This window comes from Terrabacter sp. AAH1 (assembly GCF_054456855.1).
Window position 1 is genome coordinate 171,391 of sequence record NZ_JBTJJV010000005.1, and the last position, 113,088, is coordinate 284,478.

Annotated in this window: 108 protein-coding genes and 1 riboswitch (2 of these 109 cut by a window edge); of the genes, 57 read left to right on the forward strand and 51 right to left on the reverse strand. The window is 72.2% G+C overall.

Annotated features, from left to right (window positions below; genetic code table 11):
- The 14 genes from ACXR8F_RS10555 to ACXR8F_RS10620 form a co-directional block, all read left to right on the forward strand.
- A protein-coding gene (locus tag ACXR8F_RS10555; RefSeq protein ID WP_458800282.1) for a response regulator crosses the window boundary here: on the forward strand, positions 1-273 show its final stretch. The gene continues 381 nt to the left of window position 1, outside the view; only the last 273 of its 654 coding nucleotides appear in the window; its start codon lies beyond the left edge, outside the window; its stop codon occupies positions 271-273.
- Between the two features lie 110 nt (positions 274-383).
- The gene (locus ACXR8F_RS10560; protein WP_458800284.1) at positions 384-1,031 is read left to right on the forward strand and encodes a LuxR C-terminal-related transcriptional regulator; all 648 of its coding nucleotides are present in this window, start codon (positions 384-386) and stop codon (positions 1,029-1,031) included.
- Positions 1,024-2,280, forward strand: coding sequence for a DegT/DnrJ/EryC1/StrS family aminotransferase (locus tag ACXR8F_RS10565; protein ID WP_458800286.1), 1,257 nt, complete (start codon positions 1,024-1,026; stop codon positions 2,278-2,280). Before ACXR8F_RS10560 ends, ACXR8F_RS10565 begins: the two co-directional genes overlap by 8 nt.
- Entirely contained in the window at positions 2,277-3,785 is a 1,509-nt protein-coding gene (locus tag ACXR8F_RS10570) for a polysaccharide biosynthesis protein (protein ID WP_458800288.1), read from the forward strand. Before ACXR8F_RS10565 ends, ACXR8F_RS10570 begins: the two co-directional genes overlap by 4 nt.
- Positions 3,786-3,818: 33 nt before the next feature.
- A complete protein-coding gene (locus ACXR8F_RS10575) occupies positions 3,819-5,321 on the forward strand; it encodes an RtcB family protein (protein ID WP_458800290.1) in 1,503 nt (500 codons plus the stop codon).
- A 366-nt stretch (positions 5,322-5,687) separates the two neighbouring features.
- Complete coding sequence (locus tag ACXR8F_RS10580; protein ID WP_458800292.1) at positions 5,688-7,160, forward strand: YveK family protein; 1,473 nt, start codon at positions 5,688-5,690, stop codon at positions 7,158-7,160.
- A complete protein-coding gene (locus ACXR8F_RS10585; protein WP_458800294.1) occupies positions 7,157-8,200 on the forward strand; it encodes a hypothetical protein in 1,044 nt (347 codons plus the stop codon). The genes ACXR8F_RS10580 and ACXR8F_RS10585 overlap by 4 nt, the downstream gene beginning before the upstream one ends.
- Positions 8,197-9,372: a glycosyltransferase gene (locus ACXR8F_RS10590; RefSeq protein WP_458800296.1), complete on the forward strand. Its 1,176-nt coding sequence runs from the start codon at positions 8,197-8,199 to the stop codon at positions 9,370-9,372. The genes ACXR8F_RS10585 and ACXR8F_RS10590 overlap by 4 nt, the downstream gene beginning before the upstream one ends.
- The gene (locus ACXR8F_RS10595) at positions 9,369-9,806 is read left to right on the forward strand and encodes a hypothetical protein (RefSeq protein WP_458800298.1); all 438 of its coding nucleotides are present in this window, start codon (positions 9,369-9,371) and stop codon (positions 9,804-9,806) included. The genes ACXR8F_RS10590 and ACXR8F_RS10595 overlap by 4 nt, the downstream gene beginning before the upstream one ends.
- The gene (locus tag ACXR8F_RS10600) at positions 9,803-10,897 is read left to right on the forward strand and encodes a phosphotransferase family protein (protein ID WP_458800300.1); all 1,095 of its coding nucleotides are present in this window, start codon (positions 9,803-9,805) and stop codon (positions 10,895-10,897) included. The genes ACXR8F_RS10595 and ACXR8F_RS10600 overlap by 4 nt, the downstream gene beginning before the upstream one ends.
- Complete coding sequence (locus ACXR8F_RS10605) at positions 10,888-12,237, forward strand: O-antigen ligase family protein (RefSeq protein WP_458800302.1); 1,350 nt, start codon at positions 10,888-10,890, stop codon at positions 12,235-12,237. Before ACXR8F_RS10600 ends, ACXR8F_RS10605 begins: the two co-directional genes overlap by 10 nt.
- Positions 12,234-13,517, forward strand: a complete 1,284-nt coding sequence (locus tag ACXR8F_RS10610) for a lipopolysaccharide biosynthesis protein (protein WP_458800304.1) — start codon at positions 12,234-12,236, stop codon at positions 13,515-13,517. Before ACXR8F_RS10605 ends, ACXR8F_RS10610 begins: the two co-directional genes overlap by 4 nt.
- Entirely contained in the window at positions 13,514-14,578 is a 1,065-nt protein-coding gene (locus ACXR8F_RS10615) for a hypothetical protein (protein WP_458800306.1), read from the forward strand. Before ACXR8F_RS10610 ends, ACXR8F_RS10615 begins: the two co-directional genes overlap by 4 nt.
- Before the next feature lie 4 nt (positions 14,579-14,582).
- Positions 14,583-15,332 carry a sugar transferase gene (locus ACXR8F_RS10620; protein ID WP_458800308.1) on the forward strand — a complete coding sequence of 250 codons (750 nt, stop codon included), beginning with the start codon at positions 14,583-14,585 and terminating at the stop codon, positions 15,330-15,332.
- On the opposite strand, the gene ACXR8F_RS10625 is transcribed toward ACXR8F_RS10620, so the two are convergent.
- The 4 genes from ACXR8F_RS10625 to glnA all read right to left on the reverse strand — a co-directional run bounded on the left by ACXR8F_RS10625 (position 15,295) and on the right by glnA (position 20,682).
- Positions 15,295-16,935: a Rieske 2Fe-2S domain-containing protein gene (locus tag ACXR8F_RS10625; protein ID WP_458800310.1), complete on the reverse strand. Its 1,641-nt coding sequence runs from the start codon at positions 16,933-16,935 to the stop codon at positions 15,295-15,297. The genes ACXR8F_RS10620 and ACXR8F_RS10625 overlap by 38 nt on opposite strands.
- 132 nt (positions 16,936-17,067) lie before the next feature.
- A complete protein-coding gene (locus ACXR8F_RS10630; protein ID WP_458800312.1) occupies positions 17,068-18,414 on the reverse strand; it encodes an MFS transporter in 1,347 nt (448 codons plus the stop codon).
- Positions 18,371-18,814 (reverse strand): DUF1810 domain-containing protein, encoded by a 444-nt coding sequence (locus tag ACXR8F_RS10635; protein ID WP_458800314.1) that lies wholly within the window; start codon positions 18,812-18,814, stop codon positions 18,371-18,373. The genes ACXR8F_RS10630 and ACXR8F_RS10635 overlap by 44 nt, the downstream gene beginning before the upstream one ends.
- A 443-nt stretch (positions 18,815-19,257) precedes the next feature.
- A complete protein-coding gene (glnA, locus tag ACXR8F_RS10640; RefSeq protein WP_458800316.1) occupies positions 19,258-20,682 on the reverse strand; it encodes a type I glutamate--ammonia ligase in 1,425 nt (474 codons plus the stop codon).
- A gap of 198 nt (positions 20,683-20,880) precedes the next feature.
- On the opposite strand from glnA, the gene ACXR8F_RS10645 reads away from it, so the two are divergent.
- Entirely contained in the window at positions 20,881-21,363 is a 483-nt protein-coding gene (locus ACXR8F_RS10645; protein ID WP_458800318.1) for an RDD family protein, read from the forward strand.
- Between the two features lie 89 nt (positions 21,364-21,452).
- On the opposite strand, the gene ACXR8F_RS10650 is transcribed toward ACXR8F_RS10645, so the two are convergent.
- The 7 genes from ACXR8F_RS10650 to lipB form a co-directional block, all read right to left on the reverse strand.
- Positions 21,453-22,187 (reverse strand): DUF4191 domain-containing protein, encoded by a 735-nt coding sequence (locus ACXR8F_RS10650; protein WP_045192590.1) that lies wholly within the window; start codon positions 22,185-22,187, stop codon positions 21,453-21,455.
- 5 nt (positions 22,188-22,192) lie between these two features.
- On the reverse strand, positions 22,193-23,218 hold the full coding sequence (gene lipA / locus ACXR8F_RS10655; RefSeq protein ID WP_045192588.1) for a lipoyl synthase: 1,026 nt from the start codon (positions 23,216-23,218) through the stop codon (positions 22,193-22,195).
- Between the two features lie 89 nt (positions 23,219-23,307).
- Positions 23,308-24,570 carry an RNA polymerase sigma factor gene (locus ACXR8F_RS10660; RefSeq protein WP_458800320.1) on the reverse strand — a complete coding sequence of 421 codons (1,263 nt, stop codon included), beginning with the start codon at positions 24,568-24,570 and terminating at the stop codon, positions 23,308-23,310.
- Positions 24,571-24,579: 9 nt separating this feature from the next.
- Positions 24,580-24,936 (reverse strand): YciI family protein, encoded by a 357-nt coding sequence (locus tag ACXR8F_RS10665; RefSeq protein ID WP_458800322.1) that lies wholly within the window; start codon positions 24,934-24,936, stop codon positions 24,580-24,582.
- 101 nt (positions 24,937-25,037) lie between these two features.
- Positions 25,038-26,126: an ABC transporter permease subunit gene (locus ACXR8F_RS10670; protein WP_458800324.1), complete on the reverse strand. Its 1,089-nt coding sequence runs from the start codon at positions 26,124-26,126 to the stop codon at positions 25,038-25,040.
- Positions 26,123-27,085: an ABC transporter ATP-binding protein gene (locus ACXR8F_RS10675; RefSeq protein WP_045192582.1), complete on the reverse strand. Its 963-nt coding sequence runs from the start codon at positions 27,083-27,085 to the stop codon at positions 26,123-26,125. Before ACXR8F_RS10675 ends, ACXR8F_RS10670 begins: the two co-directional genes overlap by 4 nt.
- A gap of 48 nt (positions 27,086-27,133) precedes the next feature.
- The gene (gene lipB / locus ACXR8F_RS10680) at positions 27,134-27,793 is read right to left on the reverse strand and encodes a lipoyl(octanoyl) transferase LipB (RefSeq protein WP_458800326.1); all 660 of its coding nucleotides are present in this window, start codon (positions 27,791-27,793) and stop codon (positions 27,134-27,136) included.
- Positions 27,794-27,829: 36 nt separating this feature from the next.
- Between lipB and ACXR8F_RS10685 the strand changes: the two genes are divergently transcribed.
- Together ACXR8F_RS10685 and ACXR8F_RS10690 are read left to right on the forward strand one after the other, a co-directional pair.
- Entirely contained in the window at positions 27,830-28,897 is a 1,068-nt protein-coding gene (locus ACXR8F_RS10685) for a Gfo/Idh/MocA family protein (protein WP_458800328.1), read from the forward strand.
- Positions 28,898-28,952: 55 nt separating this feature from the next.
- Positions 28,953-30,545, forward strand: a complete 1,593-nt coding sequence (locus tag ACXR8F_RS10690) for a serine/threonine-protein kinase (protein WP_458800330.1) — start codon at positions 28,953-28,955, stop codon at positions 30,543-30,545.
- Here the strand turns inward: ACXR8F_RS10690 and ACXR8F_RS10695 are convergent.
- From ACXR8F_RS10695 to lpdA, 3 genes are read right to left on the reverse strand one after another with little or no spacing between them, the layout of a single operon-like run.
- Positions 30,523-31,431 (reverse strand): TIGR01777 family oxidoreductase, encoded by a 909-nt coding sequence (locus ACXR8F_RS10695; protein WP_458800332.1) that lies wholly within the window; start codon positions 31,429-31,431, stop codon positions 30,523-30,525. The genes ACXR8F_RS10690 and ACXR8F_RS10695 overlap by 23 nt on opposite strands.
- Before the next feature lie 26 nt (positions 31,432-31,457).
- Positions 31,458-33,350 (reverse strand): 2-oxoglutarate dehydrogenase, E2 component, dihydrolipoamide succinyltransferase, encoded by a 1,893-nt coding sequence (sucB, locus tag ACXR8F_RS10700; protein WP_458800334.1) that lies wholly within the window; start codon positions 33,348-33,350, stop codon positions 31,458-31,460.
- A gap of 31 nt (positions 33,351-33,381) precedes the next feature.
- On the reverse strand, positions 33,382-34,767 hold the full coding sequence (gene lpdA / locus ACXR8F_RS10705; protein WP_458800335.1) for a dihydrolipoyl dehydrogenase: 1,386 nt from the start codon (positions 34,765-34,767) through the stop codon (positions 33,382-33,384).
- Between the two features lie 171 nt (positions 34,768-34,938).
- On the opposite strand from lpdA, the gene ACXR8F_RS10710 reads away from it, so the two are divergent.
- Positions 34,939-35,286 carry a hypothetical protein gene (locus ACXR8F_RS10710; RefSeq protein WP_045192574.1) on the forward strand — a complete coding sequence of 116 codons (348 nt, stop codon included), beginning with the start codon at positions 34,939-34,941 and terminating at the stop codon, positions 35,284-35,286.
- Between the two features lie 94 nt (positions 35,287-35,380).
- On the forward strand, positions 35,381-35,569 hold the full coding sequence (locus ACXR8F_RS10715; protein ID WP_045192573.1) for a DUF5302 domain-containing protein: 189 nt from the start codon (positions 35,381-35,383) through the stop codon (positions 35,567-35,569).
- 146 nt (positions 35,570-35,715) lie between these two features.
- On the opposite strand, the gene ACXR8F_RS10720 is transcribed toward ACXR8F_RS10715, so the two are convergent.
- A complete protein-coding gene (locus tag ACXR8F_RS10720; RefSeq protein WP_458800338.1) occupies positions 35,716-37,185 on the reverse strand; it encodes a leucyl aminopeptidase in 1,470 nt (489 codons plus the stop codon).
- 167 nt (positions 37,186-37,352) lie between these two features.
- Between ACXR8F_RS10720 and gcvT the strand changes: the two genes are divergently transcribed.
- Complete coding sequence (gcvT, locus tag ACXR8F_RS10725; protein WP_458800340.1) at positions 37,353-38,471, forward strand: glycine cleavage system aminomethyltransferase GcvT; 1,119 nt, start codon at positions 37,353-37,355, stop codon at positions 38,469-38,471.
- A gap of 55 nt (positions 38,472-38,526) precedes the next feature.
- On the opposite strand, the gene ACXR8F_RS10730 is transcribed toward gcvT, so the two are convergent.
- The 6 genes from ACXR8F_RS10730 to ACXR8F_RS10755 are packed head-to-tail and all read right to left on the reverse strand — an operon-like array spanning position 38,527 to position 44,212.
- Entirely contained in the window at positions 38,527-39,327 is an 801-nt protein-coding gene (locus tag ACXR8F_RS10730; protein ID WP_045192568.1) for an adenosylcobinamide-GDP ribazoletransferase, read from the reverse strand.
- Positions 39,320-39,922, reverse strand: coding sequence for a bifunctional adenosylcobinamide kinase/adenosylcobinamide-phosphate guanylyltransferase (locus ACXR8F_RS10735; RefSeq protein ID WP_458800342.1), 603 nt, complete (start codon positions 39,920-39,922; stop codon positions 39,320-39,322). Before ACXR8F_RS10735 ends, ACXR8F_RS10730 begins: the two co-directional genes overlap by 8 nt.
- Positions 39,919-40,758: an ECF transporter S component gene (locus ACXR8F_RS10740; protein WP_458800343.1), complete on the reverse strand. Its 840-nt coding sequence runs from the start codon at positions 40,756-40,758 to the stop codon at positions 39,919-39,921. Before ACXR8F_RS10740 ends, ACXR8F_RS10735 begins: the two co-directional genes overlap by 4 nt.
- Positions 40,755-42,377, reverse strand: a complete 1,623-nt coding sequence (locus ACXR8F_RS10745) for an ABC transporter ATP-binding protein (protein ID WP_458800345.1) — start codon at positions 42,375-42,377, stop codon at positions 40,755-40,757. Before ACXR8F_RS10745 ends, ACXR8F_RS10740 begins: the two co-directional genes overlap by 4 nt.
- Complete coding sequence (locus ACXR8F_RS10750) at positions 42,374-43,453, reverse strand: energy-coupling factor transporter transmembrane component T (protein WP_458800347.1); 1,080 nt, start codon at positions 43,451-43,453, stop codon at positions 42,374-42,376. The genes ACXR8F_RS10745 and ACXR8F_RS10750 overlap by 4 nt, the downstream gene beginning before the upstream one ends.
- Positions 43,454-43,474: 21 nt before the next feature.
- Positions 43,475-44,212, reverse strand: coding sequence for an SCO2322 family protein (locus ACXR8F_RS10755; RefSeq protein ID WP_458800349.1), 738 nt, complete (start codon positions 44,210-44,212; stop codon positions 43,475-43,477).
- Between the two features lie 119 nt (positions 44,213-44,331).
- Positions 44,332-44,436: riboswitch (cobalamin riboswitch) on the reverse strand.
- Positions 44,437-44,487: 51 nt separating this feature from the next.
- Between ACXR8F_RS10755 and ACXR8F_RS10760 the strand changes: the two genes are divergently transcribed.
- Both ACXR8F_RS10760 and ACXR8F_RS10765 read left to right on the forward strand, forming a co-directional pair.
- Positions 44,488-44,703 carry a hypothetical protein gene (locus tag ACXR8F_RS10760; protein ID WP_045192561.1) on the forward strand — a complete coding sequence of 72 codons (216 nt, stop codon included), beginning with the start codon at positions 44,488-44,490 and terminating at the stop codon, positions 44,701-44,703.
- Positions 44,700-46,055, forward strand: a complete 1,356-nt coding sequence (locus ACXR8F_RS10765; protein WP_458800350.1) for a serine hydrolase domain-containing protein — start codon at positions 44,700-44,702, stop codon at positions 46,053-46,055. The genes ACXR8F_RS10760 and ACXR8F_RS10765 overlap by 4 nt, the downstream gene beginning before the upstream one ends.
- Before the next feature lie 61 nt (positions 46,056-46,116).
- Here ACXR8F_RS10765 and ACXR8F_RS10770 read toward each other — a convergent pair whose 3' ends face one another.
- The 7 genes from ACXR8F_RS10770 to ACXR8F_RS10800 form a co-directional block, all read right to left on the reverse strand.
- Positions 46,117-46,695, reverse strand: a complete 579-nt coding sequence (locus tag ACXR8F_RS10770; RefSeq protein ID WP_045192560.1) for a DUF3043 domain-containing protein — start codon at positions 46,693-46,695, stop codon at positions 46,117-46,119.
- Between the two features lie 71 nt (positions 46,696-46,766).
- Positions 46,767-47,381: a plastocyanin/azurin family copper-binding protein gene (locus ACXR8F_RS10775; RefSeq protein ID WP_458800353.1), complete on the reverse strand. Its 615-nt coding sequence runs from the start codon at positions 47,379-47,381 to the stop codon at positions 46,767-46,769.
- Positions 47,382-47,440: 59 nt separating this feature from the next.
- Entirely contained in the window at positions 47,441-48,883 is a 1,443-nt protein-coding gene (locus tag ACXR8F_RS10780; protein WP_458800355.1) for an ABC transporter permease, read from the reverse strand.
- Between the two features lie 20 nt (positions 48,884-48,903).
- Positions 48,904-49,722, reverse strand: a complete 819-nt coding sequence (locus ACXR8F_RS10785; RefSeq protein WP_458800357.1) for an ABC transporter permease — start codon at positions 49,720-49,722, stop codon at positions 48,904-48,906.
- Entirely contained in the window at positions 49,719-50,720 is a 1,002-nt protein-coding gene (locus tag ACXR8F_RS10790) for an ABC transporter ATP-binding protein (RefSeq protein WP_458800359.1), read from the reverse strand. Before ACXR8F_RS10790 ends, ACXR8F_RS10785 begins: the two co-directional genes overlap by 4 nt.
- A 191-nt stretch (positions 50,721-50,911) precedes the next feature.
- Positions 50,912-51,490 (reverse strand): protein-L-isoaspartate O-methyltransferase family protein, encoded by a 579-nt coding sequence (locus tag ACXR8F_RS10795; protein ID WP_458800361.1) that lies wholly within the window; start codon positions 51,488-51,490, stop codon positions 50,912-50,914.
- A gap of 31 nt (positions 51,491-51,521) precedes the next feature.
- Positions 51,522-52,331 carry a methyltransferase gene (locus ACXR8F_RS10800; protein ID WP_052677458.1) on the reverse strand — a complete coding sequence of 270 codons (810 nt, stop codon included), beginning with the start codon at positions 52,329-52,331 and terminating at the stop codon, positions 51,522-51,524.
- 60 nt (positions 52,332-52,391) lie between these two features.
- Here ACXR8F_RS10800 and ACXR8F_RS10805 point away from each other — a divergent pair, with 60 nt between their 5' ends.
- Complete coding sequence (locus tag ACXR8F_RS10805; RefSeq protein ID WP_458800363.1) at positions 52,392-53,759, forward strand: M20/M25/M40 family metallo-hydrolase; 1,368 nt, start codon at positions 52,392-52,394, stop codon at positions 53,757-53,759.
- Between the two features lie 33 nt (positions 53,760-53,792).
- Here the strand turns inward: ACXR8F_RS10805 and ACXR8F_RS10810 are convergent, their stop codons facing one another.
- Together ACXR8F_RS10810 and nadA are read right to left on the reverse strand one after the other, a co-directional pair.
- Positions 53,793-54,617, reverse strand: a complete 825-nt coding sequence (locus tag ACXR8F_RS10810) for a metallophosphoesterase family protein (protein WP_458800365.1) — start codon at positions 54,615-54,617, stop codon at positions 53,793-53,795.
- A 3-nt stretch (positions 54,618-54,620) separates the two neighbouring features.
- Complete coding sequence (gene nadA, locus ACXR8F_RS10815; RefSeq protein WP_458800367.1) at positions 54,621-55,823, reverse strand: quinolinate synthase NadA; 1,203 nt, start codon at positions 55,821-55,823, stop codon at positions 54,621-54,623.
- A gap of 123 nt (positions 55,824-55,946) precedes the next feature.
- On the opposite strand from nadA, the gene ACXR8F_RS10820 reads away from it, so the two are divergent.
- From ACXR8F_RS10820 to aat, 4 genes are all read left to right on the forward strand, one after another.
- The gene (locus ACXR8F_RS10820) at positions 55,947-57,113 is read left to right on the forward strand and encodes a glycerate kinase family protein (protein WP_458800369.1); all 1,167 of its coding nucleotides are present in this window, start codon (positions 55,947-55,949) and stop codon (positions 57,111-57,113) included.
- A gap of 152 nt (positions 57,114-57,265) precedes the next feature.
- Complete coding sequence (erpA, locus tag ACXR8F_RS10825) at positions 57,266-57,643, forward strand: iron-sulfur cluster insertion protein ErpA (RefSeq protein WP_045192555.1); 378 nt, start codon at positions 57,266-57,268, stop codon at positions 57,641-57,643.
- Positions 57,644-57,776: 133 nt separating this feature from the next.
- On the forward strand, positions 57,777-58,766 hold the full coding sequence (locus tag ACXR8F_RS10830; protein WP_045192554.1) for a carbohydrate kinase family protein: 990 nt from the start codon (positions 57,777-57,779) through the stop codon (positions 58,764-58,766).
- 79 nt (positions 58,767-58,845) lie between these two features.
- Entirely contained in the window at positions 58,846-59,520 is a 675-nt protein-coding gene (gene aat / locus ACXR8F_RS10835; protein WP_045192553.1) for a leucyl/phenylalanyl-tRNA--protein transferase, read from the forward strand.
- On the opposite strand, the gene ACXR8F_RS10840 is transcribed toward aat, so the two are convergent.
- Positions 59,489-59,758 (reverse strand): sulfurtransferase TusA family protein, encoded by a 270-nt coding sequence (locus ACXR8F_RS10840; RefSeq protein ID WP_045192551.1) that lies wholly within the window; start codon positions 59,756-59,758, stop codon positions 59,489-59,491. The genes aat and ACXR8F_RS10840 overlap by 32 nt on opposite strands.
- Positions 59,755-60,993: a cysteine desulfurase family protein gene (locus ACXR8F_RS10845; RefSeq protein ID WP_458800372.1), complete on the reverse strand. Its 1,239-nt coding sequence runs from the start codon at positions 60,991-60,993 to the stop codon at positions 59,755-59,757. The genes ACXR8F_RS10840 and ACXR8F_RS10845 overlap by 4 nt, the downstream gene beginning before the upstream one ends.
- 138 nt (positions 60,994-61,131) lie before the next feature.
- Between ACXR8F_RS10845 and ctaC the strand changes: the two genes are divergently transcribed.
- The 3 genes from ctaC to ACXR8F_RS10860 are packed head-to-tail and all read left to right on the forward strand — an operon-like array spanning position 61,132 to position 64,232.
- Entirely contained in the window at positions 61,132-62,067 is a 936-nt protein-coding gene (gene ctaC, locus ACXR8F_RS10850; RefSeq protein ID WP_458800374.1) for an aa3-type cytochrome oxidase subunit II, read from the forward strand.
- Positions 62,067-63,827, forward strand: a complete 1,761-nt coding sequence (gene ctaD, locus ACXR8F_RS10855; RefSeq protein WP_045192550.1) for an aa3-type cytochrome oxidase subunit I — start codon at positions 62,067-62,069, stop codon at positions 63,825-63,827. The genes ctaC and ctaD overlap by 1 nt, the downstream gene beginning before the upstream one ends.
- A 3-nt stretch (positions 63,828-63,830) precedes the next feature.
- Positions 63,831-64,232, forward strand: a complete 402-nt coding sequence (locus ACXR8F_RS10860; RefSeq protein ID WP_045192549.1) for a cytochrome c oxidase subunit 4 — start codon at positions 63,831-63,833, stop codon at positions 64,230-64,232.
- Between the two features lie 85 nt (positions 64,233-64,317).
- Here the strand turns inward: ACXR8F_RS10860 and ACXR8F_RS10865 are convergent, their stop codons facing one another.
- The 6 genes from ACXR8F_RS10865 to ctaE all read right to left on the reverse strand — a co-directional run bounded on the left by ACXR8F_RS10865 (position 64,318) and on the right by ctaE (position 70,984).
- Entirely contained in the window at positions 64,318-65,682 is a 1,365-nt protein-coding gene (locus ACXR8F_RS10865; RefSeq protein ID WP_045192548.1) for a ferredoxin reductase family protein, read from the reverse strand.
- 411 nt (positions 65,683-66,093) lie between these two features.
- Positions 66,094-66,447 (reverse strand): metallopeptidase family protein, encoded by a 354-nt coding sequence (locus tag ACXR8F_RS10870; protein WP_045192546.1) that lies wholly within the window; start codon positions 66,445-66,447, stop codon positions 66,094-66,096.
- A gap of 76 nt (positions 66,448-66,523) precedes the next feature.
- Positions 66,524-68,281, reverse strand: coding sequence for a cytochrome bc1 complex cytochrome b subunit (qcrB, locus tag ACXR8F_RS10875; protein WP_458800377.1), 1,758 nt, complete (start codon positions 68,279-68,281; stop codon positions 66,524-66,526).
- Positions 68,278-69,387: a cytochrome bc1 complex Rieske iron-sulfur subunit gene (gene qcrA, locus ACXR8F_RS10880; RefSeq protein WP_458800379.1), complete on the reverse strand. Its 1,110-nt coding sequence runs from the start codon at positions 69,385-69,387 to the stop codon at positions 68,278-68,280. The genes qcrB and qcrA overlap by 4 nt, the downstream gene beginning before the upstream one ends.
- A 49-nt stretch (positions 69,388-69,436) precedes the next feature.
- The gene (qcrC, locus tag ACXR8F_RS10885; protein WP_458800380.1) at positions 69,437-70,246 is read right to left on the reverse strand and encodes a cytochrome bc1 complex diheme cytochrome c subunit; all 810 of its coding nucleotides are present in this window, start codon (positions 70,244-70,246) and stop codon (positions 69,437-69,439) included.
- A 75-nt stretch (positions 70,247-70,321) separates the two neighbouring features.
- Positions 70,322-70,984, reverse strand: a complete 663-nt coding sequence (gene ctaE, locus ACXR8F_RS10890) for an aa3-type cytochrome oxidase subunit III (protein ID WP_458800382.1) — start codon at positions 70,982-70,984, stop codon at positions 70,322-70,324.
- A 237-nt stretch (positions 70,985-71,221) separates the two neighbouring features.
- Here ctaE and ACXR8F_RS10895 point away from each other — a divergent pair, with 237 nt between their 5' ends.
- Both ACXR8F_RS10895 and trpD read left to right on the forward strand, forming a co-directional pair.
- Entirely contained in the window at positions 71,222-71,692 is a 471-nt protein-coding gene (locus tag ACXR8F_RS10895; RefSeq protein WP_458800384.1) for a PleD family two-component system response regulator, read from the forward strand.
- Positions 71,693-71,694: 2 nt separating this feature from the next.
- Positions 71,695-72,744: an anthranilate phosphoribosyltransferase gene (trpD, locus tag ACXR8F_RS10900; protein ID WP_458800386.1), complete on the forward strand. Its 1,050-nt coding sequence runs from the start codon at positions 71,695-71,697 to the stop codon at positions 72,742-72,744.
- Between the two features lie 113 nt (positions 72,745-72,857).
- On the opposite strand, the gene ACXR8F_RS10905 is transcribed toward trpD, so the two are convergent.
- Both ACXR8F_RS10905 and ACXR8F_RS10910 read right to left on the reverse strand, forming a co-directional pair.
- Positions 72,858-73,142 (reverse strand): Lrp/AsnC family transcriptional regulator, encoded by a 285-nt coding sequence (locus ACXR8F_RS10905; RefSeq protein WP_045192538.1) that lies wholly within the window; start codon positions 73,140-73,142, stop codon positions 72,858-72,860.
- A 123-nt stretch (positions 73,143-73,265) separates the two neighbouring features.
- Positions 73,266-75,071 (reverse strand): DEDD exonuclease domain-containing protein, encoded by a 1,806-nt coding sequence (locus tag ACXR8F_RS10910; RefSeq protein ID WP_458800389.1) that lies wholly within the window; start codon positions 75,069-75,071, stop codon positions 73,266-73,268.
- A 145-nt stretch (positions 75,072-75,216) separates the two neighbouring features.
- Here ACXR8F_RS10910 and ACXR8F_RS10915 point away from each other — a divergent pair, with 145 nt between their 5' ends.
- Both ACXR8F_RS10915 and ACXR8F_RS10920 read left to right on the forward strand, forming a co-directional pair.
- The gene (locus ACXR8F_RS10915) at positions 75,217-75,543 is read left to right on the forward strand and encodes a hypothetical protein (protein ID WP_458800391.1); all 327 of its coding nucleotides are present in this window, start codon (positions 75,217-75,219) and stop codon (positions 75,541-75,543) included.
- Positions 75,544-75,602: 59 nt separating this feature from the next.
- Positions 75,603-76,994, forward strand: a complete 1,392-nt coding sequence (locus ACXR8F_RS10920) for a hypothetical protein (RefSeq protein WP_458800392.1) — start codon at positions 75,603-75,605, stop codon at positions 76,992-76,994.
- A 27-nt stretch (positions 76,995-77,021) separates the two neighbouring features.
- On the opposite strand, the gene ACXR8F_RS10925 is transcribed toward ACXR8F_RS10920, so the two are convergent.
- Positions 77,022-78,812, reverse strand: a complete 1,791-nt coding sequence (locus ACXR8F_RS10925; RefSeq protein ID WP_458800394.1) for an AMP-dependent synthetase/ligase — start codon at positions 78,810-78,812, stop codon at positions 77,022-77,024.
- 207 nt (positions 78,813-79,019) lie between these two features.
- On the opposite strand from ACXR8F_RS10925, the gene ACXR8F_RS10930 reads away from it, so the two are divergent.
- Genes ACXR8F_RS10930 through ACXR8F_RS10945 form a run of 4 tightly spaced genes read left to right on the forward strand, consistent with a single transcriptional unit; the run spans position 79,020 to position 81,718 of the window.
- On the forward strand, positions 79,020-79,463 hold the full coding sequence (locus ACXR8F_RS10930) for an SRPBCC family protein (protein ID WP_045192533.1): 444 nt from the start codon (positions 79,020-79,022) through the stop codon (positions 79,461-79,463).
- 6 nt (positions 79,464-79,469) lie between these two features.
- Complete coding sequence (locus ACXR8F_RS10935) at positions 79,470-79,973, forward strand: hypothetical protein (protein ID WP_458800396.1); 504 nt, start codon at positions 79,470-79,472, stop codon at positions 79,971-79,973.
- Complete coding sequence (locus tag ACXR8F_RS10940; protein ID WP_458800398.1) at positions 79,973-80,941, forward strand: ROK family glucokinase; 969 nt, start codon at positions 79,973-79,975, stop codon at positions 80,939-80,941. Before ACXR8F_RS10935 ends, ACXR8F_RS10940 begins: the two co-directional genes overlap by 1 nt.
- 39 nt (positions 80,942-80,980) lie before the next feature.
- Positions 80,981-81,718, forward strand: coding sequence for an endonuclease/exonuclease/phosphatase family protein (locus tag ACXR8F_RS10945; protein WP_458800400.1), 738 nt, complete (start codon positions 80,981-80,983; stop codon positions 81,716-81,718).
- Here the strand turns inward: ACXR8F_RS10945 and ACXR8F_RS10950 are convergent.
- Entirely contained in the window at positions 81,715-82,317 is a 603-nt protein-coding gene (locus ACXR8F_RS10950; RefSeq protein WP_458800402.1) for a hypothetical protein, read from the reverse strand. The two genes, ACXR8F_RS10945 and ACXR8F_RS10950, sit on opposite strands and share 4 nt — an antisense overlap.
- Before the next feature lie 185 nt (positions 82,318-82,502).
- Here ACXR8F_RS10950 and ACXR8F_RS10955 point away from each other — a divergent pair, with 185 nt between their 5' ends.
- The 5 genes from ACXR8F_RS10955 (at position 82,503) to ACXR8F_RS10975 (ending at position 87,939) form a co-directional block, all read left to right on the forward strand.
- Positions 82,503-83,366 (forward strand): lysophospholipid acyltransferase family protein, encoded by an 864-nt coding sequence (locus ACXR8F_RS10955; RefSeq protein ID WP_458800404.1) that lies wholly within the window; start codon positions 82,503-82,505, stop codon positions 83,364-83,366.
- A gap of 4 nt (positions 83,367-83,370) precedes the next feature.
- Positions 83,371-84,669, forward strand: coding sequence for a MacS family sensor histidine kinase (gene macS, locus ACXR8F_RS10960; RefSeq protein ID WP_458800406.1), 1,299 nt, complete (start codon positions 83,371-83,373; stop codon positions 84,667-84,669).
- Positions 84,670-84,686: 17 nt separating this feature from the next.
- Positions 84,687-85,385: a response regulator gene (locus tag ACXR8F_RS10965; protein WP_045192685.1), complete on the forward strand. Its 699-nt coding sequence runs from the start codon at positions 84,687-84,689 to the stop codon at positions 85,383-85,385.
- A gap of 98 nt (positions 85,386-85,483) precedes the next feature.
- Positions 85,484-86,866 (forward strand): class II 3-deoxy-7-phosphoheptulonate synthase, encoded by a 1,383-nt coding sequence (locus ACXR8F_RS10970; RefSeq protein WP_082081094.1) that lies wholly within the window; start codon positions 85,484-85,486, stop codon positions 86,864-86,866.
- A gap of 2 nt (positions 86,867-86,868) precedes the next feature.
- The gene (locus tag ACXR8F_RS10975) at positions 86,869-87,939 is read left to right on the forward strand and encodes a threonine aldolase family protein (protein WP_458800408.1); all 1,071 of its coding nucleotides are present in this window, start codon (positions 86,869-86,871) and stop codon (positions 87,937-87,939) included.
- A 15-nt stretch (positions 87,940-87,954) separates the two neighbouring features.
- Here the strand turns inward: ACXR8F_RS10975 and ACXR8F_RS10980 are convergent, their stop codons facing one another.
- The 3 genes from ACXR8F_RS10980 to ACXR8F_RS10990 form a co-directional block, all read right to left on the reverse strand.
- Positions 87,955-88,854 carry a DMT family transporter gene (locus tag ACXR8F_RS10980; protein ID WP_045192526.1) on the reverse strand — a complete coding sequence of 300 codons (900 nt, stop codon included), beginning with the start codon at positions 88,852-88,854 and terminating at the stop codon, positions 87,955-87,957.
- Positions 88,855-88,862: 8 nt separating this feature from the next.
- Complete coding sequence (gene pknB, locus ACXR8F_RS10985; protein WP_458800410.1) at positions 88,863-90,860, reverse strand: Stk1 family PASTA domain-containing Ser/Thr kinase; 1,998 nt, start codon at positions 90,858-90,860, stop codon at positions 88,863-88,865.
- A 61-nt stretch (positions 90,861-90,921) separates the two neighbouring features.
- A complete protein-coding gene (locus tag ACXR8F_RS10990; protein WP_052677455.1) occupies positions 90,922-91,884 on the reverse strand; it encodes a lytic transglycosylase domain-containing protein in 963 nt (320 codons plus the stop codon).
- Between the two features lie 301 nt (positions 91,885-92,185).
- On the opposite strand from ACXR8F_RS10990, the gene ACXR8F_RS10995 reads away from it, so the two are divergent.
- On the forward strand, positions 92,186-92,587 hold the full coding sequence (locus tag ACXR8F_RS10995) for a helix-turn-helix domain-containing protein (RefSeq protein ID WP_045192681.1): 402 nt from the start codon (positions 92,186-92,188) through the stop codon (positions 92,585-92,587).
- Between the two features lie 20 nt (positions 92,588-92,607).
- On the opposite strand, the gene ACXR8F_RS11000 is transcribed toward ACXR8F_RS10995, so the two are convergent.
- Entirely contained in the window at positions 92,608-93,714 is a 1,107-nt protein-coding gene (locus ACXR8F_RS11000; RefSeq protein WP_458800413.1) for a polyprenyl synthetase family protein, read from the reverse strand.
- Between the two features lie 94 nt (positions 93,715-93,808).
- On the opposite strand from ACXR8F_RS11000, the gene metF reads away from it, so the two are divergent.
- Positions 93,809-94,717 carry a methylenetetrahydrofolate reductase [NAD(P)H] gene (metF, locus tag ACXR8F_RS11005; protein WP_045192523.1) on the forward strand — a complete coding sequence of 303 codons (909 nt, stop codon included), beginning with the start codon at positions 93,809-93,811 and terminating at the stop codon, positions 94,715-94,717.
- A 76-nt stretch (positions 94,718-94,793) separates the two neighbouring features.
- Here metF and ACXR8F_RS11010 read toward each other — a convergent pair whose 3' ends face one another.
- The 3 genes from ACXR8F_RS11010 to ACXR8F_RS11020 form a co-directional block, all read right to left on the reverse strand.
- Positions 94,794-95,339, reverse strand: coding sequence for a hypothetical protein (locus tag ACXR8F_RS11010; protein ID WP_458800415.1), 546 nt, complete (start codon positions 95,337-95,339; stop codon positions 94,794-94,796).
- A 131-nt stretch (positions 95,340-95,470) separates the two neighbouring features.
- A complete protein-coding gene (locus tag ACXR8F_RS11015; RefSeq protein ID WP_458800417.1) occupies positions 95,471-96,238 on the reverse strand; it encodes a DUF4126 domain-containing protein in 768 nt (255 codons plus the stop codon).
- A gap of 322 nt (positions 96,239-96,560) precedes the next feature.
- The gene (locus tag ACXR8F_RS11020) at positions 96,561-97,433 is read right to left on the reverse strand and encodes a phosphatidylinositol-specific phospholipase C/glycerophosphodiester phosphodiesterase family protein (protein WP_458800419.1); all 873 of its coding nucleotides are present in this window, start codon (positions 97,431-97,433) and stop codon (positions 96,561-96,563) included.
- A gap of 259 nt (positions 97,434-97,692) precedes the next feature.
- Here ACXR8F_RS11020 and ACXR8F_RS11025 point away from each other — a divergent pair, with 259 nt between their 5' ends.
- From ACXR8F_RS11025 to ACXR8F_RS11050, 6 genes are all read left to right on the forward strand, one after another.
- Complete coding sequence (locus ACXR8F_RS11025; protein ID WP_458800421.1) at positions 97,693-98,097, forward strand: DUF6504 family protein; 405 nt, start codon at positions 97,693-97,695, stop codon at positions 98,095-98,097.
- 33 nt (positions 98,098-98,130) lie between these two features.
- Positions 98,131-98,598, forward strand: a complete 468-nt coding sequence (locus tag ACXR8F_RS11030) for an SAV_6107 family HEPN domain-containing protein (protein ID WP_052677453.1) — start codon at positions 98,131-98,133, stop codon at positions 98,596-98,598.
- Positions 98,599-98,603: 5 nt separating this feature from the next.
- Entirely contained in the window at positions 98,604-102,479 is a 3,876-nt protein-coding gene (locus ACXR8F_RS11035) for a DNA polymerase III subunit alpha (protein WP_458800423.1), read from the forward strand.
- A gap of 75 nt (positions 102,480-102,554) precedes the next feature.
- Positions 102,555-103,319, forward strand: a complete 765-nt coding sequence (locus ACXR8F_RS11040; protein WP_458800424.1) for a class I SAM-dependent methyltransferase — start codon at positions 102,555-102,557, stop codon at positions 103,317-103,319.
- A 54-nt stretch (positions 103,320-103,373) separates the two neighbouring features.
- Positions 103,374-104,633, forward strand: a complete 1,260-nt coding sequence (gene dinB, locus ACXR8F_RS11045; protein WP_458800425.1) for a DNA polymerase IV — start codon at positions 103,374-103,376, stop codon at positions 104,631-104,633.
- A 74-nt stretch (positions 104,634-104,707) separates the two neighbouring features.
- Complete coding sequence (locus tag ACXR8F_RS11050) at positions 104,708-105,106, forward strand: DUF3040 domain-containing protein (protein ID WP_045192519.1); 399 nt, start codon at positions 104,708-104,710, stop codon at positions 105,104-105,106.
- Between the two features lie 35 nt (positions 105,107-105,141).
- Here ACXR8F_RS11050 and ACXR8F_RS11055 read toward each other — a convergent pair whose 3' ends face one another.
- Both ACXR8F_RS11055 and ACXR8F_RS11060 read right to left on the reverse strand, forming a co-directional pair.
- Complete coding sequence (locus ACXR8F_RS11055; RefSeq protein ID WP_052677451.1) at positions 105,142-105,630, reverse strand: DUF456 domain-containing protein; 489 nt, start codon at positions 105,628-105,630, stop codon at positions 105,142-105,144.
- Positions 105,631-105,700: 70 nt separating this feature from the next.
- Positions 105,701-105,925 carry a DUF7455 domain-containing protein gene (locus tag ACXR8F_RS11060; protein WP_045192518.1) on the reverse strand — a complete coding sequence of 75 codons (225 nt, stop codon included), beginning with the start codon at positions 105,923-105,925 and terminating at the stop codon, positions 105,701-105,703.
- 384 nt (positions 105,926-106,309) lie between these two features.
- Here ACXR8F_RS11060 and ACXR8F_RS11065 point away from each other — a divergent pair, with 384 nt between their 5' ends.
- From ACXR8F_RS11065 to ACXR8F_RS11090, 6 genes are all read left to right on the forward strand, one after another.
- The gene (locus ACXR8F_RS11065) at positions 106,310-108,445 is read left to right on the forward strand and encodes a DNA gyrase/topoisomerase IV subunit B (RefSeq protein WP_045192517.1); all 2,136 of its coding nucleotides are present in this window, start codon (positions 106,310-106,312) and stop codon (positions 108,443-108,445) included.
- 40 nt (positions 108,446-108,485) lie between these two features.
- On the forward strand, positions 108,486-110,024 hold the full coding sequence (locus tag ACXR8F_RS11070; protein WP_458800429.1) for an amino acid permease: 1,539 nt from the start codon (positions 108,486-108,488) through the stop codon (positions 110,022-110,024).
- A gap of 106 nt (positions 110,025-110,130) precedes the next feature.
- The gene (locus tag ACXR8F_RS11075) at positions 110,131-111,354 is read left to right on the forward strand and encodes an AAA family ATPase (protein WP_458800431.1); all 1,224 of its coding nucleotides are present in this window, start codon (positions 110,131-110,133) and stop codon (positions 111,352-111,354) included.
- Positions 111,355-111,396: 42 nt separating this feature from the next.
- A complete protein-coding gene (locus tag ACXR8F_RS11080; RefSeq protein ID WP_458800433.1) occupies positions 111,397-112,284 on the forward strand; it encodes a DUF58 domain-containing protein in 888 nt (295 codons plus the stop codon).
- Positions 112,271-112,753 carry a hypothetical protein gene (locus ACXR8F_RS11085; protein WP_458800435.1) on the forward strand — a complete coding sequence of 161 codons (483 nt, stop codon included), beginning with the start codon at positions 112,271-112,273 and terminating at the stop codon, positions 112,751-112,753. Before ACXR8F_RS11080 ends, ACXR8F_RS11085 begins: the two co-directional genes overlap by 14 nt.
- A protein-coding gene (locus ACXR8F_RS11090; protein WP_458800437.1) for a VWA domain-containing protein crosses the window boundary here: on the forward strand, positions 112,744-113,088 show its start. Its footprint extends 645 nt past the window's final position; the window shows 345 of its 990 coding nt (coding positions 1-345); the start codon lies at positions 112,744-112,746; its stop codon lies off the right edge, out of view. The genes ACXR8F_RS11085 and ACXR8F_RS11090 overlap by 10 nt, the downstream gene beginning before the upstream one ends.

The following is a 113,088-nucleotide window of genomic DNA, read 5'->3' on the forward strand; positions in this document are numbered from 1 at the left end:
CAGGCTGCCCTGCGCACGGTCGACGCCGCGGACGACCCGCTCTGGATGCTGACCTTCCTCACCGACCGCGAGTGGGAGGTGCTGCGCTGCATCGCCGATGGCCTCGGCACCGAGGAGATCGCCACGTCGCTCAACGTCCGCCGCAGCACCGCCCGCACACACGTCCAGAACCTGCTGACGAAGATCGGCGTCCACTCCCGGCTCCAGGCGGTGGCCCTCGTCGCCGCCCATGGCACGGACATCAACTGGCCACCGCACGTGCGACGAGCCTGACCAGGGGAGCGCGCGGCCGCGTGCCCGTCCGGGCGTAGTCCGTTTGACGTAGGCGAGGGTCCCCCGGGCAGGGGGTCCGGCGGCGACGCGGCGACGGCAGATTGAGTGCCATGAAGCAGGATGCCAGCGTCGTTCTGGTCGACTCCCGCCAAGGCTTCCTCGACGCGTTCGCCTTGGTCCTCCTGGCCCAGCGACAGCTCCGACTCGTCGGGACCGCCCTGACGGTCGACGCCGCCGTGGCGCGGGGTCTGACCCGCGGGTGCGACGTGGTGGCCATGGGCCTCGACGACGAGAACCGCATCGCGGACCTCGCACGCCTGCGAGCGGCCGCCCCCGACGTGGGCGTCGTCGTCCTCGTGGAGCCGGACGACGAGGAGCAGCTGTCCGAGGCGCTCGCCTGGGGTGTGGGTGGCTGGGTGCTGCGCAGCTCGGGGGTCAGGGAGCTGCTCGAGGCCCTCGAGAAGGTGGCCGGAGGCGAGGCACACCTGCCGGCAGAGCCGGTGCGGGCCCTGCTGGCAGCCGCCCTGGCCCATCATCCCGCGTCGGCCAGGCTGGCGCGCGAGGCGCTGACACCGCGCGAGGCCGCAGTCCTCGACTGCCTCGCCTCCGGCATGAGCAGGCGGGACGTCGGCGTCACCCTCGGGCTGTCGGACAACACGGTCCGGACCTACGTGCGTCGCATCCTGCGCAAGCTGCACGTCCACTCCGCCTCCGCCGCCGTGGCGATGACCACCAACGAGGTGCAGGTCCATGGTTGAGATCGCCCGGCGACCCGCACCGCACGCGAGGCCCGGCGACCCGGACGCCGGGCCGATCCCGCCGTACGCGGTCGCCGCCAGCCCGGCGCCGCACGTCGTGCCCTTCACGCGGACCCGCATCTGCCCGGAGGCCCGACAGGCCGTGGCCGACGTGCTCGAGTCCGGCTGGGTGACCTCGGGACAGCAGGTGATCGAGTTCGAGTCCGAGCTCGCCGCGTACGTCGCCGCCGAGCACGGGGTCGCCGTCAGCTCGTGCACGGCGGCGATCGAGCTGGCGCTGCGAGCGCTGGACCTGCCGCCCGGCTCGAAGGTGCTCATGTCGACAGTGACCTTCTGCGGTGCCGCCGCCGCCATCCGGCACGCGGGGCACGTGCCCGTCCTCGCCGACGTCGACCCGGGCACCGCGATGCCCTCGTGCGCGAACGTGGCCGCGGCAGCCGCCGGCTGCGGCGGCGTCGATGCCCTCGTCGTCGTCCACCTGGCAGGCCTGCCGAGCGACGTGCGTGCGCTCGCCGAGGCCGCTGGGGTCGACATCGACCACGTCGTGGAGGACGCGGCGCACGCGCTGGGAACCTTCGTCGGCGACGAGCCGGTCGGCAGCATCTCCCGCGCCACGTGCTTCAGCTTCTACGCCACCAAGAACCTCGCGATCGGCGAGGGCGGCATGGTGACGACCGACGACCCCGAGCTGGCCGGGCGCCTCCGCAAGGCCCGGCTGCACGGCATGTCGGCCGACGCGTGGCGGCGCTACCTGCCCGGCGGGGGCTGGCGCTACGACGTCGCCGTCGACGGGCTCAAGGCGAACATGACCGACGTCCAGGCGGCCATCGGGCGGGCCCAGCTGCGGCACTTCGACGCCGACCAGGCGCGCCGTGCCGTGGTGGCTGCCCGCTACGACGAGGGGCTCAGCGGCATCCCCGGACTGCGCCGTCCCCCAAGGGCGCTCGCGGGCCGACACGCCTGGCACCTCTACACGGTCCGGGTGGAGCCGGCATACGGGATGGGGCGTGACGAGCTCATCGACGCGCTGCGCGTCCGCGGCGTGATGACGTCGGTGCACTTCATCCCGCTCCACCACCTCACCTGGTTCAGGGACCACTGCATCGTCCCTGCGGAGGGACTGCCCGGCGCCGACCAGGTCTTCGACCGCATCCTGTCGCTGCCGATGGACGCGGTCGTCACGGACGCAGAGGTCGACCAGGTCTGCACCGCGCTGGCCGACTGTTCACGAAGGGGGATCCAGGAATGACCACGACACTGACCTACGGATGGGCGCCCGAGGAGATCGGCTTCGTGCCGACGCTCCAGAAGGGCCTGCGGACCCTCATCATCGGTGCGGGCGAGGCCGGCCGGGCGCTCGCGCGGGACCTCGAGAGGGTGCGCGACTTCGGCCTGGCACCGATCGGTTTCCTCGACGACGACACGAGCAAGCGCGTCGTGCGCCGGCTGCCGGTCCTCGGCGCCCTGTCCGACCTGCTCTCGGTCGTGACGGTGCAGCGCGTCGACGTCGTGCTGCTCGCCATCCCAGGACTGCCGGCCGAGCAGGTCCGCGTCCTGGCCACGACCGCCGCCCGGGTGGGGGCGAGCGTGCGCCACCTGCCCTCCTTCGTCTCGATGCTGCAGCGCGACGTCGTCGGCACCGACCTGCGCTCGCTGGAGGTCGGCTCGCTCATCGGTCGACCCGAGATGCACGTCGTGTCACCGGAGGTGCAGGCCACCATCACCGGTCGGCGCGTGCTCGTCACCGGTGCCGGCGGCTCGATCGGCAGTGAGCTGTGCCGCCAGGTCAACGGGTTCGGACCCGAGCGGCTCGTCATGCTCGACCACGACGAGTCCAACCTCCATCGGCTCCAGCTCGAGCTGACGGGCGCGGGTCTGCTCGACTCCGACGACATCGTCGTGGCCGACATCCGTGACGCCTCCCGGATGCGGCAGGTCATCGCCGACGTTCGCCCGGACATCGTCTTTCACGCGGCGGCGCTCAAGCACCTTCCGATGCTCGAGCGCCACCCGTGCGAAGGCGTGAAGTCCAACGTCGCAGGGACGCTCAACGTGGTGACGGCGGCCGTCGACCACGGCGTCGGTAGGTTCATCCTCATCTCCACCGACAAGGCCGCCGACCCGACGTCGGTCCTCGGGGCCACGAAGCAGCTGGCCGAGCGGGTGACGCGTCATGCGTCGAGGCGCTCGGGCGGGACGATCGTCTCGGCGGTCCGCTTCGGCAACGTGCTGGGCAGCCGTGGATCGCTGCTGCACGTCCTCGCCGAGCAGGTGCGCAACGACGAGCCGTTCACGATCACCGATCCCGACGTGACGCGCTTCTTCATGACGATCGAGGAGGCGGTGGGCCTCGTGCTGGAGGCCGCCCACCTGGCCCGGGGGGGAGAGACGTTCGTGCTCGACATGGGCCAGCCCGTGCGCATCACCGACCTGGCGCGCAACTACTGCCGACAGCTGGGCCTGCCCGAACCGGACTTCCGCTACACGGGACTGCGGCCGGGGGAGAAGCTGCACGAGGCGCTCTTCTCCTCAGAGGAGGACCGCCGGCAGACGAGCCACCCACGCATCTTCAGCACCTGGACCGACGCGAGCGACCCCGATTTCGAGGACCGCCTCGGCGCGCTCTTCGAGGCCTCGTCACGCAACGCGGTGGACGAGGTGCGGTCGGCCCTCGAACGACTCCTGTGCACCTACCAGCCGGCCCACGACGAACCGCGGTTCGTCCTGGCCGCTCCATACCCCGACGACTACTGAACCGACCACCACGACCACGTAGGAGGCACGCCCGTGGACCTCACCGTCATCGCCGCGACCGCGGCCGCACCACCCGGCTGCGACGCACCGGTCCCGACGACCGTCGGACCTGCGGGCTCGACGACACGTCGGGGCAGGGCCGCGACGGTCATCGAGGGGCCCGGCCTGCTGGCCGACGAGGCGGTGCTGCACTCGTTCGAGATGGGCACGGCCGGCCTCGACCTCGCGGCTCCGCCCGTCGTGCTGCCGGACTTCCACCACAAGCGCGCGATGGAGATGCCGTCGAGCATCGCCGTCGCGACGCGTGGCACGATCCGCCCGACCTTCACGAGCTCGTCGGTCAACTGCGGGATGGCCCTCATCGCGCTCGGCACCGACAAGCCGGCCGACCACGCCGTCGACGCCTTCTACCGGGCCGTCAAGGCGAAGTACCCCTACCCGACGCGCGGCGCCCGCGAGCTGACCGCCGGCGAGGTCGTCGCGGCTGCGTCCGAGGGCGCGCAGTTCGCCGCCGAGCGCTGGGGCGTCGAGGCCGAGGAGCTCGAGCGCATCGAGGAGTCCGGCCGGGTGGACCTCGAGCCGTGGGGCGGGGCGGCCCGGCTGCGCAAGGAGATTCCCGCCCTCACGTGGCAGCTGGCCCGGCTCCGCTTCGGCACGGTCGGCCCGACGAACCATTTCGTCGAGCTCCAGCAGGTCGAGGAGATCCTCGACCCCGAGGCCGCAGACCTGCTCGGTGTCCGGCTCGGGCAGGTGACCCTGCAGTACCACGCCGGCGGCGGCGTGCTCACCGGAGAGATCGGCCACCTGTTCCAGCGGCGCAAGGACACGGCCCGGGCGATGAAGGCGGTCATGGCCGTCCAGAAGCCGCTCTACCACCTGGCGACGGCGCGGTCCGCCGCCCAGCTCCGCGAGCGCATGCGGCTCTACTTCGCCAGGGCCTGCGCACCCGTCGACCTCGACAGCACCGAAGGTCAGCGGCTGATGCTCGCCAATGCTGCGGCGATGAACTACGGCTACGCTTTCCGCGTCGCGACGTACGCGGCACTGCGCCGGATCGCTCTCGACACCTTCGGCGGCGAGCCCGGTCGGCTGGTCGTCGACTCGCCGCACAACTCGATCTACGAGGAGGACGTCGCAGGGCAGCAGGCGGTCGTCCACCGGCACAACTCGTGTCGTGCGTTCCCCGCGGAGCGGATGCCGGACGACTCGGTCTTCGCGACGACCGGCCAGGCGGTGCTCCTGCCGGGCACGCACCGGACGTCGTCCTACCTCGCCGTCGCCGGCGAGCGGAGCGGGGACAGCCTGCACTCGGCCTGTCACGGCGCCGGCACCGTCATCGAGCAGTTCGAGAAGGACGGGCGGTCGACGCTCGACGCGGCCGGCCGCTCGACACGCCGCTACCGCTACACCGACGAGTCCCCGTCGTCGACACCGCACCTCGACGACCACGGCGTCAACGCCGCGATGTCGGTGCTTACCCGGCACCGCATCGTGCGCCCGGTCGCGCGCATGCGCCCGTTCGCCGTGCTCCACTGACCCGGCTCATCGCAGCCGGAGGGCGCCGGGTCCGGTCCCCGGGCGCACGATCCCGGACACCAGGCGCCTCCTAGCGCGGCCGGGGCGACGACCATTTCCCCAAACCCCCAGTGGGAAGTCGCCCCGGTCGCCTCCTCGTGCCCGTAGTGCGGCGCGGGCGGCGCGGACGGATCCAAGACGGATCCCAGACGGATCTCGGACGGCCGATGTCGGGGGTCATCCGTTCGACGTAGGCGGGGGTCGTCCTGCAACGCGATGCCCGCCCCCACGGAGGCTCCTAGCGTCGAGAGGACAGCAGCGCTGCACGGCTCCCCGCGGAGTCACGCGAGGCGCGGACCGACAACTGGGGACGACGAGGTGGGGACTTTGACGATCGAGGACGCGTTCGGCCGGGTCATCCGGGGCCACTGGCTGGTCATCCTCCTGTGCATCGTGGCTCCGTACGTCGTGATGTCGAACGTGAGCCGCGGCGAGCCGGACGTGTACGAGGCGGTGGCGCGGGTCCAGATGGGGACCGAACTCGCCGCCTCCAACGTCCAGGCCGACGCGACGAGCCAGCGGGTCCTCGGGATCGCGACGAGCCCCGGTGTCGTGCGCTCCGCGCTCGACAAGGCGCGGTTGCGGGCGGACGCCAACGACTTCGCGGCCCACTACATCGACGTCCGACGCGTCGGGGTCTCGCCCGTCATGGAGATCGTGGTGACCGACACGAGCCCGGCGCGCGCGGCGACGATCGCGAGGTCCATCACGGCCGACGTCATCAAGGTCTCCAACGTGGGTGACCAGCCCACCAGCACCGAGCGACGCCAGGGGGTGCAGCGACAGCTCAACACCCTCGCCCGCCAGCGCAGCCGGCTCGCCGCGAAGCTGAACAACGTCGACCCCAAGGGTGGGGCCGCACTCGCGATCCAGGCGCAGCTGACCTCGCTCACGACGGCGCAGACCGAGCTCGAGCGACAGATGTCGGACCTCAACCTGGCCGCGCCCTCCCCGTCCCACGCAGTGCTGCTCGACCCGGTGCGGGTCCCGAGCGTGGCCCTGCCGAGACAGGACACGCAGCGCGCCGTGCTGGCCGCGCTCATCGGGGCTCTCGTCGGTGGCGGTCTGGCGGCGGGGCTCGAGGCCCTGCGCCCGCGCCTACGCTCCGGACGCTCGGTCGCCCGCGCCCTGGAGCTGCCCCACGTCGGCCACCTGCCGCGCCTCACCGTCGGCCGCCGCACCACGACTGCCGCCGGCCCGATCGCCGACCGGCTGGCACTGCTGGCGCGACGGTACGACGCGAGCAACGTCCTGGCCGTCCTCGTCGACCCGCGCGACGAGCCGGCCGCACGGTCCGTCGCGCGCCTGCTGGGCCCAGACCCCGAGAAGGGACCCCACCGGGTGTCCTGCTCGGTCGTCGGGCGGGGCTGGGCCGAGCCGGGGGACGCGCCTGTCGTCGTCGTGCTCTCGCCACGCCACGTCAAGCTGCGCAGCCTCGTCGACACGATGTCGTTCGTCGACGCGCTGGGCTGGCCGGTCGTGGGTCTCGTCAGCTACCCGCGCCAGTGGTTCTGGCAGCGGCGGGCGGCGAGGCGCGCGGCGGCGGAGCCCGCGACCGCGCCGCGCCACGAGGCGAGCACAGCCGGCCTGCCGTCTCCCGTCCGCCCGTGGAAGAAGAGGCTGCCCGATCCCGTCGTCACTGTCCCTTCCGTCGCCTCCGCCGTTTCAGTCGCCCCCGCCTCCGTCGCCTCCGTCGCCTCCGTCGCCTCCGTCGCCTCCGTCGGCGCGGCGCCGCAGAACGGCGTCGAGCAGGCCGAGCCGTGGGCTGCGCAGGACCCGGGGGAGGTGCTGCACCGATGACCGTGCGGCTGCGAACCGTGGGACTCACCGTCGAGGTGTCCGCCGTCGGCCCGGCCGCGGCGCGCTGGACGCGCGTCGTCCGCGAGGCCTGCGCCGGCCAGGAGCTCGACGACCAGGGACTCGGCGGCCCGGGACCATCCTCCCTGGCCCGGGCCGCCGACATCGTGGTCACCGTCGCGCACGGCGAACCGGTCGGTCCCTCCGCCCGACACCGGCTGGTGACCCGCGGGGCGTGGACCGACGGGCACGAGGTGATCCTGCAGGACGCCTGCTCGAGCGGGCTGGACCTCGTGCTCCACGCGCACGGGGCGCGGCTGCAGGTGGTCGCCCATCCCGCCCCGGGCTGGCGGCACCGGGCCCTCGGGCTCGCCGCCCCGGACCGTCGGGTCCTGCTGCACCGGGCAGCCCTGCTGCAGTTCCCCGCCCTGTGGTGGGCGGGAGTCCACGGTCGGGCCCCGCTGCACGTCTCGGCCGCCATGGTCTCGGGGCACGGCGTCGTGCTCGTCGGGCCGGGCGGCGTCGGCAAGTCGACCCTCATCGGCACGCTGGACGTCGCGACGGGCGCCCCGGTCAGCGACAACCTCTGCACCTCGGACGGCAACGGGCTACAGAGCCTGCTCGAACCGGCCCGCACCGATGCCGGCACCGGGCGACGGATGCCGCACGGCCGGCGGGAGTCGGCCTGGCTGCGGCACGTCGACGGCGTCGCGCCGGACACGCTTCTCGTGCTGCGCCGGGGCGACACCCCTGACGTCGTCGTGCGACACCTCGACGCTGCGACGGCCGCTCGCGAGCTCGTCGGCGGCACCTATGCGGCGGGCGAGCTGCGCCGCTACTGGGCCTTCGCCGCGACGCTGGCGCTCGCCACCGGCCGAGGCCCGGCCCACCCGCCGGTCGCGGAGGTGGCCGAGCTGCTCACCGCGCGGTTGCCGGCATACGAAGTGAGACTGCCGAACCGGCCGGGGACCACGCTCGAGGAACTGCTCGACCGCGTGCGGGCGATGCCGGTGCTGACGGGTGAGGAGGCGTGGCGGCCATGAGACGGCGGGTCATGCACGTGGTCACCCGGTGCATCGCGGGCGCGGGCGGCGTCGTCGTGCGCGGCGCCACCGCGCTGGACCCCGACCGCTACGAGAGCGTCCTCGTCACGGGCACGCGCGAGGGCGTGCTGCTCGACCGGGCGCGCGCTGCCGGGGTCGAGGTCGTGGTCGTGCCCGAGCTCGTGCCGCAGATCAGCCCGTCCGACGACGCGGCCGCGCTGCGCCGCCTCCTCGGCCTCGTGCGCACGTACGCACCCGACGTCGTCCACACCCACTCGGCCAAGGCCGGCGTGCTGGGGCGGATGGCCGCGCACCGAGCCGGGGTCGGCCTCATCGTCCACACGCTCCACGGCTTCCCGTTCCACGAGTTCCAGAACCCCGCGCCGCACGCCGCCTACGTCGCCGTCGAGCGCCGTCTCTCCCGCATCACCGACGTCTACCTCGCCGTCGGCACCGGCGTCGCGGTCGAGGCGCTGCGGCGCGGGTTGGCCCGGCCCGAGCAGCTCCACACCGTGGGGCCGGTCGTCGACGACCCGACGGTCGTCCTGACCCCGGCCACGCGGGCTCGTGCACGAGCGGCACTCGGACTCCCGGCCACGGCCCACGTCGTCGGGACCGTCGGCCGCCTCGACCACCAGAAGGCACCGGAGCACCTCCTCGCGGCCGTGGCCCGCATGCGGACGCGCGCCATGCTCGTGTGGGTCGGTGACGGCGAGCTGGCGCGACGGACCGCCGCGGACGTGCGGCGGCTCGGACTCGACGGCCGGGTGCTGCTGCTGGGCAACCGCGACGACGTCGCGCAGCTGCTGCCGGCCTTCGACGTCTTCGCCCTCGCCAGCCGCTACGAGGGCCTGCCCTGCGTCATCGTCGAGGCCCAGCAGTGCGGCATCCCGGTGGTGGCCACGGCGGTCAATGCCGTGCCCGACGTCGTCGTCCCCGGCGAGACCGGCCTGCTGGTGCCACCGGCGAGACCGGACCTGCTCGCGGCCGCGCTCGACCACGCCCTGACGCATCCCGACGAGGCGCGGGCGTGGGCCACCCACGCGCGCGAGCACCTGGGCGCTCGCTACGACTCCCACACCGCGGGCGAGGTGCTCGACCACGTCTACTCGCAGGGGCCGACGCGTCGCAGCCACCGCTTCGTCCGGGCAGAGCTGGGTCGGGCGTCGTGAACCTGCCCGCGGCTGCCGCCCTCCTCGTGCCCAGCGGCGCGGTCCTCGCGTGGCCGGCCGATCCGGCCGACGGCGTACGCGTGCAGCGCGCTCCTGCCGGGACGGTCGTGGCGCTCGCCGACGGGGGGCGCGGCGGGCGCAGGCGCCTCCGTCGCGCGGCGGCCAGGCTCGGGGTGCGCGTCGACGCCGAGTACGTGCTCCTGCCCAGCTGGCGTCAGGCGACGTTCGTCACGACCGACGATGCCGGCACGCTCTCCTGGCTGCTCGACAGCTTCCTCACCACACCGCCGGGCGTCGTTCGCGGCACCCGCATCGTGCACGGCGTCACGAGCGTGGCCCGGCGTGCGGCCGGCAGCCGCCCCGGTGCCGCCGCGCTGCGGTTCCTCGTGGCGTCGTTCGTGCCCGGCCGCGTCGTCCTGGGAACGCGCAGATGACGACCGCGGTCGTCGAGGGGCGGGCGGCCGACCTGCTGGCGGAGGTGCTGCGTGACCACCTGGGTCCGGGCCCGCGACGCCTCGTCGTCGTCGGCCTGTCCAGGGACGAGCACCCCAAGGCGACCGTCCTCGGCTTCGGCCCGGCCGGGCCGGCACCTCGCCTCGTGCTGAAGGTGGCGATGGTGCCGGGGGCGGTCCCTGCGGTGCTGGCGGAGGCCGCGGCGCTGGCCGCCGTCGCACGGCTCGCGCCCGACCGGGTCGGCGGCACGGTGCCCCGCGTGCTCGACTGTCGCCACGACGGCGGCAGGAGCGTGCTGGTGACGAGCGTCGTCCCGGGGACGCCGATGTCGGTGGACTACCACCGCTGGCGGCACGCGGCCCGGCCCGGCGCGGTTCGTGACGACCTCGCCGCAGCGGTCTCCTGGCTGCAGCAGCTCGGGCGGGTCCCGGTGCCCGACGTGGCGCGCCGTGGGCCCGCGCGTCCTGGTGGGCCGTCGAACGTGCCCGGCCTCCCCACCGGCGCCGCCGGCCTCGCCACCGACATCGCCACCAACCTCGCCACCAGGGTGGGCGCACGGTGGCCCGGCGACGCCGTGGCCGACGCCGTGGGTGACGCCACCCGGCACCTCGCGGCCGAGCTCGCGCTGCCGCCCGGCGCGCCCCTGTCGATCGTGCACGGCGACTTCTGGTGCGGGAACGTGCTGCGCAGCGCGGGCAGGGTGAGCGGGGTCGTCGACTGGGAGCACGCCGAGATCGGTGGGGACGGGCTGCGCGACGTGACCCGCTTCGTGCTCGCCTACCTGCTCTACCTCGACCGGCACACGCCGGCGGGACGGCAGGTCAGCGGTCACCCGGGCCTCGTGGCCGGCTCCTGGGGGGAGCCGGTCCGCTACGCCGTCTCCGGCGCCGGGTGGCTGGGCCGGGCCGTCGAGGCCGTCGTCGGCGCAGAGCTGCGCCGGACCGGCCGGGACCCCCGGCACTGGCGGAACGCGCTCGCGCTCGCCACCGTCGAGGTCGCCGCCACCGCCGACGAAACGGCCTTCGCCCGGCGTCACCTCCTGCTCGCGGCGGAGCTGTTCCGGTGCTGCTGACCCGAGGGCCACGGGCCGTCACCGCGACGAACCCCACGACGCGAGGGGCGCATCCGGCCGACCGCTACCCCCTCGACGACCCGTACTTCTCCGCGTCGCCCCGCCACCTGGCATACCTGCTCGGGTTCGCCGTCGTCGGGCTCCCGCTGCTCGTGCCGAGCGGGCCGGCCAACACGGCCGCCGCCGACGTCGGGATCCTCGTCGTGGTGGTCGCGGTCGTCGTCTGGCTGAAGCGGGAGCACGCGTCAGTGGTCGTGCCCTACCTGATCCCCGTGGCCGTGCTCGTCGTCGCCGGCGCGTTCGCGGCCTACCACGTGCGGGTCGGCTCGGCGCTCCTGCCGCTCATGCAGGACCTGTTCCTGCTCGCGTGGGGCGCCGCGGTGGCCAACGCCGTCCGGCGCCGCCGTCGGCTGCTCGAGGTCGTCCTGCGCGTGTGGGTGTGGTCGACGGTGGCGTGGGCGGCCGTGCTCAGCACGGGACGGATCGCCGGCATCAGCTGGATGGCGGGCACGTCGGCCCGCGACGGGGGGCGAGCCTCCCTCACCTTCGACGACCCGAACCTCGCGGCCAACTACTTCCTCGTCGGACTCGGCCTGCTGTTCGCCACGTCCGTGGTGCGCCGGGCAGGCGTCCGCGTGCTCGCGGCGGCCGTCATCCTCCTCGCCCTGGTCTTCACGGGCTCGAACGGTGCGGCCGTCGGCCTGGCGGCGATGACGGGCGTCGTCCTCGTCGTCGGGCTGGGGCGCCGCCGCGGCGGCCTCGCCGCCGTCTCGACGTCGCTGCTGCTCGCGGCCGCCGTGGCGCTCGTGGTCCCGCACGTCGACCTCAACCGCGTCGGGGCCACGGCTTCCGACAGCGTCCAGGTGCTCCGCGACTCGCTGGGCCGAACGGGGGAGTCCAGCGGGTCGCGGCAGGAGCTGGCGGGCGAGACCATCGGTCTCTACCTCGGGGGAGACCTCGTCGGGGTGGGACCCGGCCAGACGAAGGCCGCCCTCAAGGGCGCTGGTGCGGCCTACGTCAAGGAGGCGCACAACGACTACCTCGCGACGATCGTCGAGCGTGGCGCACTGGGCGGGGCCGGTCTCGTCGTGCTCCTGCTCGCCGTGGCCGCGCGACTCGGGCGCTGCGTCACCGGACGGCAGTCCGCCTGGGTCCGCGACCTCGTGCCACGACCGGAGGTGCTCCTCGGTGTCGGCTGCGCGCTCGCCGTCGGCTCCCTGTTCTACGAGGTGCTGCACTTCCGTCACGTCTGGGCCTTCCTCGGGCTCGTCGCCGGCATCGACCCAGGCGCGACGAGGGACCGGCTGCTGCGTGCCCCGCGGACGTGGTGGGGACGATGAGCCGCACCCGCACCCTCGATGTGCGTCCCGGCGTCCTCCGGGGCGAGACCGCCCGTTCGGTGCTGGGCAACGTCGGCGCCCGGGTGGTCGCGCTGCTGTCGGTCGCCGTCGTCACGGTGCTCGTGGCCCGCGTCGGCGGCGCCGGCGACGTCGGCCTGCTGGCTCTCATGAGGGTGCTCCCGGGTCTCGTGGGCGTCGTCGCCACCTGCGGGCTCCCCGGTGCCATGGGCTTCTTCGTCGCAGGCGCCGACTCGGACCACCCCGGCCTGTGGCCCACGACCACCGCGCTCATGCTCGTCGGGGGAGCCCTCGGCACCGGCGGGTGGCTCCTGCTGGCTCCGCTCGTGCACGACCGCCTCATGGCCACGACGACGAGCTTCGTCGTCATCGCGACCGGCGCGACCGTCGCGACCCAGCTGCCGGTGTCGGTCGGCAAGTCGTGCCTCCAGGCGCTCGGCGACTCCCGGGGGTCGAACGTCGTGACAGCGGCCGAGGAGGCCGTCTTCGTGCCGGCGTTCCTGGGGCTGTGGGGCCTCGGGATGAGTGGCGGCCCCCTCCTCGTGGCCGCGCTGCTTCTCGCCGACCTCGTCGTCGCGGCGTACGCGTGGGCGCGGGTCGCGCGTCGCGTCCGCGAGCGCGGCGGTCGCCTCGCGGGGCGGCCCGACCTCCGGTTCGCCCGGCGGATGGCGGCCTTCGGGGCGCGCAGCCAGGTCGGGGGCATCCTCAACCTGCTCAACCTGCGTCTCGACGTCGTCGTGCTCGGCGCCCTCACCGGCCCGGCCCAGGTCGGCGTCTACGTCGTGGCGTCGAAGTACGCCGAGCTGCTCCGCCTGCCGGGCCTGGCGCTCACGTGGGTCACCTACCCGAGGTTCGCCTCCCGGCGGGGCGCCGCCTGGGAGCACCCGTGGCTGCGCGTGGGGCGGCTGCTGGCTCTCGGGGTCACGTCCGCGGCCCTCGTCGCGGCCAGCGCCGCCGTCCTGCTGCCACTGGCTTACGGGGAGCTGTTCCGTGACGCCGTGTGGCCCGCCGTGTGGATCTCGCTCGGCCTCGTCCTCGAGCCCGCGGCCGGGGTCGGCTCCGGCTACCTCCTCGGGGCGGGACGGCCGGGGCTCAGCTCGCTGGTGCTCGGCGGAGGCTTCGTGGTCACGCTGGTGCTCGACCTCGTCCTCATCCCACGCCACGGGTCCCTCGGCGCGGCCTGGGCCAGCGCGGTGGCCTACCTCGTCACCGACGTCCTCCTCGTGGCTGCGTGGCGCCGCCTCTCCGGGAGGCAGGCGTGACAAGGCCGCCCGCACGACCGACGAGCCTGTCCGCGGCAGCGCTCGGCCTCTGGGTCGTCCTCGTCGTGCTCGGCACGGCTGCCTGCACGTCGGGGTCGGCGGCGGTCCCCACGAGCAGCCGACCGCAGGCGTCGACGGCGCTGGTGCGGCCGCAGTACGTCGCGCTCGCCGATGCCGTCGCGGCGCACGGCGCGCGACCCTGGGTCGAGGCCGACCTCGTCAAGGCCTGGGCCATCGGACCGGAGCGCTACGCGGCGGTGCTCGACTCGGTCGTGGCCCTCGCCGCCCGGCCCGGCGTGGCCGGCGTCAAGATCGCCGACGAGCTCGGCTACGAGGACGGCACCGACGCCGCCGACGACCTCGCCTTCCTCACCGCGACGACGCGCTCGCTCCACGCGCGGCTGCCCGGCCGCAAGGTCGTCGTCGACCTCATCGTGCCCGAGCTCGGCTGTCTCAGCTGGGACGGCGTGCCCGCCTCGGTCGGGGGGGCCGACTCGCTGACCAGCAGGAACGGGTGCGGCTCGGGGGAGACGGCGCGCAACCCGGCGGTCGCGCTCTCCGTCGTCGACCGCTACGTCGCGAAGGGTGGTCTCGACGTGGTGAACCTCAGCGTCGGCCTTCGCTCGGACAGCGAGTACGCGGCGTGGGGCACGACGCGCGACGCCGCGATGGCGGCCGCGTGGGACGAGGCGTCCCGACGCTGGGGCGCGACGGTGCGACTCCAGGCGCGCAAGGCCCTCGCGCACGACGGCGCCTACCGGGGCACGCGTGAGTCGGCCGAGGCGGACGTGCACACCTACGTCGACGTGCCCCTCGCGCACGGCGCGCAGGCGGTCGACATCTGGACGTGGAGCCAGCCCTACAAGGGCGGCACGTTCACGCTGACCGACCCGAAGCTGGCGCCGAACGCCCTCACCGGCGCCCTGCTCGACCGGCGCCGGCGCGGCGTCGAGCTCTGGACCCACATGACGCCGTCGTCGTTGCAGGTCGGTCTCGACCAGGACCTCGCGGCTGCAGTGACGATCTTCAGCGGCGTCCTCGTCGCATCCGGAACGGGGTGAGGACATGGCGACCAGCCAGGCGGTGCCTGAGCCGACCGCCAGGGGACGGTTCCAGCACGACGTGAGATCTACTGCGGCACAGGCCGACTCGCGTGTGGGGCGCATCTCCGTGCGGCGAAGGGCGCTCGATGTGGTCGTGGCCGTCACCGGTCTGCTGGTGCTCGCGCCCGTTCTCGTCGCCGTTGCCGTCGCGGTGCGGCTCTCCAGCCCGGGACCGGTGATCTTCCGGCAGGTGCGGCTCACTCGTGGCCGGGCACCCTTCACCCTGTACAAGTTCCGCACCATGCGCGTCGGGACGCACGGTCCTGAGGTGACCCGGAAGGGAGACCCTCGCGTCACCGCCCCGGGTCGCCTGCTGCGGAGGACGAGCCTCGACGAGCTGCCGCAGCTGGTCAACGTCCTCCTCGGCCAGATGACCCTGGTGGGCCCGCGACCCGAGACACCGGCTCTGGCGAGCCTCTACCCGGACGACGTCGCGTGGGTGCTCGACGAGACGCCCGGGCTCACCGGCCCGGCCCAGATCACGCTGCGTGACGAGGTCAGCGTCGTCGACGGGACCGGCGGTCCGAGCGTCTCGGCGGTCGACCCCGAGGTGCTGGAGCAGTGGTACGCCGAGCAGCTCGTGCCCCGTCGGGTGGCCGCCGACCTGACGTTCCTGCGTCATCCGACGCTCGGCGCGACGCTGCGCGTCATCTGGTGGACGGCCCGCTACCTCGTCACGGGGCGACCGCCGGAGACACGGCTCGACGGCTGACGAGCGGGTCGCAGCGGGCGTTGAGGCACTCGCCGGTCCCCAGGTCGAACTCGAAGTTGTGCGCGAGGCAGCGCAGCACGCCGTCGCGCAGCACCGCGCCGTGTGCCAGGTCCTCCCCGGCGTGGGGGCAGTAGCGGCTGACCTCCCACTCGCGTATGCCGTCCGCGCACCGCTCGGGGAGCGTCACCGTGTCCTCGGGGTCGCGTTCGGTCTCGTAGCGCTCCACCTCGTCGAGGGCGGCTGCGTCGGCGTGCTTGAGCAGCCCGACGAGGTAGTCGTTGTAGCGGTCGGGGTCGCGCCAGCACGAGATGCGCAACGACAGGAAGAGGTCCTCCCAGCGCACCCGGCCGGTCAGCACCGCGTCGAGCCAGCGGGCCTCGACGGTGATGCGGTAGGCGGGTGCCGGAGTGCTGCCGGTCAGGTCGACGCGGCAGCGTGTGGGTCCGAGCTCGACGTCCCACGTGCCGCCGTCGGCCCCGCCGACGACGAAGCGCACCGTCATCGCGATGCGGTGCAGGAAGTAGTCGGACAGGGCGCCGAGCTGCTCGAAGTGGCGGGTAAAGCGCTGGTCCAGGCCGCTCCCGCGGGGCGGGTCCGGGAACGCGGCGTAGACGGCGGCGAGGTCGCCCGCGCGTCGGGCGGCGTAGTCGGAGAGGTAGTCGTGGAGGTCGTCGGGCAGGCGCCCTGCCAGGCAGGACGTGTCGCGGTCGCCGGCCAGCCGGAAGCCGTCCCAGTGCGGGTCCCGCTCGACGACGCCCGTGCCGACGTCGACGCGGTCACCGGGGAGCAGCCGCTCGACCGTCTGGTCGCGCAGCCGTGAACGCAGGTACGCGGCCGCCTGCGCCGTGTCGGGGAAGATGCCGGGCGGTGCGATGCGGTCGTTGTGGCGCGCGAGGGCCGGGTCCAGGAAGCAGGGCGGGCCGGCATACGGCAGCACGACCTTCGGGGGCGCCGCCCGCAGCAGTCGGCTGACCGCCTTGAACTTCCCGAGGCGCTTGTCGGCGCTCATCGAGGCGACCACCTCGGGCGGGTACTCGTAGCAGATCGGGTGCCACGACGCCCCGGACATCTGCACACCCATGAGGTCGATCGGGCGACCCACCTCCTCGACCGCCCGGCGCAGCTGGGCCGTGGTCAGCCGGGCGTCGTTCGTGTGCAGGATCGCGTGACCGGAGACGAACAGCAGCACCGCCGCGTCGTGGCACATCGGTGACTGCTCCTGGATCACCGTCATCCAGTCGCCGTGCCGGTCGAGGGCGAGCCGCTCCCACCGGTCGAGCTCGACGACGACGTTGCGGATGCCGGCGCCCCTGAGGCGCGAGAGCATCTCGGGGGCCGGGTAGTGCGGGATGACGATGCGCACGTGCTCGGGCAGCAGGCGCAGCAGGTCGAGGTCCAGGTGGTCCAGGTGCTCGTGCGAGATCGACACCCAGTCGGCGTCGAGCACGTCGGGCCGCAGCAGGTGCGAGTTGTCGGGGAAGGGGAACCACGAGCCGAGGAAGGCGCCCCGGGGAGACATCCACGGGTCGCAGAGGAGGCTGACGTGGGCGGCGTCGACCCGCAGGCCCGCGTGTCCGAGCGAGGTGACCACAGGTGCGACCATGCCGCCATCGTGCGGTCCGAGGCAGACCGTGACGACCCGTCCGCAGCCGAGCCCGGCCTACGGCGATCGACGTAGGGCGCGGACCTCGCCGCGCGTCCGCGCCGGCCCTTCTCGCGTATGCCGACCGGTCGGCTACCGCATGTGCCGCCGGTTGCGCAGGTCGACCGCGCTGGCGGCGAGCGCCACGGCGACGAGGACTGCGCAGACCTTGAGCGCTCCGCTCGGGTCGAGCCCTCCGGCTCCTCCGGCGCCGGCGTAGAAGACGGCGCCCACCAGCGCGATGCCCATCGCCGTCCCGATGCGCTGGCCGGTCTGCAGCAGACCGCCGGCCGTGCCGGCCCGGTCGACGGGCACGCCGTCGACCGCGAGGGTGATGTTGGGGGAGATGACGAGGCCGCTGCCGATGCCGGCCACGAGCAGCGGCGCAACGAGCCACCAGCCGAGGCCGGGACCGTCGGCGGCCGCGACCGTGATGTCGACGCCGACGACGCCGACGAGCACGACGACGAGACCGGTGGTCACGAGCAGGCGGCCGTACCGGCTCACGAGCCGCCCGCCGAGCGCGGACGTGACGGCCGAGCCGAGCGCGAACGGGGTGACGGTGAGACCGGCCAGCAGCGGCGAGTAGTGCAGCTGCTGCTGAACGTGGATGGTCAGCACGAAGAAGATCCCGGTGAACCCGCCGAAGTAGATGGTGCCGACGGTCGCGCCCGACGGGTAGCCCCTCACGCCGAAGAGCGAGAGGTCGACGAGAGGCTCTCGTCCGAGGCCGGTGTAGCGACGTTCCCACGCCAGGAACGCCCCCACGAAGGCCAGGCCCACGAGGCCGACCCACCACGGCACGGTCGAGCCGCCACGGCCCGACTCCACCACGGGCAGCAGGATGCCGAGCACGCCCGCCCCCAGCAGCAGCACCCCGACCGGGTCGACGTCGATGCCGCGCCCGCGAGCCCGCTGCGGAGGGGCCGGGAGCCAGCGCATCGCGAGGACGACGGCGGCGACCGCGACGGGCAGGTTGACGAAGAAGATCCACCGCCAGCCGGCGTCGGCGCCGAGGGCGTCGAGCAGCACGCCACCCACGACAGGACCGACCGCCGTCGAGATCCCGATCGTCGCACCGAGCAGGCCGAAGGCACGCCCGCGCTCGGCCCCTCGGAACAGCTGCTGGATGAGACCCGAGACCTGGGGGTTGAGGATGCCCCCCGCGGCGCCCTGCACCAGCCGCGCCACGACGAGCAGACCCGCACTGGGCGCCAACCCGCAGGCGAGGCTCGACAGGCCGAACAGCACCACGCCCACGACGAAGACCGTGCGCCGGCCGAGCGCGTCGCCGATGCGCCCCGACGGCACGAGAGTCAGGCCGAAGGCCAGCGCGTAGCCCGACACCACCCACTGGAGGTCGCTCGGCGTGGCGTCGACCCCGCCGGCCCGCCCGTCACGAACCCAGGATCCCGGTCGTCGCGTCGTCCCTGCGCCCACCGAAGAAGTGGTCGAGCACCCGGCCGAACAGCTCCTCGTCCGACGGGTCGGTGGCGGCCCGCTCGAACAGCGTCATCGACGACCGCAGCTTCGTGGCGTCGATGCCTCCCAGCACGGCGACCGGGTCACGCTCGCTCAACGCGTCCAGGGCCTCAGCGCACTCGCGCAGACGGGGTCCGAGGACGGGGTGGCGCAGGTAGGCACGTGCCTCGGGAAGGCCCGACACGGCATACGCCCTCGCCATGTCGCTGCGACCGAGCCCGGCGACCTGGGGCAGCACGAACCACATCCAGTGGCCGCGCTTGCGGCCCGCACGCAGCTCGGCGAGCGCAGCGACGTACGCACCGCCACGGTCCTGCGCGTCCACGAACCGCTGGAGGTCGAAGGGGTCGTCACTCATACCTCCGTCGTACCCGGCCCCGGTCCCCGCGGGAACAATCGTGGCCCGACCGGGGTAGGCGGGGTGGGAGGGGAGCCAGGCAGCAAACAGCCCCGCTCGCCGTCGGGTGAGCGGGGCTGTTCGTCTGCCCACTCGGGAGTGGGCACGGATGCGGCAGTCCCTCCACGAACCAGCCAACCTCCGTGTGGCGACAGCCTTGTCAGTCCGTCGTCATCAGGTAGACGATCGACGGCCCAGTTCATGACGCGCTTTTTGCGAAGATCTTCGAAACGCGGACGAGTCCGCCCGCGCTGCCGTTGCGGTGGTGCTGGCAGCACGAGCGGACTCGCTGTGGCTTCGCTCCGCTCAGAGGTCGCTGAGCCGTCGTTCGACCTCTGGCTCCGCTTCGCTCCGCTCAGAGGTCGCTGAGCCGTCGTTCGACCTCTGGCTCCGCTTCGCTCCGCTCAGAGGTCGAAGTACATCTCGAACTCGTGGGGGTGCGGGCGGAAGCGGATCGGGTCCACCTCGTTCTTGCGCTTGTACTCGATCCACGCCTCGATGAGGTCGGCCGTGAAGACGTCGCCCTCGAGGAGGTAGTCGTGGTCGGCCTCGAGCGCCGCGAGCACCTCGGGCAGCGAGCCCGGGACCTGCTCGATCGCCGCGTGCTCCTCGGGCGGCAGCTCGTAGAGGTCCTTGTCCACGGGCTCCGGCGGCTCGATGCGGTTCTTGATGCCGTCGAGGCCGGCCATCAGCTGGGCGGCGAAGCAGAGGTACGGGTTCGCCGACGGGTCGGGAACGCGGAACTCGATGCGCTTTGCCTTGGGCGAGGTGCCCGTGATCGGGATGCGCACGCACGCCGAGCGGTTGCGGGCCGAGTAGACCAGGTTGACCGGGGCCTCGTAGCCCGGGACCAGGCGGTGGTAGCTGTTGATCGTCGGGTTGGTGAACGCCAGCAGCGAGGGGGCGTGCTTGAGCAGGCCGCCGATGTACCAGCGCGCGATGTCCGACAGGCCGCCGTAGCCGCGCTCGTCGTAGAAGAGCGGCTCGCCGTCCTTCCAGAGGGACTGGTGCGTGTGCATGCCCGAGCCGTTGTCGCCGAAGAGCGGCTTCGGCATGAACGTGGCGGTGTGGCCCTGCGCCCACGCGGAGTTCTTGACGACGTACTTGAACTTCATGAGGTCGTCGCCCGAGTGGAGCAGCGTGTTGAAGCGGTAGTTGATCTCCATCTGGCCCGCGGTGCCGACCTCGTGGTGGCTGCGCTCGACGTTGAGACCGACCTCCTTGAGCTCGAGGCAGATCTTGTCGCGGAAGTCGGCGAAGTGGTCGACCGGCGAGACGGGGAAGTAGCCGCCCTTGTAGCGGGTCTTGTAGCCCTTGTTGCCGCCCTCCTCCTCGCGGCCGGTGTTCCACGCGGCCTCGACGGAGTCGATGAAGTAGTAGCCGGCGTTCTGCTTCGTCTCGAAGCGCACGTCGTCGAAGACGTAGAACTCGGCCTCGGCGCCGAAGTAGGCGGTGTCGGCGATACCGGTCGACTTGAGGTACTCCTCGGCCTTGCTCGCGATGTTGCGCGGGTCGCGGCTGTAGCGCTCGTCGGTGAACGGGTCGAGGATCGAGAAGTTCATGACCAGCGTCTTCTCGGCGCGGTACGGGTCGATGAACGCGGTGGCGGGGTCCGGGACCAGCTTCATGTCGGACTCGTGGATCGCCTGGAAGCCGCGGATCGAGGACCCGTCGAACATCTGACCAACGGTGAAGAAGTCCTCGTCGACCGACTCAGCCGGCACGTTGAAGTGCTGCATGACACCGGGCAGATCGCAGAACCGAATGTCGACGAACTTGACGTCCTCGTCCTTGATGAACGTGAGGACCTCGTCAGCTGAGCTGAACATCCAACCTCCTATGTGGGGCGAGGTCGCCCCTCTGTCGCGGCGCTCTGTCGAGCGGCCGGGATCGAGTGACGGCCCCGTGCTGTCGTCGACGACACTACCGACCGGCGATTTCTCGGCCATGACCCGGATGTTTCGCGGGTGTTACGGATGCACAGGCCCGGGCAAAGCACACAGCCCGTGTCTCGTTACGCTTGCACCGTGGTGGACCGCAAGGATTTCGGCTCGTGGCTCGAGGGCCCGAGAGCGCGCACGAGCGCGGACGGACAGTACCGGGGACGCGACCTGGGCCTGCCCGACAAGGGGCCCGGTTCGATCGGCGGCTTCGGCATCCGGCTCGTCGGCGTCCTCATCGACTGGGGCATCGCCTCGCTCATCGCGAGGGGGCTCTTCTCGGTGCCGCTGCCGTTCTCGCAGCCGCCGGCGACCGGGGCCCAGAACTTCGTGGTGCTCGGCGTGTTCGCCGTCATGCACCTGCTGCTCGTCGGCACGCTCGGCTACACCATCGGCCACCGCATCACGGGGCTGCAGGTGCGGTCGCTGTCCACGGGCCGGGTGATGCCGGTCCAGGCGGTCGTGCGCACGATCCTGCTGGCGATCTTCATCCCGGCGGTGGTCTGGGACCGAGACGGGCGGGGCCTGCACGACAAGGTCCCCGGCACCGTCCTGGTCCGCACCCGCTGACCCGCCCGGCGATCGAAAGCGCAGTTCGTCCTCCTCACAGCGAAAGAGCAGTCCGTCCGCGAGGGACGAACTGCTCTTTCGATCGGGGGTCACTTGCCGCGCAGGGCCTTGCGGTCCATGCGGGCGCGCGTCGGGTCGACGCCGGGCGGCAGGGGAGCGCGCAGGCCGCCGAGCGCCTTGAGACGCTTGTTGACCATGGCCATCTCGTCCTTGGTGATCTGCGGCTTGAGGCGCTGGACCTTGCTCGCGAGCTTGGGCAGCGGGATCTCGTTCTCGCCGTTGCCGACCCGGAGTGTCGTGACCGGCACGCCGGGGGCCACGCGCTCGACGCGCTTCTTCTCCGCGGCGAGCAGCTTCTGCACGCGCGACGTGGGGCCCTCGCCGACGAGCACGACGCCCGGGCGGCCGAGGGCGCGGTAGACCATCGCGGCCGAGCTGATGTCACCGGCACGGGCCACGTCGGCGGCGACCGGCTCGCGGTCGGTGTACCAGCCGCGGCGGATCGAGGTGAGCGCAGCGCCGGCGGCACCGGCCTGACCCTCGATCTGGCCGTAGGCGGCGCGCTCGGCGCGCCGGCTCATGACGATCGTCGCGGCGAGGATGCCGAACAGCACGCCGAACGCACCGAAGATCCACGGCAGCTTGACGATGAAGCCGACGACGAGCAGGACGCCGAACGTCACGAGGAACGCCAGGAGCATGTACCAGCCGATGAGCGGGTCAGCCTGCCTCGAGATCCGGTAGACGTCGCGGATCTGGGACAGCCGTCCCTGCTTCTTCTCCTGGGGCGCGGTCGATGCGTCCCCGTCTTTGTTGCGTGCCATGGTGCTCAGGATACGGCGCTCTGTGCGCGGGCCACCAACGACGCCGCCTCCTGGCGGGCGGGGGACTCGGCGGCCTCGGCGAGGTGCGCGAGGTGGGCCGGGATCTCGCGACCCCACTTGCGCATCGCGGTAGCCCAGAGGCGGCCTGCGCGGTAGGACGAGCGCACGAGCGGGCCGGCCATGACGCCCTTGAAGCCCATCTCCTCGGCGACCTCGGACCAGTGCACGAACTCCTCCGGCTTGACCCACCGGTCGATGGGGTGGTGCAGCTTCGAGGGGCGGAGGTACTGGGTGATCGTGAGGATGTCGCAGCCGGCGTCGTGGAGGTCGCGGATGGCCTCCTCGATCTCGGTGTCGGTCTCGCCCATGCCGAGGATGAGGTTGGACTTCGTGACGAGCTGCGCCTCGCGGGCCATCGTCAGCACCTTGAGCGACTTCTCGTAGGTGAAGGCGGGCCGGATGCGCTTGAAGATGCGCGGCACGGTCTCGAGGTTGTGCGCGAACACCTCGGGGCGGGCGTCGAAGACCTGGCCGACGAGCTCGGGCCTGGCGCCGAAGTCGGGAGGGAGGATCTCGACGCCGGTGTTCGGGTTGAGCAGGTGGATCTGGCGGATCGTCTCGGCGTAGAGCCCGGCGGCGCCGTCGGGCTGGTCGTCGCGGGCGACGCCGGTGACGGTCGAGTAGCGCAACCCCATCTGGGCCACGGACTCGGCGACGCGGCGCGGCTCGTCGAGGTCGAGCGAGGTCGGTCGGCCCGTCGCGATGTCGCAGAAGTCGCAGCGCCGGGTGCAGACGTCACCGCCGATGAGGAAGGTGGCCTCCTTGTCCTCCCAGCACTCGAAGATGTTGGGGCAGCCGGCCTCCTGACACACCGTGTGCAGGCCCTCGGACTTCACCATCGAGTGCAGCGCGGTGTACTCGGGGCCCATCTTCGCGGTCGTCCGGATCCAGGACGGCTTGCGCTCGATGGGGGTCTCGGCGTTGCGCGCCTCGACGCGCAGCAGACGACGGCCGTCGGGAACGACAGACACACGGGCTCCTTGGTCGGGACTTCCTGCTCCGGACAGGTTACGCCTCATCGACAACGCTCCCGACCACGGCCGTATGCCGTGGGGCGGGCTCAGGCGTCCTCGTTGGCTCGCGCCTCGGCGAGCCGTGACACGAGAAAGGCCCGCTCGACGTCGTTCCCGGTGAGCGTGAGCGCCTCCTCGTACGCGGTCGCCGCCTCCGGCCAGGCGCCCAAGCGACGCAGCAGATCGGCCCGGGTGGCGCTCACGTAGGGATACGTCGCGACGGAGGGGTCCGCGAGAAGTGGCTCCAGCGCGGCGAGGCCCGCCCGCGGCCCGTCGCGGAAGCCCAGCGCTGCCGCGCGAGCGAGGGCGACGACCGGCGACGGCCACAGGTCGAGGAGCACGTCGTAGAGCCCGACGACCTCGGCCCAGTCGGTCGCCTCCCAGGTCGGCGCCTCGGCGTGCACGGCCGCGATGGCCGCCTCGACGGTGTGCCGCCCCGGAGGTCCCTGCCCCAGGGCCTCTCCCACGAGCGCCGCCCCCTCGGCGATGAGCCGGTGGTCCCAGCGCGAGCGGTCCTGGTCGGCGAGCAGGACCAGCGTCCCGTCCTCGCCCACCCGGGTGTCACGTCGTGCGTGGGCGAGCAGCATCAGGGCCAGCAGGCCGGTGACACCGCTGGCATCCGGCAGCAGCCGGTGCAGCATGCGGCCCATCCGGATGGCGACGTCGACGAGGTCCTGCCGCACGAGCCCGCTCCCGCTCGGCGCCGTGTGCCCGGTCGTGAAGACGAGGTGCAGCACGTCGGTGACCGCGCCGAGGCGCTGGGGCAGCTCGTCGCGCGACGGCACGCGGTAGGGGATGCGCGCCGTCGCGATCTTCCTCTTGGCCCGGGTGATCCGCGCGGCCATCGTCGACTCCTGCACGAGGAACGCGCGTGCGACCTCCGCGGTCGACAGGCCGCAGACCAGCCGCAGGGTGAGGGCGACCTGTGCCTCCGGCGCGAGCGCCGGGTGGCAGCAGGTGAAGACGAGGCGCAGACGGTCGTCGGGCACGGCCCGCTCGTCCACGGCATACGGCTCGGGGTCGCTCTCGTCGACGACGAGCATCGGGAGCAGGCGCCGACCGTGCGCCTCCCGACGCACGACGTCGCGGGCGCGGTTGCCCGCGACCGTGGTGAGCCAGCCGCCCGGCCGCCGGGGTATGCCGTCCGCCGGCCACCGCTCGAGGGCTCGCTCGAACGCGTCCTGGGTGCACTCCTCGGCGAGGTCGAGGTCGCGCGTGACCCGGGCTGTCGAGGCGAGCACGCGGGCCCACTCGTCGCGGTGCGCGCGTGCCACGGCGGCGGCGACCTCGGGCGGTGGCGCGGACGTCACGGTGTCGGCTCAGCCGTGGTCGACGATCGGGCGCACCTCGACGGCCCCGTGCCGCTCGCGCAGCTCCGGCAGCATCCTGGCCAGCCCGACGGCGGCGTCGAGGTCCGGCACGTCGACGATGTAGAAGCCGCCGAGCGCCTCCTTCGTCTCCATGAACGGTCCGTCGGTGACGAGCGGAGTGCTGTTGCCCGAGGCGCGCAGGGTGGTCGCCGTCGTCGCCGACTCGAGCTCCTCACCACTGAGGCGACCGGCGCCGGCGGCCCGCGAGAAGGCGATGTGGCCCGCCTCCTTGGCCTCGAGCTCCTCGGGCGTCTGGGCGTCCCACTCCTGCTCGCTGCCGTAGATGAGGACCAGGTACTTGGCCATGTCGGTGTCTCCTTGCTTCGGTGTCCGCCGGTGTGTCCGGCTACCCGTACGACGAACGGCTTCGCGCCGGATCGACAGGTCAGGTCCGGATCACCGCACCGTCACGTGACGTCGCGGCGGCGGAAGGCGGCGAGGGCCGCGGCGACGAGCACGACGCTCACGACGAGCAGGTAGACCCAGCCGTGCGTGTAGGTGATCGTCTGTTCGGCGAAGGTGCACCCGTCGGCGGTGCACCGCTCGGCGGCGTACGGAAAGCCCTTCTCGAGGAACGCGAACGCGTTCGGCACGATCGCGAAGGGCGTGAGGCGGCCCTGCAGCAGCGCGTGCACGGCGAACCCCTCGACGAGGACGACGTAGCCGAGCACGAAGCCGACGACGGCGGCGGTGTGCCGCACGAGCAGCCCGAGCGTGGCTCCCAGCAACCCGGCGAGCAGGACGACCACGACGGCCCGGAGCGCGAGCTGCCCCAGGGACTCGTCGAGCGGTGGCGGGTCTGGCAGCTGCAGGTCGGAGCCCGGCCGGTTCACGGTGGCGACCATGTGGGCACCGAGGGCGAGCAGGACGACCGCGGCGGCGGCGAGAGCCGTGGCGCCGATCGCGGCGGCGACCAGCTTGCTCGCCGCGACCTCCAAGCGGCGTGGCTTGAAGGTGAGCCAGTTGCCCATCGAGCCGGTGGTGAACTCCGCGGCCACGAAGCTGCCCATGAGGATGAGCACGAGGAAGCCACCCACCGACACGAGCGGCTCCATCGCGGACTGCGTGATGGTGTCGGCGATCGGCACGACGATGCCCATCTCCTCGAGCGTCGGGTTCTGGATCGTGCCGATGGTGTCGCAGCGGAAGTCGATGCCGGGGTCGCCGGTCCGCTCGCGCTCGAGCGCCTGCTGCTCGCGGCAGTCCTCGAGCATCTGCGGCAGCTGGTCCTTCATCTCGGCCTGCTGCCGCTTGTTCTCCTCGAGCATGATCGTGTACGAGTCGAGCTGCTGGGCGAGGCGCTCGGGCGTCGAGGACTTGTACGCGTTGTAGACCATCGCGAGGACGAAGAGCACGATGCCGGCGAGCACCGCCTTCGTCAGGCGGCGCCACCAGAGGCGCTTCAGCTCCACGCCGACGAGCCCGGCGAACGACGCACCCGTGGGGCGCATCTCGCTGCGCGGTCGGGCGTCGGGGGAGATGAGGGTGTCGGTCATGCCGCGTCCCCCTTCGCGCCGCCGCCGGCCGCCCGGTCGGCATCGGTGCCGAGGCCCTGGTCGGCCGTGAGAGCGAGGAAGGCCGACTCGAGGTCGGGGCGCACGGGGACGAGCTCGTTGACGTAGAGGCCGTGGCCGGCCAGCGCCCGCGTGACGGCCGCCGGGTCGTCGGCGGCGACGAGGAGGTGTTCACCCTCCCTGGTCGGGCTGAATCCCTCGGCGCGGAGCACCTGCTCGGCCCGGTCGGGGGCGGCCACGCCGACGCGCACCTGCGCGACCCCGGTGCCGCCGAGGATGTCGGCGACCGGGCCCTCGGCCAGCAGCGCGCCGTGCCCGATGATCGAGACCGTGTCGGCCACGTGCTCGACCTCCGCGAGGATGTGCGAGCTGACGAGCACGGTCTTGCCGCCGGCGCCGAGCGAGCGCATGGTGTCTCGGACCTCGCGGATGCCGGCGGGGTCGAGGCCGTTGGTCGGCTCGTCGAAGATGAGCAGGTCGGGGTCCTTGAGCAGGGTGGCCGCGATGGCCAGGCGCTGCTTCATGCCCAGCGAGAAGCCGGCGTAGCGGTCGCGGCCGCGGTCCTGCAGGTGGGTGGCCTCGAGCACCTCGTCCACGCGGTGGCGGGGGCTCCCGATGGCGCCGGCCAGCAGTGCCAGGTTCTGACGGGCGGTGAACGCGGGGAAGAACTTCGGCGACTCGACGATGGCCCCGACCCGGTCGATGACGTGGGGGAGGCGACCCGGCACCGCCTCGCCGAAGACCTCCGCGGATCCCGAGTCGGCGCGGACGAGCCCGAGGAGCATGCGGATCGTCGTCGTCTTGCCCGAGCCGTTGGGGCCGAGGAAGCCGTGGACGCCCCCGAGCGGCACCGTCATGCTGAGGCCCTGGACGGCGACCCGCCGCGCGCCGCGGCTCAGGTACGTCTTGCGTAGGTTGACGGTGCGGACGGCAGCGTCCATCGATCCCCCTGGTTCGACCGGTTGGTGGTCGCCACCCTAGGGGGTCGGTCAGGCCAGTGCGCGCCGGTTGGGCCGCAGTGTCGGCAGGATGTCGGCGAGGTGCTTCTCGACGTGCGGCAGCACCTCGGTCACGGGGACGTCGCGGCCGAGCTCGAACGACAGCGACGTGACGCCGGCGCCGACGATGCCGCACGGGATGATGACCTCACCCCACGACAGGTCGGGGTTGCAGTTGAATGCGAAGCCGTGCATCGCCACCTGGCGGCTCACGCGGATGCCGATGGCGCCGATCTTGCGTCGCGGCCCGCGGTCGTCGGCCGCGATCCACGTGCCGCTCTCGCCCTCGACGCGCCCGGCCTCGACGCCGAAGTCGGCGCACACGCGGATCATCATCTCCTCGAGCGCCCGCACGTAGCCGACGACGTCGATGGGGGCCGGGAGGCGCACGATGGGGTAGCCGGTGATCTGGCCCGGCCCGTGCCACGTGATCTTGCCGCCGCGGTCGACGTCGATGACCGGCGTGCCGTCGTTGGGCCGCTCCTGCGGCTCGGTGCGCTTGCCGGCCGTGTAGACGGGTCGGTGCTCGAGCAGGTAGACCGTGTCGGGCTCCTCGCCGGCCACGACCTTCGCGTGCGTGTCGCGCTGCACCTGCCAGGCCTGCTCGTAGTCGACGAAGTCGGGGTCGAGGCCGAGGTGCACGAGACGCATGCGGTCAGGGTACGCCGTGCGGCATACGATGCCGGAATGCCGTCCGACGAAGCCGCCCCGTCCATCCCCCTCCGTGTCGGGCTCGTCGGATACGGCTCAGCCGGCCGCGGCATCCACGCTCCCCTCATCGAGCGGGCCGGGCTGAGCGTCGCAGCCGTGTCGACGTCCGACGCGACGCGCGCCGAGCAGGTGCGTTCGGACCTGCCGCACGCCGAGGTCGTGCCCGACCTCGAAGCGCTGCTGGGTGTCGATGCGCTCGACCTCGTCGTCCTCGCGTCGCCGAGCGGGGTGCACGCCGAGCAGGCCGAGAAGGTCATCGAGGCCGGCCTGCCCCTCGCCGTCGACAAGCCGCTCGCCGTCGACGCCAGCTCCGCCCTCGACGTCGTCGACCGGGCGACCCACCACGGCGTGCCCCTCACCGTCTTCAACAACCGGCGTTTCGACCCCGAGCTCGCGGCGCTGCGCATCGTGCGCGACGAGGAGCTCGTCGGCGAGATCTGGCGGGCCGAATACCGTTGGGACCGCTGGCGGCCCGTGCCGAAGCAGCGCTGGCGTGAGACCGTCGGGCCGACCGAGGGCGGTGGCCTGCTGCTCGACCTGCACAGTCACCTCATCGACCAGGCGGTGCTGCTGCACGGGGAGGTCGAGTCGGTGTACGCCGAGCTCGACGCACGCACGGTGACGGCCGAGGACGACACCTTCCTCGCGTGCCGCCACACGTCCGGCGTCGTCAGCCACGTCATCTCGAGCTCGGTCAACGGCGCCCCCGGTCCGCGGGCTCGCGTCAACGGCTCGGGGGGTGCCTACGTCATCGGCAAGCAGTTCGACGACGTCAGCTCGTTCACCGAGTTCGCCAACCAGGGTGACGCGGTGGGCTGGGTCGTGCGCGGCGACGAGCGCGAGCCCGGCCCCATCGTGTCCGACGCCGACCAGGCCAACTTCTACCGCGCGGTCGCGGCCGCCCTCGCCAGCACCGATCCGCAGGCGACGATGCCCGTCGACCCGCGGGACGCCGTGCACGTGCTCGCCGTCATCGACGCGGCCCGGATCAGCGCCCGCGACCGGCGCGTCGTCGACGTCGTCACGCCCGGGCAGACCCCCTGAGCGGACCTGTGGACGACGCGCTCGCGGGTCGCGCGGGCGCTGGTTGCATGGGCGGGTGACCGACAGCACCCACGAGCCGAGCCAGAGCCCGCCCCACACGGTCCCCGACGTGCCGGGGCACCGCCTCGACGCGGTGATCGGTACAGGTGGGTCTGCCGTGGTGTGGGCGGGCGTCGACGCGACCGGGCGGCCGGTCGCGGTCAAGGTGCCGCACCGGGCGCCCGACGAGGTCGATGCGCAGCAGGCGCTCGTCGAGCAGCAGGTCCTCACCGCGGTCCAGCACGACCATCTCGTCACGCTGCGGTCGGTCGTCCCCCTCGCCGACGGGCGCGAGGCGCTGGTCTTCGACCTCGTCCGGGGCGCCGTGCTGCGGGGAATGGTCGCCAGTCGCGGGCACCTGCGCCCGGGCGAGGTGGTCACCGTGCTGACGCCGATCAGCCAGGCGGTCGCGCACGTGCACTCGGCCGGGGGCGTGCACGCCGACATCTCACCCTCCAACATCGCGCTGACCAGGGCGGGGCGACCCGTCCTGCTCGACCTGGGGGCGGCTCGGGTCGCCGGGCGCGACCCCGGGGCGGTCCACGGCACCCCGGGTTTCGTGGCGCCCGAGGTGCTCCTCGGCGACCCACCCGGCGAGGCGGCCGACGTGTACGCGCTGGGCGCGGTCGCGTGGTTCTGCCTGACGGGCAACGGCGCCCCCGACACGATGATGCGGCTCGACCTCGAGACCGTCGTGAGCCACGTCGGCCCCGAGCTCGCCGAGGTCGTCGCGCAGGCCATCGACCCCGACCCCGCGCGCCGGCCCTCAGCGGCCGAGCTGGCCCGGCGCTTCTACGAGGCGTCGTCGGCCGAGCCCGTCGAGGTCGTGGTCGGTGCCGACGAGGCGTCGGCCCTCACCCACCGGCTGCGGGCGCAGGCGGGCCGGGACGCTCCACCTGCGGTCAGCACGGTCGGTCACCGCTGGCGCCGGCGGGTCCTCGCCGCCGCGCTCGTGGCCGTGCCCGTGCTCGGTGTCGCCGGATGGGCCCTCGCGGCCCGGCAGACGCAGCCGGGCGCCCCGCTCGTGCGGGTCGCGACGGCGCCCCCGGTCGTCCGACCCTCACCGGCAGAGCCCACCACGGCAACGAGGACGGCGACGAGAACCGTGGCGACGACCCTGGCACGGCCCAGCGGCGCTGCAAGCCCCGCCGCTCACGCCGGCCGGCCGAGCTCGGGCGGGCAGGCCGCACTCGTCCCCGTCGTCCTCGACGCCGACAGTGCGGCGCGACGACCCAAGGACCTCCTGCAGGCGCTGAGCGACCGTCGGGCGACCGCGCTCGTGAACCGCGACGTCAGCGCTCTGGGCGCGGTCCACGCGCCCGGTTCCGCGAGCGCGGCGAGCGATGCTGCCCTCGTCGCGCGGCTGAGCCGGGCCGGAGTGCGGTGGGAGGGCCTGCGGCTCGAGGTGGCCCAGGCGCTCCACGTCTCAGGCGACGACCGCCACGCGGTGCTGCGAGCCCGGGTCGACTGGACGGCATACGTCGTGGTGTCGGCCGACGGCGCCCGCTCGCAGCGGTCGGCCGACACCGGGAGGCTCCTCGACTTCGCCCTGACCCGGGGTGCTCAGGGCTGGCGGCTCACGGCCGTCACGACTGCACCAGCCACCTGACGGCGCTCGTCAGGTCGGGGTGCTCGAACTCGAAACCGCTCGCGAGCAGTGCAGCGGGCTGCATCCGCTGGCTCGCGACCACGTAGTCGGCGAACTCGCCGATGACGGCGCGCAGCGCGAACTGTGGCGCCGGCAGGATCGCCGGCCGCGAGAGGGCCGATCCGATCGCCGCTGCGATCTCCTTCTGCCGGGCGGCTCCCGGGGCCGCCGCGTTGAAGGGCCCGACCAGCTCGGTGTGGTCCACGAGGTGGGTCAGCAGGCGCACCTCGTCGACGAGGGTGACCCACGGCCACCACTCCCGGCCCGAGCCCATCGGCCCGCCGAGGCCCAGGCGGCCCAGCAGCACGACGGGTTTGAACGCGCCGCCCTCGCGAGCCATCACGAGCCCGGTGCGGACGAACGCCACGGGGAGGGCGGCGTCGACGGCGGGCTGGGCAGCGCCCTCCCACCGGGTCACCACGCCGGCGAGGAAGTCGCTGCCGGGCGGGCTGTCCTCGGTGAGCACCTCGTCGCCGCGGTCGCCGTAGTAGCCCACGGCCGAACCGTTGACGAGCTTGACGGCGCGGCCCGTCCGCTCGTGGTGGGCCACGACGGCGCGGGCGATCGTGCCGGTCGCGTCGGTGCGTGACCGCTCGACTTCGCGCTTGTGCTCGGCGTTCCAGCGACGGTCACCGATGCCGACCCCGGCGAGGTTCACGATCGCGTCGACGCGGTCGAGCGCGGACTCGTCGAGGACGCCCTTCGTAGGGTTCCACTCGACCTCGCCCGGACCGTCGGCGCGGCGGCGCACGAGGCGCAGCACCTCGTCACCGCGCGCCTCGAGATGACGACGAAGCGCGCCGCCGATCAGTCCGGACGAACCGGCGATGGCGACGCGCCTCGTCATGACGTGCTCCTCATGTGGCTGGGGCCTCAGGCCTCGAAGCGCCCCTCTTCCAGACGTGCCTTCATCGTGCCGAGGAAGCGTGCGGCGTCTGCGCCGTCGACGATGCGGTGGTCGTAGGACAGCGCGAGGTACATCATCGAGCGGATCGCGATGGTCTCGCCGCCGTCGGCGTCGGTGACGACGACCGGACGCTTGACGATCGCACCGGTGCCGAGGATGGCGACCTGAGGCTGGTTGATGATCGGCGTGTCGAAGAGCGCACCGCGGCTGCCGGTGTTGGTGATGGTGAACGTGCCACCGGCGAGGTCGTCGGGCGTGATCTTGTTGCTGCGCGTGCGCGCCGCAACGTCGGCGATCGCGCGGGCGAGCCCGGCGATGTTGAGGTCGCCGGCGTTCTTGACCACCGGGACGATCAGGCCCTTCTCGGTGTCGACGGCGATCGAGAGGTTCTCGGTGCCGTGGTAGACGATCTCGTCGCCGTCGATGCTGGCGTTGACCATCGGGTGCGCCTTGAGCGCTTCGGTGGCCGCCAGCGCCAGGAACGGCAGGAAGCTGAGCTTCGTGCCCTCGCGGGCCTCGAAGTCGTTCTTGACCTTGGCGCGCAGCCGGGCGACCTTCGTGAGGTCGACCTCGACGACGGTGGTCAGCTGGGCTGAGACCTGGAGCGACTCGACCATGCGCGTGGCGATGACCTTGCGCAGACGGCTCATCTTCTCGCGCGTGCCGCGCTTGGGCGAGACCGCGGTTGCGGCCGGGGCCGGCGCCGCGCTCGGGGTGGGAGCCGACGCGGCCGGAGCGGCAGCCGGGGCAGGCGCGGCCGGTGCCTTGGCGGCCTCGGCGGCATCGAGCACGTCCTGCTTGCGGATGCGGCCGCCGACGCCCGTGCCCGTGATCGAGCCGAGGTCGACGCCGTGCTGGGAGGCCAGCTTGCGCACGAGGGGGGTGACGTACGCGGCAGCGTCGTCACGTGACGGCGCCGACGACGTCGTGCTCGCCTCGGGGGACTGCTGAGCGGCGGGGCGCTCGGCGTCGGCCGGCAGGCCTGCGGCCTGCTGCTCGCCCGACTCGGCCTGCGCCTGGGCGGGTGCCTGGGCCGCGGGAGACGGGGACGCGGCCGGCTGCGAGGCGGCGGCGTCGGCCTGGGCCGCGGCGTCCTGCTGCGGGGCGTCCTGCTGCGGGGCGTCCTGCTTCGGGGCTTCCTGCTGCGGAGCCTCCTCCTTCGGGGCTTCCTGCTGCGGGGCTTCCTGAGCCGGAGCGGACGCCGGCGCGCCACCGATGACGGCGAGGTCGGCGCCGACCGGGACCGTGTCGTCCTCCTGGACGAGGATCTTGGTCAGCGTGCCGGCCACGGGGGAGGGGATCTCGGTGTCGACCTTGTCGGTGGAGACCTCGAGGAGCGGCTCGTCGACGGCGACCTCGTCGCCCTCGGCCTTGAGCCAGCGGGTGACGGTGCCCTCGGTGACGGACTCGCCGAGCGCGGGCATCGTGACGGTCTGGCCTTCGCCGCCCTCGGACGACGACGCGCCGGCCTGGGGCTGCTCGGCCTGGGCGGCCTCGGGCTCGCTCGTCGCGGCCTGCGGCTCCTGCTCGGTGCTCGGCGCCTCGGGCGCAGGCGCCTGGGCCGCCTCGGGCTCGGGAGCAGACTCGGCCGCCGGTGCGTCGCCCCCGCCGGAGGGAGCGGCACCGTCGCCGATGACGGCGAGGTCGGCGCCCACGGGGACGGTGTCGTCCTCCTGCGCCAGGATCTCCTGCAGCGTGCCCGCCACGGGGGACGGGATCTCGGTGTCGACCTTGTCGGTGGAGACCTCGAGCAGTGGCTCGTCGACCTCGACCTGGTCGCCGACGCTCTTCAGCCAGCGGGTGACGGTCCCCTCGGTGACTGACTCACCCAGGGCCGGCATGGTCACGCGTTCTGACATGACGTGTTTTCTCCTCTTCCCAGTGTCTGGCTCAAGCGTGTGCGTGCAGGGGCTTCCCCGCCAAGGCCAAGTGTGCCTCGCCGAGCGCCTCGTTCTGTGTGGGGTGCGCGTGGATGAGACCGGCGACGTCCTCGGGGTGCGCCTCCCAGTTCACGATGAGCTGCGCCTCGCCGATCTGCTCGCCCATGCGGGCGCCGATCATGTGGACCCCGACGACGGGACCGTCGACCTGGCGGACGAGCTTGACGAAGCCCTGCGTGCCGAGGATCTGCGACTTGCCGTTGCCGCCGAGGTTGTACTCGTAGGTCGCGACGTCGCCGTGCTTCTCGCGGGCCTGCGCCTCGGTGAGCCCGACGCTGGCGATCTCGGGGTCGCAGTAGGTGACGCGCGGGATGCCGGTCTCGTCGATGACGGCGGGCGAGAGGCCCGCGATCTCCTCGGCGACGAAGATGCCCTGGGCGAAGCCGCGGTGGGCGAGCTGCAGCCCGGGCACGATGTCGCCGACGGCGTACACCGACGGGACGTTCGTGCGGAGGCGCTCGTCGGTGGGCACGAAGCCGCGGTCGACGGTGACGCCGGCGGCCTCGTAGCCGAGGCCCTCGGTGACCGGTCCGCGGCCGACCGCGACGAGCAGCAGGTCGGCCTCGATCGTCTCGCCCGACTCGAGCGAGACGGTGACGACGTCGCCCTGCTGGGTGGCGCCGGCGAACCGCACGCCGGTCTTGAAGGCAATCTTGCGCTTGCGGAAGGACCGCTCGAGCTGCTTGCTGATGGTCTCGTCCTCGGCGGCGACGAGTCGCGGGAGTGCCTCGACGATCGTCACCTCGGAGCCGAAGCTCTTGAAGACAGAGGCGAACTCGACGCCGATGACGCCGCCGCCCAGCACGACGACGCGGGCCGGGACGTGGTCGATCGCGAGCGCCTGCTCGCTCGTCATGATGCGGCCGCCGATCTCGAGGCCGGGGAGCGACTTCGCATAGCTGCCGGTCGCGAGGACGACGTTGCGGCCGGTGATGCGGCGGTCGCCGACGACGACGGTGTTCGGGCCGTCGAGGACGCCGGCGCCCTCGACGTACTCGATCTTGGCGGCCTTCACGAGGCCCTGCAGGCCCTTGTAGAGGCGGCTGATGACGCCGTCCTTGTAGGCGTTGACGCCGGTCATGTCGACGGACTCGAACGTCGTCTTGACGCCGAACGACGCGCCCTCACGAGCGACGTCGGCAACCTCTGCGGCGTGCAGCAGCGCCTTCGTCGGGATGCAGCCCTGGTGCAGGCAGGTGCCGCCGAGGCGGCCCTTCTCGACGAGGGCCACCGAGAGGCCCAGCTCTGCCGACCGGAGGGCACAGGCGTAGCCGCCCGACCCCCCACCGAGGATGACGACGTCGTAGTCGCCTGCGGCATCAGCCGACATGTGCATGGGCTCCTTCGGGTGGATCGCCGGTTCCGGCCGTCGTGCAGCGGAGTCCGGGGACGTGCGGGTGGGCGTGCACACAGCATCTTGTCATTGATCGACTGGGACGTCACAGGCAGGTCACGCCTCGCGGCGAGGTCCCCTCGCAGGCACGGTGCGACCACGTACAGTGCCGCCATGGGCTGGTTCTCGCGCCGCAGCAGCCGCAAGGGCGACGGCCGTCAGGGCCGCTCCGACGGTCCGCAGATGGAGATCGACCGCAAGGCGGTCGAGGCGCATCTGCGTGCCTTCGTCGAGACCAAGCGCGGTGTCGAGGCGTACGTCGAACCCGCCACGAGCGTCACCACGACGACCATCGTGCTCATCGCCTGGGACGGCGAGTGGACCCGTCGCGCGGTCGGTTCGCCCAAGGACGGCTTCGACATCAGCCAGAAGCTCGGCGTCCCCGTCTACGACGTCAACAAGACCGGCTACCCCAACCGCATGCGGGAGTGGAGCAAGCGGCGCCGCCGGGGCGACGCGTGAGGTAAAGGGGTGGACCCGCCCGCCCGCGCCTGACAGGGTGAAAAGCGTTCAGTCCGTGCCGGATCCGGCGCCACAGCACACAGGAGGTCCACCGATGTCCAAGCAGGACGGCTCAGAGAGCGGCCCGAGCGAAGAGATGAAGGCCAAGTTCCGTGCGGCGCTCGACAAGAAGCACGCGCACGGCGGCAAGGACGTCTCCGACGACCACGACCGTTCGAAGGTGCACGGGGCGCACGGGCCTGCCAAGGCCCAGCAGATGTTCCGCCGCAAGTCCGGCGGCTGAGCTCCCCCGCTCCAACCGTCGAGAGGCCACGAAGTGCTGCCTCACCGGTGTCGAGAGGCCAGGACGCGCGACGCGTCCTGGCCTCTCGACTGTCACGAGGGGCCACGAGGGGGCCACGAGTGGCCCTTCGACGGTTGGGCGGTCTGTCAGAGGTAGGACTCGGCCACGCCGACGAGGGTGCGCACGCCGAAGCCGGTGCCGCCCTTGGGCCAGTAGCCGGCAGGAGCCTTGTCGTTGAAGGCCGGCCCGGCGATGTCGAGGTGGCTCCAGGGGATGCCCTCGCCGACGAACTCCTGCAGGAACAGGCCCGCCGTGAGCATGCCGCCCTCGACGCCGCCCTTGTGGGCGAGGTCGGCGTTGATCGACTCGAGGCCAGGGCGCAGCTCGACCGGCAGCGGCATCGGCCACATCGCCTCGCCGACCGTGCGCGCCGCATCGAGCACGCGGGTGCGGAACGCGTCGTCGTTGGACATGACGGCGGCCGTGTTGGCCAGCGCGACGACCTGGGCGCCGGTGAGGGTGGCGACGTCGACGATCGCGTCGGGCGAGGTCTCGGACGCGAGGGCGATGCAGTCGCCGAGCACCATGCGTCCCTCGGCGTCGGTGTTGAGCACCTCGACCGTCTTGCCGCCCCGCATCGTCACGACGTCGCTCGGGCGCTGGGCCGTCGAGCTGGGCATGTTCTCCGCCAGCCCGAGGTAGCCGGTGACGGCGATCGGCAGGCCGAGCTCGGCGATGGCCAGGACCGCTCCGGCGACGGCCGCAGCGCCGGCCATGTCGCACTTCATCGTGAGCATGCCGTTGGCCGGCTTGATGCACAGGCCGCCCGAGTCGAAGGTGATGCCCTTGCCGATGAAGGCGATGGAGGCCTTGGGGCGGCTGGGGGAGTAGCTGAGCACGGCGATGCGTGGCTCGTTGGCCGAGCCCTGGCCGACGCCGACCGTGCCGCCGAAGCCGCCGGCGCGCAGCGCCTTCATGTCGTAGGACTTGAGCTTGACCTTCGTGCCCTTGATGCGGTCGGCGAGGGAGTCGACGAACGTCTCGGGGTAGAGCAGGTTGGGCGGCAGGTTGACCAGGTCGCGGGTGTACGCGACGGCGTCACCGAGCGCTGCCGCGCGCTTGACGGCCTTGCGGGAGGCCGCGTCGGCCGGGCCCACGAGCGCGACTGCGGCGACGGCATCGGTGCTGGTCGTGCCCGCCTTCGAGACGGCATACGCCCCGAGGGCCGCGCCCTCCGCGACGGCGGAGACGAGCTCGACGGACGTGCCGGGCACGACGACCGCGACCTTCTTCTTCTTGCCCAGCGTGCGGATGGCCGCGCCGAGGCCCTTGCGGACCTCCTCGAGGGCGGCCGGCTCGGTCGATAGGGCGCCCACGCCGGCGAGCACCACCAGCTTGGCCGCCACCTCGGGCACGGCGGCGAGCGTCGTGACCTCACCCACCTTGCCGGCGAGCTCGAGGTCGGCGACGACCGACTTGAGGTGCGAGACCGTCTTGCGCGGCAGCCCGTGCCCGGGGGCCAGGGCGGCGCCGCTCTCGCCCGGCACGATCGCGACGACGAGCGCGTCACACGGCGTGTCGGCGGCCGAGCGGTTCGAGATGGTCAGGTTGGCCACGAGGACTCCTTCGTCGGGTGTGCGTCCAGGTCGCGCGGTGCCGGCGCGACTCAGGGTGAGTCTGGGTGCGCGGGCGCCCGGGAGGGCGCAGCCACGCTGCCGCTGGTGGCGGCGTTCGATGATAACGAGCGGGGGCGGCGCGCCCACCGAGCGGTAGGTTGGCGCCCATGACGACACAGACGTCGGGTGCCCGCGCCCAGCTGACCTCCCCGCTTCACGACCGGCACGTCGCCCTCGGCGCGAAGATGGCTGACTTCGGCGGCTGGGACATGCCGATCGAGTACCCGGGCGGCGGCGTCGTCGCCGAGCACACCGCGGTGCGCGAGCGTGTCGGCATCTTCGACGTGAGCCACCTCGGCAAGGCGTCGGTGGTGGGACCCGGTGCGGCCGACTTCGTCAACGCGTGCCTCACCAACGACGTTCGCCGCATCCAGCCGGGCTCCGCCCAGTACACGTTGTGCTGCGACGATTCGGGCGGGGTGGTCGACGACCTGATCGTCTACCTCAAGTCCGACGACGACGTCTTCCTCATCCCCAACGCCGCCAACACCGCCGAGGTGGTGCGGCGCCTGCAGGCAGCGGCCCCCGAGGGCATCACGGTCACCAACCTGCACCACGACTTCGGCGTCATCGCGGTCCAGGGCACCAGGAGCGACGAGGTGCTCGAGTCGCTCGGACTGCCGACGGGCCACGACTACATGTCGTTCGTCGAGGCGGACTGGCAGGGCCATCCGGTCATCGTGTGCCGCACCGGCTACACGGGCGAGCGCGGCTACGAGCTCGTGCCGCGCTGGGACGACGCGCCCGCTCTCTGGGACGCTATGGTCGGCGCGATCGAGCCCTTCGAGGGCAAGCCGTGCGGCCTCGGCGCGCGTGACACGCTGCGCACCGAGATGGGCTATCCCCTGCACGGGCAGGACCTCTCGCTCGACATCTCCCCGGTGCAGGCCCGGGCGGGCTGGGCGGTCGGCTGGAAGAAGGACACCTTCTGGGGCAAGGCCGCGCTCGAGGCCGAGAAGGCCGACCCCAAGCGCCTCATGCGCGGGCTGCTCGTGACGGGCCGCGGCATCCCGCGCGCCCACTGCGCGGTGTCGCGCGACGGCGAGAGCGTCGGCGAGGTCACCTCGGGCACGTTCTCGCCGACCCTGAAGCAGGGAATCGCGTTGGCGCTCCTGCGTCCTGACGTCGCCGACGGAGACACGGTCTCGATCGACGTGCGTGGTCGTGCGCTCGAGGCGACGGTCGTCAAGCCGCCGTTCGTCCAGGTGCAGGTTCGCGAGGGCTGAGTCCCCTCGAGGGCGTATGCCGGGTGGCCGCCATCGCGCCCCTTCGCTCGAGAGCTCAGGCGAGGGTGGAGGCGGCGATCGAGGCTGCGACCAGTGCGGCGGCGAGCGAGATCTCGATCGCTGCGCCGATGACGTCACCGGTGACGCCACCGAGCCGTCGCGTCGCGTGACGGCGGACGGCCGCGGCGGCCGCGACGGCGGTCGCCACGACGGCCACGTGACCTGCCGCCACGGCATACGGCGACGGCGCGGCCGCGTTGCCGACGAGCTGACCGGCGCCCGCCGCCACCAGCGCTGTGGCGCCGAGCACGAGGGCCAGTGCCGGTCGTGACACGGTGCCGGCGACGCCCCGGCCCAGGCCTTCGGGACGTGCGGCCGGTGTGCCGCGTCTCGCGCAGACGGCGCACGCGAGCCTGCTCGCCACGAGGGCGGTCACGGCCAGTGACGTGCCGACGCCTGAGGCGAGGAGCGTTGCCAGACAGGCGGCGTCGACGAGGAGCGTGAGCACCAGCGCGGCCGCTCCGGCGGGGCCGGTGTCGCCGCGGCGCATCACCTCGAGTGAGCGCGCCGGGTCGTGGCCGGACGTCAGGCCGTCGGCGAGGTCGGCGAGCCCGTCGAGGTGGAGCGCGCGGGACAGGAGGGCGGTGACCACGACGGCGAGGACGGCTGCCACGGCTGGAGGCAGCACCGGTGCTCCGGCCAGCAGCCCGAGGCCGGCCCAGACGACTGCGGCGGGCGCCGCGGTGAGCGGCGCGAGCAGCATGGCGCCGCCCAGCACCCGACCGTCGACCCGGCGCGGTGCCCCGACGCGCAGCGCGGTGAAGGTGCCGAGCGCGAGCCGCCAGGCGTCACGCATCGAGCGTCCGGGGGCGCGGCTGCGACGGCACGACCGGCGCGTCCGACAGGTCGAGCACGCGACCCGCCACGACGAGGTGCACGTGCGCCGATACCGCCGCGACCCCGGCGTTGAGGCGCCCGAGCTCGTCCTGGAAGAACCGTCCGGACGCCGTGGTCGGCACGAGCGACCAGCCGACCTCGTTCGTGACGACGACCACGGGCACCGTTGCAGCGCAGAGTGAGCCGACGAGCCGCTCGCCGGCTGCGCGCACGACGTCGGCCGCGGCCACGAGGTCGTCCCAGCCGGTCTCGTCGACGAGCGCCGTGAGCCACGTGCCGAGGCAGTCCACGAGGACGGGCCCCGTGGCGGCGCCGACCGTGGTGGCGACGTCCGTGGTCTCGAGGGTGCGCCACGAGGCCGGTCTGCGGGTCCGGTGGTCGGCCAGCCGACGGCTCCACTCGGGGTCGTCGGGCGTGGCCCGGCGACCGGTGGCGACGTAGGTGACCGCCTCGGACTGCCACAGGAGGTCCTCGGCGTGCCGGCTCTTGCCGCTGCGCACCGGCCCCGTGACGAGGGTCGTGGTCGGGGCACGGCGGCTCGGCGGAACCGTCATCGCGCGCCCCCGGCGCCCTGCAGGTGCTCGTCGTCCGCAGGGTCGAAGACCACCGGGACCCCGAACGCGGCTCGTCGCGCGCCTCGACGGAACACGCGGAGCAGCGCCGGTCCGGCGAGCAGCACGAGTCCCGCGTTGAGCACGCCGCGTGGCAGGTCCCAGCCGAGCGAGGTGGTCAGGTAGAAGAGCCCGTAGTGCCCGAGGTTCTCGGCGAGCGGAGCGCCCGGCACGAAGCCCATCCCGGTCGGCGCGCCGGTGCCGAGGAACGGCCAGAACCAGAGGTTCATGAAGACGCCGTAGGCGAGCCCGGTCACCAGGGCGTACGCCGCCACGACCCAGCGCTCGGAGCGCCCGCCCGCGCGGACCGGCAGCAGCCCTGCGCCGAGACCGATGCCGCCGGCGCAGATCATCTGGAAGGGCAGCCAGGGCCCGACGCCCCCGGTCAGCAGGGCGCCGACGGTGACCGCCAGCGCCCCGGAGACGAAGCCGACACCGGGGCCCAGCACGCAGCCCGCGACGATGACGACGAAGAACATCGGCTCGAGCCCGGCCGTGCCCGCGCTGAGCAGGCGCAGGGCGCCGCCGGCCGCTGCGGCCACCCCGAGCACGGCGATCGTCTTCGCGTCGAGGCGTCCGGCCGTCACCTCGGCGAGGCAGACGACGGCGAGGAGGGCGAGCAGCAGCGCGAACAGCCACGGCGCGTCGTTGCCGTGGTCGCGCGCGAAGTCGCCGGTGACGAAGAAGGGCCACGTGAACGCGACCAGCCCGACGATGCCCACCACGGCGACCGCCACGACGGCCGGCCAGCGCAGCGGGATGACGCGGCGGGTGGTCATGCGATCCTCGCGAGCGCGCCGGCGACCTCGGCGACCGTGAGCCAGGTCTGGGGGAGCAGCACCTTGGTCACCTGCGGGGCGAAGGCGGGCGACGACGACAGCACCTCGCGCGCGGGACCGTCGGTGACGACCTCACCGTCGGCGAGGATGACGACGCGGTCGGCGATCTCGGCCGCCAGCTCGACGTCGTGGGTCGCGAGCAGCACCGTCGTGCCGGTCGAGGCGAGCCCGGCCAGCACCTCACCGAGCCTCTTCTTGGCGCCGTAGTCGAGTCCCCGCGTCGGTTCGTCGAGCAGGACCACCTCGGGGGACCCGGACAGGATGACCGCGAGGGCGAGCTCGAGGCGCTGCCCCTCCGACAGGTCGCGGGGGTGCGTGTCGGCGTCGATGCCGCCGGAGATGCGGTCGAGGAGCGCACGGCAGGTGCCCGGCGCCGCGCTGAAGTCGGCGTCCGCCGCGGCGCACTCGCCGGCGACGGTGTCGGAGTAGAGGAGCATCTCGGGCTGCTGGGGCACGAGCCCGACGGTGCGCACCCGGTCGCGGGCCGGCGTGGCGTGAGGGTCGGTCGCTGCGGCTCCCAGCCGGACCCGTCCTGCGGAAAGGCGGTGCTGGGCCGCGACCGCCCCGAGCAGGGTCGACTTGCCGGCGCCGTTGCGCCCCATGAGGGTGGTGACCGAACCGCGTGAGACGGTGAGGTCGACGCCGTCGAGCACAGTGCGTCCGCCGCGTGCGACCCGCACCCCGTCGAGCACGACCGAGGGACCGGGCCCGATGACGCGCCGGTCTGCGGTGGTGGCCGGCGTCGCGCCACCCAGCGCCTCCCGCAGGGAGGACGCCTTGCGACGCGCGTCGCGGATCGACAGCGGGGTCGGCGACCATCCGACGAGCCGCGAGAGGCCGACGACGGGCGGGTAGATCTGCGAGCGGAGCATCGCGTCGGCGGGGTCCAGCAGCTCGGACACGTGCCCCTCGTCGACGAGCAGCACCCGGTCGGCGTGGTGGACCACGCGTTCGAGGCGGTGCTCGGCCAGCACGACGGTGACGCCGAGGTCGTGGACGATGCGGTGCAGCGAGGCGAGAACCTCTTCCGCTGCAACGGGATCCAGCGCGGAGGTGGGCTCGTCGAGGACGAGGACCCGCGGGCCGGCGGCGAAGAGGGCCGCGATCGCCACGCGCTGCTGCTGGCCGCCCGAGAGAGCCCGGAGCGACCGGCCGCGCAGCGGCGTGAGGCCGAAGAGGTCGAGGGTCTCCTCGACGCGGCGGCGGATCGTCGTCGGGTCGAGCCCCATCGTCTCCATGCCGTACGCGACCTCGTCCTCGACGACGTCGGTGACGAACGTCGAGGTCGGGTTCTGCTCGACGAGGCCGACGACGGTGGCGAGGTCACGCGGCCGGTGCTCGGCGGTGTCGAGCCCGTCGACGGTGACGCGCCCGGTGAGCGTGCCGCCGCTGAAGTGCGGGACGAGCCCGTTGACGGTGCGCAGCAGCGTCGACTTGCCGCTGCCGGTCGGTCCGACGACGAGCACCAGCTCGCCCTCGGGTATCTCCAGCGTGACGTCGTGCAGGCTCGGGGCCGGGGCACCCGCGTACTGCACGGACACGTGCTCGAAGGTGATCACGGCGCGGCCTCCCGGGGGTGCGGTGTCACCCAGGCGGGGACTGCGGCGACGAGGACGGCCACGACCGCCAGCAGGGGCAGGGCGGGCAGCTCGGCCCGCTGCGACGGCACGACACCGTCCCAGCCCTGCACCGAGGCCACGACGAGGACCGCCGCCGGCACCGCGCCCGCAGCCACGGTCACGGTCTCGGTCCACGCCCAGCGCTCGCGGCGGTGCCCGGAGCGCCCGTCGCGCGAGGCGCCGACGAGCAGGCTGGCGCCGGCGAGCACGGCGCCGAGCAGGAGCACCGGCAGGCCCAGCAGTCCGCCGGCGGAGGCGTCGAGCAGGCCGTAGAGCCCGGCGAGCACCCCGACGAGCCCGGCGAGCGCGAGCCCGGTGGCGGTCCGCCGGCTGCCGTCCGACGAGCGGACGGCCCGGCCGTAGCCGCGCGACTCCATCGACGCGGCGAGCCCGAGCGACCGCTCGAAGGCGGTCTCGAGCACCGGCACGGTGAGTCGGGCCGTCTCACGCAGCCCGCGACCGTCGCGACCGCGCAGCGTGCGGGCCGCGCGCACCTCGCGCGCGTCGGTGAGCAGCTGAGGGGCGAACGTCAGCCCGACGACGACGGCGGTGCCGACGTCGTAGAGCGTTGCGGGCAGGTAGCGCAGCAGCCGCCGCGGGCTCGCCAACGCGTTGGCGGCGCCCAGGCACGCGAGGATCGCGGCGAGGCGCAGGGCGTCGTAGGCGGCATACAGCAGCGCCTCGAGCGTCACCGCGCCACCGAGCCGCACGTTGGCCGCCCAGTCCGGCAGCGGGATGCGCGGCAGGGTGACCACCACCGTGTCGCCCGCGATGCCGTTGCCGAGCACGGCGGTCATCACGAGGCGGAAGGCGACGACGACCGCACCGATGACGAGGAAGGCCGGGAGCGGGTTCGGGGTGGCCGGGTCGCGCCGCTCGCCCACGACGACCACGCAGGCGCCGATGACGAGCAGGAGCACGGCCGGGTTGGTCGTGCGTGACGCAGCCGTGGCGAGGCCCAGCCCCCACAGCCACCAGGCTGCGGGGTGCTGGAGCCGAGCGCGTGCCTGCGCCATGACGAGGTCCGCCTCCGGGTCTCAGGCGCCCCGACGGGCGCGTGAGCGCGAGCGGACGACGAGGTAGGCGGCGAGCGCGAGCAGCACGAGCACGGCGATGACGTATGCCGCCACGTTGCTCCCCGAGTCCGACGCGGTGAGCGGGGTGCCCGCCACGTCCGTCGCGCCCGCGGACGGGGCCGCTGCAGGCGTCGCGGCCGGGACGGCGATCGTCACGGGCTGGTCTGCCGCCTTGGCCTCGGGTGTGACGTTCTTGACGGGGGCGCCGCACTCCTTGGCCGGGTAGCCGGCCACGCCGCACACCAGGCCCTTCTCGGTGCGCACCTCGCCGGCCGCGGCCAGCACGGCCGTGCTGGTCGCATCGGTCGCGACGACGGCGCAGACCGCCTTGGGCTCGGGCGGGGTCGCGTTGCCGGCGGAGTCGGCCGGACGGCCGAAGTCGACGACGACGCCGACCCGCTTCTTGCCGGCCTCGGCCGCGGTGGTGCCGCAGACCTGGTCGAAGGTCAGCACCGCGCGGGGGAAGCGCGTCGAGGCCTCGTCGGCGACGGCGAAGCGCCAGCCGTCGACGCTGCCGTCCTTGGGGACCGTCTGGTCCGAGCCCTTCTGCGCGAAGGCCCAGGCGCCGTTCGTGAGCTGGTAGAAGCCCCAGTACCGGAACGCGGCAGCGTGCGCGGGCGCGACGGTCAGGGCGGCGAGGCAGGCCGCCACCAGGGTGGCGAGCACGACCCTCAGGGGGGCACGACGGGCACGGGACACGTTTCCTCCTCGCGGGTCGGACACCGTGTCGGGACTGGTGGCTGCTGCCGGCCCGGCGGGTGACTCCGGTCCGCATTCCACGACAGACTGACAAAGGAGCCGGTGGGACGCGGGTTTTCCGGCTGGTCACCCCTCGCCTGGTCGCGGCGGGAGCGGCATCACGGTTGCGGGTCAGCGCCGGAGTCGCACCGGCTTGCCCCATCGTCCTTCGGTTAGGCGAACCGTGGCACGGTGGCATGCCGCGCGTCAAACACGGCGCCGTCTAGGGTGGCCGCATGAGCGCTGACTGGACCTGGCTGTTCCTCGACGCCCACGGTGAGGCGATGGAGGGGGAGGGGCTCACGACCACCGGGTTCCCCACCCAGAGCGACGCCGAGAGCTACCTCGGCGAGTCGTGGCGCGAGCTGCTCGAGCGCGGCGTCGAAGCCGTCACGCTGCGCGAGAACGGCGCCGTCGTCTACGGACCGATGAGCCTGCGGGCGTCCGAGTGACCGCAACCTCGACGGAGCGGCTGTCGACCGGCCTCGAGCGCGAGCTGCTCGGTCGCGTCGTCGCCGCCCAGCGTTCCTGGCGGGCGCCCGGCGTCAGCGTGGGCGTCGTGCGCGATGGTGCCCTCGTGTGGTCGACGCACGTCGGGTCGGCCCGTCTCGGCACCCCGTCGATCCCGGCCGACGACGACACCCAGTTCATGATCGGGTCGGTCACGAAGACGTTCACGGCGCTTGCCGTCATGTCGCTGCGCGACGAGGGCCGGCTGTCGCTCGACGACACGCTCGACGCGTACGTGCCCGGTAGCCGGCACGGGCGGGTCCCCTTGCGACAGATGCTCGCCCACGCGTCCGGCCTACAGCGCGAGCCCGTCGGCAACATCTGGGAGACCCTCGAGGCGCCCGAGCGGGACGCCTTTCTCGCCGGCGTCGAGCAGGCCGAGCAGGTGCTGCCGGCCCATCACGCCTTCCACTACTCCAACCTCGCCTACGGCCTGCTCGGCCAGGTCGTCGAGCGCGTCACCGGCCAGGGCTGGGAGCCGGTCGTGCGTGAACGGGTGCTCGACCCCCTGGGCATGACCCGCACGGGACTCGACCCGGCCGACGACCGCGCCCGCGGCTACCAGGTCGACCCGTACGCCGGCACTGCCCGCGAGGAGCCGCGCTTCACCCTCAACGCCACGGCGCCCCTCGGGGGCCTCTGGTCCACGGTGGCCGACATGGCCCGCTACGCCGCCTACGTCGCGGCTCCCGACGGCCGCGTCGTGCGCCCCGAGACCCTCGACGAGATGTGCCGGCCGCTCATCATGACCGACGTCGACGGCTGGTCGGGCGCCTACGGGCTGGGCTTCGGGATGGGCCGTCGTGGCGACCGGGTCTTCGTCGGCCACGGGGGAGCCATGCCCGGCTTCCTCACCGGGCTGCGGGTGCGGCGCAAGGAGGGGGTCGGAGCGATCGTCTTCGCCAACGCGACGTCCGGAGCGCTGACGCTGGCCCTGGCGACCGACCTCGTCGAGGCCGTCGTCGACGCCGAGCCGTCGCTGCAGGGCGCCTGGGTCCCCGAGGCCGAGCAGCCCCAGCTCACCGAGCTGCTCGGGCTGTGGTGGTCCGAGGGGGCGCCGCTGACCTTCTTCGTGCGCGGCGGGCAGCTGTGGTCGCGTCTCAGCGACGACGACCCGTTGTCGGAGACGAGGTATGCCGCCGAGGGGCCTGACCGGTTCCGCGCGGTCGAGGGCCGTGAGCGCGGCGAGGTGCTCGAGGTCGTCCGTGCAGTGGACGGCACGGCGGAGAAGCTCTACTTCGCGACGTATGCCGTCACGCGGGCGCCGTTGGCGTTCGCCGACCTGCAGGCCTGACGGTCTCGAGCAGGGCGGTCCGGCCCGCCGCCCGCCGGTGGAGCCGGGGTGGCCGGGTCGGTCAGGCCGGCGGGTTGCCGCGGTCGACCTGCGGCTTCGGCATGCGCGTGCGCCGCATCTGGAAGGCGCGCATGATGGCGTACCACGCATCGCCCTTCTCGGCCTGCCCGAACCGGTCCTCGACCTTGCGGCGGGTGCGGCGCCACATCAGCACCGCGTCGACGATGGCCACGAGGATGAGGCCGTAGACGAGCACGAAGACGAGCAGCAGCGCCCAGTTGGTGCGCACGAAGCTGAGCAGCAGCACGATGAGCATGATCGGAAGCATGAACTCGCCGATGTTCCAGCGGGAGTCGACCGAGTCGCGGATGAACCGGCGGCGGGGGCCCTTGTCGCGTGCGGGGAGGTACTTCTCGTCGCCCACGAGCATGCCGGCGCGCTGCTTGGCCATCGCCTCGCGGCGGGCGGCCTTGTCCTGCTGGCTGGCGGCCTTGCGGTCGGTGACGATCAGCGGACGCTTGTTGAGGGCCTCCTGGTCACGGCGCTTCGGCGTCGGCCGGTTCTTGGCGCCGGGGCGGGCCGGGTCGGTCTCGACCGTGCTGGCGAGCTCGTCGTTGAGGGTCTTCTTGCGTCCGAACACGGGGCCACTCTAAGCCGAACCGGCGCGTAGCCCCGCATCGCGCCCGGGGAGCGACGGGCCGGGTGCGTCGGCTACTTGATGACGAGCGTGCCCTTCTCGCCGCCCGCGTAGTGCTCGGGGAAGGTGCACAGGTAGGTGTACGTGCCCGGCGGGGCCCGGAAGGTGACCGTGTTGCTCTGGCCGCCCTCGATGAGGCGGGTGTGGGCGAGGACCGCCGGGTCGTCCACGTCGAGCCAGTCCTTGTCGTCCCCGGCCGCCTTGCCGCTCGCGACGACCTCGTTCTCCTGGCCGGGCCTGACCAGCACCCAGTTGTGGCCGATCTCGTCCTTGGCGTCCGTGTGGTTGACGAACTTCAGGCGGATCTTCACGCCGGACGGCTCCTCGAGCCGCACCTTGTCGTAGTGGTAGTCGGTCGCCCCGTGCGCCGAGCCGACCTCGACCCTGACCGTTCCCGGGGCGACCGGCTGCGTGGCGCCCGGGTCCTGCGTCGCGGTGCCGACCTCGTCCGGGTCGGGGCCCGTCGACGTCGAGGAGGCGACGGACGAAGCATCCGCCGGGGGCGCCGCCGTCGGTTCCGCACCGCCGCTGCAGGCGGCCACGAGGAGGCTGCAGGCTGCGAAACCGGTCACAGCCACCAGCAGGTGACGACGACGCCGCACGAGGCTCGGACGGGTTGCAGTGGTCATCGTGCGCTTCCTCTCGTTGGCAGGACCGGTGCGGGCCGGGTGCGTGCCCGGAACGCTGGTCAGGGCTCGTCGGGGGACGCCTGGCCCCGCGCCCGGCGGCGACGGAGCATCGGCACGGCGGTGATGAGCATCAGGGCGACCGGGGTGCCGATGGCGACGGGCAGCACGCCGCCCGGGTTGGTCGTCGCGAAGGGCTTGACCGTGAGGTGGATGCCGGGGCTCGACACGGGCTGGGAGGTCGCGTTCGGGCCGCTCGGTTGGGGCAGGACGGTGAGGTAGACGAGGTAGTCGCCCTCGAGGATCGCCTCGACCGTCCACGTCTGGTCGCTGGACTCGCCCGGTGCCAGGGCGTCGACCTGCTGGGTGCGCTCGGGCGACCAGTCCTCCGGGTCGACCGGGTCGCCCTTGCCCGTCTTGACGATGTTCATCGCCACGTTGAGCGGAGCCGTGTCGGTCGACCCCGCGTTGGTCACGACGGTGTCGAACTCGATCTCGTCGCCCGCGTTGACCGTCTTGTACTGCAGGTCGACCGAGATCTGCAGGCCCTGGCCGCCGGCCCCGGGTGCCGCCGCCGCGCGGGGGGCCGGCCCGGCCACGAGCGCGAGGGTGACGCCGCCGACGAGCGCGACGACGAGGGCGCCCGGCAGGTGCCCGGCCCTCGGGCGCCCGGGACGTGAGGCGTCGCGGTCCAGGCGGACCCGCGGCGCGGCATGCAGGAAGAGCACCGCCAGCACCCCGAGGGCGGCGAAGACCGCGGCCAGGAGGTAGGGCAGCTTCTCGGCGACGGTCCGGTTGTTGACGAGCACCTTCTCGAGGAACTCGCTCGAGGCCTGCAGCGGGTTGAACTGCTGGATGAGGTAACCGAGGTCGCCCTTCTGGGCGCTGCCGGGCCACTGGGTCGGGATGAGGAAGACGAGGTAGACGACGAGGCTCGCGAACAGGCTCGCCCGGTTGGACCTCGCCCAGATGCTCAGCAGCATGCCGAAGCCGGTGAAGGCGATGGCGAGCAGGCCGCCGAGGAGGGCGCCCAGCAGCAGGCCCTCCGGCAGGCTCTCGTCGCCGTGGGCGAGCACCACGACGTAGGGGACCGTCAGCAGGAACGTCACGGGCCACGGCGACATGGCCGCGAGGAACTTGCCCAGGATGATCTGCCGCGGCTCGGCAGGCGTCAGCAGCAGCGGCTCCAGCGTCGCGCGCTCACGCTCACCGCTGACCCCGTCGGCGCCGATGACCATCCCGACGAAGAGACCGAAGGAGATGCCGCTGAGGATCGTCAGGAAGGCCATCTCGACCGGGGGGATCAGGCTCAGATCGCTCTCGAGCTCGCGCAGCACCGACGTCACCGACATCACGAGGCTGAAGAGGACGAGCAGCACCAGCACGCGGCCGCCGGTCCACAGGTCGACGAACTCGCGCCTCAGCACGAGCCACCAGACGGGGAGTGAGCCCCGGCGCTGCGCCACCACGACCCGTCCGCTGCCCTGTTTGACTGCGACGCTCATGACACTGCCTCTCGGGACTGTTACTCCGCCGCGAGGCGAACGCGCGGCGCGAAGTGGAGGAAGAGCGCCACCGTGATGACGACCGTCATCACGGTGGGGGCCACCACGTAGGCCCATGCCTCGGCGAGCGACCTGCCCTCGTCGACGACCTTGGTCAGCAGCAGGCTTGCGGACTCCACGGGGTCGAGGGCCGAGACCACGACCCCGCCTGTGGTGCTGAGGAACTCGGTTGGCAGCTGCGCGGGGATCAGCGTCCCCGCGTAGACGAGCAGGCACACGAAGAGGCTGACGCGGCTCGAGTCGGACCAGATGCTGACCAGCAGCCCGAGCGCCACGAACGCGACGGCCAGCAGGGTCCCGAGCACCGCGCTCCAGAAGAGGGCGGTCCACGCCACGGGGTCGCCGTGCGACAGCGTGACGACGTACGGCACGGACAGGGCGAAGGCGGCCGGCCAGGGCGAGAGCGCGGCGAGGAACTTCCCGAGCACGATCTGCCGGTGACCGGACGGCGTGAGGAGCAGGGGCTCGAGCGTGGCGCGCTCCCGCTCCCCGCTGATGCTCTCGGCACCGATGACCAGGCCGATGAACAGACCGAAGGTGATGGTGGAGGTGACCGCGACGACGACCGAGGCCTTCATCGTCACCAGCTTGAGGTCGTTGTTCGTCGCCAGCAGGTAGGCCGTCACCGACATGAGGACCGTGTAGAGGGTGAGGAACCTGAGGACGCGCCCTCCTGCCCACATCTCGACGAGCTCCTGCCTGCAGATCAGCCACCACGGGGGAGCCGACCGACCGACCGCCGCTGTGCTCGTGCCGCGGGTGCGGGCGTTGTCGCTCATCGGATGGCCTCGGCGGTCAGCCGCAGGAAGACGTCCTCCAGCCGCCCGCCGCCGCTGTCGAACCCGAGGACGGGCTCGCCGGCACGGATGAGCGTCTCGAGCACGTCGTTCCTGGTCCCGGTCGGCGGACCCGCCCCGTCGGCGCGCAGCCTGACGTCGAGCCAGCCCGGCGAACCCGTCGCGGGGGCAACGTCCTCGACGCCGGGCAGCACCTCCAGCAGGGCCCGGGCCCGGGTGACCGAGTCGGGAGGCACCCGCACCCGCACGAGGTGCTCGAGCTCGGGGTGCGCCTGCCCGACGACGTCGGCGACTGTGCCCCTGGCGACGACGGTCCCGGCGTTCATGATGACCACGTCGTCGCAGACACCCTCGATCTCCGACAGGAGGTGGCTGCACAGCACGACACCCTTGTTGCGCTCCCGGGCGATGCGCTGCACGAGCTGCAGCAGCTCGCGCTGCCCGCGAGGGTCGAGTCCGAGGGTCGGCTCGTCGAGGAACACCACGGCGGGGTCGTTGACGAGCGCCCGGGCGATGCCGAGCCGCTGGCGCATGCCGTGGCTGAAGGAGCCGATGTCCGAGTCCTTCCGGTTCTGCAGCCCGACGTCCTCGAGCAGCTCGGACGCGACCCGTCGGGCCTCGGCGGAAGGCCGACCGTAGAGCTGCGCGAAGTAGACGAGGTAGTCGCGGGCCGTCATCTGCTTGGGGAAGCCGAGCCCCTCCGGTAGGACGCCGATGCGGCGTCGGATGGCGACGGGATGCTCGGAGCTGATGCCGTCGACGACGAACCGGCCGGCGGTGGGCCGGAGGATGGTGGTGAGGATACGGATCGAGGTGGTCTTGCCCGCGCCGTTGGGGCCGAGGAAGCCCAGCACCCTTCCGGCGTCGAGCGTGAAGGTGAGGCCCTTGAGCGCCACCCTGTCCCCGTAGGTCTTTCGCAGGTCCTCGGCCGAGAGGATCTCCGCGGGTCGGGTGGCTCGCGCGTCAGCAATGCGGTTCATCCTGCCGACCTCCATCTGGAGGTCCGCACCTCGAGGCTGAGGCCGGAAGGCACTCATACGACCAGCCTCTGGTGTCGGCACCTCAGGACTCAGGGTATTCCCGGTGTCGCCCCGTTGAGTCGCGAAGGGAGAGAGTCACGTTCCCCCGGAATGTGCCATTGGGGATACATCGACCGAGGACGACCGGATCCTCAGGTTCGGCGCCGGCGCGACTGCCTCAGGGGGACGAACCGGTAGCGCCCGTGTCGGCTCGTCGTCACGGTCTCGCCGGTGCGGACGACGAGCAGCATGGTGCCCGCGACGGGGATGACGAGTCGGCCCGGGTCGGCGAGCTGGTCGACGAGGGACTGCGGCAGCTCGTCGGCCTCGGCGGACACGAGGATGCGGTCCCAGGGTCCGTGCTCGGGGTCGCCGAGGACGTCCGGGAGGGCCTCGCGGACGCTCGCCCACGGCATACGCAGGGCACTGACGTTGGCTGCTCCCCAGCGGGCGAGGTCGGGCTCCAGCTCCACGCCGACGACGGACCCCTCGGGCCCGGTCAGGTGGGCGAGCAGCGCCGTCGTCCAGCCGGAGCCGGACCCGACGTCGAGGACACGCTGGCCCGGCTCGACGTCGAGGAGGCGGAGCATGTCGGCGACGGTGCGTGGCTGCGAGTTGGTCTGGCCGTGACCGATGAGGATCGGGCCGTCATGGGCCGCCCTCGACCGTGCCAGTCGGGGGAGGAAGCCCGAGCGCGGCACCGCCTCGAAGGCCCGGTCGACGGCGTCCATGATCCGAGCCAAGCACGACCCGGCGAGACCGTCACCCCCTCCGGCGGGCGACGACGTGCACGAGCGTGCCGAGGGCGCGGTAGGGGTCGGTCGAGCCGAGCCGCTCCTCGACGTCGAGGAGCGCGGCGAGGTCGGCGCCCTCGGGCGCGGGCTCGTCGACCGGGACGTCGTCGCTGGCCACCCGGATGCCGTACCAGTCGACGACCTCGAGCCGCGCTGCCTCGCAGTCGGCCGTGAGGGAGTCCCTCGTGTCGGCGCGGGCGTCGACGCCGATCTCGTTGCGGTAGCGGGCACTTCGTCCCTCCACGGAGGCCCGGCGGGTCTCGTCGAGCGCGGCGAGCGCTGCGGGCCAGTCGTGGCGGGCGGCTGGCCGCCAGGCCATCGCGTCGCCGTTGCGGGTCACGACCGAGACGATGCCGCCGGGGGCGACCCGGCGCGCGAGGGCGGCTATGGCCGACCGGCTCTCGGGGAGGTACATGAGCACGCCGTGGCACATGACGACGTCGTACGCCGTCGGCTGCGTCACGCTAGCGAGGCCGGCCAGGTCGGTGGCGAGGAGTGTCACGTGGTCCCGCTGGGCGGCGGTGAGGCCGGCCGCCGCCTGCTCGAACGCGGCCCGCATGCGGCCGTCGGGCTCGACGGCCGTCACCGCGTGCCCGAGGCGCGCGAGGTGCAGCGCCTGGGTGCCCTGACCGGCACCGACGTCGAGCACCCGGAGAGGCCCTCGAGGAAGGTGGGCCGAGAGCTGCCGGGTGACCAGCTCCTGACGGACGACGTTGCGCAGGTTGCCCAGCCGTTGGAGCCAGGGGCGCTGACCGGCCACGAACGTGTTGTCTGCCATCGGGCGAAGGTACACACCACGGCCGACGCCGCACGGACCCGGCTCGGTAGGGTCGGGCTCGTGACCACCGACGTACTCACCCCCGACCAGATCCAGCAGCTGCGCGACCGAGTCGCAGACCTCATGCCCCAGGTCCGCGCCGACCTCGAGCAGCTCGTGCGCATCCCGAGCGTCTCGGCGTCCTCGTTCGACCAGAGCCAGGTGGCGCGCAGCGCCGACGCCGTCGCCGAGCTGCTTCGCCGCGAAGGGCTCGACGTCGAGGTCGTCGTCGAGGGCGGTCGCCCGGCCGTCATCGGGCACATCGCCGGCCCCGAGGGTGCCCCGACCGTCACGCTCTACGCGCACCACGACGTCCAGCCCCCCGGGGACGAGGCCGACTGGGACAGCGCGCCGTTCGAGCCCGAGGAGCGCGACGGCAGGCTCTACGGCCGAGGCGCAGCCGACGACAAGGCCGGCGTGATGGCGCACATCGCCGCGCTGCGGGCGCACGCCGGCAACCTGCCCGTCGGGGTGACGGTCTTCGTCGAGGGGGAGGAGGAGTCCGGTTCCCCGTCCCTCGGCACGATCCTCGAGAAGCACGGCGACCGCCTCGCTGCCGACGCGATCGTCATCGCCGACTCCGGCAACTGGGACATCGGCACCCCGGCGCTCACGACGACGCTGCGCGGCGGCATCCGCGTCGTGGTGCGGGTGCAGACCCTCGACCACTCGGTCCACTCGGGCATGTTCGGCGGCGCCGCGCCCGACGCCGTCACGGCGCTCGTCCGGCTGCTCGCCTCCCTGCACGACGACGACGGCAACGTCGCAGTCGCCGGTCTCGACGCCGGCGAGGCTGCCGACATCCCCTACGACGAGAAGCGTTTCCGCGACGAGTCGGGGCTGCTCGACGGCGTCTCGCTCATCGGCTCCGGCTCGATCCTCTCGCGCCTCTGGAACAAGCCGTCCATCACGACGATCGGCATCGACGCCACCAGCATCGACAAGGCCTCGAACACCCTGTCGGCCAAGGCCGCTGCCAAGATCTCGGTGCGACTGGCTCCCACGCAGGACCCCATGGCTGCCTTCGAGCGGGTGCGTGAGCACCTCGAGTCCAACGCCCCGTGGGGTGCCCGGGTCACCATCGAGCTCGAGGAGCACGGCTCCGGGTTCGCCGCCGACGCCGACGGGCCCGTCTACGACCAGGCGCGGACGTCCTTCGCCGACGCGTGGGGCACAGAGCCGGTCGACATGGGTGTCGGCGGGTCGATCCCGTTCATCTCGGACTTCTCCGCACGCTTCCCCGACGCCGCGATCATCGTCACCGGCGTCGAGGACCCCGACACGCGCGCGCACGGTGCCAACGAGTCCCTGCACCTGGGCGAGTTCGAGAAGGTCTGCGTCGCCGAGGCGGTCTTCCTGGCCCGCCTGGGCGCGCTGCCGCGCGCCTGAGTCACGCGGTGTGCCGGCAGGCCTGCCCTCTCGTCAGGAGGCGGGCTTGCCGGCGCCGCGGTAGCGCTGCTCGCGCAGCTCGAGGGCGTACGCGTCGACATCGGGCATGCCGAGGTCGCGGGCCGCGGCGACCTCGGCCTCGATGTCGTAGGGGACCCGCACGAAGTTGATCGAGAAGCTCTGCGGCACAAGGGAGTCCGTGACGCCCTCGAGGATGCAGTAGGGCGCGGTGGGCCCGTCGAGGTGGTTGCCGACGGCACCGGCGTTGAAGAGCAGGAGGCCCTCGTCGGCCTCGAGGTAGGCGCCGTGGATGTCGCCGTAGCCGACGACGTCGGGGGTCGTGACCTCCGGCCACGCGTCCGACGGGTGACCGGGGAGGGCCGGTGCCCAGGGACCGGTGAAGTCGGTGTTGGTGAACATCCCGCGGAACTCGTCCATGGTGTGCTCCCAGCGCACGCGCACGAACTCGCTCGTCTGCGAGGCGTGGAAGAGCCGGATCCGTTTGCCGCTCATGACGAGGTCGTAGGCGTTGGGCAGCGACACGAGCCACGCCGCGTCCTCGTCGGTGAGCTCGTCACGGGTCCACTGGCCGGCCTCGAAGCGTGGCACGTCGCCGCGCCCGACGAAGCCCTCCCAGTCGCCGATGAGGGAGTCCCAGTTGCCCCGGACCGTGACCTCGCAGGTGTCGCGGGTGCGTTTGATGGCCTCGGCGCCGCGGGGACCCTTGCCGACGACGTCGCCGAGGTTGAGGATGCGCGTGATGCCGCGCGCCTCGATGTCGGCGAGGACGGCCTCGAGGGCCGTGACGTTGCCGTGGACGTCGGAGATGACGGCGATGCGGTCGAGGACCAGGGCCACGGCTCAGTCCTTGTGGGTCTTGCCGGGCAGGGCGAGCATCCGGTCGAGCGCGGCGCGCGCCTCGGCCGCGACCGTCGGGTCGACGTGGATCGGGTTGACGACTCGGCCCTCGACGAGCGACTCGAGCGCCCAGACGAGGTGTGGCAGGTCGATGCGGTTCATCGTCGAGCAGTAGCAGACGTTCTTCTCCAGGAAGGCGATCCGCTGGGTGGGGAACTGAGTGGCAAGGCGCCGCACGAGGTTGAGCTCGGTGCCGACCACCCATGACGTGCCATCGGGCGCGGCCGCGATCGTCTGGATGATCTTCTCGGTCGAGCCCACCTCGTCGGCGAGCTCGACGACCTCGTAGCGGCACTCGGGGTGGACGATCACCTTGACGTCGGGGATCTCGCGCCGCGCCGCCTCGACGGCCTCGACGGAGAACCGGCCGTGCACCGAGCAGTGCCCGCGCCACAGGATCATCCGCGCGTTCTCGAGCTGCTCGCGCGTGAGGCCGCCGTTCGGGCGGTGCGGGTCCCAGACGACGCAGTCGTCGAGCGAGAGGCCGAGCTCGCGCACTGCGGTGTTGCGGCCCAGGTGCTGGTCGGGCAGGAAGAGCACCTTGCCGCTGCCAGTGCCGTCCAGCCCGACGCCACCGACCTGGTCGAAGGCCCAGTCAAGAGCGGTGCGAGCGTTGGAGCTGGTGCAGATCGTGCCGCCGTGGCGCCCGGTGAACGCCTTGATGGCGGCCGAGGAGTTCATGTAGGTGACGGGGATCGTCTGCTCGGCGACGCCGGCCGCGGCCAGTTGCTCCCAGCAGTCCTCGACCTGGGCGATGGCGGCCATGTCGGCCATCGAGCAGCCCGCAGCGAGGTCGGGGAGGATGACGGTCTGCTCGTCGCTCGTCAGGATGTCGGCGGACTCGGCCATGAAGTGCACGCCGCAGAAGACGATGTACGGGGCGTCGGGCCGTGCCGCGGCGTCGCGCGCGAGCTTGAAGGAGTCGCCGGTGACGTCGGCGAACTCGATGACCTCGTCGCGCTGGTAGTGGTGCCCCAGCACGAAGACCGAGTCGCCGAGCGCGGCCTTCGCGCCGCGGGCGCGGGCGACCAGGTCGGGGTCGGACGGGGCCGGGAGGTCACCGGGGCACTCGACCCCACGCTCGGTGTGCAGGTCGGTGCCCTGCCCGAGCACGAGGAGGGGGAGCGGGGCCGGTGCCGTCGTCATGCCCAGATCGTATGCCGCCCGCCGGACAGCCGACGTCACCGCCCGGGCCGTCCGGCCCGGCCCGGCGGCATACGCCCCCCGAGCCCCGGGCATCGGGAGTTGGGGGGTGGGAGGATGCCGCTCGTGCACGTGATCATCGCCCCGGACTGCTACACCGGCACCCTGACCGCCCTCCAGGCCGCGGCGGCGCTGGCGGAGGGCTGGGCCCGCACCGCGCCGAGCGACCGGCTCACGCTGGTGCCCCTCTCGGACGGCGGTCCCGGCTTCGTCGACGTCCTCGCCGAGAGCCTCGACGGCGAGGTTCACGCCGTCGTCACGACCGACCCCCTCGGGCGCGAGGTGCCGGCGACGATCCTCATGACCACCGGCGCGGGCGGTCGCACCGCCTACGTCGAGTCCGCCCAGGCGGCGGGACTGCACCTGCTCGCACCCGACGAGCGCGACCCCACGCGCACGTCGACGCTGGGCGTCGGCACCCTCGTCCTCGCCGCGCTCGACGCCGGGGCTCGCCGCATCGTCGTCGGCCTCGGCGGGTCCGGCACCAACGACGCGGGAGCCGGCCTGCTGGCGGCCCTCGGCACCGGCCCGGCGGAACGGCTCGGCCGCGGTGGCCTGGCACTGGAGGCGACGACCCCCGACGACGTCGCCGGGCTCGAGGCGGCGCGCGCGCGCCTGCGTGGCGTCGACCTCGTCATCGCCAGCGACGTCGACTCACCCCTGCTCGGTCTCAAGGGGGCGAGCGCCGTCTTCGGCCCGCAGAAGGGCGCGACCGAGGAGGAGGCGCAGCGCCTCGAGAACGCGCTGGGCCACTTCGCCAGCGTGGTCGCACGCGTGCGCCCGCCGGCCAGGGACCTGCTGACCGGCACCCTGCTCAAGCCGGAGCGAGAGCCCGGGGCCGGCGCCGCGGGCGGTCTCGGCTACGCCCTCCACCTGCTCGGCGGCCGCCGGGTCTCCGGGGTGGAGGCGGTGCTCGACGCCGTGGGCTTCGCCGACCTCGTGGCCGGGGCCGACCTCGTCGTGACGGGCGAGGGCAGCTTCGACTGGCAGTCGCTGCGCGGGAAGGTCGTGGTGGGGGTGGCCGAGGCGGCGGCACGGGTCGGCGTCCCGGTCGTCGCGGTGCCGGGCCAGTCGCTCGTGGGTCGCCGTGAGGCCATGTCCGCCGGGCTCTCCGGCGTCTACGCGGTGGCGGAGCGCCCCGACCAGGTCGCGGCGGCGCTCGCCGACCCCGCCGAGCGCCTCGCCGCCCGGGCCGCGCGCGTGGCGCGCACGTGGTCGCCGTCCACGTCCTGACCCGTCCACGTGCTGAGCCGTCCGGGCCGCAACGCGAGCCACGATGCACGGATCGTCGGCGCCCCGACGTATCCTGTGGGAGTCGGGAACACATCCGACACGGCATGGGTTGTCACTCCTGACCCATGCTCCACGACGTGAAGGACCAACACATGAGTGTCGAGACGAACGCATCTCCCGCCGAGGTTCAGACCGAGGCTCCCGCCCACGGTGTCGTCCTGACGGACGTCGCGGCCACGAAGGTGAAGAGCCTGCTCGAGCAGGAGGGGCGCGACGACCTCCGCCTGCGCGTGGGCGTCCAGCCGGGCGGCTGCTCCGGCCTGATCTACCAGCTCTACTTCGACGAGCGCACCCTCGACGGTGACCTCGTCCGCGACTTCGACGGTGTCGAGGTCGTCGTCGACCGGATGAGCTCCCCGTACCTCGAGGGCGCCACGATCGACTTCGCCGACACGATCGAGAAGCAGGGCTTCACCATCGACAACCCCAACGCGGGCAGCAGCTGCGCCTGCGGCGACTCCTTCAGCTGAGCCGTCCGGCGTCCCGGCGACGCCGCACCCGAAGGGCCCGACCGCCACGGTCGGGCCCTTCGCCGTTCCCGGCGCCGCCCCGCAGCAGGTGACCGTGACCGGCGCACCCGCCGTGCCGGGTAGGTTCATGCCTGTGCAGATCGCAATCACCGGTTCCATCGCCACCGACCACCTGATGACCTTCGACGGTCTCTTCGCCGACTCGCTCGTCGTGGAGCAGCTCGACAAGATCTCCCTCTCCTTCCTCACCCAGGACCTCCAGGTGCGACGGGGCGGCGTGGCGGCCAACATCGCCTTCGGCATGGCCAACCTGGGGCAGCGGCCCCTGCTCGTCGGCGCCGTCGGCGAGGACTTCACCGACTACCGCAGCTGGCTCGAGCGCCACGGCGTCGACTGCGGCGGGGTGCACTACTCCGAGTCGCAGCACACGGCCCGCTTCATCTGCACGACCGACCGCGACATGGCCCAGATCGCGACCTTCTACGCCGGTGCCATGACCGAGGCCCGCGACATCGAGCTGGCGCCCGTGGCCCAGCGTGCCGGCGGGCTCGACCTCGTCGTCGTCGGCGCCAACGACCCCGAGGCGATGCTGCGCCACTCCGACGAGTGCCGGTCCCGCGGCATCCCGTTCGCGGCCGACCCGTCGCAGCAGCTCGCCTTCTGCGACGGGCCCACGATCGCCCGGCTCATCGACGGCGCCGAATACCTCTTCACCAACGAGTACGAGAGCCACCTGGCCTGCCAGAAGACCGGCTGGAGCGAGGACGAGCTCGCCGACCGCGTGCGGGTGCAGGTCAAGACGCGGGGCAAGGACGGCGTCACCGTGCGGGTGCGGGGCGAGAGCGAGACCGTCGAGGTCGGCATCGCCCGTGAGGTGCGCAAGGCCGACCCCACGGGTGTCGGCGACGCCTTCCGCGCAGGCTTCCTGACGGGGCTTGCGGCCGGCCTGCCGGCCCAGCGCTGCGCCGAGCTGGGCTCGATGCTCGCGACCTACGTCATCGAGACGGTCGGCACGCAGGAGTACGTCCTCGGCAAGGAGCGCTTCCTCGAGAGGCTCGCCGACGCGTACGGCAGCGAGTCGGCCGACGAGATCGGCCCGCACATCACCTGCCCCCGTCCGTGACGAGGCGGCCCCCCGGGCGCTGAGGTGCCCGGCGGGCCACCGCCCGCGACAGCGCACCCGTCGACAGCAGGGAGCCCCCGTGCCCACGCCTCCGCCACCCACCTCGTGGGACTTCGCGCTGGACCGCGTGCCGGAGGGGGAGGACCTCATCGGCATCGGGGCCGACCTCGACGTCGCGACGCTCTTCGAGGCGTACTCCATCGGTGTGTTCCCGATGGGCATCGGTGACCACGGTGCCGCGCCCATCGGGTGGTGGTCACCCGACCCGCGGGGGGTCCTGCGCCCGCGTGAGCTCGTCGTCAGCCGCTCGCTGCGCAAGGCGGTGGGGCACTTCGAGATCCGGGTCGACACGGACTTCCGCGCGGTCGTCGAGGCGTGCGCGGCTCCCGACCGCGAGGGCCGCTGGATCACCGACGACATCGTCGAGGCCTACGACGAGATGCACCGTGCCGGGTGGGCGCACTCGGTGGAGACGTGGCAGGACGGTGTGCTCGTCGGGGGCCTCTACGGCGTCGCCATCGGCGGCCTCTTCGCGGGCGAGTCGATGTTCCACCACGCGCGCGACGCCTCGAAGGTGGCCCTCGTCGGGCTCTGCTCGCTGCTGCGCGCCGACGACGACCCGCGCCGGCTGGTCGACGTCCAGTGGCAGACCCCGCACCTGGCGACGCTCGGGGTGCGCGAGGTCCCGCGCGACGAGTACCTCGCGGTGCTCCCGGAGGTGCTCAGCGCTCCGCTGCCGGCGTGCTGGGCCTGACCACCTCGACCACGTATGCCGTGTGGTCGCCCTCGTCGCGTGCCTCCACCAGGCGCTGACCCCGCATGCGGCACCAGGCCGGCACGTCGTGGGCGGCGGCCGGGTCGGTGGCGAGCAGCGTCACGCTCCGCAGCGCCGGCTCGTCGCGGACGAGCCGTGCCAGCCGGATGACGGGCAGGGGGCATCGCTCGCCACGCGCGTCGAGCACGCGGTCGTGGGGGGCTTCCGACGGGCTCACAGGTCACCGACTCCCAGCTGGTCGCGCACCGAGCGGATCGTCGGCGCCAGTGCTTCGGTGAACGTGGCGACGTCGTCGGCGAGGGTGGGCGAGACGGCCGGCAGCGGAAGGGTCACGCGGACGTTGCCGTGCGTGAGCACGCCCATCGCGGCGAGCACGTGGCTGGGCTCGAGGGTGCTCGACGTGCAGGCGGAGCCGCTCGCAACGGCGATGCCCGCGGCGTCGAAGGCGCCGACGACGGCCTCGCCGTCGACGTAGAGGCTCGAGAAGGTCACCACGTGGGGGAGCCGGTCCTCGGCGTCGCCGACCACCTGGGTGTCGGGCACGAGGGCGGCGGCAGAGCGGACGTCGTCGACCAGCGCGCGCGCCGTCGCCGCGTCGGACGGGCGACTCGACGCGGTCTGCTGCCACGCCTCGGCGGCAGCGAGAGCGAGCGGCACCCACGGGGAGACGTCCCAGCGGCCGTGCTCGACGTCGGCCCGGGACCCCGACCAGTGCCACCGCACGCCCTCCCTCACGACGAGGACGCCGAGCGGCGGACCACCCCACGAGCGGGCGTCGCCGACGAGGACGTCCCAGTCGGGGGGCACGTCGTCGCGGCCGAGCGAGGCCATCGCATCGACGACCAGAGGTATGCCGTGTGCTGCGGCGGCCTCGCGAGCGGCGCCGAGCGGCTGCCGGGTGCCGACCTCGCCGTTGGCGCTCTGGAGGGCGGCGACGACGGTGCCCGGCACCTCGAGGGACTCGCGCCACGCGTCGAGGTCGATGCGGCCGGTGGCGTCGACGGCGACCTCGGCGAGCAGCGCGGCGTCGTCGGCCGCGGCGGCTCGCGCCCGGGCCGGCACGAGCACCGCGGAGTGCTCCACCGCGGAGGCCACGGTGCGCGCCCCACGCCACCGGCCGGCATACGCCACCCCCTCGACGGCCCGGGAGAGGGCGGTCGGGCCGCTCGGCAGGAAGCTGACCTCGCTCGGTCGCACGCCCAGACCCGCGGCCACGACGGCTCGCGCGCGGTCGAGCAGGGCGGCCGCGCGCCGCCCTTCGGCGTGCAGGCGCGCCGGGTCGGCCCAGCCCACCTCGACGGCGGCCAGCAGCGTGTCGCGGGCGACCGGGTGCAGCGGGCCCGCAGCCGCGTCGAGCAGGCGTCGACGGGGGGTCGAGGGGGGTGTGACGGGCGCTGCGGCGGGGTCTGCCGGAGCGTGTCCAGGCCTTGTTCCCGGATCGTGACTGACCACGTCGCAACGTTAGCCGCCCCCTGCGGACACCGTGACGAGAGGGACGGTAGGGTTGCCCGAGTGGGCCATGGCTGCCCTATGAGTTTGACGTGAACCACGCTTGACGCGCCCATCGCGCGCCCACGTACGGAACGAAAGGTGCACCTGGTGCCTGAGCACGAAGACACCCCAGCGGCGACGCCGGTGGTGACGCCAGTGGTAGGGGAGACCAGGCGGCGACGCACGCCGGTCCGCATCGCCGGACTCGCGGCCCTCGCGAGCCTGGCCCTGGCCGGCTGCCAGGGTCAGGTGTCCAACGGTTATCTGCCCCCGGTGGTTTCCGACAGCGGTCAGCGAGTCACCGACCTCTGGATCGGCAGCTGGGTCGCCACGCTCGCCGTCGGTGTCATCACGTGGGGCCTGATGCTCTACGCCGCCGTCCGCTACCGCAAGCGCAAGGGCGACGAGACCCTGCCCGTGCAGCTGCGCTACAACGTGCCGATGGAGCTGCTCTACACCGTCATCCCGGTGTTCATGGTGGCCGTCTTCTTCTACTACACGGCGCGTGACGAGGCAGCCCTCGTCGACACGAGCACGAAGAAGGACCTCACGGTCAGCGTCGTCGCCAAGCAGTGGAGCTGGGACTTCAACTACGTCGACTCGAACGTCCACGAGAGCGGCGTCCACACCGAGCTCGACGGCAGCGAGGGCAAGCGCGCCCAGATGCCGGTGCTCTACCTGCCGGTCAACAAGCGCGTCGAGTTCGTGCTCAACGCCCGCGACGTGATCCACAGCTTCTGGGTGCCCGCCTTCATGATGAAGATGGACATGCTCCCCGGCAAGACCAACAAGTTCCAGCTGACGCCCACCCAGACCGGCACCTTCCAGGGCAAGTGCGCCGAGCTCTGCGGCGCCTACCACTCGCAGATGCTCTTCATGGTCAAGGTCGTCCCGCAGGCCGAGTACGACCAGGAGATGGCTCGTCTGAAGTCCGTCGGCCAGGAGGGCCTCATCCCCGTCGACGTCAGCCGCGAGAAGATGGTCCAGTCCGACATCGACAAGATCCCCGCACCCGCCCGCACTGGGAGCAACTGATGACGTCCGCAACGCTCAACCGTGAGGCGCAGTCCCCGTCCCTCACCGCGTCCCGGCCGCGACTGGCCAAGGGGCAGACGTTCGTGAAGTGGGTCACGACGACCGACCACAAGGTCATCGGCAACCTCTACTTCATCACCTCGTTCGTCTTCTTCCTGCTCGGCGGCCTGATGGCGCTGATCATCCGCGCCGAGCTCGTCGCGCCGGGCCTGCAGGTCGTCGACAACCCCGAGCAGTACAACCAGCTCTTCACGATGCACGGCACGATCATGCTGCTGCTCTTCGCGACGCCGCTCTTCGCCGGTTTCGCGAACGCCGTGATGCCGCTGCAGATCGGGGCTCCCGACGTCGCGTTCCCGCGCCTCAACATGTTCGCGTACTGGCTCTACCTCTTCGGTGGCCTCATCGCGTCCGTCGGCTTCCTCACGCCGCAGGGTGCCGCCGCGTTCGGCTGGTTCGCCTACGCGCCGCTCTCCGACGTCAGCTACAGCCCCGGCCTCGGTGGTGACCTCTGGGTCTTCGGTCTGGCCATGGGTGGTTTCGGCACGATCCTCGGCGCCGTCAACTTCATCACGACGATCATCTGCCTGCGTGCGCCCGGCATGACGATGTTCCGCATGCCGATCTTCACCTGGACGGTGCTGATCACCTCGCTGCTCGCGATCCTCGTCTTCCCGATCCTCGCCGCGGCGCTCTTCGCGCTCGGTGGTGACCGCCGGTTCGGCATGCACATCTTCGACGCCGAGAACAACGGCGCGATGCTGTGGCAGCACCTCTTCTGGTTCTTCGGCCACCCGGAGGTCTACATCATCGCGCTGCCGTTCTTCGGCATCATCAGCGAGGTCCTGCCGGTCTTCTCCCGCAAGCCGATCTTCGGCTACAAGACGCTGGTCTTCGCCACCATCGCCATCGCGGCGCTGTCAGCGAGCGTCTGGGCGCACCACATGTACGTCACCGGACAAGTGCTCCTACCGTTCTTCTCGGTGATGACGATGCTCATCGCCGTGCCGACCGGTGTGAAGTTCTTCAACTGGATCGGCACGATGTGGGGCGGCAAGGTCGTCATGGCCACGCCGATGCTGTGGTCCATGGGCTTCCTCGTGACCTTCCTCTTCGGCGGCCTGACCGGCATCATCCTGTCCAGCCCGGCTCTCGACTTCCACCTCTCCGACAGCTACTTCGTCGTCGCGCACTTCCACTACACCGTCTTCGGCACCGTGGTCTTCGCGATGTTCGCCGGCTACTACTTCTGGTGGCCCAAGCTGACCGGCCGGATGCTCGACGAGACGCTCGGCAAGATCCACTTCTGGATGCTCTTCATCGGCTTCCACATGACCTTCCTCATCCAGCACTGGCTCGGTGTCGAGGGCATGGCCCGTCGGTACGCCGACTACCTGCCGGAGGAAGGCTTCCAGGCGGCGAACATCGTCTCCAGCGTCGGCGCCTTCCTGCTCGGTGCCTCGATGATCCCGTTCGTCTACAACGTGTGGAAGACGTGGAAGAAGGCACCGCTCGTGAAGTCCGACGACCCGTGGGGCTACGGCGCCTCGCTCGAGTGGGCGACGTCCTGCCCGCCGCCGCGCCACAACTTCACGTCGCTGCCGCGCATCCGTTCCGAGCGCCCGGCGTTCGACCTGCACCACCCCGAGTCGGTGGCCGGTGGGGCCCCGATCGCGGACCGCAACACCCTCGTCCAGGTGATGGGGCCGGCCGACGTGGCTTCCGAGCGGGCCACCAGCACCGAGAGGCGTGAGGACTGACCGATGCGCGTCGAGACCAAGCTCTTCCTGTACCTGTTCGTCTTCTTCGTGCCCGTCACGCTGATCTACGGTTTCTGGTCCAAGTGGTCCGAGCCGATCGGTGTCACCGCCCTGGTGCTCACCGCCCTGCTCTTCGCTCTCAGCGGCTTCTACCTCTGGATGACCGGCAAGAAGCTGCCGCTGCGTCCCGAGGACAACGCGTCGGGTGAGATCGAGGACGCCGAGGGCAACTACGGCTACTTTGTCGCGAGCTCGTGGACGCCGCTGTGGCTCGCGGGCTCGGGCGCCATCATGTTCGCCGGTCTCGCCGTCGGCTGGTGGCTGTTCATCATCGGCGCGTTCTTCGGTGTCGTCGCGGTGTGCCTCTGGGTGTTCGAGTCCTTCCACGGCGAGTACTCCATCTGAAAAGACAGTCCGGCCCGGCAGGGTCGAGGAGGGGCCCGGTCGCTCGGCGACCGGGCCCCTTGTCGTTCTCCGTCCGGTCGCCCTGTCAGACGACGTCGAACAGCTCGGTGTGGATGCGGCTGTTGCGCACCCCAAGACCCTCCAGGGTGCGGGTCACGGCGGCCACCATGGGCCCCGGACCGCAGATGAAGTAGTCGATGCGCAGCTTCCGACGCCGTGCCGGAAGGTGGCGCTTCAGCATGGGGCGGTTGAGCCAGCCGACCTCGCCGTCCCACCTCTCCGGCGGCTCCTCCAGGATCTCCACGATGTGCAGGTCGAGGTCGTGCACGACGCCGTCGAGGCGTTCCCGGTGCAGCAGGTCGTCGGCGGTACGACCCGCCACGAAGAGGACGATGGGGCGCTCGTCGCGGCGCTCGGCGAGGGTGCGAACCATGCTGAGCATCGGCGTGATCCCGACCCCGCCCGCGATGAGGACGATGGCCTCGGAGGCGAGGCCGTCGACGGTGAACGAGCCGTGCGGGCCGTCGAGGTAGACGCGGCGGCCCGCCCTCATGCCGCTCACGAGCTCGCTGAAGTCACCGAGGGCCTTGATCGTGAACTCTTTGCGCCACGGCTCGGTGGCCGCTGACGCGATGGTGAAGGGGTGCTCCTCGAACACGTGCGGTGACGAGCCGATCTTGAGGAACGCGAACTGGCCGGGCCGGAACGGCACGCCATCGTGCCCGTCGGCGTGCAGGACGAGCGTCGCAGAGCTGTCCGGGTGCTGGCGGATCTCGTCGATGAGGTACGCGTTCTGTCGCTGACGTCGCGGACGCCACCACCACCGGTAGACCCACAGGCCCACGACGACCAGGGCCAGCACCGAGAACCACAGCAGGACCAGCGCGTTGTTGACGAGGTCGTCGAGCAGCCACACGTGCATGGCGGTCGCGAGCACGACGACGTTGGCCAAGATGATGTGCGAGAGCCGCCAGCCCTCGTAGCGCGGCCGTCGACGCCGGCGCGTCCAGGCGAGCCCGACGATGGCGAGGAGGGAGACGGTGGCGGTGAGGGCGAACCACACCCTCGGCGGGGCGTCGCGCAGGTCGAGCAGCGCGAGACCCTTGGGGGAGTGGGCCACGGCGAAGACGAGGTGCGCGAGCACGATGACGCCCGTGCCGATCGCCAGGGCCCGGTGCGCCCGCAGCACCCGCTCGATCCCCAGCTGCGTCGTCAGGGTGCGCACCCGCGACGGCAGCAGGAACGCCGCCACGAGCAGGGAGAGCGCGATGAGCCCGGTGGCCAGTGACAGCACGTGCAGCACCGGCAGGCCGGAGAGGACCCCGGTGCGTTCCAGCAGCAGGACGGGGATCGCGAGCGCGAGCAGGACCACGAGGGCCCAGCCGAGCGAGGCAGTGCGTCGACGCGGCAGCAGTCGTCTGTTGAGCGAGGTCGTAGCCTTCTGGGACACGGCGAATCCTTCTTGATCCCCGAGTGGACCATCCCCCTACGTAGTCACAGTCTGCCGGTCGGGACGCGCACCGTCCATGCCTCGATCCCCTTGTGGCTGTGGACGATTCGGTGCAAATGGTGGCGAGTCGGATCGAAAATCCCGGTGGTCCCGCGCCTGGTGCGAGGGCCGCACCGGCCCCGGACATGACGAAGGGGAGGGCGCGCGCCCTCCCCTTCAGTCGTCACTGCTCTTCACGGCCCTTCGGGCTCGCAGTGCGATCGTATGGGAGTGAACATCCAGGGCACCTCCGTCCGATCGGTTGTGTCCCTCGACGTTAGACCTCCTCGGAGGCCTGGTAAAGGGTTCTGTCCACCCCTCGTGCACGCGTAACGGGGGCCGGCTCGAACGGCCCGGCCTGTGCCCGTTCCCTCAGCCCCAGCCGAGCTCGTGCAGCTGGTCGTCGTCGATGCCGAAGTGGTGGGCCACTTCGTGCACCACGGTGATGGCGATCTCCTCACGCAGCTCGTCGCCCGTCTCGCACATCCGTTGGAGCGGCCCGCGGAAGATCGTGATGCGGTCAGGCAGCGCCCCGGCCGCCCACCAGCCGTCGCGCTCGGTGAGGGGGGTGCCGTCGTAGACCCCGAGCAGGTCGGGGTCGTCGGCCGGCGGCTCGTCCTCGACGAGGACGACGACGTTGTCCATGGCACGCGCCAGGCCCGGGGGGATGGAGTCGAGGGCATCGCCGACGGCCTCGTCGAACTCGGCTTCGGAGAGCTGGACCACGGATGCAGTCTCACACACGCCGAAGGGGCACGACCCGTGCGGGTCGTGCCCCTTCGCAAGTGGAGCGTGGTGCGGCTCAGTCGTGCTTGCGCGCCTTGATGGTCTCGCGCTCCTGACCCGCTCCGCGCCCCTCGATGGCCTCGTGCTCGCCGGTGGGGGAGACGACGTGGTCGTCGTGCTCGTGGTGCGCGGCCTCCAGCTCGCTCGGCGTGGCCGGTGCGACGCGGTCCTTGAAGTAGAAGTTCGAGAACTTCGCGCGCAGGCGCTCCTTGCGGGCGATCGGGCTGTCGACGCCGTTGGCGTCGGTGCCGGAGGTGAGCTGAAGCGGCTCGGGCGACTCGTGCTGGACGAGGACCCAGCGCTCCTGCGGCGTGAGCGGCGCGTGGATCTCCTCGAACTTGCCGTCCGCGTGACGCCAGATCGTGCCGGTCTCGCGGCCGTGGAGCACCTTCTGGCGGTCGGCCCGCTGCAGGCTCAGGCAGATGCGCTTGGTGATCCAGAAGGCGATGGGCGGCCCGATGAAGAAGAGCACGCGCAGCGTCTGCGTGATGTCGTTGATCGACAGGTGCAGCTTGATCGCCATGAGGTCGTTGCCCGCGGCGAGGAAGAGCACGACGTACATCGTGATGCCGGCGACACCGACCGCGGTGCGCGTCGGCGCGTTGCGGGGCCGGTCGAGCAGGTGGTGCTCGCGCTTGTCGCCGGTCACCCAGGCCTCGACGAAGGGGTAGGCGCCGATGATGCCCCACATGATGGGCAGCAGCAGGATCGAGCCCGGGAAGATGTTCATGCTCCAGGTGAAGCCGAACGTCTCGAACTCGAGGAAGCCGGGCAGCAGTCGCAGCGCACCGTCGGCGAAGCCCATGTACCAGTCGGGCTGCGAGCCCGCCGTGATCGGCGACGGGTCGTAGGGGCCGTACGCCCAGATCGGGTTGATGCTCACGACGGCCGAGATCAGCGTGATGACGCCGAAGACGATGAAGAAGAAGCCGCCGGCCTTGGCGATGTACACCGGCAGGAGCGGGTAGCCCACGACGTTGTTGTTGGTGCGGCCCGGCCCGGGGAACTGGGTGTGCTTGTGCACGAACACGAGCAGGATGTGCGCCGTGAAGAGGCCCACGAGGATCGCCGGGATGAGCAGCACGTGCGCGGAGTAGAGGCGCGGGATGATCGCCTCTCCCGGGAAGGCGCCGCCGAAGATGAAGTACGCCATGTACGAGCCGACGATCGGCACCGACTGCACGAAGCCGTTCATGGCGCGGATGCCGGTGCCCGAGAGCAGGTCGTCGGGCAGCGAGTAGCCGGCGAAGCCCTCGATGCAGGCGAGCATCGAGAGGATCGTGCCGAAGACCCAGTTGATCTCACGCGGCTTGCGGAACGCGCCCGTGAAGAAGACGCGCGCCATGTGCACGAAGACCGACACGACGAAGATCAGGGCGGCCCAGTGGTGGATCTGCCGGATGAGCAGGCCGCCGCGGATGTCGAAGGAGATGCCGAGCGTCGAACGGTAGGCGTCGGACATCGTCACGCCCTGGAGCGGCACGTAGCTGCCGTCGTAGACGACCTGGCTGGCGCTCGGGACGAACCAGAACGTGAGGAACGCACCGGTCAGCAGGCAGACGATCATCGAGTACATCGCGATCTCGCCGAGCATGAAGGACCAGTGGTCGGGGAAGACCTTCTTCGCGAGGAAGGAGACGCCCTTGGCGGCACCGACCCGGTCGTCCACCCAGCCGGCGATGCCGCCGAGCGGCTTCGTGGCGGCGGCGCGCTCGTCTGCCTGGCGGTCGCCGTCGCGCAGTGCGTCGGCGGGTCGGGTGTCGGTGGTGCTCATCGCGCACGCTCCCAGAAGCTCGGTCCGACGGGCTCGTGGAAGCCCTCGGGGGCGACGAGGTAGCCCGCGTCGTCCACGGTGATCTTGAGTTGCGGCAGCGGCCGCTTGGCCGGGCCGAAGATGACTGCGCAGTCCTCGGTGAGGTCGAAGGTCGACTGGTGGCACGGGCAGAGCAGGTGGTGCGTCTGCTGCTCGTACAGGCCGACCGCGCAGCCGACGTGGGTGCAGATCTTGGAGTAGGCGACGACGCCGTCGACGCCCCAGTCCTTGGCCTTCTGCACCTTGATCTTGTCGGGGTCGAGGCGGATGAGGATGACCGCGGCCTTGGCCTTGGCCTCGAGGACGTGCTTGCCCTCGTCGATGTGCTTCTGCAGGGTCTCGGGCATCACGTGGAAGACCGAGCCGTTGGTGACCTCGTCGAAGCGGATCGGCGTCATCTCCGGGTCGCGCATGAGACGGATCGGCTTGCCGCCGTTCTCCTTGGGGTCCCAGATCGTGTGCTTGAGCTCCTCGACGTTGACCGGGCCGAGCGAACCTGCCACCTGGAGGCCGAGGGGGAGGGCGAAGAGGCCGAGCGCCCCGCCGAGGGTGTACTTGAGGACGGGACGGCGGGTCAGCTGCGTGGACTCCACCCCGGCCGTGACCGTGGCGACGGCCTTGGCCCGCTCCTCACCGGTGGAGGCCTGCAGGTGGCGCTCCTCGACGATCTCCTCGTCGGACATCAGCGTCTTGGCCCAGTGCACGGCGCCGATGCCGATGAGGAAGATGGCGAAGCCGAGCGAGAGTCCGAGGACGACGTTCTGCGTCTTCGCCACGCCGATGCCGGGGAAGAAGAAGGTCGCCTCGTCGGGGATCGCGAAGTAGCTGACCAGGAAGACCAGCGTCGCGAGCATCGAGAGACCGAACATCGTCGCGACCTGGCGCTCGGCGCGCTTGGCGGCCTCGGGGTGGTCGTCGGCGGCACGGTGGACGTGCGCCGGCAGGCCCGGGTTCTCGAACTGGTCGGCGTCGCGGATCATCGACGCGGGGAGCAGGTCGTGCCCGTCGCCGGCGGCCGGCACGAGCGCGGTGCTCGTCCCGTGGTCCGTGGTCTCGTGGTCGTTCATCGGGTCGTGGTCCTGTCGTCGTGCGTGATCGGGACGATGCAGTGCGGGGTCATGCGGCCTTCTTGCCGAGCCAGACGGCGCAGCCGATGAGGATGCCGAGGGCGAAGACCCACGCGAACAGGCCCTCGGAGACGGGGCCGAGGTTGCCCAGCGTGAGGCCGCCGACGTTGGTCTGCGACTCCTGGGCCTTGAGGTAGGAGATGACCTTCTGCTTGGCCTCGGGGGTCAGGTTGGTGTCGTTGAACACCGGCATCGACTGGGGGCCGCTGACCATCGCCTCGTAGATGTGCTTGGGCGTCGTCTCGTCGAGCGCGGGAGCGTACTTGCCGCGCGTCAGGGCACCTCCGGCACCGGCGAAGTTGTGGCACATCGCGCAGTTGACGCGGAAGATCTCGCCGCCCTCGGCGATCGCCTTGTTGTTCTCGGCGGTGCCCGGCTGGAGGACGGTCGTCCACTTGCTCTCGGGCACCGACGGGCCGGGGCCGAGCGAGGCGACGTACGCGGCCAGGGCTGCGATCTGCTCGTCGTCGAACTTGACCTTGTTGACGGGCGCCTGGACGTTCGGGCCCGCGAGCGGCATACGGCCGGTGCCGACCTGGAAGTCGACCGACGCGGCGCCGACGCCCACGAGGGAGGGGCCGGACTTGGTGCCCTGTGCGTTGAGGCCGTGGCACGACGCACAGTTGGCCACGAAGAGGTCCTTGCCCTCGGAGACCGCGTCGGCCGCGGCGGTGGGCGCCGCGGCGTTGGCATCCTTCGGCGCCAGGAAGGAGTAGGCGCCACCGGTGACGAGAAGGCCGATCAGCAGCAGCACCGCGATCGCGGCGGGGTGTCGACGTCGGGCGGCCAAGGCGTTCACTGTGGGGTCCTGTCGTCCATGGTGGTGGTGGTCGGGTGAAGCGGTGCGGTCATGCGGGCGAAACCGGCTCGCAGGTCAGCGAAGGATGTAGATGGTCGCGAAGAGGGCGATCCACACGACGTCGACGAAGTGCCAGTAGTACGACGTGACGACGGCGCCGGTGGCGTTGGCGTGCGTGTAGCGGCGGGTCGTGAAGGTGCGGGCGATGATGAGCAGGAACGCGATCAGGCCGCCGGTCACGTGGAGGCCGTGGAACCCCGTCGCCATGTAGAAGACGGAGCCGTATGCGTCGGAGCTGAGCGTCACATTCTCGTGGACGAGCTCGGCGTACTCCATGACCTGACCGGCGATGAAGAAGGCGCCGAACAGGTACGTGAGGACGTACCACTCACGCATGCCCCAGCCCTTGAGGTCGAGCAGCCTTCCGGTGCGGGCCTTCTGGCCACGCTCGGCCTTCCAGACGCCGAGCTGGCACCACACGGAGGAGATGACGAGCACGAGGCAGTTGACGCTCGCGAACGGCAGGTTCAGCTTCTCGGTCTGCGTGGCCCAGAGGTCGCCGCGCACCGACCGGAGCTGGAAGTACACGGCGAAGAGACCCGCGAAGAACATGAGCTCCGAGGAGAGCCACACGATGGTGCCGACGGCAACCATGTTGGGGCGGGTCGCCGGTCCGTGATGGGCCGAGCTCGCTACTGCGCTTGAAGGAACTGCTGATGCTGTCGCCACGTTGGACATTATTCCCACATTCCTGTCCGGCTGTGCGAGGGACCCCCCGCTACGGGGCCGTTTCTCGCGCGGGTGTAGAGGATTCGTGACCATTCCGACACGAACCCTGAACAGCCGTGCTGGGGGCCGTCCGTGAGCCACCTTCCCACGGCGCCCGGAGCGGCCGTCGCCGGGGTGCCGCGTGGGCCGTCCCAGGGCCGGGAGGTCGGTGCGGCCGGCCGCGACCTGCCCGGTAGCATCGGGCGCATGACCGCCTCGAACGACAGCGCAGCGCAGGGACCGTCCACCGAGATCGCCACGACCGCCGCGTCGACGAAGCCGGTGGCGCGGGTGAGCGTGCTGCTCTACAGCGACGACTTCACGACGCGTGACGCGGTGCGTGCCGCGGTCGGTCGCCGGCCGGCCAAGGACGTCGAGGTGGTCCGCTGGCACGAGTGCGCCACGGCCGACGCCGTCGTCTCCTCGGTCGACTCCGAGCGCTTCGACATCCTCGTCCTCGACGGCGAGGCGGCCAAGGTCGGCGGGCTCGGCCTGGCCCGCCAGCTGAAGAACGAGATCTTCGAGTGCCCGCCGATCATCGTCCTCACCGGTCGGCCGCAGGACAGCTGGCTCGCGGCGTGGTCGCAGGCCGACCTCGCCGTGCCGCACCCGCTCGACCCGATCGCGCTGACGTCGGCCATCGCCACGCTCGCTCGCGCGGGCGTGCCCACGGCCTGACCGTGGCGCAGGAAGGCACGACCTGGTCCGGGCTGCTCACCGACCTCATCGCAGGTCGTGACCTCGACCGCCCGACGGCCGAGTGGGCGATGAACCAGATCATGGAGGGCGAGGCGACCCCCTCGCAGGTGGCGGGCTTCCTCGTGGGGCTGCGGGCCAAGGGCGAGAGCATCGAGGAGATGCGGGGACTGGCCGAGCAGATGCTCGCCCACGCGCGACGCATCGAGGTGCCCGGTCCGAGCCTCGACATCGTCGGCACCGGCGGCGATCGAGCCCACACCGTCAACATCTCGACGATGTCGTCGATGGTGGCCGCGGCTGCCGGTGTTCGTGTCGTCAAGCACGGCAACCGGGCTGCCTCCTCGTCGTCCGGGTCGGCTGACGTCCTCGAGGCCCTCGGCATCGACCTGTCGCTCCCGCCGGAGCGGGTCGTCGAGGTGGCCGAGGAGGCCGGCATCACGTTCTGCTTCGCCCAGACCTTCCACCCGTCGTTCCGTCACACCGCCGTGCCGCGGCGCGACCTCGGCGTCGGCACCGCGTTCAACTTCCTCGGCCCGCTCACCAACCCCGCCCAGCCGACGTATGCCGCCGTGGGCTGCGCGGACGCCCACATGGCGCCGCTGCTCGCCGGCGTCTTCGCCGACCGTGGCAAGGACGCCGCCGTGTTCCGCGGCGACGACGGGCTCGACGAGGTCACCGTCTCCACCACGACGCACGTCTGGTGGGTGCGCGGGGGCGCGGTCGCCGAGCACTCGGTCGACCCCGCCCGCCTCGGGCTCGAGCTGCACCCCATCGAGTCACTGCGCGGCGGCGACGCCGTCCACAACGCGGGAGTCGTCCGTGACATCTTCGCCGGCGCCACCGGCGCGGTGCGCGACGCGGTGCTGCTCAACGCGGGCATCGCCCTGGCGCTGACCCGTCCCGACTCGGGCGCCTCGCCCGCAGCCTTCGACGCGGACCTCAGGGCGGCCATGGACGTCGCGGCGGACGCCATCGACAGCGGGGCGGCCGCCGCGCTCGTGGATCGCTGGGTGGCGGCCACACGCCGCTAGACCGGGACTCGATCGGCCTCGACTGCAATCGACCGGCCTCGTCGGGAATCGACCGGCCTCGCCGGGCCGCCCACCGAGCCGGACGTCTCCGACCCGTCAGGCGGCGGGTCCGTCTACTCGCCCTCGAGGCCGAGGCTGAAGGCCGCCTCGAGGTCGTGCGAGGAGTAGGTGCGGAACGCGATGTGGGTCGACGTGCCGACGATGCCCTGCACCTTGTTGAGCCGGTCGGCGATGACATCGGCGAACTCCTCGTGCGCCTTGACCCGCACCATGGCGATGAGGTCGGCGTCGCCGGTCACGGAGTAGACCTCCGACACGGCAGGGATCTCGGCGACGGCTTCGGCCACCTCGGGGATCCGGTCGACCTCGCAGCTGATCATGACGATGGCGGTGATCACGATGCACACCCTAGCCCCCGACCCGGGAGGTCCCACGGCAGGCCGTCGGGCGACCGGCCGGTGCTCACGCGTCGCTGGTCAGGCCCGTCACCCGGCACCTCGCCCGGCCAGTCATGGGGCCCGTCATCCCGCACGGCGCAGCCGGTCGCGGCGACCGCCAGCACCACCGCGACCACCGTGACCCACACGACCGCCGTGTCCCGACGCGCCTGGCGACGCGACGTCGTCGTCGAAGCCGACGACGTCGCGGGCTGAGGCGATCGCGGGCTCGAGCTCGGTGCGCACGGACCCCGCGCCGCCGACAGGGCAGGTCCACAGCCCGTCGAGCTCGACGATGCGCACCCCCGGCGCCTCGAGCCAGCGCAGCAGGATCTCGGTCTCCTCGGTCAGGGCCGAGGGACGTTCGGACGTCGGCGGCGGCACGACCTCGGCCGTGGCCTGCACGGAGGCGACGTAGGGCATCGGGTCGGCCCCGCGCGGACTGACCGCGGTACCGGCGAGCCGGCCGTGCCGGATGCAGACGAGCTCCCAACCGCCGGCGTCGCTGCGCCGGGCCGCGACGATCTCGGGGGAGCGGGTCAGCGGCGCGAGCCGCTGCGCGCGCGCAGCGCCCCGGACGAGCTGCAGGAACCGGTCACGCACGCGTGCAGCGTCCTCGAAGCGCTCCTGCGACGCGAGCTCCTCCAGGCGTGCGCGCAGCAGCTCGGCGCCGGGACGGGCGTTGCCCGTGAAGATGGCGCGGCAGTCGGCCACCACGACCGCGTAGTCGCCCTCGGACTGGGCGCCGGTGCAGGGAGCCCCGCAGCGTCCCATGTCGGCGAGTGCGCAGGCAGTGCCGCGACCGGTGAGCCTGCCGGTGCACTGCCGCAGGGGCACCACCTCGTGGACGGCGTCGACGGCGGCCTGAGCCGTGACCCGTGACCGGAACGGACCGATGTAGTGGGCCTCGTCGTCACGCACCTGCTTGACGATGGACAGGCGTGGGAAGCGCTCCTGCGTCAGCTTGACCCACACCACCTTGCGGCCGTCCTTGGACCGACGGTTGAAGCGCGGCTTGTGCTCGTCGATGAGCCGCAGCTCGCGCACCTGGGCCTCGAGCGCGGTCTGGCAGACGATGGGGTGGACGACGTGGGCGAGGCGCACCATCTCGGCCATGCGGCTGCGCTGCTCGGAGGCGGTGAAGTAGCTGCGGACCCTGGTGCGGATGTCGCGGCTCGTGCCGACGTAGAGGACGCGGTCGTTGCCGTCCTTGAACAGGTAGACCCCGGGGGAGCTGGGCAGCGGGTCGGCGAGGAAGCGCTTGCGGCGCTGCGAGGGGGTGACCCGCGAGCTGTAGCTGGAGAGCTCCTCGAGCGTGTGGACGCCGAGGTTGCCGACCCGCTCGATGAGTCCGTGGAGGACGTCGACCGTGGCGCGCGCGTCGTGCAGCGCGCGGTGGTCGGGCGTGGTGGTGGCGCCGAACACCTGCGCGAGCGATGAGAGACGGTGGTTGGGCGACTCGTCCCGCACGACGAGCTGTCGAGCCAGCTGGAGCGTGTCGAGCACGGCGAACCCGGGCCACGGTGCACCGACCCGCGCCGCGGCGGCCCTGAGGAAGCCGATGTCGAAGCCGGCGTTGTGGGCGACGAGGACGCTGCCCGCGGCGAACTCGAGGAAGGCGGGCAGCGCGCTCTCGATGCGGGGTGCGTCGCGGACCATGGTGTCGGTGATGCCGGTGAGCACCGAGATGAACGCTGGGATCGGCTCGGCAGGGTTGACGAGCGTCTGGAACTCGCCGAGCACCTCGCCGCCACGGACCTTCACCGCGCCGATCTCGGTGATGCCGCACTGGGCCGGCGTGCCCCCGGTGGTCTCGAGGTCGACCACGACGAAGGTGACCCCGGCGAGTGAGGTGCCGAGGTCGTCGAACGTCGCCTGGATCGCCTGCATGCCCTGACCGTAGGCGGGTGCGCCGACATTGCCCCGGAGGCGCGTCGTCCCCCGCCGAGGGGTAGGACGTCCGCTCGTCCGCGAGCGGCGTTGTCGGTGGGCGCCCCTAGCGTCGTTCACGACAGATCGCAACGAGAGACGAAGGGTGGAAACAACGATGATGCTCGTCGACTGCCAGACCTGCCCGGTGCGGGACGTCCACTGCGCTGACTGCATGGTGACGGCGCTGGCCGAGACCCCGCTGCAGCTGGGGGCGCGCACCGGCGGCCCGGGGCGTCCACAGCTCGCCGACCCTGCTGCCCCGCCGCCCGGCACCGTGCCCCTCGACCGCGCCGAGCGGCGAGCCGTGTCGGCCTTCCTGGCGGCCGGCCTGGTCACGACCGCGACCGCGAACGCCGCTCGTGCCGAGCTCGACCGCGAGCGCGAGGAAGGGGTTCGCGCCCCGGCCCACGGCGCCCGCTGGGCGGTCTGAGCAGGCCCCCCCGCGCGCGGCGTCAGACGGGGTACGGGCGGGCGTGGCACGATGACGCGGTGCCCTGCCAGACCCGTAGAGCGACCGCGGCCACGAGCCGGACGCGTCTCGGCAGGTCGCTCGTCGCTGCCGCGGCGTCCCTGGCACTGGCCGGGTGCACGGCTGGCTCCCCGGCGGGCACGGCCGCGCCGGGCAGCGCTCCACCCGCCTCGGTCTCTGTCACCGACCCGGCCGCCCCTGGGCCCGGCGCCCCAGAGGACATCCCGCCCGAACGATGGGCGGCCGCCAGGCAGCAGGCCGTCACGGCCCTGGTCCGTGCCCGGCTCTCCGCCGCCCACCGGGGCGATGAGCGCGCCTGGCTCGCGCCTCTGGGCGGCCCGAACCGGACCGTCCTGCGCACCACCCAGCAGGCCGTGCTCCAGCGGATGAGCGCCATCGGCGTCGAAGACCTCGAGCTGGACGACGTGCGTGAGACGACCGCGCCGGTGCCGGCCCCTGCCGGCACGTCGGTCGAGTGGGACGTCAGGGTCGACCTCAGCTACAGGATCCGCGGCTTCGACACGGCGCCGCGATCCTTCGACCTCGACCTCACGTTCAAGGCCGACCCCGCGGTCCCGCAACGACTGACGGTCACGGCGAGCGCGCCGTCGGGGCGTCCTCAGCCGTGGGACCTCGCCGGTCTGCGTATCCGGCGGTCGCCGACGGCGCTCGTCCTCGCGGTCGGCAGCGCCTCGCGGGTCGAGGAGATCGCCCGCCGTGCCCGCACGGCTTCCTCCCGGGTGGCGGCGGTGTGGGGGAGTGCCCGGCCGGCAGTGTGGATCGCCCCGGCGAGCGATGCCGACGCCGGTCGGCTGCTGGGCCGCGCCGCTGGCCCCGACGGTCTCGGCGGTGTGGCGGCGGCCACGGACGGCCCGTTGACGCCGGGCGAGCGGGCGGGTGCCGATCGCATCATCCTCGTGCCCAGGGCCTGGACGTCGCTCCGGTCCGACGGTCGCGACGTCGTCATGACCCATGAGCTGACCCACGTCACCGTGCGCGGCTCGACCACCCGAGCGGTGCCCGTCTGGCTCTCGGAGGGCTTCGCCGAGCTCGTCGCCTACCGCCCGATCGACCTGCCGGAGAGGGCCGTGGTCGGTCCGGCGGTCGCTCTCGTGCGCGCTGGTGGCATGCCGCGCGCCCTGCCGGGTGACGACGACTTCGCTCCGGGCACGCAGACGCTCCAGGCGGCATACGGCCTCTCCCTGGTGGCCCTGCGCTCGCTAGCCGACGCGCACGGCACCCGGGCCGTCGTCGCGCTGTACCGCGCGGCGGCGGGCGGTATCGCGGTGCCCACGGGCCGGCTCGACGACAGGGAAGCGGTCGTCGACACCGCGCTGCAGGCCACGATGGGCACCACGCGAGGTCGCCTCGTCAAGGACTGGCAGGCCCGGCTGCGGAGCCTGCTGCACTGAGCCGCCCGGCTGCGAACAACCCTGGGTTCAGGCGTAGAGCGCGTCGACGTCGTCGGCGAAGTCCTTCATGACGACGTTGCGCTTCAGCTTGAGCGACGGCGTGAGGTAGCCGTTCGCCTCGGTGAAGTCGCCGGGCAGCACCGTGAACTTGCGGATGGACTCGGCCTTCGACACGGCCTCGTTCGCGCGGTCGACCGCCTCCTGGAGCGCCTCCAGCACCTTGGGGTGGGAGCGGGCCTGCTCGAGCGTCACGTCCTCGAGCCCGTGCGTCTTGGCCCAGAGCGGCCACATCTCCTCGTCGAGCGTCAGCAGCACGCCGATGAAGGGCTTCTGGTCGCCGACCACGATGCACTGCGACACGAGCGGGTGGGCGCGCAGGCGGTCCTCCAGCACGGCGGGGGCGACGTTCTTGCCGCCCGCCGTCACGAGGATCTCCTTCTTGCGGCCCGTGATCCGCAGGTAGCCGTCGTCGTCCATCTCACCGAGGTCGCCGGTGTGGAACCAGCCGTCGACGAGAGCCTCGGACGTGGCGGTGGGGTTGCCGTGGTAGCTACCGAAGACACCGACGCCCTTGAGCAGGATCTCGCCGTCGTCGGCGATGCGGATGCCGGTGCCCGGCAGGGGCGGTCCCACCGTGCCGATCTTGATGCGGTCGGGGGTGTTCACGGCGACGGGGGCCGTCGTCTCGGTCAGGCCGTAGCCCTCGAGGATGACGACACCGATGCCGCGGTAGAAGTGGCCGAGACGGGTGCCGAGGGGCGCTCCGCCCGAGACCGCGTAACGCACCTTGCCGCCCATGGCGGCGCGCAGCTTGCCGTAGACGAGGCGGTCGAAGATCGCGTGCTGGATGCGGAGCCCGAGGCCCGGGCCGCCGGCGTCGAGGGCCTCGCTGTAGGCGATGGCGACGGTGGCGGCGCGAAGGAAGATCTTGCCCTTGCCGTCGGCGGACGCCTTGGCCTCGGCCGAGTTGAAGATCTTCTCGAAGACGCGCGGCACCGCGAGCACGAACGTCGGCTGGAACCCGGCGAAGTCGTCGAGGAGGGTCTTGATGTCGGCAGAGTGACCCATGCGCGCCTTGCCGGCCACGCAGAGCACCTCGATGAACCGCGCGAAGACGTGGGCGAGTGGCAGGAAGAGGAGAGTCGACGCGTTGTCGGTGAGGACGACCTGCCCGAGCTTCTCGATGGCGTTCTCGGCGAGGTCGAGGAAGTTGCCGTGCGTCAGCTCGCAGCCCTTGGGGCGGCCCGTGGTGCCGGACGTGTAGATGATCGTCGCGAGCGAGCGCCGGTCGAGCCCCGAGCGGCGCTCGGCGAGGTCGGCGTCGCTGACCTCGCCACCCTTCTCGCGCAGGGCATCGAGCCCGCCGCCCTCGATGGTGACGACGGCGCGCGGCGACGGCAGGTCGCCGCGGATCTGCTCGACGACGGACCGGTGCGTCTGGGTCTCGACGACGGCGAGGTGCGCGTCGGAGTCGGAGAGGATCCACTGCACCTGCTCGGCGGAGGAGGTCTCGTAGATCGGGACGACGACGGCGCCGGCGCTCCAGGCGGCGAAGTCGACGAGGGTCCACTCGTAGCGGGTGCGCGACATGAGGGCGATGCGGTCGCCGGGCTGGATGCCCTCGGCCATGAAGCCCTTGGCGACGGCCGCGACGTCGGCGGCGAACTGCGACCACGTGACGTGGGTCCAGCCGCCCGAGGGGGTCTTGCGCGAGAACGCCGTCTCGGCCCCGGACTCCGCGGCGTTGCGTGCCGGCAGGTCGGCGAGGCTGCCGTCCGTCGTGACGGGGGCAAGTGCGGCGACGACGTTGTCCTTCACTGTCACTCCTGATCGCGTGGGAAAGTTCTGGTGCACCTTACCGAGCGGTAACTGCCCGGGCCACGTCGTGAAGGTCACAGCGGAATCCGGGGGCGCGGCCGGCCCTCGCGGACCCGGCGGACCACATCTTCGCACGCGGCCGACGCGCCGTGACAGGCGTCCGGGCGTGGGCGGTCGTGCGACAGGTGACGCGATAGCCTTCGGCGCATGGCCGATCGCACCGAGTCCTCCATCGTCATCGACGCACCTCCGGGCGAGGTGCTCGACGTCATCGCGGACTTCGAGGCCTACCCCGAGTGGGCGGGTGAGGTGAAGGACGTCGCGGTGCTCGCCGAGGAGGGTGACGGCTGGGCCGACCAGGTGCAGTTCACCCTCGACGCCGGCGCGATCAAGGACACCTACGTCCTGGACTACGAGTGGGACGTCGTCGAGGACGGCACGGGAGTCATCTCCTGGTCGCTCGTTTCGGCTCAGGTGCTCAAGGCGATGAACGGCTCCTACACCCTGACGAGCGACGGCGACGGCACCAAGGTCACGTACCGTCTCGCGGTCGACGTCAAGATCCCGATGATCGGGCTGCTCAAGCGCAAGGCGGAGAAGGTCATCGTCGACACCGCGCTCAAGGAGCTGAAGAAGCGCGTCGAGGCCTGAGCCGCGGTGACGCCCAACGACGCATCCCGCGCCGGTGGCGCCCCCGGCTCCGTGGCCGAGGAGGCGGCGCTGCTCGTCGACCTGCTCTCCCAGCGTGGCTGGGGTGCCCCCTCGCGTATGCCGTCGGGCACGTCCGACGCGAACGGCCACTCCGCCGACCGAGCGCACGAGCAGCCGCATCACGACCACCCGGCAGCCGACCCGAGCGACCGTCCCGACGGCTCCGACGATCGTCACTCCGCCCGGTCGGACTGCACCTGCGGCGGCACGACCCCCGCTGCGTGCCGGGTCTGCCCGGTCTGCCAGCTGATCGCCTTCGTGCAGCAGGTCAACCCCGACACCATCGACCGGGTCGCCGACTTCGTGGGCTTCGCGGCGACGGCCCTGCGTGACCTGGCGACCGCGCAGCGCGAACGCCGCGAGGAGCGCGGTGACCATGGCGATGACGAGCACAACGACGACGAGCGCAACGACGACGAGCGCCACACGACGCGGCCGGGAGGACCCTGATGAGCAGACGGCTGGCCATCGGCATCGACATCGGCGGCACCAAGGTGGCCGGAGGTGTCGTCGACGAGAACGGTGTCATCACGCACCGCAGCCGTCGCGACACCCCGCACCGCTCGACGTCGCCCTCGGTCGTGGAGAACACCATCGTCGAGTCGGTCGAGGAGCTGCTGTCGAAGGTCGGTGACGACGACGTCGTGGCGGTCGGCATCGGTGCGGCCGGCTTCGTCGCCGAGGACCGCGCCACGGTCGTCTTCGCGCCGCACCTGTCGTGGCGCAACGAGCCGCTGCGCGACTCGCTCGCCCAGCGCATCGCGCTGCCGATCACCGTCGACAACGACGCGAACGCGGCCGCGTGGGCCGAGGCGTGCTTCGGCGCGGCCCGCGGTGAGTCGCACGTCGTCGTCATCACGCTCGGCACCGGGATCGGTGGCGCGCTCATCATCGACGGCAACGTGCAGCGCGGCCGTCACGGCATCGCCGGCGAGTTCGGCCACATGCAGATCATGCCGGGCGGCGTGCGCTGCGAGTGCGGCAACCGCGGCTGCTGGGAGCAGTACGCCAGCGGCAACGCCCTCGTCCGAGAGGCCCGCGCGATGATGGACGCCGGATCACCCGTCGTCGCCGACCTGCTCTCGCGGCTCGGTGGAGACGGGTCGGCGCTCACCGGCCCCTTCATCACCGAGGCCGCCCGTGACGGCGACCCGACCGCGCGCGAGCTGCTCGCCGACATCGGGCGGTGGCTTGGCATCGGCCTGGCCAACCTCGCCGCGGCCTTCGACCCCGGACTGTTCGTCATCGGCGGGGGCGTCAGCGCCGCCGACGAGATGCTCATAGGCCCGGCCCGCGAGGCGTTCCGGCGACAGCTGCCAGGTCGGGGCTACCGACCGGAGGCGAGGATCGTGCGCGCCGTCCTCGGCAGCGACGCGGGCCTCATCGGGGCGGCCGAGCTGGCGCGGGCGGGCCGCTGACCCGTGCCCGGCGACCGGCCCGGGAACGTGCTGCGGGTCATGAGCTACAACGTGCACGACCTGCGCGACGACCGCGCTGCCGCGGCGCGGGTGGTGCGGACGGTCGCGCCCGACGTGCTCTGTCTCCAGGAGGTCCCGCGCCGGCTCACCACCGAGGTCAGGCTGCCGCGGTTCGCACAAGCGTGCGGCATGGCTTGGGGCAGGGCGTGGGGCAGGGCGTGGGGCAGGGGGCGTCTCGGCACCGGCGGCACGGCCGTGCTCGTCGGTCCACGAGTGGTCCTCGTCGGGCGCAGTCGAGGACGGCTGCCGGTGCGCTTCCCCGACCGCACGAGAGGGTATGCCGCCGCGACCGTGGAGCTCGCCGGCGGCGCGGCCACGGGCCGACCCGTCACGGTCGTCAGCGTGCACCTCGGCTTGCGCGCCGACGAGCGGCTGCGGCACACGTCGGCGGTGCTCGAGAGGTACGCGTCCGACACGTCCTCGCGTGGGTCGGTGTCCGACGTCGTCGTCGCGGGCGACCTCAACGAGGGCAGCGACGGCCGGGCCTTCGCCGTCCTCGCCGACCGCCTGCGCCTCGTGTCGGGTGACACCGCCACCTTCCCGGCCGCAGCCCCGACGGCCGCCCTCGACGTCGTCTTCGCGAGTCCGGGTCTTGGGGTCGCCGTGAGCGAACCTGCGGAGGTCGAGGAACGCGACCTCGCCCGCGGCTCGGACCACCGTCCCGTCTGGGTGGACCTCGACCTCACGGCCGCACCGGTGCGAGAGCAGGGTGGCTAGACCCGCGTGCCGTCGTCGAAGGGGTCGCGCTCGTTACCGCCCCGCAGCACGAGCAGCACGAAACCGACGACGACCATGGCGAGCGCCGTCGCGACCCACCAGCCGCTGCCGTCGCGGTCGAAGAACAGCACGTAGAGCAGCAGGAGCGGCCCACCCACCAGTCCGCCGACGATGGCCCAGAACATCGGGTCGGTCTCGGCCGAGGGCAGGTCGATCTCGGACGGCGGCACGAAGTGGTCGTCGTCGCGGTCGGACGCGTCGAGCAGGTCGTCGGCGTCGTCGCGCCGGGGCGTGCTCCCGCGCCAGGCGTGCGAGGTCGTCGGAGCGATCGGCAGCTCGAGCCGGCCGCCTGCGGGCGTGGTGGTGTCGGGTGACGCGGACGGCGGGGCCTCTGCCGGCGAGGGGTCGAGCGCGACGGCCGAGCCGGTGGGATCGGCGCCGTCGGAGGCGGTGTCGGACGGCTCGTCGGCCGGGGCCTCGGCCGCGGTCGCATCCGTGGGTGACGGCGCCGACGCCTCACGGCGCTGCGGGTCGGGGGCCTCGTCGTCCCACCCCGCGATGATGCGCTCGAACTCGGCGTCGAGGTCGCGGTCAGCCACGACGGCTCCCGGCGGGGGTCGTCGGCGAGCACGCGGGCGCCCGACGGGGCGTCGGGAGGACCGTCGCAGGGGTCACGGAGGGGCTCCTCGGACGAATCGGCTGTACCTGTCGATCCTCGCATGCGCGGATGTGGGTGCGCGAGTGTCGTAGAGTTCGAGCGGTCACTGATGGAAGGCGGACGCGGTTGTTCTACTGGTTCCTCAAGACGATCGTCATCGGACCGATCATCAAGCTCCTCTTCCGCCCGTGGGTGGAAGGGGAGGAGAACATCCCCGAAGAGGGCGCCGCGATCTTCGCGAGCAACCACCTCTCCTTCTCCGACTCGATCTTCCTGCCGCTCGTCGTCTCGCGGCGCGTGACGTTCCTCGCGAAGAGCGACTACTTCACCGGACGCGGCATCAAGGGCCGGCTGACCGCCGCCTTCTTCAAGGGTGTCGGGCAGCTGCCCGTCGACCGGTCGGGCGGCAAGGCGAGCAACGCCGCGCTGAGCTCGGGCCTGAAGGTCCTGCGCCGCGGCGACCTGCTCGGCATCTACCCCGAGGGCACCCGTTCGCCCGACGGCCGGCTCTACCGCGGCCGCACCGGCGTGGCCCGGATGGCGCTCGAGGGCAAGGTCACGGTCATCCCCGTCGCCATGATCGGCACCGACAAGGCGCAGCCCACCGGCAAGGTGATCCCGCGCATCATGCGGGTCGGCGTCCGCGTGGGCAAGCCCCTCGACTTCTCGCGCTACGAGGGCATGGAGGACGACCGTTTCGTCCTGCGCTCGATCACCGACGAGATCATGTACGAGCTGATGCTGCTCTCCGGCCAGGAGTACGTCGACATGTACGCCACGTCGATGAAGGACCGTCTCGTCTCGGCGGCCCGCGCCAAGGCGCGGGAGCTGCAGGAGGCTGCGAAGCCCGGGAGCGCCGCGCCGGAGCTGGAGGAGGCGCTCGACGCTGCCGAGGGCAAGGCGCGTCCGTCTGCCGACGCCGACCCGACCCCGACGAGCTCGGAGCCCGTCGACGACGACGGCGACGGGCCGGTCGTGGCCGCCTCCTGAGCCGATGACCGTGCCTCGCGACGCCGGTGCCGAACCCGTCGACCCGGGCTCGGCCGTCGTCCCGGCGTCGCTTGACCCCTCACCCGCGGGCGAGCGGGGGAGACCCGCCCGCCTCGCCGATGACGAGCACGTGCTCGTCCGAGGCCTGTGGCGAGCGGTCGACGTCTTCCGCTGGCTCGCCCTCGCGTACGCGACGTGGGCGGTGTGGGGGCGCCACGGCGAGATCGCGCGCCTCGGGGGAGCCGTCGCCGTGCTGGCGGTCCTGGCCGCGTGGACGGCGGTGCAGACCCTGCGGCCCATGCGCACCGTGCGCGCCTACACCGTCGAGCTCGTCATCGGCTGCAGCGCGATCCTCGCGACCCGCCTCGTCGACGATCCCGAGGTCATCACCGGAGGTGCCAAGACCATCCCGTCGATCTGGCCCACCGCTGCGGTCGTCGGGTTCGCCGTGCTGCGCGGCTGGCGTGGGGGTCTGGCTGCTGCGTCGCTGGTGGCGGCCACCTCGTTCGTCGAGGTCGTGCAGCCGACGGCCAACACCATCTCTAACTCGATCTTCGGGCTGCTGCTCGGCGGCTGCATCGGCTACTGCGTCGACCTGGCCCGCGCCAGCCACGAGGCGCTGGCCGAGGCCATGCGACTGGACGCGGCGCGCAACGAGCGTGACCGTCTTGCGCGCACGGTGCACGACGGGGTCCTGCAGACGCTGGCGTTCATCAACCGCCGCGCCGCCGAGCTCGGTGGCGAGGCTGCCCGCCTCGGGGCGATGGCGGGGGAGCAGGAGACCATCCTGCGCACGCTGGTCAGCCAGACCGATCTCGCCGAGGTGGGGCGGGCGGTCAGCGGCGACGCCGACCTGCGCGTCCTGCTCAGGCACGTCGAGCGTGCCGGCGTGCAGCTCGTCGCGCCCGCCGACGCGGTGCTGCTGCCTCGCCGCGTGGCCGACGAGGTCGTCGCGGCCGTCGAGGCCGCGCTCGACAACGTGCGCCAGCACGCAGGCGAGAGCGCCCGCGCGTGGGTGCTGCTCGACGATGACGGCAAGGACGTCGCCGTGACGATCCGCGACTCCGGTCGGGGTGTCCCGGCGGGCCGTCTCGACGAGGCCCTGGGGCAAGGCCGGCTCGGTGTCTCGTCGAGCATCCGGGGTCGTCTCGCGGACCTCGGCGGCTCCGCGAGCATCACGTCCGGGCCGGCGGGCGGCACCACGGTCGAGCTGCGCATCCCGAACCGCCGGACGAACCGACGTCCCACCCGTCACCATGGTGACGAACCGGACACCAGGCCCTCTCGACGAGGAACACCGTGACGCACCAGGAGGACGCCATGCACCAGGACGGCAGCACGCCGCCCGAACACATCAGTGTCGTCGTCGCCGACGACCACCCGATGTGGCGCGACGCCGTCGCCCGCGACCTCGTGGACGCGGGCTTCGAGGTGCTGGCCACCGCCGACGACGGCCGCTCCGCCCTCGCTCGCACCCGCGCCACGACGCCTGACGTGCTCGTGCTCGACCTCAACCTGCCCGGGCTGAGCGGCGCGGAGGTGTGCGCGGCCCTCGCGCAGGCCGGGGTGCCGACCCGCATCCTCATCCTGTCGGCGAGCGGCGACCACCAGGACGTCCTCGACGCCGTCAAGGCCGGAGCGCTCGGCTACCTCGTCAAGTCGGCGGGTCGGGAGGAGTTCCTCGCCGCCGTGCGGGCGACCGCTGCCGGCGAACCGGTGTTCACCGCCGGGCTGGCCGGCCTCGTGCTCGGGGAGTTCCGGCGGGTCAAGGCCGCCGGCGGCGGCACACCAGAACGTCCTGTCCCCGAGCTCACCGACCGCGAGACCGAGATCCTCAAGTACGTCGCGACCGGCATGGGCTACAAGGAGATCGCGGCCACCCTGTTCCTGTCGCACCGCACCGTCCAGAACCACGTGCAGAACATCTTCGGCAAGCTGCAGATGCACAACCGCGTCGAGCTCGCCCGCTTCGCCATGGAGCGCGGCCTCGACCTCGCCGACCCCACATCGCCCGCCTGACGGCATACGCCAACGGGAGCTCTCGGGCGCCCGGAGGTTTCGGGATGCGGACCCGTGCAGGGAGCGTGCGTGGCGGCGTCTACGCTTGCGGGGTGAACATGAGGACCGTCACCGCCGATGTCGGTCTCGAACCCGCTGACGGGTCCGAGGCCCTCGCCGCCCTCACGGCTGCGGCCACCGAGCTCGAGGCCCAGCAGCAGCCGGCCTGGCCCGACACCGCCGCGCTCGCCGAGGTGATCGAGACGCTCGCCTCGTATCCTCCGCTCGTCTTCGCCGGCGAGTGCGACATCCTCACCGACCGCATGGCGAAGGCCGCCGTCGGCGAGGCGTTCGTGCTCCAGGGCGGCGACTGCGCCGAGACGTTCGCGTCCGCGACGGCCGACAACATCCGCGACCGCATCAAGACGATCCTGCAGATGGCGGCCGTGCTGACCTACGGCGCGTCGGTGCCGGTCGTCAAGATCGGCCGCATGGCCGGGCAGTACGCCAAGCCGCGCAGCTCGACGGTCGAGACCCGCGAGGGCGTCACGCTGCCCGCGTTCCGTGGCGACATGGTCAACGACTTCGCCTTCCACGAGGCCGCGCGCATCCCCGACCCGCAGCGCCTCGTCCGCGCCTACCACGCGAGCTCGGCCACCCTGAACCTCGTGCGCGCTTTCACCACAGGCGGATTCGCCGACCTGCGGCACGTGCACGACTGGAACCGCGGCTTCGTCGCCAACTCCGCCAACGCCCGCTACGAGAAGCTCGCCAAGGACATCGACAAGGCGATGCGGTTCATGGCGGCGTGCGGCGCCGACTTCGACGCCATGCGCACCGTCGAGTTCTTCGCCGCCCACGAGGCGCTGCTGCTCGACTACGAGCGCCCGCTGACCCGCATCGACTCCCGCTCGGGCCGCCTCTACGACACCTCGGGCCACTTCGTCTGGGTCGGCGAGCGCACCCGCCAGCTCGACGGGGCGCACGTCGACTTCGTCTCGCGCATCAGCAACCCGATCGGCGTCAAGCTCGGGCCCAAGGCCGACATCGACGAGGTGCTGCGCCTCATCGACAAGGTCGACCCGAACCGCACCCCGGGCCGCCTGACCTTCATCACGCGGATGGGCGCCGGCACGATCCGCGACGCCCTGCCGGCCCTCGTCGACAAGGTGACGGCGTCCGGTGCGACCGTGACGTGGATCTGCGACCCCATGCACGGCAACACGTTCGAGAGCCCGTCCGGCTACAAGACGCGCGACTTCGAGGACATCGTCGAGGAGGTCCGCGGCTTCTTCGAGGTGCACCAGTCTCTCGGCACGATCCCCGGCGGCATCCACGTCGAGCTCACCGGCAACGACGTGACCGAGTGCCTCGGCGGTGCCGAGAAGATCATCGACTCCGACCTCGAGAAGCGCTACGAGTCCGTGTGCGACCCGCGCCTGAACCACCAGCAGTCCCTCGAGCTCGCCTTCGTCGTCGCCGAGATGCTCGGCCAGGCCTGAGCGTGGCGCCGGCGAGCTCCAGCGCCTACAAGGCGGACCTGCTCAGCGACACCCTGACCAAGCCCTCCGAGGCGATGCGCGCTGTCATGGCGAGCGCCGAGGTCGGCGACGACGTCTTCGGTGAGGACCCCACCCTGCGGGCCCTCGAGGAGCGCGTCGCCGACCTGCTCGGCCACGAGGACGCCCTCTTCACGCCGTCGGGCTCGATGGCCAACCAGCTCGGCGTGCGCCTGCACGTCAGGCAGGGCGAGGAGCTCATCGGCGACTCGCTGGCCCACGTGGTGCGAGCCGAGCTGGGTGCTGCGGCGGTGCTCTCGGGCATCTCGTCACGCACCTGGGTCTCCGAGCGCGGCCGGTTCCGGGCCGACGACGCGAGCGCGCTGATGATCACGGGCGCCGGTCCCTACCAGGTGTGCACGGCGCTGGTGATCGTCGAGAACACCCACAACTTCGGCGGTGGAACGGTGCAGTCGCTCGACGAGATCCGCCGGGCGCGCACCGTCACCCGTGAGCGCGGTGTGGCCATGCACCTCGACGGCGCGAGGCTCTTCAACGCCCACGTGGCCTCCGGCGTCGCCGTGGGCGACTACGGCCGCGAGTTCGACACCGTCTCGGTGTGCCTCAGCAAGGGCCTCGGTGCGCCGGTGGGCAGCGTGCTCGCCGGCTCTGCCGCGGCCATGGCCGAGTCGCGCATCTGGCGCAAGCGCTTCGGGGGCGGCATGCGGCAGGCCGGCATCCTCGCCGCGGCCGGCCTCTACGCGCTCGACCACAACGTCGAGCGCCTCGCCGACGACCACGCGCGCGCCCGTCGGGCCGCCGAGGCCATGGCCGAGGCCGCACCCGGGTCGGTCGACCTCGCGACCGTCGAGACGAACATCGTCATCGTCGACGTCGCGGCCGCCGGCTGGACGTCCGCATCCTTCGTCGACGCGGCTCTCGCCGCAGGTGTGCGCACGTATGCCGTCGGGCCGGGCGCCGTGCGCCTCGTCTGGCACCTCGACGTCGACGACGCCGGCACCGACGTCGCCATCGACGTGCTCACGGCCCTCCTGCGGTCCGCGCCCGCCTCCTGACGCTCCTCTGGCAGGTCAGACCTCGTGGTGGAGGGCCTCGGCGGGCAGCTCCCCGGGGCGTCGACGGGCGAGGAGCTCGACGGCATACATGGCCGCGAGCACGAGCGCGCCGCCGGCGAGCATGCGCAGCGTCGCGGTCTCGTCGCCGAGCGTGACGGCGAAGAAGGCGGCGAAGACCGGCTCGAGCGTCATCACGATGGCCGCCCGGGTGGCCGGCATGTGCGCCTGCGCCCAGGTCTGCACCCACAGCGCGAGGATGCTGGCGAAGACGACCATGTAGAGCACCGACGCCCACCGGCCCGGTGAGTCGGGCAGCACGATGCCGCCCGGCGCGGCGCCGACGACGCAGAGCAGCGCGATGACGACCATCTGCACCACCGAGAGGCCCGTCGCGATCTCGGAGGCGCTGTAGCGGCCCAGGCCCACGATGTGCAGGGCGTAGAGGGCGGCGGCCAGCAGCGTGATGGCCTCGCCGACGCCGACCGAGAAGCCGTTGAGCGAGAGCAGCGCAAGGCCCACCGTCGCGAGACCGACTGCGGCCCAGGTGGACCCGGCCACGCGCTCGTGCAGGAGCAGCGCGGTGAAGACTGGTGTCAGCACGACGTAGGTGCCGGTGATGAAGCCGGACACGGAGGCCGGCGTGGTCGACAGGCCCTGCGTCTGGAAGATCTGGGCCAGCCCGTAGAGCGCGCCGAGCCCCACCCCGACGAGGACCTGTCGCCGCGTCAGAGCACGCAGGGGGCGCCAGAAGACGACGACCATGATGACCGCCGAGAGGCTGAAGCGGACGGCGAGGAAGTCGACCGGCGGCACGGTCTCGACGAGGTCGCGGATGAGGAAGAACGTCGAACCCCAGACCGCCGTCAGCGCGACGAGCAGCAGCGTGGCCAGACGCGTGTGCGCCGCAGGTTTCACGGGCGGTGTCAGACGATCGTGAGGGTGATGGTGCTGCCCTTGGGCACGGGGGTGCCGGCTGGGACGTCCTGCGCGCGGACCTTCTTCTCGAAGAGGTCGCCGAACGGGTACTGCTTCTGCACCGTGAAGCCGAGGTCGGTCAGGGCCTTCTCCGCGACGGTGTCCTGCTGGTCGACGACGTTGGGCACCGGCACCATGACCGGGCCTTTGGACACGACGACGGTGACCGTGTCGCCGCGGTGCAGCGTGCCCTTGGCGGGCTTCTGCGAGACGACCTGGCCCGCCGGGACGGTGTCGCTGTTGACGTCCTCGGCGCGCGCGACCTTGAGCCCCGCCTTCGTGATCGCCGCCGATGCGGCGTCGAAGCCGGCGCCGGTCACCGTCGGCACCTTGATGGGCTCGCGTCCCTTGGAGACCACGACCGACACCTCCGCGTTGCGTCGCACCGACGCTCCCGCAGCAGGCTCCTGCGAGATGACGACGCCCTCGGGGACGGTCTCGCTCCAGTCCTCGCGGGTGGCCCCGAGGCGCAGGTTGACGGGGGTGAGGGCGGGCCCGGAGTCGGTGACCTTCGTGCCGACGAGCTGGGGGACCGCGTAGCGCTCCTTGCCCTTGGAGACCGTGACGCGAACCACGGACTGCTTGCCGAGCTCGCTGCCGGGCGCCGGCTCGACCCGGAGCACGACGCCCTTGGCCTTCGTCTCGGAGAACTGTTCGACGGGGTCCATGCGCAGGGATGCCTGGGTCATCGCGTCCTCGGCGCGGACGACCTGCTGGCCCACGACCGCCGGGACCGTCGTCGAACCGCCCGGTCCGGCGGTGAACCACCACCCGCCGAAGCCGACGCCGGCCACGAGGAGGACGACGGCAGCCCAGACCGGCCACCGCCGGCGACGACGCGGGCGTCGGTCGATGGGCATCGCGGCCGTGTGCTCGAGGCCCGGGGGGTCGTCGTGCACGGGCAGGCCGCCGAGGCCGACCGCGCCGGAGCGGCGTACGTCGGTGGGACGGGTGCGGCTGCGCTCGGGAGCGCCCTGCGCGGGGGCCCGGCCGGTGCCGGCGGGCAGCCGGCTGGTCGTCGACAGGGCGGGTAGCACGGAGGTCGCGGGCCCGGCGCCCTCGCCGGCCGCGGCGCCGCGGCGGTCGAGCTCGCCGGTGGAGAGGACACGTCGCACCGAGCGGACGGCGGCCACGAACGCTGCTGAGGACTCGAAGCGGTCGTCGGGCTCGACGGCCGTGGCCCGGGCCACGAGGGCGTCGAGGTCGGCCGGGACGGTCGGCACGACCGACGAGGGGGCGGGGATGGACCCGTGCACGTGGTTGTAGGCGATCTGGATGGGCGTGGTGCCCGTGACCGCCTTGCGCCCGGTGAGCATCTCGAAGAGCAGCAGGCCGGCGGCGTACACGTCGCTGCGGGGATCGGCCACGCCGCTCTCGACCTGCTCGGGCGAGAGGTACGAGACGGTGCCGAGCAGCACGCCGGTCTGGCTCGTGGCGGTCTGGTTGCTGATCGCGCGGGCGAGCCCGAAGTCGGCGACCTTGACCTCGCCGTCGCGACGGACGATGACGTTCTCGGGCTTGACGTCGCGGTGGATCATGCCCGCCGCGTGCGCGGCGCGCAGCGCGAGCAAAATCGGCTCGAGGATGGCCAGGGCCTCGCGCGCGGTGAGCGGGGCCTCTTCGTGGATGACGTCACGCAGGGTCTTGCCCTCGACGAGCTCCATCGCGAGGAAGACCTCGTCGTCGTCCTGACCCTGGTCGAAGACGGCCACCACGTTGGGGTGGCTCAGCCGCGCGGCGGAGCGGGCCTCGGCGCGGAAGCGCTCGACGAAGACGTCGTCGGCCGCGAGCCCCGGGCGCATGATCTTGAGTGCGACCTCCCGGTCGAGCCGTGCGTCCAGCGCCACGTAGACAGAGGCCATGCCTCCGTCTGCGAGGTGGGAGAGGATGCGGTACCGGCCGTCGATCACCCGACCGACGAGGGCGTCCGCCACGCTGGACGTCACGCACCGAAGTTTACGGGCAGATCAGGCGCATCCCGTGCAGGCCAGCCGCACGGCGGCCCGCTCAGAGGCGGTCGTAGATGGCCATGACGCTGGCGACGTACTGCTTGGTGTCCTCGTAGAGGCCCTTCTGGCGCACTGAGTAGAGACCCTGGTAGTACCCGGCGATGGCCTGCTCGCGCGAGTCCGCGCTGGCCTGCAGGGACCGGATGATCAGCACGCCGGACGTGATGTTGTCGCGGGTGTCGAAACGGTCCAGCGACCGGCCGGCCAGCTCGGAGGCCCAGGTCTGCGACGTCGGCATGATCTGCATGACCCCGACGGCGTTCGTGTAGGAGACGGCCCGCTGGTGCCAGCCGGACTCCAGCCACCCGATCGCGAGGGCGAGCTTGGGGTCGACCCCGTGGCGTGCCGCCGTCGCCCGGATGATCGCCGACGTCTCGGTGCGGGTGGGCACCTTGGCCGCGGCGAGCCTGGCCTTGCTGGCGGCGACGGCCTTGGCCGTCTTGGCCGACACGGAGTAGCCCTTCGGTGCGGCGGCCTTGGGGGCCGGGGTGGCCGGCGCCGACGCCGACACGGCCCCGGGCACGACGATCCTCTGGCCGACGAAGATGAGGGCGCTGCTGCGGAGCCTGTTCGCCGCGAGCAGCTTGGTCAGCGACACGCGGTACTTCACGGCGATGTCGCTCACCGTGTCGCCGGCGCGGACCACGTGGACCGCGTCGCGCGACGAGGGGCGCACCGCCGTCGCCGTACGGGTGCCGGACCCGGCGGTCGACCGCGGCTGCGCGGTTGCGGGGGAGGCCTTCCCCGGGACGAGCAGCTTCTGCCCGGGGTGGATCAGCGCGCCGCCGAGCGCGAGCCGGTTCTTCTGGGCGATGGCACGCACGCTGGTGTGGTTGGCGATGGCGAGGTGCCAGAGCGTGTCGCCCGGCCGGACCGTGATGGTCTTCCAGGGCGTGGCGGCCACGGGAGCCACGACCGCGTGGGCGGGCACGGCGAGTGCGGCGACGTCGGCGAAGGGCATGAGGTGGAGTCCTTTCCTGGAGCCCGGTTCTGGTGCAGGAGACGGTGCAGAAGACGTGGAGGGGCGTCGGAAGGGTGGGCGCGTCAGGCCAGAGGGGGCTGGTGTGGCATCTGTGGTTGCTGTGGCGTCTGTGACGATAGCGCACATTTGAGCACTAAACTAAAAATACATCGGTGTAATTCATGGCCCCACGCCCGTCCGAAGCTCCACCAGGACGACGAGGGACGCCCTTCGGGACGCTCCGAGGCGCGTGGTGGCGGCGGGTGCACGCCTCACCCTGACGGGTGGCAGACTCGTGCCCGTGAGCGACACTCCCGTGCAGCCCGACGAGACCACCACCGGCGACACCGACCTCGAGACGTTGGTCGGGGAGTGGCTGACCGTGCCCGACGCCGCCGAGCGGCTCGGCGTGCCGCTGTCGCGCGTGCGCCAGATGATGGCCGACCGAGAGGTGCTCGCCGCCCGCATCGGCGAGCGCAAGGTGACGGCGATCCCCGCCAAGTTCGTCGACGAGAGCGGGCCCCGGCCCGAGCTGCGCGGGACGTTCACCGTGCTGGCCGACGGCGGCATGGACGACACCGAGATCATCGAGTGGCTCTTCACCCCCGACGCGACCCTGCCCGTCGAGGGCGCCCCGATCGACGCCCTCCGAGCAGGGCACAAGACCGAGATCCGTCGGCGGGCCCAGGAGCTCGCCTTCTAGCAGGACTTGGACGCGGTGCGTCAGGAGTGCCGCGCCGTCGAGACCGCGACGAGCGCCTCGAGCACATCGAGCGCGGGCGAGTCGTAGTGGCCGGTCTCACGAGCCCGCTCGACCGCCTTGCGGGCGTCGTCGGCGAGCGCGGTGATCAGGCCCTCGACCCGGTCGACGGCCCCCGTGTCGACAAGCACGCCCCGGATCGCCTCCACCCCGGCGAGCTCCAGGTCGTCGCGGCCGAGCAGCGACTCCACCGTCGCCCGGTCGCTGGCTGACGCCGCGTCGAGGGCGTACGCGACGAGCACCGTCCGCTTGCCCTCGCGCAGGTCGTCCCCGGCGGGCTTGCCGGTAGCCTCGGGGTCGCCGAACACGCCGAGCAGGTCGTCGCGCAGCTGGAACGCCTCGCCGAGGGCGAGGCCGTAGTCGGACAGCGGGACGAGGGACTCCTGCGGGGCGCCCCCGACGAGGGCCCCGATGAGCAGCGGGTGCTCGATCGTGTACTTCGCGCTCTTGAAACGGATGACCTTGCGGGCCGAGGCCACCCTCTCCTCGAGGTCGAGGCCGTCCCAGCCGCGGGCCGACTCGAGCAGGTCGAGGAACTGGCCACCCATCAGCTGCGTGCGCATCAGGTCGAAGAGACCACGCCCGCGCACGAGCTCGTCGCCCGGGAGGCCGCACGTCGCGTACAGCTCGTCGCACCACGTGAGGCACAGGTCACCGGCCAGGATGGCGGTGCCCTCGCCGAAACGGTCCGCGTCACCCGCCCAACCACGCTCCTGGTGCAGGCCGGCCACGGCCCGGTGCGCCGACGGCATACCTCGTCGGGTGTCGCTGCGGTCCATGACGTCGTCGTGGAGGAGCGCCGCACCCTGGAAGAACTCCATGCTCGCGGCGAGGCGCACGAGGGCGTCCGAGTCGTCGCCACCAGCGGCGCGGTAGCCCCAGTAGAGGAAGCCGGCGCGCAGGCCCTTGCCCCCGGAGAGCAGGTTCGACACGGCGGACACGAGCGGCGCCGTCTCCTCACCGATCGCGGCGAGCGACTGGGTGGCCCCGGCGATCTGCCCGTCGATCGCCTGCTGGACCCGACGGCGCAGCGCGTCGAGGTCGGTGGGGGTCTGCACGAGGTCCTCCATCGAGTCGCGGGAATCGTCGTCAGCCTACGCGGCGCGCCGGCCGCGGCGTGAACAGCCCACGCAGCGCGGGCACGCTCCGCCTAAGGTGTGCGGCATGGCACACGGCACGGCATCCTCCATGGCACGGGCAGAACGGTTCACCCGGTCCATCCCGGCGATGATCGAGGCCGACACGCCCACCTTCAGCTTCGAGTTCTTCCCGCCCAAGGACGACGCCGCCGAGGCGCAGCTCTGGGACGCGATCCGCCGGCTCGAGAAGCTCTCGCCGAGCTTCGTGTCGATCACCTACGGCGCGGGCGGCAGCACCCGTGGGCGCACGGTGCGCCTCACCCAGCGGGTGCTCGAGGAGACCTCGCTGACGCCGATGGCGCACCTGACCTGCGTGGGTCACTCTGTCACCGAGCTGCGCAGCATCGTCGGGGCGTATGCCGCCGCGGGGGTCCGCAACATCCTGGCCCTCCGCGGCGACCCGCAGGGCGGCCTGGGCCAGCCGTGGGTCGCCCATCCCGAGGGCCTCGACCACGCCGACGAGCTCGTCTCGCTCGTCAAGGGCCTGGGCGACTTCACCGTGGGGGTCGCGGCGTTCCCCGACGGCCACCCCGAGTCGCGCAGCGTCGAGGAGGACGCCCGGACGCTCGTGCGCAAGGAGCAGGCCGGGGCGCAGTTCGCCATCACCCAGATGGTCTTCGACGTCGACAACTACCTCCGGCTGCGCGACGAGCTCGCGCGGCGCGGCTCGCACCTGCCCGTGGTGCCGGCGATCATGCCGATCACGAACGCGCGCCAGGTGGTGCGCATGGCACAGCTCGCCGGCCAGCCCATGCCGGCCGCCGTCACCGACCGCCTCGACCGGCACGGTGACGACGCGGACGCGGTGCGCGCCGAGGGGCTGGCCATCGCTACAGAGTCGTCCCAGCGGCTCCTCGACGAGGGAGCCCCCGGCATCCACTTCATCACCATGAACCGCTCGTCGGCCACGCTCGAGGTCTTCGGCAACCTCTGAGGCGCTCACCGCGGGACGGCCGACCCCGGTGAGGTCGACCGCCCTCGGTGGAGGCGGTTGGGGCGGTGGAGGTCGGTCAGGTGGTGGCCGACGGGGTCGTCGCGCCGTTCGGCGAGGTCGGCGTCCCGCCCTCGCCCGGCTGGGCCTGCGGGCCGTCGCCGTCGTGGTCGCCCCGGCCCCCCGGCCCGCCGGGCCCCTGGCCGCCCTCCTGGACGTCGGTCACGGTGAACGAGGCGTCGACCTGCACGATGACGTGCGTGCCGTCGGTCCGCACCATGTGCGCCTCGTAGACGCCGTCGGAGTCGGTCTCGACGCGCTCGATCGTCGCGGTCGGCTCCTTCGCCTTGGCGGCAGCTGTCACCTTCGCGGCGGTGTCGCCCGTGAGCAGCTGCTCGTCCGAGCGCATCGGCTTGCTCGGGTCGGTGTTGCCGTTGCCGTTGGCGCGGTCGCCCGGCGCGCCTGCCGTTCCCTCGCCGAGCAGGCCGTAGCCGGCGCCGTTCGCGGCGACACTGCTGCTCGACCCGGTGGTCTCGTCGGCGCTCGCGAGGGCGGCCCCGCCGAGCGCGAGCGCCGACACGGCCACGATGCCGGCGCCGGCCAGAGCGATGGTCTTGTTCTTCATGCGTTCCACTCCTTCGATGGGCTGGCCTCGTGCCAGCTGGGTCCACCGTCGGAGCCGGGCCTGTGCCGGCGCCCTCGCCGGCGTGGGCGCGTGCTGTGAGTCGCTGTGCGCTGCTGTGGGACGAGCGCGGGTCAGGTCTCCTGGTCGAACGGGCGGTCGACGGGGCGCTCGGGGCGTGGGTCGGTCGCGCGGCCGAGGCCCCATCCCCGACGGCGACCGTGGTCGGGACCTGGGTCGGTGGCTGGGTCGGTGGGTGGGTCGGTGGCTGGGTCGGTGGCGGCTCCGACGGCTCTGCCCGACGGTTGGGCGACGCCCAAGCGTTCGCCCCAGGCGTCGTAGCGGCGCTTGTAGCGGCGGATGCGGCCCGCGAGCTTGTAGACGAGGAAGGCTCCGAGGGCGAGGAGCACGAACGCGATGGTGGCGGCCCACCAGGGGTGCGCGATGGCGAGGGCGGTGACGCCCGTGACCGTGACGTCCTCGGTCGTGCTGACGACGATGTTGCTCGCCGGCTCGGGGGAGGTGTTGACCGCGGCGCGCAGGCCGGCCTTGATGCCGTGCGAGATCAGCGCCGTGACGCCACCGGTGGCCGCCCCGATGGCCGCGTCGAGCCCGGCCGTCTCGTGGCCGATGAGATAGCCGATGGTGGCGCCCACGGCGGGTCTGACGACCGTGTGCACCGAGTCCCAGACCGAGTCGACGTAGGGGATCTTGTCGGCGAGCATCTCGACGGCGAAGAGGATGCCGGCGCCGATGAGCACGTCGGTGCGGGACAGGGCGTTCGGGACCTGGCTGAGGTTGAAGATCTTGTCGGCCAGTCCGAGGACGAGCACGACGGCATACGCGTTGACCCCGCTGCCCCACCCGGTGGTGAAGGCCATGGGGATGAGCTCGGCGCCCACGACGCTCCTTCTGTCGTGCGCCGGTCGCGGGTGCGCCGGTGCGTCCATGCCCGGGCCGGACGGCCGAGCTCAGGTCCAACGTCACTGACGCTCCCGTATTCCCGCAGGGCACGCAACGGGACGCGCTGGCGCCGTGGGGGCCTTCGGTGGGTGCGTGGGCAGCGGAACGGGCCCGATCCGTGAGCGGACAGGACCCCTGCACCCCTCCGTTCGCGGACCGGACCCGCAGTCCCCAACTCTGCCGAGGGCCGCACGGGCGAACCTGAGCACGATTACTCAGGTTCGCCCGTTTCGTCCCCGTATGCCGGGCGTGCGCCTCAGGTCAGCCCTCCTGCGGGTCGTGGGTGAGCAGCCAGGACCGGAGGCCTGCGAGGTCGTCGGTGTTGTAGGCGTCGACGTCGGCTGCGAGCTCCTCGGCCCAGACCGTGTCACGCGTCGCGCCCGGGGTGTCAGGCGTCGCCCAGAAGCGGATCTCGTAGCCCTGCGCGTGGGCTCGGGTCACGTAGGCGCGGAGGAGGGCGCGATGGGCCTCGGTGAACGGCCCGCCCGTGTAGCCGACGGCCGACCAGTTGTTGCTGACGAGGGGCATGAGCGTCGGTGAGATGCCCTTGCCGAGGTCGCTGAGACGCCCGTCGTAGAAGGACCGGCGCGTCGTCGCGGCCTGCATGGCGGGCAGGTCGCGGTTGCCGGAGACGACGGCGGTGACGGCCCGGTGCTGCACCCGGCCCTGGCGGAAGGCGGTCACCAGCTCGGGGTACGCCGACAGCTGGCGCTCGATCACCGGCCAGGTGGCGCTGCCGTCCGACTTGACGTCGATGAGCAGGCGCAGCTTGCCGTTCCAGCCGGGGTAGATCGACCCGCCGTTGGCGCGGAACCGCTTCGCGAGCGGGTCGAGGTAGTGGCTGCGGAGGGTGCGGGTCAGGTCCGGGCCGTCGTGGCCGAGGTAGAGCTCACCGTCGACGAGCCAGACGTCGGCCTCGACCGAGGTGAAGCCGTGGTCCAGCGCATCGGCGAGCGGGCGCGCGTGCTCGTAGTCGTTGTGGGCGTGGGCCCGCTCGAGGGGTTGGGCGGTGGCACGGTGCGGGTTGCCGGTGGCCTCGAGGGCGGTCGCCGTGGAGGGGCTGCTCGTCGTGGCGAGGACGGCGGTGACGAGCAGGGTCGGGGTGAGGGTGATGAGGAAACGTCCGAGTCTCATGGACCCACCCTGTTCGCCCGTTCCGGTCGTCGGCCGACGCGAGGGTGAACGGCAGGCGACGGTTGTGGTCGTGACGCGGTTCCGGTCGTTCTTGACACGCTGTCGGCGCCGGGGGTTACGCTCTTCCCATCGAACAAGTGTTCGAACTTTGTTGGTTTCGTCAGTCAAGTCGTCGGTTGGTTGTCGGGCTGCTCGTGTGGGGCGCGGGTGGCTCGGGTCGTGATGTCCGGCCCGACGTGTCCGAGGGAGACGTGTCGTGGTGCGCAGGTTCAGTGACTCCGTCCAGGTGAGGGTCCGGAGAAGAGGGCAGGAGTGGGAGACCGCCCGCGAGGTCGGTCCGGAGAAGGGTGGCGAGAAGGACGCGAAGGCGCTCGGGTCCCCGGCGGGGACGGCGCCGGAGGCGTTCATCTGGCGCGGTCGCCTCTACGTCGTGCGCAGCGTCCTCGCCCAGTGGCGTGAGCGGCGCGCCTGGTGGCGCGATGCGCTCGAGGCCGACGAGGCGCAGGTGCGGCCCGGCGAGACGCTGGTCGCTGCGGCGTCCGAGCAGCACGTCTGGCGGGTCGAGGCGAGCCCGGGGTGGTCCTTCGCCCCCGGGGTCTACGACCTCGCCCACGACGAGTCCCCGAGGGGCGACCAGTGGTCGCTCGTCCGGGTCTCCGACTGAGCCGACATGAGACGAGAGAGGAGAGCCACCACCATGACCACCACCCACGACCTGCGACGTCCACCCATCTCGGCCGCCGTGCTCGACCTGCTCGAGCGGGGCCGCGCGACCCTCGAGTCCGCGTGCCGCACGAGCGATGCGTCCGAGCGCTACCGCGACTCCCACCTCGGTGCCCTGCGGGCTGCGGCTGCCCTCGTCGCCGCCCGCACCGTCCCGTCACCCCGATCCCGGCCGCGCAGCGTCTGGCAGGTCCTGCCCGGGGTGGCTCCCGAGCTGGGGGAGTGGGCCGCCTTCTTCGCCGCCTGCTCGGCCCACCGGTCGGTCATCGACCGTGGCGGTCACATCAGCGCCCGCGAGGCCGACGACCTGCTGCGCCAGGCCGAGATGTTCCTCGAGATCGTCCAGGACCTCCTCGGGGTCCCGGCGACGATCCCGCTGCCGCAGTCGATCACCCCCGTCTCGCCCGCCCCCGTCCCGAGGAGCCGGGCGAACACCGCGTGAGCAGCATGACCACCACCTCTTCCACCACCACTCACGGCTTCGTCCACCTGCACGTCGCGTCGGGCTACTCCATGCGCTACGGCACGGCCAAGCCGCACCAGCTCGTCGAGCGAGCCGCGGCCTTCGGGCAGCCGGCCCTCGCGCTGACCGACCGCGACGGGCTCTACGGCGCGGTGAAGTTCGTGCGCTCCTGCATGGAGCACGACATCGCCCCGATCCTCGGCGTCGACCTCGCCCTCGGGCCGGAGCGCCCCGAGCGGCAGCGTCCCGTGCGCACCCCCGTCCGAGGTGGGGCGCTCGTGGACCCCCGACTGCCTCGCGTCACGGTGCTGGCCCGGGGGAGCGCCACCGGTCTCGCACCCGGGGAGGGCTGGGGCGCCCTCTGTCGGCTCGTCACCGCCACCCACCTGCGTGGCGAGCGCGGCAACCCGGTCACCACCGCGAGCCTCGTCGCCGAGCACGCGCGCTCGGCGGACGACGGCGGGCCCTCCCGGCTCGTCGTGCTGCTCGGCCCCGACTCCGACGTCGGGCGCGAGGTGCTCGCCAAGCGACGCGACCGGGCCAGGGCCGCGCTGGAGCGCTGGGTCGCGCTGCTGCCGCGCGGGGCGGCCGTCGTCGAGGTCGTCTGCCACGGCGGCCCCGAGCACCAGCCGGGCAGCCTCGGCCAGGCGGGGCGGATGCTCGCCCTCGCGCGCGAGGTCGGTGTGCCCAGCGTGATCACGGCGGCGGTGCGCCACGCCGACCCGCAGGACGCCGCCATCGTCGACGTCCTCGACGCCGCGCGCCGGCTCGTCGCCCTCGATGCGCGCCACCTCGACCGCGTCACCACGGCGGGTCACCTGTCCCCGACACCGCTCATGCAGGCCCTCGCCCTCGACGTCGTGCAGGTCTCGGGCCCCGGGCTCGTCGGTGGCGGGTCGCTGGCACGCGAGCAGTCGCGCGAGCTGCTCGCCCGCACCACGGCGCTCGCCACCGAGTGCCTCCAGGACCCCCGTTCCGACCTCGGCATCGGCTCGGTCCACCTGCCCGAGCCCGGCGTGCTGGGCATCCGCCCGGGCACCAACCCGCACCACGTCCTCGCCCGCCGGTGCCGCGAGTCCATCGCGACCCGCTACCCCGGTCGGTCCGAGAGCGAGCTCGGGGCCGTCAGCGACCGGCTCGAGGACGAGCTCGGCGTCATCGAGACGCTCGGCTACGCGACCTACTTCCTCACCGTCGCCCAGGTCTGCGACCTCATCCGTGAGATGGGGGTGCGGGTCGCGGCCCGCGGCTCCGGGGCCGGGTCCCTCGTCAACTACCTCCTCGGCATCTCCGGGGTCGACCCGATGCGTCACAACCTGCTCATGGAGCGCTTCTGCTCACCGCTGCGAGCCGAGCTGCCCGACATCGACATCGACGTCGAGTCGGCCCGGCGCACCGAGATCTACGAACGCATCCTCGACCACTTCGGCGGCGAGCGGGTCACCTGCGTCTCGATGATGGACACCTACCGGGTGCGCCACGCGATCCGCGACGCCGGCGCCGCGCTCGGCCTGCCCCCGCCCGAGGTCGACGCGATGGCCAAGGCGTTCCCGCACATCGCCGCCCGAAACGTGCGCAACGCCCTGGCCGAGCTGCCCGAGCTGCGCGCGTCCGGCCTCGACGTGCCCCGTCTGCAGCTGATGTTCGACATCGTCGAGCGGCTCGACGGCCTGCCCCGCCACATCGCCCTGCACCCGTGCGGCGTCGTGCTCTCCGACTCGGTCCTGCTCGACCGCACCCCCGTCGAGGCCAGCTGGCTCGGCTTCCCGATGAGCCAGTTCGACAAGGACGACGTCGAGGAGATGGGACTGCTCAAGCTCGACGTCCTCGGCATCCGCATGCAGTCGGCGATGGCCCACGCGGTCGACGAGGTCGAGCGCGTCGACGGCACGGCCCTCGACCTCGACGACGAGAGCCAGGTGCCCTTCGACGACGAGCAGACCTTCGAGCTCGTCCGCTCGACCCGGACCCTCGGCTGCTTCCAGATCGAGAGTCCCGGCCAGCGCGAGCTCATCGGCAAGTTCGGGCCGCAGACCTTCGACGACCTCATCATCGACATCTCGCTCTTCCGTCCCGGGCCCGTCAAGAGCGACATGATCATCCCGTTCCTCAACGCGAGGCAGGGCTGGAAGGACCCCTCCTTCCTCCACCCGACGCTCATCCCCGCGCTCGAGGAGACCGAGGGCGTCGTCGTCTTCCACGAGCAGGTCCTCATGATCGTCGCCGAGACGACGGGCGTGACCCTCGCGCAGGCCGACGAGGTGCGCCGCGCGCTCGGCACCCCCGACGGCCAGCGCCAGATCGAGCGGTGGTGGCGCCCGGCCGCCCTGGCCCGCGGCTACGCACCCGACGTCGCCGACAAGATCTGGGAGGTCCTCAAGGCCTTCGCGTCGTTCGGGTTCTGCAAGGCGCATGCGGCCGCCTTCGCGCTGCCGACCTACCAGTCGGCCTGGCTCAAGGCGCACCACCCGGCCGCCTTTCTCGCCGGGGTGCTGACCCACGACCCCGGCATGTACCCCAAGCGGCTGATCCTCGACGACGCGCGTTCCTTCGGCATCGCGGTCCTCGGGCTCGACGTCAACGTGTCGACCGGCGCCTACCGCTTCGAGCGCACCGACGACGGCGGCGAGGCGATCCGGCTCTCCCTCGCCGACGTCCACGGCATCAGCGAGGCCGAGGTGGCCCGGATCGTCGCCGGTCAGCCGTACTCCAGCCTCTCCGACTTCTGGCAGCGGGCCCACGTGTCGCGGCCCGTCGCCGAGAAGCTCGTGCTCGCCGGTGGCTTCGACGCCCTGCACGACATCGACCTCGGCAGCCCGCCCCGTCGCGGCGAGAGCGGTCCCGAGGTGGTGGGGCGCTCCCGCAGCGGTCTCGGCCGGCGGGGCCGGGTCACCCGGCGAGACCTGCTGCTCCACGTCGCCGAGCTCGACCGCTGGTCGGCCTCGCAGCACTCGTCCCGGGCGCGGGTCTCGGCCGCGAGCCGCTCCCGTTCGTCGCGGGGCCGCGTCACGTCGGTCTCGGCCACCGGTGACATCCGGGCGCTGGCCGCCGCCCAGTCGCAGGCCTCCGCCGGCGCGCCCGAGCACGTCGCGACCCAGCTGACGCTCGACCTCGGCGACACACCCCGCCTCACCGCGACGAGCGGGCTGCCCGAGATGACCGGCCCCGAGCGGGTCCGTGCCGAGCTCGAGGTGCTCGGCCTCGACGCGAGCGGGCACGTCGTCGACTTCTACGCCCCGATGCTCGACGCCCTCGGCGTCACCCGGGCGCGCGACCTGCTCTCGGGGCGCAGCGGCCGCGAGGTGTGGGTCGCGGGAGTCAAGGTCGCCACGCAGACCCCGCCCATCCGCACCGGCCGCCGCGTCGTCTTCCTCACCCTCGACGACGCGACCGGACCTGCCGACCTCACCTTCTTCGAGGACGTCCAGGGTCCGTATGCAGCCACCGTCTTCCACTCGTGGCTGCTCCTCTGTCGTGGCACGGTGCGACGCACCGGCCCCAAGGGGGTCTCGATCCGGGCCACGGGGGCGTGGGAGCTCTCGGGTCTGCAGGAGGCCTGGACCGCCGGCGGCATCACCGCGGTGCGCGACGCACTCGACGCCGCCGACCGGGCCGCCTGGGAGCGGGCCGGAGCCCTGGCCGGTCGAGACGGCGCGCCGGCCGGCGTGGGCGAGGGCCCCGACGGCCGCCGGGTGCTCGTCCACGCCTCGGGGTTCAAGCAGTCGCCGTACGCCGACATCAAGCCCGCAGGCGACGACGTCAGGGGAGCGCGCGGCACCAGCGCCCTCGTGCCAGCCGACACCGTCGGTGGCCCGCCGCGCAAGCTGTGGCACGCCAGTCCGGGAAGTTCGGGGCACTAGGGTGAGCATGCACACGAACCACATGCGCCACCACCTGCGAGACGGCGCGAACCACGCTCCCCGACGGAGGATCCCGTGCCCGACGACCAGCCCCGCCAGCGACGCGGAGCGGCCCGACCGTCGGCCGTCGTCTCCGCCGTGGGCCGCATCGCCGACGAGTGCGGCACCCGGCTCGGTCGCCCGCTCGAGGTGCTCGACCTGGGCGGCGGCACGGGCGGTGTCGCCGTCCCGCTCGCCGAGGCCGGTCACCGGGTCACCGTCGTCGACCCCAGTCCCGACGCGCTCGCCTCGCTGGCCCGCCGGGCCCGTGAGGCCGGCATCGTGGACCGCGTCACCGGCGTCCAGGGCGACGGCGACTCCCTCGACGGCATCCTCGCCGGCCGGCACGTCGACCTCGCCTGCTGCCACGGCACCCTCGAGTTCGTCGACGACCCAGCGGCCACGCTGCGCGCCATCGCCCAGGCCCTCGGCCGGGGCGGGGTGCTCTCGCTCCTCGTCTCCGGACGCCTGGCCGTCGTCTTCGCCAAGGCCATCGCGGGTGAGTTCGCCCAGGCGCGCGCAGCCCTCGTCGACCCCACCGGCCGGTGGGGGAGCACCGACCCGCTCCCGCGCCGCTTCGACGTCGAGCAGCTCGAGACCCTGCTTGCCGACGCCGGCTTCACCGACGTGGTGGTGCGCGGCACCAACATCCTCGGACACCTCGTGCCGGCCTCGCTCATCGACTCCGAGGCCGACCGCGCCGCCCTGGCCGAGCTCGACGACCTGCTCGTCTCCGGCCCGGGGCGCGAGTTCCTCCGCACCCTCGGCAATGCCCTGCACGTCGTCGCGCGCCGCGACTGACCCGGTGATCGGGGCCGGCCGGCCCACCCGGTCCTCCGGGCCGGGGGGTGCCGCATGAGCCGTCGCCAGTTCACCGCCCCGACCCGGGGCAGCTCCGAGCCGCCCGACGACACCGGCTGCACCGTGCTGCACGTCGACATGGACGCCTTCTACGCGTCCGCGTCGCTCATCTCGCGACCCGACCTGCGCGGCAAGCCGGTCATCATCGGCGGCGCGAGCGGCCGCTCCGTCGTGCTCTCGGCCACCTACGAGGCACGCGCCTTCGGGGTCACCTCAGCGATGCCGATGGCCCGGGCCCAGCGGCTGTGCCCCCAGGCTGTCATCATCGAGCCCGACCACCGCCGCTACGCCGCGATCTCCGAGGCCGTCATGGCGACCTTCGCGACGATCACCGACAGCGTCGAGCCGCTCTCGCTCGACGAGGCCTTCCTCGACGTCTCCGGCGCCGTACGCCGGCTCGGACGTCCCACGCGGATCGCCGAGCAGCTGCGTGACACCATCGCCGACGAGCAGGGCATCACGTGCTCGGTCGGCGTGGCCGCCACGAAGTTCGTCGCCAAGCTCGCCTCCAACCTCGCCAAGCCCGACGGGCTCATCGTCGTGCCCCGCGACGAGGTGGTCTCGTTCCTGCACCAGCTGCCCGTCGGTGCCATCTGGGGCGTCGGCGACAAGACCGAGGAGCACCTGCACCGGCTCGGCCTGCGGTCGGTCGCCGACCTCGCGCACACGCCCGTCGAGACCCTGCAGCGGGCTCTCGGCGACGTCGCCGGCCGCAGCCTGCACGACCTCGCCTGGGGGCGTGACCCGCGCCCCGTCGTCCCCGAGCGCCGCGAGAAGTCGATCGGTGCCGACGAGACGTTCGCTCACGACATCGACGACCCGGTCCGCATCCACCGCGAGCTGCTGCGCCTCTCCGACCGCACCGCGGCCCGGGCCAGGTCGGCCGGGATGACGGGGCGCACCGTCAGCATCAAGGTCAGGTTCGCCGACTTCACGACGATCACCCGCGCCAAGACGCTGCGTCACCACACCGACGTCTCACGCGACATCTTCGCGACCGCCCGCGAGCTCTACGACCGGCTCGGCCTCCAGCGGGCCCGCATCCGGCTCGTCGGGGTGCGCCTGGAAGGCCTCGTCCCGTCGGCCGTGGCACCCATCCAGGCCACCCTCGACGAGCCCGAGCACGGGTGGCGCGAGGCCGACCGTGCGGTCGACCGGGCGAGCGCGCGCTTCGGGGCCGGATCCGTGCGGCCGGCGAGCCTGATGCCTGACCGACCCTCGGGTTCCTTTCGTGAGCGGCGAGACCTATCCTGAGGTAAAGAAGTCCGCGTCGGCCGTTTCCGACATACGATTCGGGCACAGTCGATTTCGCACCAGGGAGGTGCCGAGTGGCACTCTCGGAACACGAGGAAGCACTCCTCCAGCAGATGGAGGAAGCCCTCTACGCCGAAGACCCGCGCTTTGCGTCGCGCATCGAGAAGACGAAGTCTCGAGGTCTCGGTCGAGGGCGCGTGGTCGCCGGTGTCATCGCCGGCGTGGCCGGACTGGCCCTCGTCGTGTTCTCTGCGATGAGCAGCGCCATCTGGCTCGGCGCGGTGGGCTTCGCGATCATGGTCGCCGGCATCGTCTACGCGATCACGCCTTCGAAGACCAAGCTGGCAGCGGTCGGTTCCGACGGCACCCCCAAGCCGCGTGCGGGCAAGGGCAAGGCTGCCCCCGCGAAGCAGGCGAGCTTCATGGAGCGCCTCGAGGAGCGCTGGGAGAAGCGTCGCCGCGACCAGTGGTGACCGGCCGACGGGCGAGCGCCGGCACCCTGTGACCGCTAGGGCCGTGTGAGGTAGACCGCGACGGCCCACGTCGCGATGATGGCGAACGCCGTCGCCAGCTCGATGCCGACGTTGAGCGCCACCGCGCGCATCGCCTGGGTCGTGGCGCGCCAGGCCGCACCGTGCTCACGGTGCTTGACCCGTTCGAGCAGGTAGACGGCGACGACGAAGCCGAGCGGCGCCCCCACGACCGGGACGACAAAGAATCCGACCACGGCGACCGCCAGGGCCACGGCCACGATCCAGCCCTCCACGCCCGCCGACCTCATCCGGCGCCCCGGGAGCAGGTACTGCGCGACGAGGCCCACGGCATACGCGACGGTGGCGAGGCCGAGAACGAGCCAACCCGGCCCGTCCTGACGTTCGAACGCCCACACGAGCGTCGCCCCCCAGACCACGAACAGTCCCGGAAGCACCGGGACGACGATGCCGACGGTCCCCACGAGCATCGCGAGCAGGACGATGACGTTCGTCGCGGTGATCACGAGGGTGCCGTCGGCGGCGTTCGGGTCGAGATGGGGTCAGGAAGGGCCGGGTCTGGTGTCTCTGCTGGTCTCAGCGTTCGTCGACCGGGGCGGAGGCCGGGATCTCGTTGAGCCGGTCCGTCTCGTCGCGGATGTCGAGCGCCTTGTCCTTCAGGGCCGGGAGGTGCTCCCGTCCGTGGTGCGCGCAGAAGAGCAGCTCTCCGCCGGAAACGAGGCGGGCGCGGATGTAGGCCTGAGCCCCACATCGGTCGCAGCGGTCAGCAGCGGTCAGTTCGGGTGCCAGTGCTGTCGTCATTCGTATTTCGCCTCTTTCCTCCCTCGGGGGTCCCCCGGAGGGAAACCCTGCCATGTACCTACGACGCTCGAGGGGTCCTCTCGGTGCACCACTCTCGCCTCGCGGACGTTCCAACAGTGAATCACGCGGAATGCTTCCCGATGGTGAGGCTCGGTAAGTGAGACGCCTTCGGACCAACATCGTTACGTGTCAGAGATTCGCCGGGCCCCCGCGATACGGATTGGTCGTCACCCAGTCCCATACCCGCTCGGCCTGCCTGCCGGGCGGGTGGCCGTGGCCAGCGAGCCTCCACGGGGCCGTCGGCGCGGGTGACTAGGCTGCCCCTGCCAGCCCTCCACAGCCTGACCCGCTGGCTGCTGACCCGAACGAAAGAGATCGACACACGTGGCCTCCGCCTCCCGTCCTGCTCCCTCCGGCAACGGCGACTACACCGCCCGCCACCTCCAGGTCCTCGAGGGCCTCGAGGCCGTGCGCAAGCGTCCCGGCATGTACATCGGCTCGACCGACCAGCGCGGCCTCATGCACTGCCTGTGGGAGATCATCGACAACGCCGTCGACGAGGCCCTGGCGGGCGTCTGCACCGGCATCGAGGTCATCCTCGCCGCCGACGGGTCGATCGAGGTGCGCGACAACGGCCGCGGCATCCCCGTCGACATCGAGCCCCGCACGGGCCTCTCCGGTGTCGAGGTCGTCTTCACCAAGCTCCACGCGGGCGGCAAGTTCGGTGGCGCGTCCTACGCGGCCACGGGTGGTCTGCACGGTGTCGGCGCCTCTGTCGTCAACGCCCTCTCGGCCCGCCTCGACGTCGAGGTCGACCGGGCCGGCAAGACGTACGGCATGAGCTTCCGGCGCGGCGAGCCCGGCACCTTCACCGACGTCAAGGGTGCGCCGCACTCGCCGGAGGCCGCGTTCACGCCCTACGAGCGCAAGAGCGCCCTTCCCGTCGTCGGCAAGGCCAAGCGCGGGGTCACCGGCTCGCGCGTCCGCTTCTGGCCCGACCGACAGATCTTCCTCAAGGACGCCGAGCTCGACTACGCCGCCATCCTCGGGCGCGCCCGCCAGACGTCGTTCCTCGTGCCGGGGCTGCGGCTCGTCATCCGCGACGAGCGCCGCCTCAAGGGCACGGCCGGCGAGGAGGGCCCGGTCGAGGAGGTCTTCCAGCACGACGGCGGCATCACCGACTTCGTCGAGTTCCTCGCGCCCGACACCCCGATCACCGACGTGTGGCGGCTCGAGGGGTCCGGCACCTTCACCGAGACGGTGCCGGTGCTCGACGTCAACGGCCACATGACCCCGACCGAGCTCGAGCGCGAGTGCGCCGTCGAGGTGGCGCTGCGCTGGGGCCAGGGCTACGACACCAAGCTCCAGTCGTTCGTCAACATCATCACCACCCCCAAGGGCGGCACCCACGTCGCGGGGTTCGAGCAGTCGCTGCTCAAGGTGTTCCGCAAGCAGCTCGAGGTCAACGCCCGCCGGCTCAAGGTCGGCAACGACAAGCCGGAGAAGGACGACATCCTCGCCGGCATGACCGCCGTCGTCACGGTGCGCCTCGCCGAGCCGCAGTTCGAGGGCCAGACGAAGGAGGTCCTCGGCACCAACGCCGTGCGCGCCATCGTGGCCAAGGTCGTCGAGAAGGAGCTGACCGCGCAGCTCACGTCGACCAAGCGCGGCGACAAGCAGCAGTCCGCGCTGCTGCTCGAGAAGATCGTCTCCGAGATGAAGTCGCGCATCAGCGCGCGGCTGCACAAGGAGACCCAGCGTCGCAAGAACGCCCTCGAGAGCTCCACGCTGCCCTCGAAGCTGCGCGACTGCCGCACCACCGATGTCGAGCGCTCCGAGCTGTTCATCGTCGAGGGGGACTCGGCGATGGGCACCGCGAAGGAGGCCCGCAGCTCGGAGTTCCAGGCGCTGCTGCCGATCCGCGGCAAGATCCTCAACGTCCAGAAGGCGTCCGTCTCCGACATGCTCAAGAACGCCGAGTGCGCGTCGATCATCCAGGTGATCGGTGCCGGGTCGGGGCGCAGCTTCGACCTCGCGGCGGCCCGCTACGGCAAGGTCATCATCATGACCGACGCCGACGTCGACGGCGCCCACATCCGCACGCTGCTGCTGACTCTCTTCTTCCGCTACATGCGTCCGCTCGTCGACGCCGGACGCGTCTACGCGGCGATGCCGCCGCTGCACCGCCTCGAGGTGATCAACGCGGGCGCCAAGAAGAACGACCTGATCTACACCTACAACGAGAACGAGATGCGCCGCACCGTGGCGCGGCTCGAGAAGTCCGGCAAGAAGATCAAGCAGCCGATGCAGCGCTACAAGGGCCTCGGCGAGATGGACGCCGACCAGCTCGCCGACACGACGATGGACCCGCGCCACCGCACCCTGCGCAAGGTCACGATGCGTGACCTCGAGGCCGCCGAGCGTGTCTTCGAGCTGCTCATGGGCAACGAGGTGGCCCCGCGCAAGGACTTCATCATCGAGTCCGCGGCCGAGATCGACCGCGAGCGCATCGACGCCTGACACCATCGCCGGCGACGGCCTGCCGGGTATGTCCCAGGACATGTCGACGTCTCCAGACCACTCAGTCCTGCGCACCAAGCCCATCGAGGACGTTCTGGCCCAGGCGGGTGGGCCCGACGGTGAGGGCAGCCCGGGCGACGGCGGTGGTCACGGGCGCCTCAAGCGGCGGCTCGGGGCGCGGGACCTCATGGGCTTCGGCATCGGGATCGTCATCGGCACCGGCATCTTCACGCTGACGGGCATCGAGGCGAAGAACCACGCCGGCCCCGGCGTCGTCATCTCCTTCGCCATCGCCGGGCTGGTCAGCCTCCTCGCCGCGCTCTGCTACGCCGAGCTCGCGTCGGCCGTGCCCACGGCGGGCTCCGCCTACACGTACGCGTACGCCACCATCGGCGAGCTGTTCGCCTGGATCATCGGCTGGGACCTCATCCTCGAGTTCGCCCTCGGAGCGGCCGTCGTGGCCCGCGGCTGGTCCGGCTACCTCCAGGAACTCTTCGACCTGCCCACCTCACTCTTCGGCGAAACGGCGCCCGTCAACGTCGGCGCCATGGCGATCGTCGTGCTGCTCGGCGTCGTGGCGGTGGTGGGCATCCGCGAGAGCGCGCGCCTGACGAACATCCTCGTCGCGGTCAAGGTGCTCGTGTGCGTCTTCGTCGTCGTGGTGGGTGCCTTCTTCGTCAAGGCCGCCAACCTCACCCCCTTCATCCCGGCAGCGAAGCCGGTGCCCGCCGACACCTCGGGCCTCCAACAGCCGCTGAGCCAGGCCCTCTTCGGCATCGAACCGACCGCCTTCGGCCTGGCCGGGGTGCTCACGGCCGCCGCGGTGGTCTTCTTCGCCTACACCGGCTTCGAGGCCGTCGCCAACCTCGGCGAGGAGACCCGACGCCCGGCCCGTGACCTCCCACTCGGCCTGCTCGGCACGCTGGGCGTGTGCACGCTGCTCTACGTCGGCGTCTCGTTCGTCATCACGGGGATGGTGCCCTACGGGCAGCTCAACGAAGGTGCCCCGATCGCGAGCGCCTTCGAGGCGGTCGGCGCCGGCTGGGCGGCCGCGCTCATCTCCGTCGCCGCCGTCGCCGGACTCACCTCCGTCATCCTCGTCGACATCGTCGCCATGGGCCGCATCGGCTTCTCGATGGGCCGCGACGGGCTCATCCCGCACTCGGTCGCCGCCGTCCACCCGCGGTGGGCCACGCCGTGGAAGATCACCATCGGCACCGTCGTGCTCATCGCCCTGCTCGCCGGCTTCCTACCGCTCAAGGTGCTGGCCGACCTCGTCAGCATCGGGACGCTGTTCGCCTTCGTCGTCGTCTCGATCGCCGTGCCGATCCTCCGGCGGACCAAGCCCGGTCTGCGCCGACCGTTCCGCGTGCCGCTCTCGCCCGTCGTGCCTGCCCTGTCCGCCCTGGCCTGTCTCTACCTCATGACGAACCTCTCGATCGAGACCTGGCTGCGGTTCCTCGTCTGGATGCTGCTCGGCTTCACCGTCTACTTCGCCTACGGGCGGCGCAACGCGCGGCTCAACCACGCCCGGGAGTCCTCGCCCGACAACCGACGCGACGCCTCCGTCGACCGCTGACCCGGGCCGGGTTGGGGGGAGTCACGGCGCCGCACAGCGTCGCGTGCTTACGATGTGTCCCTGCCGGCGCGACTCCCTCCGCCGGTACACGTCGAGAAGGGGATCGATGGTGGGCAACGTCAACGCTGAGGAGTCGGTCGCCGACGAGCGGTCGGACCTGCCCGAGAGCCCGCTCGACGGGCACGGCGAGACGTTCACCGTCGAGCTGCCCACCACGGGGGAGCGCCGGGACGAACCGGTCGCCCCGCAGGAGCCCGAGCAGCTGGCCGGCTCGCCGGACGCCCCCGACGAGGACGTCGCCGTGGCGGGCATCGGCACCGCTCACGAACGCACCGCGCCGGCGCCCGCTCGCTACCTCACCCCCGATGAGCTCCACTGGGCGGCCGAGACCGTCGAGGCCATCTCGACCGCCTTCGCCTCGAGGGTCGTCGGGCAGACCCGTCTGCAGGAGACCCTCCTGGTCGCGCTGCTGACCGGCGGGCACGTCCTGCTCGAGAGCGTGCCCGGCCTCGCCAAGACCACGGCCGCGCAGACCATCGCCCAGGCCGTCGGGGGACGGTTCCACCGCATCCAGTGCACGCCCGACCTGCTGCCCAGCGACATCGTGGGCACGCAGGTCTACAACCAGCACTCGGGCACCTTCGAGACGCAGCTCGGCCCGGTGCACGCCAACTTCGTGCTGCTCGACGAGATCAACCGCAGCAGCGCCAAGACGCAGTCCGCGATGCTCGAGGCGATGCAGGAGCGCCAGACCTCGATCGGCGACAAGAGCTACGCGCTGCCCGACCCGTTCCTCGTGCTCGCCACGCAGAACCCCATCGAGCAGGAGGGCACGTACCCGCTGCCCGAGGCACAGATGGACCGGTTCATGCTCAAGGACGTCCTCGACTACCCGTCCCCCGCCGAGGAGGCCGAGGTGCTCCGGCGCATCGACTCCGGCATCTTCGCCACGCCGGCAGACCCGGTCGTGTCCGTCGCCGACGTCAAGCGCCTCCAGGCACTCGTCTCCCGCGTCTACGTCGACCCGGCCATCGTCAACTACATCGTCGGCATCGGCTACGTCACGCGGCACCCGCGCGACTACATCGAGCCGCGTCTCGCCGGCTACGTCGACTTCGGCGCGAGCCCCCGCGCGAGCATCGCCTTCACGAGCGCGGCCCGCGCCCGTGCCCTCGTCGACGGGCGCAACCACGTCGTGCCCGACGACGTCAAGGCCCTGACGCACCGCGTGCTGCGGCACCGGGTGACGCTCGGGTTCGAGGCGGCCGCCGACGAGGTGGCCGTCGAGAGCATCATCGACGCGATGGTCGGCGGCATCCGCACCCCGTGAGGGGCGGAAGGCGAGCCGGGCCGGACTCACGAGGGACGTGACATGACGACGACGCTGCTGACGAGGGTGAAGAGCAAGCTCTTCGTCCACGCGCGCCGCAAGTCGCGCAGCCTGCTCGAGGGCGAGTACGCCTCGGTCTTCCACGGACGCAGCCTCGACTACGACGACCTGCGCGACTACGTGCCGGGCGACGAGGTGCGCGACATCGACTGGCGTGCCACGGCCCGCCACCAGGCGCCACTCGTCAAGCGCTACGTCGCGACCCGCAAGCAGAACCTCATGCTCGTCATCGACACCGGCCGCGGCATGGCGGCCACGACCCGCAGCGGCGAGCAGAAGAAGGCGGTCGCGGTGGCCGCCGCCGGGCTCGTCGGCTACCTCGCCCAGCGCCACGGCGACCTCGTCGGCCTCGTCCGCGGCACGGCCGGCTCGACCGTCGCGCACGACCTGCGGGGCAGCGAGGCGCACCTCGAGATGCTGCTCCGCGCCGTCGACTCGGCCACGGTCGTCGACGGCGACCAGAGCAACCTCGCGACCCAGCTGCGCTGGATCGTCCGCAACGTGCGCCGCCGGCTCGTCCTGCTCGTCGTGGCCGACGACAAGGAGCTCGACCCTGCGCTCGACGACCTGCTGCGTCGGCTGCACGTGCAGCACGAGATCCTCTGGATCACCGTCGAGGACGCCGACCCGACCGCCATCGGCGGCGACCGCACGGCATACGACGTCGCCGACACCTACACGCTGCCCACCCTGGTGCGTCTCGACCCGAAGGTCCGTGCGGCGTACGCCGCCTCGGTGGCCGAGCGCGTGCGCCGCACGACGGAGCTGCTCGACCGCCGCGGCATCAACCACGCGCGCCTCGGGTCGTCGGACGAGGTCGTCCAGACGATGTTCGCGCTCCTCGAGAGGCAGCGCCGTGCGCGCCGCTGACGCGCCCCCGCCGGGTTTCTACGCGCCCGACCCGTATGCCGCCCGGTGGCTGTGGATCGGCGTCGGCGTCCTCGCTCTCGTTGCCGCCTGGTACGCGTGGGTGTGGTGGTCGACCCGCGAGAAGAAGGTCGTCGTGCCGCCGCGGGTCACCACCGACCGCCTCAGCCGGCTGCGCGCCGACTACACCCGGCAGATCGACCTCGTGCTCCAGCGGGCTGCGGCGGCCGAGATCACGCAGCGGCGCGCCCACCAGCAGCTCAGCGTGCTCGTGCGCCACTTCGTCCAGGAGGTCTCGGGCATCCACGCGCCGACGATGACGCTCACCGAGCTCAACGCCCGGGGTGCGCGGCTCACCCCGGTCTCCGAGGTCGTCGGCACCCTCTACCCGGGGGAGTTCGCTCCTCGCGAGACGGCCACGCTCGTGGGCGCCGGCGACGTCGCGAAGCAGGTGGTCGCGCGGTGGAGCTGAACGGAATCGACCTCAAGTACCCCGCGGTCCTGTCGCTGGGGGTCCTGCTGGCGCTCGCGCTGGCGTTCGGGGTGCACCGGATGATGTCGCGGCGCTCTGCCCGGTCCGCGGCCGCCGTCGCCAACTCGACGGCCCTGACCGAGCTCCCCGAGTACCGCCGGGCGCTGCGGCTGCACCGCATCCGCATGGCGGTGCTCGCCCTGAGCGCGGTCCTGCTCGGAGGGGCCGCCCTCGTCGGTGCGGCGCGGCCGCTCGACACGACCATCGACAAGCCGCAGACCCGCAGCCGCGACATCATGCTGTGCCTCGACATCTCCGGCTCGATGGCTGCCTAC

What these genes read in the sequence shown, in the direction of transcription:
- ACXR8F_RS10560 (WP_458800284.1), top strand. Translation starts at nt 384, where the DNA reads ATGAAGCAGGATGCCAGCGTCGTTCTGGTCGACTCCCGCCAAGGCTTC.
- ACXR8F_RS10565 (WP_458800286.1), top strand. Translation starts at nt 1,024, where the DNA reads ATGGTTGAGATCGCCCGGCGACCCGCACCGCACGCGAGGCCCGGCGAC.
- ACXR8F_RS10570 (WP_458800288.1), top strand. Translation starts at nt 2,277, where the DNA reads ATGACCACGACACTGACCTACGGATGGGCGCCCGAGGAGATCGGCTTC.
- ACXR8F_RS10585 (WP_458800294.1), top strand. Translation starts at nt 7,157, where the DNA reads ATGACCGTGCGGCTGCGAACCGTGGGACTCACCGTCGAGGTGTCCGCC.
- ACXR8F_RS10590 (WP_458800296.1), top strand. Translation starts at nt 8,197, where the DNA reads ATGAGACGGCGGGTCATGCACGTGGTCACCCGGTGCATCGCGGGCGCG.
- ACXR8F_RS10600 (WP_458800300.1), top strand. Translation starts at nt 9,803, where the DNA reads ATGACGACCGCGGTCGTCGAGGGGCGGGCGGCCGACCTGCTGGCGGAG.
- ACXR8F_RS10610 (WP_458800304.1), top strand. Translation starts at nt 12,234, where the DNA reads ATGAGCCGCACCCGCACCCTCGATGTGCGTCCCGGCGTCCTCCGGGGC.
- ACXR8F_RS10620 (WP_458800308.1), top strand. Translation starts at nt 14,583, where the DNA reads ATGGCGACCAGCCAGGCGGTGCCTGAGCCGACCGCCAGGGGACGGTTC.
- ACXR8F_RS10625 (WP_458800310.1), bottom strand. Translation starts at nt 16,935, where the DNA reads ATGGTCGCACCTGTGGTCACCTCGCTCGGACACGCGGGCCTGCGGGTC.
- ACXR8F_RS10635 (WP_458800314.1), bottom strand. Translation starts at nt 18,814, where the DNA reads ATGAGTGACGACCCCTTCGACCTCCAGCGGTTCGTGGACGCGCAGGAC.
- glnA (WP_458800316.1), bottom strand. Translation starts at nt 20,682, where the DNA reads ATGTTCAGCTCAGCTGACGAGGTCCTCACGTTCATCAAGGACGAGGAC.
- ACXR8F_RS10650 (WP_045192590.1), bottom strand. Translation starts at nt 22,187, where the DNA reads ATGGCACGCAACAAAGACGGGGACGCATCGACCGCGCCCCAGGAGAAG.
- ACXR8F_RS10665 (WP_458800322.1), bottom strand. Translation starts at nt 24,936, where the DNA reads ATGGCCAAGTACCTGGTCCTCATCTACGGCAGCGAGCAGGAGTGGGAC.
- ACXR8F_RS10670 (WP_458800324.1), bottom strand. Translation starts at nt 26,126, where the DNA reads ATGACCGACACCCTCATCTCCCCCGACGCCCGACCGCGCAGCGAGATG.
- ACXR8F_RS10675 (WP_045192582.1), bottom strand. Translation starts at nt 27,085, where the DNA reads ATGGACGCTGCCGTCCGCACCGTCAACCTACGCAAGACGTACCTGAGC.
- lipB (WP_458800326.1), bottom strand. Translation starts at nt 27,793, where the DNA reads ATGCGTCTCGTGCACCTCGGCCTCGACCCCGACTTCGTCGACTACGAG.
- ACXR8F_RS10685 (WP_458800328.1), top strand. Translation starts at nt 27,830, where the DNA reads ATGCCGTCCGACGAAGCCGCCCCGTCCATCCCCCTCCGTGTCGGGCTC.
- ACXR8F_RS10695 (WP_458800332.1), bottom strand. Translation starts at nt 31,431, where the DNA reads ATGACGAGGCGCGTCGCCATCGCCGGTTCGTCCGGACTGATCGGCGGC.
- sucB (WP_458800334.1), bottom strand. Translation starts at nt 33,350, where the DNA reads ATGTCAGAACGCGTGACCATGCCGGCCCTGGGTGAGTCAGTCACCGAG.
- lpdA (WP_458800335.1), bottom strand. Translation starts at nt 34,767, where the DNA reads ATGCACATGTCGGCTGATGCCGCAGGCGACTACGACGTCGTCATCCTC.
- ACXR8F_RS10710 (WP_045192574.1), top strand. Translation starts at nt 34,939, where the DNA reads ATGGGCTGGTTCTCGCGCCGCAGCAGCCGCAAGGGCGACGGCCGTCAG.
- ACXR8F_RS10715 (WP_045192573.1), top strand. Translation starts at nt 35,381, where the DNA reads ATGTCCAAGCAGGACGGCTCAGAGAGCGGCCCGAGCGAAGAGATGAAG.
- gcvT (WP_458800340.1), top strand. Translation starts at nt 37,353, where the DNA reads ATGACGACACAGACGTCGGGTGCCCGCGCCCAGCTGACCTCCCCGCTT.
- ACXR8F_RS10730 (WP_045192568.1), bottom strand. Translation starts at nt 39,327, where the DNA reads ATGCGTGACGCCTGGCGGCTCGCGCTCGGCACCTTCACCGCGCTGCGC.
- ACXR8F_RS10735 (WP_458800342.1), bottom strand. Translation starts at nt 39,922, where the DNA reads ATGACGGTTCCGCCGAGCCGCCGTGCCCCGACCACGACCCTCGTCACG.
- ACXR8F_RS10740 (WP_458800343.1), bottom strand. Translation starts at nt 40,758, where the DNA reads ATGACCACCCGCCGCGTCATCCCGCTGCGCTGGCCGGCCGTCGTGGCG.
- ACXR8F_RS10750 (WP_458800347.1), bottom strand. Translation starts at nt 43,453, where the DNA reads ATGGCGCAGGCACGCGCTCGGCTCCAGCACCCCGCAGCCTGGTGGCTG.
- ACXR8F_RS10760 (WP_045192561.1), top strand. Translation starts at nt 44,488, where the DNA reads ATGAGCGCTGACTGGACCTGGCTGTTCCTCGACGCCCACGGTGAGGCG.
- ACXR8F_RS10775 (WP_458800353.1), bottom strand. Translation starts at nt 47,381, where the DNA reads ATGACCACTGCAACCCGTCCGAGCCTCGTGCGGCGTCGTCGTCACCTG.
- ACXR8F_RS10780 (WP_458800355.1), bottom strand. Translation starts at nt 48,883, where the DNA reads ATGAGCGTCGCAGTCAAACAGGGCAGCGGACGGGTCGTGGTGGCGCAG.
- ACXR8F_RS10785 (WP_458800357.1), bottom strand. Translation starts at nt 49,722, where the DNA reads ATGAGCGACAACGCCCGCACCCGCGGCACGAGCACAGCGGCGGTCGGT.
- ACXR8F_RS10790 (WP_458800359.1), bottom strand. Translation starts at nt 50,720, where the DNA reads ATGAACCGCATTGCTGACGCGCGAGCCACCCGACCCGCGGAGATCCTC.
- ACXR8F_RS10795 (WP_458800361.1), bottom strand. Translation starts at nt 51,490, where the DNA reads ATGGACGCCGTCGACCGGGCCTTCGAGGCGGTGCCGCGCTCGGGCTTC.
- ACXR8F_RS10800 (WP_052677458.1), bottom strand. Translation starts at nt 52,331, where the DNA reads ATGGCAGACAACACGTTCGTGGCCGGTCAGCGCCCCTGGCTCCAACGG.
- nadA (WP_458800367.1), bottom strand. Translation starts at nt 55,823, where the DNA reads ATGACGACGGCACCGGCCCCGCTCCCCCTCCTCGTGCTCGGGCAGGGC.
- erpA (WP_045192555.1), top strand. Translation starts at nt 57,266, where the DNA reads ATGAGTGTCGAGACGAACGCATCTCCCGCCGAGGTTCAGACCGAGGCT.
- ctaD (WP_045192550.1), top strand. Translation starts at nt 62,067, where the DNA reads ATGACGTCCGCAACGCTCAACCGTGAGGCGCAGTCCCCGTCCCTCACC.
- ACXR8F_RS10860 (WP_045192549.1), top strand. Translation starts at nt 63,831, where the DNA reads ATGCGCGTCGAGACCAAGCTCTTCCTGTACCTGTTCGTCTTCTTCGTG.
- qcrB (WP_458800377.1), bottom strand. Translation starts at nt 68,281, where the DNA reads ATGAGCACCACCGACACCCGACCCGCCGACGCACTGCGCGACGGCGAC.
- qcrA (WP_458800379.1), bottom strand. Translation starts at nt 69,387, where the DNA reads ATGAACGACCACGAGACCACGGACCACGGGACGAGCACCGCGCTCGTG.
- ctaE (WP_458800382.1), bottom strand. Translation starts at nt 70,984, where the DNA reads ATGTCCAACGTGGCGACAGCATCAGCAGTTCCTTCAAGCGCAGTAGCG.
- ACXR8F_RS10895 (WP_458800384.1), top strand. Translation starts at nt 71,222, where the DNA reads ATGACCGCCTCGAACGACAGCGCAGCGCAGGGACCGTCCACCGAGATC.
- ACXR8F_RS10910 (WP_458800389.1), bottom strand. Translation starts at nt 75,071, where the DNA reads ATGCAGGCGATCCAGGCGACGTTCGACGACCTCGGCACCTCACTCGCC.
- ACXR8F_RS10930 (WP_045192533.1), top strand. Translation starts at nt 79,020, where the DNA reads ATGGCCGATCGCACCGAGTCCTCCATCGTCATCGACGCACCTCCGGGC.
- ACXR8F_RS10940 (WP_458800398.1), top strand. Translation starts at nt 79,973, where the DNA reads ATGAGCAGACGGCTGGCCATCGGCATCGACATCGGCGGCACCAAGGTG.
- ACXR8F_RS10945 (WP_458800400.1), top strand. Translation starts at nt 80,981, where the DNA reads ATGAGCTACAACGTGCACGACCTGCGCGACGACCGCGCTGCCGCGGCG.
- macS (WP_458800406.1), top strand. Translation starts at nt 83,371, where the DNA reads ATGACCGTGCCTCGCGACGCCGGTGCCGAACCCGTCGACCCGGGCTCG.
- ACXR8F_RS10965 (WP_045192685.1), top strand. Translation starts at nt 84,687, where the DNA reads ATGCACCAGGACGGCAGCACGCCGCCCGAACACATCAGTGTCGTCGTC.
- ACXR8F_RS10970 (WP_082081094.1), top strand. Translation starts at nt 85,484, where the DNA reads ATGAGGACCGTCACCGCCGATGTCGGTCTCGAACCCGCTGACGGGTCC.
- ACXR8F_RS10990 (WP_052677455.1), bottom strand. Translation starts at nt 91,884, where the DNA reads ATGCCCTTCGCCGACGTCGCCGCACTCGCCGTGCCCGCCCACGCGGTC.
- ACXR8F_RS11000 (WP_458800413.1), bottom strand. Translation starts at nt 93,714, where the DNA reads ATGGAGGACCTCGTGCAGACCCCCACCGACCTCGACGCGCTGCGCCGT.
- metF (WP_045192523.1), top strand. Translation starts at nt 93,809, where the DNA reads ATGGCACACGGCACGGCATCCTCCATGGCACGGGCAGAACGGTTCACC.
- ACXR8F_RS11010 (WP_458800415.1), bottom strand. Translation starts at nt 95,339, where the DNA reads ATGAAGAACAAGACCATCGCTCTGGCCGGCGCCGGCATCGTGGCCGTG.
- ACXR8F_RS11020 (WP_458800419.1), bottom strand. Translation starts at nt 97,433, where the DNA reads ATGAGACTCGGACGTTTCCTCATCACCCTCACCCCGACCCTGCTCGTC.
- ACXR8F_RS11030 (WP_052677453.1), top strand. Translation starts at nt 98,131, where the DNA reads ATGACCACCACCCACGACCTGCGACGTCCACCCATCTCGGCCGCCGTG.
- ACXR8F_RS11035 (WP_458800423.1), top strand. Translation starts at nt 98,604, where the DNA reads ATGACCACCACCTCTTCCACCACCACTCACGGCTTCGTCCACCTGCAC.
- dinB (WP_458800425.1), top strand. Translation starts at nt 103,374, where the DNA reads ATGAGCCGTCGCCAGTTCACCGCCCCGACCCGGGGCAGCTCCGAGCCG.
- ACXR8F_RS11060 (WP_045192518.1), bottom strand. Translation starts at nt 105,925, where the DNA reads ATGACGACAGCACTGGCACCCGAACTGACCGCTGCTGACCGCTGCGAC.
- ACXR8F_RS11070 (WP_458800429.1), top strand. Translation starts at nt 108,486, where the DNA reads ATGTCGACGTCTCCAGACCACTCAGTCCTGCGCACCAAGCCCATCGAG.
- ACXR8F_RS11075 (WP_458800431.1), top strand. Translation starts at nt 110,131, where the DNA reads ATGGTGGGCAACGTCAACGCTGAGGAGTCGGTCGCCGACGAGCGGTCG.
- ACXR8F_RS11080 (WP_458800433.1), top strand. Translation starts at nt 111,397, where the DNA reads ATGACGACGACGCTGCTGACGAGGGTGAAGAGCAAGCTCTTCGTCCAC.